The organism is Sedimenticola selenatireducens DSM 17993, assembly GCF_000428045.1.
Lineage (GTDB): Bacteria > Pseudomonadota > Gammaproteobacteria > Chromatiales > Chromatiaceae > Sedimenticola > Sedimenticola selenatireducens.
Genome location: NZ_KE386614.1, coordinates 65,919 through 147,984, shown reverse-complemented (window position 1 = coordinate 147,984; position 82,066 = coordinate 65,919). Strand labels below are relative to the sequence as shown.

The 82,066-nt window shown below is 60.5% G+C and carries 79 protein-coding genes, 4 tRNA genes, 1 other RNA gene and 1 pseudogene (1 of these 85 running past the window's edge); 53 read left to right on the top strand and 32 right to left on the bottom strand.

The features are described from left to right. The 5 genes from A3GO_RS0119405 to A3GO_RS0119390 all read right to left on the bottom strand — a co-directional run. The coding region (locus tag A3GO_RS0119405; RefSeq protein ID WP_029134807.1) for a GTP-binding protein at nucleotides 1-357 on the bottom strand (357 nt) is incomplete at its 3' end. Nucleotides 358-436: 79 nt separating this feature from the next. Further along, a tRNA-Thr gene (locus A3GO_RS0119400) sits at nucleotides 437-512 on the bottom strand. Nucleotides 513-558: 46 nt separating this feature from the next. Next, a tRNA-Gly gene (locus tag A3GO_RS0119395) sits at nucleotides 559-632 on the bottom strand. Nucleotides 633-676: 44 nt separating this feature from the next. Next, nucleotides 677-809: non-coding RNA, RtT sRNA (locus tag A3GO_RS25915), on the bottom strand. Nucleotides 810-860: 51 nt separating this feature from the next. Next, nucleotides 861-945: transfer RNA gene (locus A3GO_RS0119390), tRNA-Tyr, on the bottom strand. A 478-nt stretch (nucleotides 946-1,423) separates the two neighbouring features. On the opposite strand from A3GO_RS0119390, the gene A3GO_RS24670 reads away from it, so the two are divergent. The 3 genes from A3GO_RS24670 (at nucleotide 1,424) to A3GO_RS24665 (ending at nucleotide 4,968) form a co-directional block, all read left to right on the top strand. Further along, the gene (locus tag A3GO_RS24670) at nucleotides 1,424-3,004 is read left to right on the top strand and encodes a PAS domain-containing sensor histidine kinase (protein WP_051302670.1); all 1,581 of its coding nucleotides are present in this window, start codon (nucleotides 1,424-1,426) and stop codon (nucleotides 3,002-3,004) included. A 1-nt stretch (nucleotide 3,005) separates the two neighbouring features. Then, nucleotides 3,006-3,380 carry a response regulator gene (locus A3GO_RS0119380; RefSeq protein WP_037376049.1) on the top strand — a complete coding sequence of 125 codons (375 nt, stop codon included), beginning with the start codon at nucleotides 3,006-3,008 and terminating at the stop codon, nucleotides 3,378-3,380. Nucleotides 3,381-3,816: 436 nt separating this feature from the next. Further along, nucleotides 3,817-4,968, top strand: a complete 1,152-nt coding sequence (locus A3GO_RS24665) for an OmpP1/FadL family transporter (protein WP_037376046.1) — start codon at nucleotides 3,817-3,819, stop codon at nucleotides 4,966-4,968. A 112-nt stretch (nucleotides 4,969-5,080) separates the two neighbouring features. Here the strand turns inward: A3GO_RS24665 and A3GO_RS0119365 are convergent, their stop codons facing one another. The 3 genes from A3GO_RS0119365 to A3GO_RS24660 are packed head-to-tail and all read right to left on the bottom strand — an operon-like array spanning nucleotide 5,081 to nucleotide 8,726. Further along, a complete protein-coding gene (locus tag A3GO_RS0119365; RefSeq protein WP_029134805.1) occupies nucleotides 5,081-6,421 on the bottom strand; it encodes a sigma-54-dependent transcriptional regulator in 1,341 nt (446 codons plus the stop codon). Further along, on the bottom strand, nucleotides 6,418-7,869 hold the full coding sequence (locus tag A3GO_RS0119360) for a sensor histidine kinase (protein ID WP_029134804.1): 1,452 nt from the start codon (nucleotides 7,867-7,869) through the stop codon (nucleotides 6,418-6,420). The genes A3GO_RS0119365 and A3GO_RS0119360 overlap by 4 nt, the downstream gene beginning before the upstream one ends. Continuing rightward, on the bottom strand, nucleotides 7,866-8,726 hold the full coding sequence (locus A3GO_RS24660) for a substrate-binding domain-containing protein (protein ID WP_245621793.1): 861 nt from the start codon (nucleotides 8,724-8,726) through the stop codon (nucleotides 7,866-7,868). The genes A3GO_RS0119360 and A3GO_RS24660 overlap by 4 nt, the downstream gene beginning before the upstream one ends. A gap of 508 nt (nucleotides 8,727-9,234) precedes the next feature. On the opposite strand from A3GO_RS24660, the gene clrA reads away from it, so the two are divergent. The 4 genes from clrA to A3GO_RS24655 are packed head-to-tail and all read left to right on the top strand — an operon-like array spanning nucleotide 9,235 to nucleotide 14,261. Continuing rightward, nucleotides 9,235-11,979, top strand: a complete 2,745-nt coding sequence (gene clrA / locus A3GO_RS0119350) for a chlorate reductase subunit alpha (RefSeq protein ID WP_029134803.1) — start codon at nucleotides 9,235-9,237, stop codon at nucleotides 11,977-11,979. 11 nt (nucleotides 11,980-11,990) lie between these two features. Beyond that, nucleotides 11,991-12,971 carry a chlorate reductase subunit beta gene (clrB, locus tag A3GO_RS0119345; RefSeq protein WP_029134802.1) on the top strand — a complete coding sequence of 327 codons (981 nt, stop codon included), beginning with the start codon at nucleotides 11,991-11,993 and terminating at the stop codon, nucleotides 12,969-12,971. Beyond that, nucleotides 12,968-13,543 carry a molecular chaperone TorD family protein gene (locus tag A3GO_RS0119340; protein ID WP_029134801.1) on the top strand — a complete coding sequence of 192 codons (576 nt, stop codon included), beginning with the start codon at nucleotides 12,968-12,970 and terminating at the stop codon, nucleotides 13,541-13,543. The genes clrB and A3GO_RS0119340 overlap by 4 nt, the downstream gene beginning before the upstream one ends. A gap of 1 nt (nucleotide 13,544) precedes the next feature. Then, nucleotides 13,545-14,261: an ethylbenzene dehydrogenase-related protein gene (locus A3GO_RS24655; RefSeq protein ID WP_037376042.1), complete on the top strand. Its 717-nt coding sequence runs from the start codon at nucleotides 13,545-13,547 to the stop codon at nucleotides 14,259-14,261. Nucleotides 14,262-14,433: 172 nt separating this feature from the next. Here the strand turns inward: A3GO_RS24655 and A3GO_RS0119330 are convergent, their stop codons facing one another. From A3GO_RS0119330 to A3GO_RS0119265, 13 genes are all read right to left on the bottom strand, one after another. Beyond that, on the bottom strand, nucleotides 14,434-15,081 hold the full coding sequence (locus A3GO_RS0119330) for a class I SAM-dependent methyltransferase (RefSeq protein WP_029134800.1): 648 nt from the start codon (nucleotides 15,079-15,081) through the stop codon (nucleotides 14,434-14,436). Nucleotides 15,082-15,087: 6 nt separating this feature from the next. Further along, complete coding sequence (locus tag A3GO_RS0119325) at nucleotides 15,088-15,969, bottom strand: alpha/beta hydrolase (protein ID WP_029134799.1); 882 nt, start codon at nucleotides 15,967-15,969, stop codon at nucleotides 15,088-15,090. A gap of 63 nt (nucleotides 15,970-16,032) precedes the next feature. Next, nucleotides 16,033-16,413, bottom strand: coding sequence for a carboxypeptidase-like regulatory domain-containing protein (locus A3GO_RS0119320; protein WP_029134798.1), 381 nt, complete (start codon nucleotides 16,411-16,413; stop codon nucleotides 16,033-16,035). 29 nt (nucleotides 16,414-16,442) lie between these two features. Continuing rightward, nucleotides 16,443-17,615: a trans-sulfuration enzyme family protein gene (locus tag A3GO_RS0119315; RefSeq protein WP_029134797.1), complete on the bottom strand. Its 1,173-nt coding sequence runs from the start codon at nucleotides 17,613-17,615 to the stop codon at nucleotides 16,443-16,445. Next, complete coding sequence (locus tag A3GO_RS0119310; RefSeq protein WP_157606886.1) at nucleotides 17,612-18,157, bottom strand: peroxiredoxin family protein; 546 nt, start codon at nucleotides 18,155-18,157, stop codon at nucleotides 17,612-17,614. Before A3GO_RS0119310 ends, A3GO_RS0119315 begins: the two co-directional genes overlap by 4 nt. Nucleotides 18,158-18,171: 14 nt before the next feature. Continuing rightward, entirely contained in the window at nucleotides 18,172-18,747 is a 576-nt protein-coding gene (locus A3GO_RS0119305; RefSeq protein WP_051302668.1) for a hypothetical protein, read from the bottom strand. A gap of 28 nt (nucleotides 18,748-18,775) precedes the next feature. Then, nucleotides 18,776-20,023, bottom strand: a complete 1,248-nt coding sequence (locus A3GO_RS0119300) for a multiheme c-type cytochrome (RefSeq protein ID WP_157606883.1) — start codon at nucleotides 20,021-20,023, stop codon at nucleotides 18,776-18,778. A 397-nt stretch (nucleotides 20,024-20,420) separates the two neighbouring features. Further along, a complete protein-coding gene (locus A3GO_RS24650) occupies nucleotides 20,421-21,698 on the bottom strand; it encodes a DUF1302 family protein (RefSeq protein ID WP_051302666.1) in 1,278 nt (425 codons plus the stop codon). Then, nucleotides 21,698-22,492, bottom strand: a complete 795-nt coding sequence (locus A3GO_RS0119285) for an outer membrane lipoprotein-sorting protein (RefSeq protein ID WP_029134793.1) — start codon at nucleotides 22,490-22,492, stop codon at nucleotides 21,698-21,700. The genes A3GO_RS24650 and A3GO_RS0119285 overlap by 1 nt, the downstream gene beginning before the upstream one ends. Before the next feature lie 13 nt (nucleotides 22,493-22,505). After that, a complete protein-coding gene (locus tag A3GO_RS0119280) occupies nucleotides 22,506-24,818 on the bottom strand; it encodes an efflux RND transporter permease subunit (RefSeq protein ID WP_029134792.1) in 2,313 nt (770 codons plus the stop codon). A 51-nt stretch (nucleotides 24,819-24,869) separates the two neighbouring features. Next, nucleotides 24,870-25,214, bottom strand: a complete 345-nt coding sequence (locus A3GO_RS0119275) for a DsrE/DsrF/TusD sulfur relay family protein (RefSeq protein ID WP_029134791.1) — start codon at nucleotides 25,212-25,214, stop codon at nucleotides 24,870-24,872. Nucleotides 25,215-25,469: 255 nt separating this feature from the next. Next, nucleotides 25,470-26,468 carry a VTT domain-containing protein gene (locus A3GO_RS24645; protein WP_051302672.1) on the bottom strand — a complete coding sequence of 333 codons (999 nt, stop codon included), beginning with the start codon at nucleotides 26,466-26,468 and terminating at the stop codon, nucleotides 25,470-25,472. Between the two features lie 69 nt (nucleotides 26,469-26,537). Next, entirely contained in the window at nucleotides 26,538-27,380 is an 843-nt protein-coding gene (locus A3GO_RS0119265; protein ID WP_029134790.1) for a sterol desaturase family protein, read from the bottom strand. Between the two features lie 93 nt (nucleotides 27,381-27,473). Here A3GO_RS0119265 and A3GO_RS0119260 point away from each other — a divergent pair, with 93 nt between their 5' ends. The 12 genes and pseudogenes from A3GO_RS0119260 (at nucleotide 27,474) to A3GO_RS25500 (ending at nucleotide 40,548) form a co-directional block, all read left to right on the top strand. After that, nucleotides 27,474-28,178, top strand: coding sequence for an ArsR/SmtB family transcription factor (locus tag A3GO_RS0119260; protein ID WP_029134789.1), 705 nt, complete (start codon nucleotides 27,474-27,476; stop codon nucleotides 28,176-28,178). 938 nt (nucleotides 28,179-29,116) lie between these two features. Continuing rightward, nucleotides 29,117-32,050: a molybdopterin-dependent oxidoreductase gene (locus A3GO_RS0119255; protein ID WP_029134788.1), complete on the top strand. Its 2,934-nt coding sequence runs from the start codon at nucleotides 29,117-29,119 to the stop codon at nucleotides 32,048-32,050. 13 nt (nucleotides 32,051-32,063) lie between these two features. Then, nucleotides 32,064-32,684 (top strand): 4Fe-4S dicluster domain-containing protein, encoded by a 621-nt coding sequence (locus tag A3GO_RS24640; RefSeq protein WP_051302664.1) that lies wholly within the window; start codon nucleotides 32,064-32,066, stop codon nucleotides 32,682-32,684. Nucleotides 32,685-32,704: 20 nt separating this feature from the next. Then, nucleotides 32,705-32,917: pseudogene (locus A3GO_RS26895) on the top strand (4Fe-4S binding protein); the annotation flags it as partial. Between the two features lie 252 nt (nucleotides 32,918-33,169). Then, on the top strand, nucleotides 33,170-33,883 hold the full coding sequence (locus tag A3GO_RS26620) for an NADH-quinone oxidoreductase subunit I (RefSeq protein WP_245621792.1): 714 nt from the start codon (nucleotides 33,170-33,172) through the stop codon (nucleotides 33,881-33,883). Beyond that, entirely contained in the window at nucleotides 33,876-34,565 is a 690-nt protein-coding gene (locus A3GO_RS0119240) for a TorD/DmsD family molecular chaperone (protein ID WP_029134786.1), read from the top strand. Before A3GO_RS26620 ends, A3GO_RS0119240 begins: the two co-directional genes overlap by 8 nt. After that, entirely contained in the window at nucleotides 34,553-35,200 is a 648-nt protein-coding gene (locus A3GO_RS0119235; protein ID WP_157606882.1) for a hypothetical protein, read from the top strand. The genes A3GO_RS0119240 and A3GO_RS0119235 overlap by 13 nt, the downstream gene beginning before the upstream one ends. Before the next feature lie 60 nt (nucleotides 35,201-35,260). Then, nucleotides 35,261-37,027, top strand: a complete 1,767-nt coding sequence (locus A3GO_RS0119230; protein WP_029134784.1) for a hypothetical protein — start codon at nucleotides 35,261-35,263, stop codon at nucleotides 37,025-37,027. A 40-nt stretch (nucleotides 37,028-37,067) separates the two neighbouring features. Then, nucleotides 37,068-38,000: a PKD domain-containing protein gene (locus A3GO_RS0119225; protein WP_029134783.1), complete on the top strand. Its 933-nt coding sequence runs from the start codon at nucleotides 37,068-37,070 to the stop codon at nucleotides 37,998-38,000. 91 nt (nucleotides 38,001-38,091) lie between these two features. After that, a complete protein-coding gene (locus A3GO_RS0119220; protein ID WP_029134782.1) occupies nucleotides 38,092-38,799 on the top strand; it encodes a cytochrome c family protein in 708 nt (235 codons plus the stop codon). 304 nt (nucleotides 38,800-39,103) lie between these two features. Continuing rightward, entirely contained in the window at nucleotides 39,104-39,694 is a 591-nt protein-coding gene (locus A3GO_RS0119215) for a NapC/NirT family cytochrome c (RefSeq protein WP_029134781.1), read from the top strand. A 113-nt stretch (nucleotides 39,695-39,807) separates the two neighbouring features. Beyond that, entirely contained in the window at nucleotides 39,808-40,548 is a 741-nt protein-coding gene (locus A3GO_RS25500) for a Crp/Fnr family transcriptional regulator (RefSeq protein WP_029134780.1), read from the top strand. Between the two features lie 39 nt (nucleotides 40,549-40,587). On the opposite strand, the gene pth is transcribed toward A3GO_RS25500, so the two are convergent. From pth to A3GO_RS24625, 6 genes are all read right to left on the bottom strand, one after another. Continuing rightward, nucleotides 40,588-41,178 carry an aminoacyl-tRNA hydrolase gene (gene pth, locus A3GO_RS0119205; protein ID WP_029134779.1) on the bottom strand — a complete coding sequence of 197 codons (591 nt, stop codon included), beginning with the start codon at nucleotides 41,176-41,178 and terminating at the stop codon, nucleotides 40,588-40,590. Nucleotides 41,179-41,279: 101 nt separating this feature from the next. Beyond that, nucleotides 41,280-41,909: a 50S ribosomal protein L25/general stress protein Ctc gene (locus A3GO_RS0119200; RefSeq protein ID WP_029134778.1), complete on the bottom strand. Its 630-nt coding sequence runs from the start codon at nucleotides 41,907-41,909 to the stop codon at nucleotides 41,280-41,282. Nucleotides 41,910-41,981: 72 nt separating this feature from the next. After that, the gene (locus tag A3GO_RS0119195) at nucleotides 41,982-42,935 is read right to left on the bottom strand and encodes a ribose-phosphate diphosphokinase (RefSeq protein ID WP_029134777.1); all 954 of its coding nucleotides are present in this window, start codon (nucleotides 42,933-42,935) and stop codon (nucleotides 41,982-41,984) included. Nucleotides 42,936-43,183: 248 nt separating this feature from the next. Further along, nucleotides 43,184-43,258 (bottom strand) — tRNA-Gln (locus tag A3GO_RS0119190). Between the two features lie 115 nt (nucleotides 43,259-43,373). After that, nucleotides 43,374-44,255: a 4-(cytidine 5'-diphospho)-2-C-methyl-D-erythritol kinase gene (gene ispE, locus A3GO_RS24630; protein ID WP_051302662.1), complete on the bottom strand. Its 882-nt coding sequence runs from the start codon at nucleotides 44,253-44,255 to the stop codon at nucleotides 43,374-43,376. 33 nt (nucleotides 44,256-44,288) lie between these two features. Next, nucleotides 44,289-46,034, bottom strand: coding sequence for a tetratricopeptide repeat protein (locus tag A3GO_RS24625; RefSeq protein WP_051302660.1), 1,746 nt, complete (start codon nucleotides 46,032-46,034; stop codon nucleotides 44,289-44,291). Nucleotides 46,035-46,307: 273 nt separating this feature from the next. Here A3GO_RS24625 and hemA point away from each other — a divergent pair, with 273 nt between their 5' ends. From hemA to A3GO_RS24615, 7 genes are all read left to right on the top strand, one after another. Next, the gene (hemA, locus tag A3GO_RS0119175; RefSeq protein ID WP_029134776.1) at nucleotides 46,308-47,573 is read left to right on the top strand and encodes a glutamyl-tRNA reductase; all 1,266 of its coding nucleotides are present in this window, start codon (nucleotides 46,308-46,310) and stop codon (nucleotides 47,571-47,573) included. 145 nt (nucleotides 47,574-47,718) lie between these two features. Beyond that, on the top strand, nucleotides 47,719-48,795 hold the full coding sequence (prfA, locus tag A3GO_RS0119170; RefSeq protein WP_029134775.1) for a peptide chain release factor 1: 1,077 nt from the start codon (nucleotides 47,719-47,721) through the stop codon (nucleotides 48,793-48,795). A 5-nt stretch (nucleotides 48,796-48,800) separates the two neighbouring features. Further along, nucleotides 48,801-49,685 carry a peptide chain release factor N(5)-glutamine methyltransferase gene (gene prmC, locus A3GO_RS24620; RefSeq protein WP_051302659.1) on the top strand — a complete coding sequence of 295 codons (885 nt, stop codon included), beginning with the start codon at nucleotides 48,801-48,803 and terminating at the stop codon, nucleotides 49,683-49,685. A gap of 62 nt (nucleotides 49,686-49,747) precedes the next feature. Beyond that, complete coding sequence (locus A3GO_RS0119160; protein ID WP_029134774.1) at nucleotides 49,748-50,158, top strand: hypothetical protein; 411 nt, start codon at nucleotides 49,748-49,750, stop codon at nucleotides 50,156-50,158. Between the two features lie 93 nt (nucleotides 50,159-50,251). Beyond that, nucleotides 50,252-50,998 carry a HesA/MoeB/ThiF family protein gene (locus A3GO_RS0119155; RefSeq protein ID WP_029134773.1) on the top strand — a complete coding sequence of 249 codons (747 nt, stop codon included), beginning with the start codon at nucleotides 50,252-50,254 and terminating at the stop codon, nucleotides 50,996-50,998. Between the two features lie 6 nt (nucleotides 50,999-51,004). Next, complete coding sequence (locus tag A3GO_RS0119150; protein WP_051302657.1) at nucleotides 51,005-51,616, top strand: class I SAM-dependent methyltransferase; 612 nt, start codon at nucleotides 51,005-51,007, stop codon at nucleotides 51,614-51,616. Nucleotides 51,617-51,780: 164 nt separating this feature from the next. Beyond that, nucleotides 51,781-52,401 (top strand): ANTAR domain-containing response regulator, encoded by a 621-nt coding sequence (locus A3GO_RS24615; protein ID WP_051302654.1) that lies wholly within the window; start codon nucleotides 51,781-51,783, stop codon nucleotides 52,399-52,401. Nucleotides 52,402-52,626: 225 nt separating this feature from the next. Here A3GO_RS24615 and gatB read toward each other — a convergent pair whose 3' ends face one another. Genes gatB through gatC form a run of 3 tightly spaced genes read right to left on the bottom strand, consistent with a single transcriptional unit; the run spans nucleotide 52,627 to nucleotide 55,880 of the window. Continuing rightward, complete coding sequence (gatB, locus tag A3GO_RS0119140; RefSeq protein ID WP_281179390.1) at nucleotides 52,627-54,096, bottom strand: Asp-tRNA(Asn)/Glu-tRNA(Gln) amidotransferase subunit GatB; 1,470 nt, start codon at nucleotides 54,094-54,096, stop codon at nucleotides 52,627-52,629. Then, entirely contained in the window at nucleotides 54,089-55,543 is a 1,455-nt protein-coding gene (gatA, locus tag A3GO_RS0119135; protein ID WP_029134770.1) for an Asp-tRNA(Asn)/Glu-tRNA(Gln) amidotransferase subunit GatA, read from the bottom strand. The genes gatB and gatA overlap by 8 nt, the downstream gene beginning before the upstream one ends. A gap of 49 nt (nucleotides 55,544-55,592) precedes the next feature. Further along, nucleotides 55,593-55,880, bottom strand: coding sequence for an Asp-tRNA(Asn)/Glu-tRNA(Gln) amidotransferase subunit GatC (gene gatC, locus A3GO_RS0119130; RefSeq protein WP_029134769.1), 288 nt, complete (start codon nucleotides 55,878-55,880; stop codon nucleotides 55,593-55,595). A gap of 331 nt (nucleotides 55,881-56,211) precedes the next feature. Here gatC and A3GO_RS0119125 point away from each other — a divergent pair, with 331 nt between their 5' ends. The 13 genes from A3GO_RS0119125 to A3GO_RS0119065 all read left to right on the top strand — a co-directional run bounded on the left by A3GO_RS0119125 (nucleotide 56,212) and on the right by A3GO_RS0119065 (nucleotide 68,502). Continuing rightward, nucleotides 56,212-57,261 carry a rod shape-determining protein gene (locus A3GO_RS0119125; protein ID WP_029134768.1) on the top strand — a complete coding sequence of 350 codons (1,050 nt, stop codon included), beginning with the start codon at nucleotides 56,212-56,214 and terminating at the stop codon, nucleotides 57,259-57,261. A 43-nt stretch (nucleotides 57,262-57,304) separates the two neighbouring features. Continuing rightward, nucleotides 57,305-58,195 (top strand): rod shape-determining protein MreC, encoded by an 891-nt coding sequence (gene mreC, locus A3GO_RS24610; RefSeq protein ID WP_051302652.1) that lies wholly within the window; start codon nucleotides 57,305-57,307, stop codon nucleotides 58,193-58,195. Continuing rightward, entirely contained in the window at nucleotides 58,192-58,680 is a 489-nt protein-coding gene (gene mreD, locus A3GO_RS0119115) for a rod shape-determining protein MreD (RefSeq protein WP_029134767.1), read from the top strand. Before mreC ends, mreD begins: the two co-directional genes overlap by 4 nt. A gap of 4 nt (nucleotides 58,681-58,684) precedes the next feature. After that, nucleotides 58,685-60,529 (top strand): penicillin-binding protein 2, encoded by a 1,845-nt coding sequence (gene mrdA / locus A3GO_RS0119110; protein WP_029134766.1) that lies wholly within the window; start codon nucleotides 58,685-58,687, stop codon nucleotides 60,527-60,529. Then, complete coding sequence (gene rodA, locus A3GO_RS0119105) at nucleotides 60,529-61,665, top strand: rod shape-determining protein RodA (RefSeq protein WP_037376032.1); 1,137 nt, start codon at nucleotides 60,529-60,531, stop codon at nucleotides 61,663-61,665. The genes mrdA and rodA overlap by 1 nt, the downstream gene beginning before the upstream one ends. Before the next feature lie 46 nt (nucleotides 61,666-61,711). Beyond that, nucleotides 61,712-62,716: a lytic murein transglycosylase B gene (gene mltB / locus A3GO_RS24605; protein ID WP_037376030.1), complete on the top strand. Its 1,005-nt coding sequence runs from the start codon at nucleotides 61,712-61,714 to the stop codon at nucleotides 62,714-62,716. Beyond that, complete coding sequence (locus A3GO_RS0119095; protein WP_029134764.1) at nucleotides 62,716-63,552, top strand: septal ring lytic transglycosylase RlpA family protein; 837 nt, start codon at nucleotides 62,716-62,718, stop codon at nucleotides 63,550-63,552. The genes mltB and A3GO_RS0119095 overlap by 1 nt, the downstream gene beginning before the upstream one ends. Before the next feature lie 180 nt (nucleotides 63,553-63,732). Beyond that, complete coding sequence (locus tag A3GO_RS0119090; protein ID WP_029134763.1) at nucleotides 63,733-64,887, top strand: D-alanyl-D-alanine carboxypeptidase family protein; 1,155 nt, start codon at nucleotides 63,733-63,735, stop codon at nucleotides 64,885-64,887. Beyond that, nucleotides 64,875-65,783: a D-amino acid aminotransferase gene (locus A3GO_RS0119085; RefSeq protein WP_245621791.1), complete on the top strand. Its 909-nt coding sequence runs from the start codon at nucleotides 64,875-64,877 to the stop codon at nucleotides 65,781-65,783. Before A3GO_RS0119090 ends, A3GO_RS0119085 begins: the two co-directional genes overlap by 13 nt. Nucleotides 65,784-65,788: 5 nt before the next feature. Then, nucleotides 65,789-66,061: a YbeD family protein gene (locus A3GO_RS0119080; protein ID WP_029134761.1), complete on the top strand. Its 273-nt coding sequence runs from the start codon at nucleotides 65,789-65,791 to the stop codon at nucleotides 66,059-66,061. Continuing rightward, nucleotides 66,061-66,762, top strand: coding sequence for a lipoyl(octanoyl) transferase LipB (gene lipB / locus A3GO_RS24600; protein WP_084610258.1), 702 nt, complete (start codon nucleotides 66,061-66,063; stop codon nucleotides 66,760-66,762). The genes A3GO_RS0119080 and lipB overlap by 1 nt, the downstream gene beginning before the upstream one ends. Beyond that, entirely contained in the window at nucleotides 66,755-67,741 is a 987-nt protein-coding gene (gene lipA, locus A3GO_RS0119070; RefSeq protein WP_029134760.1) for a lipoyl synthase, read from the top strand. Before lipB ends, lipA begins: the two co-directional genes overlap by 8 nt. Nucleotides 67,742-67,743: 2 nt before the next feature. Next, complete coding sequence (locus A3GO_RS0119065) at nucleotides 67,744-68,502, top strand: YdcF family protein (RefSeq protein WP_029134759.1); 759 nt, start codon at nucleotides 67,744-67,746, stop codon at nucleotides 68,500-68,502. Between the two features lie 15 nt (nucleotides 68,503-68,517). On the opposite strand, the gene murI is transcribed toward A3GO_RS0119065, so the two are convergent. Further along, on the bottom strand, nucleotides 68,518-69,333 hold the full coding sequence (gene murI, locus A3GO_RS0119060) for a glutamate racemase (RefSeq protein ID WP_245621790.1): 816 nt from the start codon (nucleotides 69,331-69,333) through the stop codon (nucleotides 68,518-68,520). Further along, nucleotides 69,323-69,769 (bottom strand): FxsA family protein, encoded by a 447-nt coding sequence (locus tag A3GO_RS0119055; RefSeq protein WP_037376028.1) that lies wholly within the window; start codon nucleotides 69,767-69,769, stop codon nucleotides 69,323-69,325. Before A3GO_RS0119055 ends, murI begins: the two co-directional genes overlap by 11 nt. Before the next feature lie 313 nt (nucleotides 69,770-70,082). Here A3GO_RS0119055 and cutA point away from each other — a divergent pair, with 313 nt between their 5' ends. From cutA to purD, 14 genes are all read left to right on the top strand, one after another. Next, nucleotides 70,083-70,412 carry a divalent-cation tolerance protein CutA gene (cutA, locus tag A3GO_RS0119050; RefSeq protein ID WP_029134756.1) on the top strand — a complete coding sequence of 110 codons (330 nt, stop codon included), beginning with the start codon at nucleotides 70,083-70,085 and terminating at the stop codon, nucleotides 70,410-70,412. Further along, entirely contained in the window at nucleotides 70,391-72,712 is a 2,322-nt protein-coding gene (locus A3GO_RS0119045; protein ID WP_029134755.1) for a protein-disulfide reductase DsbD, read from the top strand. Before cutA ends, A3GO_RS0119045 begins: the two co-directional genes overlap by 22 nt. Beyond that, on the top strand, nucleotides 72,709-73,230 hold the full coding sequence (locus tag A3GO_RS24595; protein WP_037376027.1) for a TlpA family protein disulfide reductase: 522 nt from the start codon (nucleotides 72,709-72,711) through the stop codon (nucleotides 73,228-73,230). Before A3GO_RS0119045 ends, A3GO_RS24595 begins: the two co-directional genes overlap by 4 nt. Nucleotides 73,231-73,236: 6 nt before the next feature. Then, nucleotides 73,237-73,473 carry a hypothetical protein gene (locus A3GO_RS26285; protein ID WP_157606881.1) on the top strand — a complete coding sequence of 79 codons (237 nt, stop codon included), beginning with the start codon at nucleotides 73,237-73,239 and terminating at the stop codon, nucleotides 73,471-73,473. Next, the gene (aroQ, locus tag A3GO_RS0119035) at nucleotides 73,452-73,892 is read left to right on the top strand and encodes a type II 3-dehydroquinate dehydratase (protein WP_029134754.1); all 441 of its coding nucleotides are present in this window, start codon (nucleotides 73,452-73,454) and stop codon (nucleotides 73,890-73,892) included. Before A3GO_RS26285 ends, aroQ begins: the two co-directional genes overlap by 22 nt. A gap of 26 nt (nucleotides 73,893-73,918) precedes the next feature. Beyond that, a complete protein-coding gene (accB, locus tag A3GO_RS0119030) occupies nucleotides 73,919-74,368 on the top strand; it encodes an acetyl-CoA carboxylase biotin carboxyl carrier protein (protein WP_029134753.1) in 450 nt (149 codons plus the stop codon). A 14-nt stretch (nucleotides 74,369-74,382) separates the two neighbouring features. Then, nucleotides 74,383-75,723, top strand: a complete 1,341-nt coding sequence (gene accC / locus A3GO_RS0119025; RefSeq protein ID WP_029134752.1) for an acetyl-CoA carboxylase biotin carboxylase subunit — start codon at nucleotides 74,383-74,385, stop codon at nucleotides 75,721-75,723. Nucleotides 75,724-75,759: 36 nt separating this feature from the next. Beyond that, nucleotides 75,760-76,638 (top strand): 50S ribosomal protein L11 methyltransferase, encoded by an 879-nt coding sequence (gene prmA, locus A3GO_RS0119020; RefSeq protein WP_029134751.1) that lies wholly within the window; start codon nucleotides 75,760-75,762, stop codon nucleotides 76,636-76,638. Nucleotides 76,639-76,654: 16 nt separating this feature from the next. Continuing rightward, nucleotides 76,655-77,785, top strand: a complete 1,131-nt coding sequence (locus tag A3GO_RS0119015) for a DUF3426 domain-containing protein (RefSeq protein WP_029134750.1) — start codon at nucleotides 76,655-76,657, stop codon at nucleotides 77,783-77,785. Nucleotides 77,786-77,880: 95 nt separating this feature from the next. Continuing rightward, on the top strand, nucleotides 77,881-78,867 hold the full coding sequence (gene dusB, locus A3GO_RS24590; protein WP_037376024.1) for a tRNA dihydrouridine synthase DusB: 987 nt from the start codon (nucleotides 77,881-77,883) through the stop codon (nucleotides 78,865-78,867). Continuing rightward, complete coding sequence (gene fis, locus A3GO_RS0119005) at nucleotides 78,864-79,160, top strand: DNA-binding transcriptional regulator Fis (RefSeq protein ID WP_029134749.1); 297 nt, start codon at nucleotides 78,864-78,866, stop codon at nucleotides 79,158-79,160. Before dusB ends, fis begins: the two co-directional genes overlap by 4 nt. A gap of 91 nt (nucleotides 79,161-79,251) precedes the next feature. After that, on the top strand, nucleotides 79,252-80,811 hold the full coding sequence (purH, locus tag A3GO_RS0119000) for a bifunctional phosphoribosylaminoimidazolecarboxamide formyltransferase/IMP cyclohydrolase (RefSeq protein WP_029134748.1): 1,560 nt from the start codon (nucleotides 79,252-79,254) through the stop codon (nucleotides 80,809-80,811). 207 nt (nucleotides 80,812-81,018) lie between these two features. After that, nucleotides 81,019-81,795, top strand: a complete 777-nt coding sequence (gene lpxA / locus A3GO_RS0118995) for an acyl-ACP--UDP-N-acetylglucosamine O-acyltransferase (RefSeq protein WP_029134747.1) — start codon at nucleotides 81,019-81,021, stop codon at nucleotides 81,793-81,795. A gap of 54 nt (nucleotides 81,796-81,849) precedes the next feature. Beyond that, on the top strand, nucleotides 81,850-82,066 hold the beginning of the coding sequence (gene purD, locus A3GO_RS0118990) for a phosphoribosylamine--glycine ligase (RefSeq protein WP_029134746.1). The gene runs 1,076 nt beyond the window's last position; only the first 217 of its 1,293 coding nucleotides appear in the window; it begins with the start codon at nucleotides 81,850-81,852; its stop codon lies off the right edge, out of view.

Sequence of the window (82,066 nt, the reverse complement as noted above, 5' to 3'; positions counted from 1 at the left end):
GTGCTCGCGGGTCTGCGGCATCGGACCGTCCGCGGCAGAAACCACCAGAATCGCGCCGTCCATCTGCGCCGCACCCGTGATCATGTTTTTCACATAATCCGCGTGCCCCGGGCAGTCAACGTGCGCATAGTGACGCGCATCCGACTCGTATTCCACGTGCGCGGTCGCAATGGTNATTCCACGCTCACGCTCTTCCGGTGCATTATCGATGTCAGCGTAGTCTTTAAATACTCCACCCCGCGCTTCCGCCATCACCTTGGTGATCGCCGCCGTCAACGTGGTCTTACCGTGGTCAACGTGACCAATGGTTCCCACGTTTACGTGGGGTTTTGTACGCTCGAATTTTTCCTTGGACATCGACTCAATCTCCGAAAGGTTCGCTCTAAAAACTTATGACAAATAAACCCGTGCACCGACGGTACACGGGACTAGATTATGGAGCCCATGAGCAGATTCGAACTGCTGACCTCACCCTTACCAAGGGTGTGCTCTACCAACTGAGCTACATGGGCCTTGCACTACGTAACTATCATAATAGCCCTGGCGAAGGACTCGATATGGAGCGGGTGATGGGAATCGAACCCACGTATTCAGCTTGGAAGGCTGAAGTTCTACCATTGAACTACACCCGCGCTGCCAAGCGACTGATCGCTCACCAAAACCGCTTCAAATTCAGTGGTGGAGGGGGGAGGATTACTCCGGCCTGCGGCCTTCGCCCTCCGGGCCGTCGCGCTACGCGCGACGTTCGGGTCGCTGCGCTCCCCGTCGAACCTCTTATCGGTTCGCCTCCTCCCCCACAACCAATGCAGGAGAGCCTTCCACCTACCGTACCGCGCCATATCGCGCAGTACAATTTAAGCTGGTGGAGGGGGGAGGATTCGAACCTCCGAAGGCGGAGCCGTCAGATTTACAGTCTGATCCCTTTGGCCACTCGGGAACCCCTCCACGAAGCCCGGCATTCTGCTTGATCGAGGGGGTGCTGTCAACAGCTTTTCCAAGAATTTACCAACTGCCCCGTCCCCCTAAAATCCGCGACGGGCAGGTACATTATAGCCCCTCAGCCCCCATAGCTCGCCGCGCCTGCATCTTCCCCTGCCAACGCTGAACCCCTGCCCTTGCGTACAGCAGCCCGTTACCCGTGATCTGGGCGGATGGCTAGCGCTTTGTCAAACAGAGGAATTTCACCTCCACTACTCTACCTACGCTTATCTCGGTGCGCCGGCGCCCTGTTTTTTTGAAATCACCTGAATCAGTATAATTATTTTGTGTATCAATGCGTTATCCATACAGCAATCTCCGCTCGGGCCTGCCCCCCATATCATGTCACACCTGAACCATTACCCGACAAATTCAGTCAACTATACTGAGGGCGTGCCGGCAGATAGGTGGGTATTGGGTCCAAGTGGACCGGAACACGAGCGTAATGATGGATACCTCAGTAGGCCAAATGCAGCGTGTTCGTTTCTGGAGCGTCGACCCCCGGGTAAGGGAAATCGTGAACAACGTCGCCGATGCCGTCATCGCCATCGATGCCCGCGGCAACATCGAGTTGTTCAATCCGGTTGCCGAGCGCCTTTTCGGTTATGCGTCGGAAGAGGTGATGGGGCACAATATCAAACTGTTGGCGGCACCGGATTACAGCCGGCATCACGACGAATATATCGCCCGTTACCTGGAGACCGACGATCCCCATATCATCGGCACTGGCCGTGAGGTGGAGGGACGACGCAAGGACGGCACCGTCTTCCCCATCTACCTCTCGGTGGGGGAAGTCAAGGTAGCGGAGTTCCATGGCTTTATCGGCATCATCCATGACCTGACGGAACAGAAAGAGGCGGAAAAGCTCCTGCTGAACGCCCGGACCTATCTCCAGGACATCATCGACTCCATACCGTCGATCCTGGTCGGCGTGGACCAGAAGGGCATTATTACCCATTGGAACCACTTCGCCGCGGCGGAGCGGGATATGGACATCAGGGAGGGCGTAGGCCAACCCCTGGTAAAGCTCTTCCCTTTCCTGGAGGCTCAACTGGGGGATATCAGTCACGCCATTCGCGAACGCCATCCGGTACGCAAGGAGCGCCTCCCGCTGCAAAACGGTGGCAGCAGCCGTGTTATCGACTTGGCGGTATATCCGCTCAGTTCTGCGGAGGGTCTGGGTGGAGTTGTCCGTATCGATGACGTTACCGAGCGAGTCCGCATCGAGGAGATGATGGTCCAGACGGAGAAAATGATGTCGGTGGGGGGGCTGGCCGCAGGCATGGCCCACGAGATCAACAACCCCCTTGGCATCATCGCCCAGAGCTGCCAGAACCTGGTGCGCCGGCTCTCCGACGATATCCCCAAGAACCGGGAGGTGGCCAATAATGTGGGCCTGGACCTGGGCGCAATGCGCCGGTATATGACCGAGCGCGGACTTTCTCAATTTATCGCAGGCATGCAGGAGGCTACCGAGCGGGCGGCACTAATCGTGACAGAAATGCTCGCTTATAGCCGGCGCGGCACCTCGAGTTTCGTCCCGACCCCCTTGTCCGAACTGGTGGAGACCGTGCTGCATCTCGCCAGCCACGACTATGACGTCAAGAAAAACTACGACTTCCGGCGCATCACCATCGAACGCGACTACGATACCCGCTCCGACCTGATCTCCTGCGAAGCCTTGGCCATCGAACAGGTGCTGCTCAACGTGCTGAAAAATGCCGCCCAGGCGATGGCTGGCAATCCACACCAAACCTGTCCAACCATCACCCTGCGGCTGCGTGACGAGGAACAGTGGCTACGCCTGGAGGTGATCGACAACGGGCCGGGGATGTCGGCAGAGGTTCGCCACCGTCTATTCGAGCCGTTTTTCACCACCAAGCCGGTAGGCATGGGGACAGGTCTTGGACTCGCGGTGGCCTACTTCATCGTCACCGAACAACACCATGGCCGATTGGAAGTGGAGTCCACTCCGGGCATGGGCTCAAAGTTCACTCTGCGCCTACCTCGGCACGAGGAGTATTGAGATGGCCAAGGTCCTGATCGTCGACGATGAGGAGCTGATCAGTTGCAATTTGGCGGCCTATCTGGAGGATGAAGGGCTGGAGGTCGATGTCGCCAATTCAGCCGAAGATGCGTTGCGAAAGGTTGAAACGGGGCTAAGGGTGCAGGTATGCATCATGGATATGCGCCTGCCCGACATGAACGGCGACGAGGCCTGCCAGGCGCTGCACCGGAAGGACCCCGAGATCCGCTTCCTGCTCCATACCGGATCACCCAACTACGCCATCTCTCCCGAGCTCGGCGCTATCGGGATCATGCCGGAGCATCTCTACCGCAAACCGATCAGGGACATGGCCAAATTGGCTGCAAGCGTGCGCGCGCTCTGTGCCGGCCGATGAGTAATCTCGCCCCAACAGCCGCAAAGACTCGGATCCAGGCGGTGATGACGGAAACATGATCGCTGTAACATCGCCGGGTCTCGATGGAGCGGAGGAGATCAGGGAGCTGCAGCACTATCATTCTGAACTGCCGGTCATCGCCATTGACCCACGATAACCCCTGTTACCAAAAAGCGCCGCTCCCGCCCGCTTGTCCGGGGCATTATGGTAAACCACTACATAATCCAATCAATTCACCAATAACTTCCACTAATAAACATAAGTCTCTAATATTCTAATATTTTTTCTAGTTGACATGGATTAAATCGATCCGCATTATGGCAATGCGCAGACAATAAGAAGAACAGCGATACCAAGATAACCAAAAACAGTAGCAACACTCCTGCCACAGCCACCCCGATGTAGCGCCAGGCAGAGTGTGCGGAGGAACTAACAGATGCATCTCAAGAAACAGCTGCTGGCCGCCGCCACCAACCCGGCCGGCATGGTCCATGTGGGCAACCGCATGGACCTCGGAGCCGAGTGGTTCCGTCCGATACGCAGCGCGGATGTATCCGGAAACGGAGGCGGCGGCAATGGCCACCACGACGGCAGCGACACCAAGAACTTCATTATCCCCGAGTTCGGCTACAACCGCATGCTGGACGAGAACAGCTCCTTCGGCGTCTCGGTGTTCGGCAACGGCGGCATGAACACTGATTACAAGGACGGTTTCACGCTCTTCAATGGCGCCGCCTACCCGACCCGCACCGGCGTCGACCTGGCCCAGTTGTTCATCGTCCCCACTTACGCATTCAAACTGAACGAAAACCACTCGCTGGGCATCGGCCTTAACCTGGCGGTGCAGACCTTCGAGGCGTTGGGCCTGCAGAATTTTGATCAGGCCGCCTTCTCGGCCGATCTCGGCAATGTCACCGACAATGGCCACGATATCTCCTACGGCGCCGGCATTCGCCTGGGCTGGCAAGGCAAGGTCTCGGACAGCGTGACCCTGGGCGCCACCTACCAGACCCGCACCTACATGACCGAGTTTGACGACTACTCGGGCCTGTTCGCCGAGCAGGGCGATTTCGACATCCCCGAGAACTACGCCATCGGCATCGCCGTCCAGGCCACGCCGAAGCTGGTCATTGCCGCCGACGTGATGCGCATCAACTACGCCGACATCAATGCGATCAACAACGGCGGCCCCACCACCAACCCCAACGCCTTCACTGCTAACGGTCGTCTCGGCACCGACGGCGGTCTCGGTTTCGGCTGGGAGGATCAGACCGTCTACAAGCTGGGCATCGCCTACCAGTACAGCCCGCAGCTGACACTGCGTGCCGGCTACAACCATGCCGACCAGCCCATCCCCGCGGCCGAGACCCTGTTCAACATGCTCGCCCCCGCCACGGTGGAGGACCACCTGACCCTGGGCGCCACCTGGGTGCTGGATAACGGCTCGGAACTCACCTTCAGCTACATGCACGCCTTCGAGAACTCGGTGAAGGGATCCGGCTCCATACCCGCCGCGTTTGGCAGCGGAGAGGCGGACCTGAAGATGTACCAGGACTCCATCGGCATCGCCTACTCCTGGAAGATGTAACAAGCCGGCCGGCGGCAGGCCGGGCAAGCCTGGCCCGACCATCGCCAGAACAAGGAAAACCCCGCGCGGACTGTCCGGCGGGGTTTTTTTCGGTCCGACTTTCCGGTACTGGCTATTTATCCGGAGTGGCGATTTGGTGTTTACGCATTTTTTGCCAGAGGTTCTTGCGGCTGATGCCCAGGTCATCCGCCGTTTCGGTGATACGCCAGTTATGGGCGGCGAGGGCCTGTTCAATGTAGCGTTTCTCGCAGGCGTCGAGGTGGGAGACCAGGCCGTCACCGGAAAGAAAAGTGGATTCTTCCGCGGAAGTGCAGTCGCCAAGGGACAGGATTTCCGGACCGAGTACGGGTCGATCCGCCAGGATGCACGCGCGCTCCACGCAATGCTTGAGTTCCCGGATGTTGCCCGGCCAGGCATAGGACAACAGGGCGCGCTCCGCGTCAGGATTGAAGTGGAAGGGGGGGCCACCTTTCTTTCTTGACTGCTCTTCGGCAAACTGGCGGGCCAGCCAGAGGATATCCTCACGCCGTTCACGCAGCGGCGGGACGCGCAGGTGGATGACGTTGATACGGTAATAGAGATCCTCACGAAACTCGCCGGACTCCACCAACTGCGCCAACTCCTGGTGGGTGGCGCAGACGATTCGCGCGCTGCTGGGAATTGGGGTTTCACCGCCGACACGGGTCACGTAGCGCTCCTGGATGGCGCGCAACAGCTTGACCTGCATGGACAAGGGCATATCCCCCACTTCGTCCAGAAAGAGCGTGCCATTATCCGCCTGCTCAAAATACCCATGGCGCGTTTTAACCGCACCGGTGAAGGCGCCCTTCTCGAAACCAAACAGCTCGGCCTCCATCAGCGATTCCGGTATGGCGCCGCAGTTGACCGCCACGAAGGGAGTGGAGGCATCGGCACCCCCCAGTTCATGCAGGAACTGGGCAACCCGCTCCTTGCCCACACCGGATTCGCCGGTGATGAGCACGGTGCAATCCGACTCTGCCAATCGCGATAGCGTGTGCTCGATGCGGCGCATGGCATTGGAAATACCCAGCGAGAAACCGGATGCGCCGGCCTGGTCAAGGGGGCCCGCCAGTTCGCGCATGCGCTGTACCAGATCATCCACGTCGAGCGGCTTGGCGATATAGTCGGCGGCCCCCAGCTTGAGCAGGCGCACCGCCTGGTCGAGCACCCCATAGCCGGTCATGAACAGGAATGGTGGACAGTCGGGTTGGGACTGCCTCAGTCTCAGGAACACCTCCTCCCCGCTCAGATCGGGCAGGCGGATGTCGCTGACCACAACGCCGAACTTATGGCGCTGCAAGGACTTCAGGGCCTCCTTGCCGTGTTTGTACCAGGCAAAGTCGAAACCCTCCATCTCGAACCGCTCACTTAGCGCCTCGCCCATGAGTTCGTCATCCTCTATCAGGCAAACACTCACCGATGTTGATTTCATGCCGCGTCTCCGAGGGGAAGAGTTACCGTGAATTGGGTCAGGCCGTCGCTGCTCTCCGCATGGATCCGGCCATTCTGTTGCTGAACGATCTGGTAGACGATCCACAAGCCGAGTCCATGGCCCGATTCTTTATTACCTATAAAGGGCTCGAACAGATGATCCACCACCTCCGGTGGAATGGCTTTGCCGGCATTTTCGGTGTGCAGCATCAGCTGGTCGCCGGCAAGATGGATCGTGCACCGTACCTCACCCGAACGATCCGAGGCCTGAATCGCGTTGAGCGTCAGGTTCATCAGGATCTGGCGCACCAGGGTGGCGCGCAAGGGCACGGGCCGTTCGATATTGCTGTCGATCTGGAGGGTCACCTGGTGCTTCCTGGTTTCCGAGGCCAATAATTGATGGATATCCTCGACATCCTGCGGCGCGAAATCCCGGGCCTTACCCTTGGCCTCCACCAGCATGGCATTGACGATCTCGTGAATCTGATGCAGACCGCGCTCGATCATCGATACGGTTGCCAGTGCACGTTCGTCCTGCCCGTTGCGGCGCCGGAAATTGTTCAACGCGACCAGCATGCCCCCCAGCGGATTGTTGATCTCGTGGGCGATACCGGCGGACAACCGGCCGATCGCGGCCAGGCGTTCCGCTCGGATCATGCCCTGTTCGAGGCGCGCTCTGTCCTGTAAAAACTCCACCATTATTTCATAGGCTTCGAACAGGTCACCCAGCTCATCCCGGTGGGTATAGTTTTGTGGCGGCAGGGGGGTGACCCTGCCCCGCGTCACATCGACAATACTGTTGGTCAGCTGCACCATCGGGACCGCGGTGCGGCGACCCCAGAACCAGTTGATCGGCAGCAGAATGGCCAGTACGACCAGACCTATGCCCATACCGCGCCAGGCGACGCTGTAAAAGCGCGACAACAGGGCGTCCTTTGAATGTACGGTGACCAGCGTACCCAGGTAGGCTCCTGTATCGACAATGGGCGTTGTCACGTAGATGCGATGGAACTTCGCCAGCTCCAGGCTTCGGACCGCCGGCTCGCTATTGGTTGCAAGCCAGTTCACCAACCGGCGATACTCTTCACCGCTCTGTCGAATATCCGCGAGCAGCGGTATGGATTGAGGCTGGCTGGAGATGAATACCTTTTGTTCCCTGTCCAGAACAAACACCAGCTCCGGACGGAGTACGTTTGATTCCAGCCCGCCATGCAGCGATGCCCTGATGATCTCGGTGGCTTGCCAGACGTCATCACGCAACATGACGGGAAACAGGGTTCGTGCCAGTGTTCCGCCCAGACTGGAAGCACTGCTCACCAGGTCGCTTCGGACATCGTTGTACGCCTGGACCATCATCGAGGCGGAGATCGCCAGGGTGGTGACGACAATCAGCAGGCTCCCCCACAGCGGTATCTTCAGGCGGAAGCTCAGGTCGAATGGCGATCTCATTTTTTACCAACCACCTGCATCATCTGATCGACCCGGTCATAAAGCGATGGCTCACCGGCGATGAAGCCATCGATATTGAGCCTCCGTAACAACGACTGCCCTTCCTCGCTTGCCATCATTTTGAGCAGTAGCTTTTGCATGGTACGGAACTCAGTCTCGCTCACCGAGGGCCGGGCAACCAGGGGGGGAAATCCGTACTCGGGCGATTTGGAAACGACGCGTGTGCCCTGTGCCAGCTCTGGCGTGGTTTTAAGCAGGGTGTCCCAGACATGGCTGCTGACCGCCCCACCCTGCGCCGCACCGAGAGCCACCGCCTCCATCACTTTGCGATGAGAAAAAGTAAAAAATGTCTTGCTGAAAAAATGATCCGGGTCCTCGCCGGACTGGGCAAGCAGGTAGCGCGGTGTCAGATACCCGGTATTGGAGTAGGGATCGGCATAGGCAAACATCTTACCTCTCAGCTGATCGATGGAAGTTGTTTGGTCATCCGTTGCCGGTACGATCAGGTACGACTGGTAGTAGGGCCGGCCCTGGTAGAGCGGTACCGCCAGTAGCTTGACCTGGCCCTTGAAATAGACGAAGGGGTAGTCGCAGATCCAGGCATAGTCGAGCTTGTTGACGCGCAGCAGATCCATCGTTTCGATATAGCTGTTGCGCCAGACGAACTCCACCGGCCGTTCCAGCTCCCGCTCCATATAGAGACGCCACTCCTCTATCACCCGGTACTGATCATTCGGGATCGTCGGCGTCAGTCCGATACGAACCGTGCCGACCCCCTCGGCCGCGTCGGTCGCGGAAACCGTGATCAGCACGGCAAGGATGAAAATAAATCTGGCAAAAAACGTTCGCAAATCCACGTGATGGTTACCGCGCGGTAACGCGATAAGTCGAAAAACGGGTTTTATCGGGCGGTTGGTGGCGGGATGGTTACGCATAGGTGGCCTTTGGTTCGTTTTGTTACCGAGCGGTAACGTTTCACATGATATCAATCGGCGCATCCCTGCCTGGGTTCGGCGTTTTTCAAGACAGTCGTCATAAACTCAATTTGTTCGCATGCAAATCCTCATAGAAAACAACTATATAAAAAAGTGGAATCCGTTTGGCAAGAGAATTGCGGTTAAGTCGCCGAGGTGGCGAAACGCCTGGGCACCGGTCGTTCCAACGCATACAACGTGCCACAAGGGACTGTCAATATTGCCGCCCACTATTGTTGACCATCGCGGCAGGAGAGGCCAGCGATTCATCAACAAACCGAGACCCCACTATTGGATAGATACAGGGAAGTTTCAACCGAGATTTACCGAACATGCGTTATTTACAGCAATTGAGATCCTGCGTCTTTGAACCGAACCCGGGAGTAAAATCATGACCAATCAAAAGGACGGTATCGGCCGTCGAAAATTCCTTCAGATGTCCGGCACGGCGCTCGCCACCCTCGCGGTGCCGCCGAGCGTGTTGGCCTTCTCGAAGATCCAGCCGGTCGATGACCCGCTCAAGTCGTATCCCTACCGGGGCTGGGAAGACCTGTATCGCAAGGAGTGGACCTGGGATTCGACCGGTTTCATCACCCACTCCATCGGCTGCGTGGCCGGCTGCGCCTGGAAGGTCTATGTCAAGAACGGTATACCGATGCGCGACGAGCAGGTGAGTGAGTATCCGCAACTGCCCGGCCTGCCCGACATGAATCCGCGCGGCTGCCAAAAGGGCGCGGTCTACTGCTCCTGGTCGAAGCAGCCGGACCACCTCAAGTGGCCCCTGAAACGTGTTGGCGAACGCGGTTCGCGCAAGTGGAAGCGCATCTCCTGGGACGAGGCCTTCACCGAAATCGCCGACAAGATCATCGACACCACGCTGAAGCAGGGACCGGGCAACATCGTCATCCCCAAGCGTCCCTTCTCGGTGGTGGGCAACACGGCCTATACGCGGATGGCAAATCTGCTGGGTGCCATCAAACCGGACGTCTCCTCCATGACCGGCGACCTCTATCCCGGCATGCAGACGGTGCGCAACCCGGCGCGTACCGTCTCCACCTTCGACGACTGGTTCACCTCGGACCTGATCCTGATGTGGCACAAGAACCCCATCGTCACCCGCATCCCGGATGCCCACTTCCTCACCGAGGCACGCTACAACGGGGCGCGGCTGGTGAACATCTCGGCCGACTATAATCCCTCGTCGGTCCACTCCGACCTGTTCGTCCCGGTCGCCTCTGGTACTGACTCCCACCTGGCGGCCGCGATCGTCAATGAACTGATCGCCGGCAAACACTACAAGGCGGACTACCTCAAGGAGCAGACCGACCTGCCGTTCCTGGTGCGCACCGACAACGGCAAATTCCTGCGCGAGTCCGATTTCAACAAGGATGGCAGTGATGAGGTCTTCTATGTCTGGGACAACAAGAGCGGCAAGGCGGTACTTGCCCCCGGCAGCATGGGTTCCAAGGAGAAGACTCTCCAGCTCGGTGCCATCGATCCCGCGCTGGAAGGCACTTTCAAGGCCAACGGCGTCGAGGTCACCACGGTGTTCGAGCGCCTGAAGACCGAGATCGCCCCCTTTACCCCGGAGGCAACCCAGAAAACCACCGGCGTGCATCCCTCCGTGGTGCGCAAGCTGGCCGGATGGATCGCCGAGTCCAAAGCGATGCGCATCCTCGACGGCTACAACAACCAGAAGCACTTTGACGGCTTCCAGTGCGGTCGTCTCAAGATCCTCATCCTCACCCTGATCGGCCACCACGGCACCACCGGCTCCATCGATACCACCTACGAGGGCTGGAAGCTGGAAGGCAAGTCGGCGCTGGGCAAGGTCGAGGGCAGGAAGGGTCGCAGCGTCTCCATGGTGCTGGCCCAGTGGGTGTGGGGCGAGCAGTACAAACGCTCCAAGGCCTACTACGATGACGCGCAACTGAAGGAGCAGATCGGCTTCGGCGTCGACGACATGGAGGCGATGCGCAAGGAGTCGGAGGCCAAGGGCTGGATGCCCAACTGGCAGTCGATCAAGAATCCGACCGTCTACATCAACGGCGGCATCAACACCTTCGCCACCTCCAACGGCTACCAGCACCTGCGCGACAACTTCCTCAAGCGCTGCGAGCTGTTCGTGGTGGTAGACCTGCGCATGCTCTCCGCGGCCATGTACGCCGACATCGTGCTGCCGGCGGCGGAGAACACCGAGATGCTGGACATCCGCGAGACCTCGGTGACGCGCTTCATCCATCTCTTCGGCCGGCCGGTCCAGCCCATGTATGAGCGCAAAACCGACTGGCAGATCATGGCCGGGCTTGCCGCCAAGATTCAGGAGCGCGCCAGGGCGCGCGGCATCACCCGCGTGGAGGACCCGGAGATCAAGGCCTGGATCGACTTCGACAAGATCGGCGACGAGTTCACCATGAACGGTGCCGTCGCCAGCGACGAGGACGCGCTGCGCTTCGCCATGGAGAAGTCCAAGGCACTCGGTCCGGGTACCTACGAGGAGATCATGAAGAAAGGCTTTGTCGCCGTGGGACCCTCGGCCGGCAAGACCGGTCCGGTGCCCAAGGACAAACCCTACCGCCCCTTCACCGTCAACGTCACGGAGAAGAAGCCCTACAAGACCCTGACCGGACGGCTGCAGTTCTATGTCGACCACGAATGGTTCCAGCGCTTCGGCACGGAGGTGCCCAAGCCGCAGTTCGGCGGCGGCGTGGTGGGACCGAAGAAGTACCCCTTCGTGCGCAACTCGCCGCACACCCGCTGGGGTATCCACTCCTACTACCGCAACGACCCCTGGATGCTGCGCATGCAGCGCGGTACCCCGGACGTACGCATGAATCCGAAGGCAATGGCCGCGAAAGGCATCAAGGATGGCGATACGGTGCGGATCTTCAACTCCTCGGGCGAGTTCTTCGCCATGGCCAAGGCCTGGCCGGCCCTGCCCGAGAACATGGTGTTCAGCGAGCACGGTTGGGAGCAGTACATGTACAAGGGAATGACCCACTACAACTTCGTCAGCGCCGAGTTGATCAACCCGCTGGAAATGGTGGGTGGCTACGGACACGTCAAGTACAAGTCGGGCGGCTTCAACCCGAACCGCATCTTCCATGAAACGACGGTTGACGTCGAGAAAGCCTGAGGAAACAGATTATGAGTCAGCGACAATTAGCTTACGTATTCGACCTGAATAAATGCATCGGCTGCCACACCTGCACCATGGCCTGCAAGCAGTTGTGGACCAATCGCAAGGGTCGTGAGTACATGTATTGGAACAACGTCGAGACGCGGCCCGGCATGGGCTACCCAAAGAACTGGGAGCAAAAGGGCGGCGGCTTCAAGGACGGAGTGATCCGCACCGACGGCAAGATCCCACCCATGGCCGACTACGGCGGTGTGTGGGAGTACAACACGGCCGATGTGCTGTTGAAAGGCAAGGGCGATCAGGTCGTTCCCCACGAGAAACCAACCTACGGACCCAACTGGGACGAGGACGAGGGAACGGGCCAGTTCCCGAACAATCACTACTTCTACATGCCGCGCATCTGCAACCACTGCTCCAACCCGGCATGCCTCGCCGCCTGCCCGCGCAAGGCGATCTACAAACGCGAAGAGGACGGACTGGTGGTGGTCGACCAGGAGCGCTGCCGTGGCTACCGCTACTGTGTCAAGGCCTGCCCCTATGGCAAGGTCTACTTCAACCTCCAGACCGGCAAGTCCGAGAAGTGCATCGGTTGCTACCCGCGGGTCGAGAAGGGCGAGGTGCCCGCCTGTGTCAAGCAGTGCTCCGGCCGTATCCGCTTCTGGGGTTATCGCGACGACAAAGATGGCCCGATCTACAAGCTGGTGGATAAATGGAAAATCGCGCTGCCGCTGCATGCCGAGTACGGTACCGAGCCGAACGTGTTCTATGTGCCGCCGATCAACGTCACGCCGCCGCCGTTCGAGGAAGACGGACGGTTGAAGGATGAGCCGCGTATCCCGATCGCCGACATCGAGGCGCTGTTCGGTCCCCGCACCAAGGAAGCGCTGGCTACGCTGGGACGGGAAATGCAGAAGCGCCGCGAGGCCAAACCGTCGGAACTGACCGACATCCTGATCGGCTACACCAACAAAGACAGGTATGGCATATGAACGCGATGATGAATAACGCCGAAACCCTGGCCGGGGGCTATCTGGCGATGGCACAACTGTTCTCCTACCCGGACGATGCCTCGTGGCAGAAGTTGACGAGGCACGGCCTGGTCGGCCCCGGGTTGACCCGGGAGAAGCTGGAGACCGACTACCTGGACGCCTTCGAGACCGGCAACGACGGCTCCCCGGTGCCTCTGTTCGAGGGGTTGAACCGCCGCGAGTTGGGCCGCGAGGGCATCCTTGAGGACTTGCTGCGCTTCTACGAGTTCTTCGACGCCAAGCTCAGCGAGTCCGACCGGGAGTATCCCGACCACCTGACGACCGAACTCGAATTCCTAGCCTGGCTGTGCATGAAGGAGCATGCCGCCAGGCAGGAAGGTGGCGACGCCGAACCGTACCGTCATGCGGCGCGGGATTTTCTGGACCGTCATACCGGGGCCTGGGTTTCCGGGTTCCGCGAAAAACTGGAAGCGACCGGTACAGTCTACGGCGAGTTCGGCGCAACCCTGGATGAGTTGGTACGCCAGCACCGTACCCTGCTCGAGGAACAACAAGATGAATCGGAGGCGTGACATGAAACTTGTCCGTTATGCAAAAAAACTCTCCCTGCTCATGCTCTGCTCCGCCGCGGCACTGGGCACCACAGCCTGGGCGGCGCCGGCCGAAACCGGCGCGCGCACCCTGAGCGCCCTGTCGGTAAAGGCCGGGGTGGATGCCAAGTCTCCGGGGGCGGCGGTGTGGAAGCAGGCGCCGGTAACCCAGGTCGACCTGCAACCGGCGTTTCCGGGGCATCCCTCGATCGTCGGCACACCGGCGACCCATCGGCTCACCGCCCAGGCGGTCCAGGCGGGTGACATGCTCTACGTGCGCCTGCGCTGGACCGACAAGACCGCCAATACCGACATGGCGGATACCGACCGTTTCCTCGATCAGGTGGCGGTGCAGTTCCCGCTCAGCGGCGAGGTCACCACCACCCCCTTCATGGGGGATGGCAACAACCCGGTCAACATCTGGCACTGGTTCGCCGATGGCCGCACCGAGAACCTGTTTGCACAGGGATTCGGTACGGCGACACCGGTAGCCTCCAAGGAACTGACCAGCAGCCATGCGCGCAACGGCGACGGCTGGGACGTGGTATTGGCTCGGCCGCTGGTGGTGAAGAGTGACGAAGGTGTCGTGCTCAATGGCCGTAAATCGGTGCCGGTCGCCTTCGCGGCCTGGGATGGCGCCGGGCAGGAACGCGACGGCTTCAAGGCCGTCACACTCGAGTGGTGGCAGTTGCAGTTCTGAGCAAGACCGAGCCCCCGGCAACCGCCGGGGGCTTTCACATAGACATCCTCCCTCCTTTTGGGGCCGGCAAGGCCCCTTTTTTCATTCCCCAAACGTAACTATTCACGGGGTGGTTGGCCTGCCTTGCCTGCCTCATACGATGGCACGCCTGTTCCGCCATGCGGCGCCGCCATCATCGCCTCAGACAGACCGCCAGAAAACCACCCCAGGGAATTTGTCGGGGTAGCCACGCCTCGGCGATGCGGGCCACGCCGTCTCCCCGTGGCAGGAAGATGGCGCTGCCCATGCTGACCGCGGCGGGGCCGGAGGTAAGCCGGGGTAGCCACACCTCCCTTACCACTTCGGCGCTGTCCCAGCGGGCGCCCCGGTAAGCGCCCCGGCCCTGCTTCTCCCGATACAGCAGGCTGTGCCGGTTGAGCAGGCCGAGCACCACGCCAAGGCGGGTTACCCGCCACATCTCCCGCAGGGCCGCGACCGGATCATCCACGAAACAGAGGCTGGTGACGGCGCTGCTGTAGTCGAACTGGTTATCGGCAAACGGCAGTGCCCGACCGTCGCCCCGCAGGTAGGTGATGTCGTCGCCCTCTCCCGCCGCATAGGCGAGCGCTTGCGCATCCGGGTCGATGCCGCTGACCACCAGGCCCAGCCCGGCAAACCGGCGGCTGAAGTGGCCGGTTCCACAGCCCACATCCAGCAGTGACGCGCCGGCCACCGGCTGCAGCAGATCACGCAGCAGCGCGAACTCCCGGTCACCGATCCAGCGCCCGCGCGGGGTGTGATACCACGCCTCGTAGGCCGCCGGATCGGTAATGCCGTTCATGGCCGGTTACTCATTGATGAATTCGATAGCGCGCTCAACCAGATCTTCGGCATAGAGGTCACGGAAGGAGTGGTCGGCGCCTTCCAGCACCTCCAGCGTGATGGCGCCGGCCTCCGCCATGGGGGCCAGTGCCTTGTCCAGCCCCTTGACCACCTGATCCTCGGTGCCGGCGAACACCAGCACCGGCTGGCTGATCCCGGGCAACAGATGGGGAGTATCCTGGCGCGGTTCCGGGGCATAGTAGGAGACGAAAGCCCCGGCGGTGACGCTGGTGTCCCGGCAGTAGATGAAATCGGTGCGCTCCATCGATGTGTTCGGCTTGCCGGCGGAAACCAGGGCCTGGGCCGATGCCAGCACCGGTGCCAACGGCTTGCCGTAACGCTTTTCATACTCCTCGGCGGCGTATTCAGGGCTCCAGGTCTGGGGCGCGACAAGAATCACCTTCCTGATCACCGGGTCGCTCTGTTCAGCTGCAAACCAGGCGGTCTGGTTGCCGCCCCGGGAGTGGCCCAGCAGCACCACCTGTTGCGCCCCCTGGCGTTTCAGCCACGCCAGCCAGAGCCCGATCTCGGTCACCGCATCCGCATGTTTGTGGGCGTGGGGCGTGGGGCACTCGTAGGGACCCTGCCGGTCGTTCAGGCCCAGGCCCAGGTTGATCGCCAGCGAACTCAAGCCGTTTTCCTGAAACAGCGTCTGCAGGGCGGTGATGATTTCGCTCCGGTTGTGCGACAGCGTGCCGTGGGTGATGAGGATGACCGGTCCGGCGGGCCAGTTTTCGGTCTTTTCAAGACGGGCATTCAGGGTCAGGCCGGCGTCGCTCAGGGACACCTCGTCGGCCTGGGCCGGGGCAAGAAACAGCGCGGCTAACAGAAGAATATATCGGGTCACGGTTTTACCTCTCTGGTCTGATTTATTATCGTTATCGCTTGGTTCAATCCTATAGGGGTCGAGTCAATTACAATCATCCTCCGCGCTCCCGGAATGATCCTCCGCGAAGGCCTCGTTCACCAGGCCAATCTCTATCGCCACATCGTCGGCACCCACGCCGATTCCCCGGGTCCAGCGGCTGACGTAGCCGGACTTGAACGCCCCGACATCGAATTTGCCGCGCTCGACGGTGAAGCGGAACTGGCCGTCGGCGCCGGTATAGACACTGCCCAGGGTGATCCGGCTGTCCGCGTCAACCAGGATGATCTCCACCTTGGCGAGGCGTTCATCCTCGTCCGCCACGACCCCCGACAGGGTGGCGGCCTGAAGAGGTGCCATGGCCATCCACAGTGCCGCCCAAACACCCTGGCAACCCAGCCCGAACCACTTTTTTGTCCTGTCCATCAAGGCGCTCTCCTGCTGTCGGTCATTAGTTAATCCAGCGCCTGTTGCAGGTCGGCGATCAGGTCGCCGGCATCCTCCAGCCCCACCGACAGGCGCACCATGGCGCCGCTGATACCGCGACGGGCGCGCTCATCCTCGCTCAACCCGTGGTGCGTAGTGGTCACCGGCTGGGTCACCAGGCTCTCCACCCCGCCCAGGCTGGCGGCCAGAGAGAACAGCTTGAGCCGGTCGACCATGGCCGACGTAGCGGCGGTATCGGCGTCGACTTCAATGGTGAGCATGCCGCCAAAGCCGCTCATCTGGCGGACAGCGAGCTCATGGCCGGGGAAGTCGGTCAGGCCGGGATAGAACACGCGGCGGATACGCGGGTGGTGTGCCATGGCTTCCGCAATGGCCTGGGCCGTGGCGTTCTGCTGGCGTACCCGTACCACCAGGGTGCGCAGGCTGCGTGCCAGTTGGCCGCAGGTCTCCGGCGCCGGCATCGAACCGAGGTTCTTGCGCCAGCCCCAGACTGGATCGAGCAGGGCCTTAGAGCCCATCAGAGCGCCGGCCGTGAGGTCGCTGTGGCCGCCCAGGTACTTGGTGGCGCTGTGCACCACGACGTCGGCACCCAGCGCCAGCGGCTGCTGGTTGACCGGTGAGGCGAAGGTATTATCCACCGCCAGCAGCGCGCCGTGGGCGTGGACCTGATCGGCGAGTGCGGCGATGTCGAACAGCTCCAGGGCCGGGTTGGTGGGCGTCTCCAGGAACACCAGGCGCACACCCCCCGCCAGCAACCCGTCCAGGCGATTGAGCTCGGAACCGAGGATCAGGTGGGTCGGGATGCCCAGCAACGGCAACTGCTCGGCGATCAGCTCCAGGGTGCCGCCGTAGGCGTCGCCGATGCAGACGATCCCCTCCCTGCCATGGGTCAGGAACAGGGCCGCCTCCGCCGCCATGCCGGAGGCGAAGGCGAAGGCCGCTTCCGCCCCCTCCAGGCTGGCCAGTTTCGCCTCCAGCGCCTGAATGGTGGGATTCAGCCCGTAGCGGGTGTAGAGGCTACCCGCCTGGCGCCCCTCCACCACGTCGAGCAGCGCCGCCGTATCGGCGAATTTGAAGGTGGTCGTCGCATAGATCGGGGTGTGCGGACTGCCGTGACTGTCGGCCAGTTCGCCGGCGTGGACGCAGCGGGTGGCAAGTTGTTGTGATTTTGATTCGGTCATCGTTCGCTCCCTGAGGGTGGATTATCGAAAGTGGTGCTGATGTTGCGCAGTTCGAGCACCGGTTGCAGCAATGCCGGATCGTCCCACTCGCGCCCGCCAATGGCGCGGTAGGCGATGCGTCCCTGTGGATCGACCACGAAGGTGGTGGGCAGGCCGCGGATCGGCCAGGCGCCGCTGACCGCGCCGTCGTGATCGAACAAAATGGGGAACTCCACCGGGTAGCTGCCGGTGAACTGGAACACAGTATCCACGTCCTCACCGACATTGACCGCCAGCAGCGCCACCCCTTCGGGCCGCAGCCGCTCCCAGGCCCGTTGCATGGAGGGCATCTCTTCGCGGCAGGGCGGGCACCAGGTGGCCCAGAAGTTGACGATAACCGGCCGCCCGCGCAAATCGACGAGGCGGACCCTGTTGCCGTCCAGATCCTGCAGGGTGAAGTCCGGAGCCGGCGGCCGCGGCTCGACCGGGGTCAGGGTCTGAGCCGGCGTGGCGGCCAGGACGGTGAACGGCAGCAGGGTTACCGCAAGCAGCAGTCGTCGCATCAGTTTCTCTCCTTTCATAACTGGCGGTCCGGGGCACAGCGCATCCCCTGGAAGCGCAAATGCCGCGCTGTTTTATCCTGGTGCCAGTCGATTTCAAGATCAAACAGGGTGCCCGGCTCGAGATCGAAGGTCACCATGCCCATGTTCCAGTCGCCGGGCTGAAAGCTTTGCCGGGTGGGGAACAGGGACCAGCGAAAGGCGACACGTGCCGGTTGGGCGACCTGTAGCCGTTGCCACTCCTGTTGCCAGTCGGCCTCCAGCCGCAACGGCCGGTGACTCCCCCGCGCCGGTATCACCCGCCAGTCGGACAGGTCCAGGTCGATGGGGACGTCGGTGTCATTGCGCACGGTGACCTGGAAGACGCAGGCCAGGGCCACGGCCTCCACCTCCCCGGACCGAAACCCCCGGCCCTGAAAATAGGCGCGGGTTTGATCCGGCAGGCGCTGGTTGAAGGTGAACGAGGCACCTTCAGCCCGCAAGATCCAGGCCTCCAAACCCGTTTCCGGATCGTGGGTGTGCTCGACGCCGGCTTGCGCGGCGGCGCTGAGCAGCGCCACTCCGAGTGCCGCGCCAATCGCGTGGCTTGCCATAAAATTCTCCCTAGCGGCCACGCCGGGATCAGCCCGCCCGCGGATCGCCGAGGGGCAGGCGCTTGCGGTAGATCTCATAGGTGGTGGGCTCCTCGCTCTGGTACCCGATGCGTTTGAGCCGCGCCTCTTCAACCAGCCCGTAGCGCACCACCGCCTCGGCGGTCCAGGCCCGCTCGAGTTCCGCGCCGGAGAAGTCGAACTCCTCGCTGCGGGGGCGGCCGGGCGGCAGCCGGGTGTCCCACAGATCGACGATGAACGGCCGCCACATAACCGTCCGCTTCAGTACCCGCTCCTCCTCGGCCAGTACCGCGCCATCCTGGTCCAGCAGCCGCACGCTCAGGACGAAATGCCGGTCCGGGGTGCCGGTGGGCACGTAGTGGGCGGCGCCGACGTTGGTGATGGTCAGGCGATAGCGGTCCGATTTGTCGCTCATTCGTTCGAAGCCGACCTCCACCGCCTGGCGGACCATCTCCGGATCGTGGCCGCCACGCCACAGATGTTGTCGTGTCAGCCTCGGCTCGCCGCCGGCCACCAGCGGACGCTCCACCGCCGGCATGTAGCACTCGACACAGCCCAGGGTGGCCGGGTCGACCCCCTGGATGTCGCCGATGCGGGTCGTTGGCTCGTCGGCACCGGTGCGGATTTCAGCGACCGTGCCGCAGGGTGGAAAGCGGAAGAAGGTGTCCCAGCGCTCGCCGCCCACCAGATGACACTGTATGCACACCTGGTTGCCGCTGCTGATCCGTTCTACGGGGTGGGCATCGCTTTGGCTGCCGTAGGGCCCGAGAATCCGCCCCTCACGCAGGTGGCAGGCGGCACAGGTGACCCCCTGGTGCTGCAGGTCCGGATCGAAGTCGGGATTGGGCGCCAGTATCGGGTCCCACTTTTCGTCATCGCGAAAACCGAGCACCCGATGCTCCTGCTGCCGGTCCAGGGGGGTGTGGCAGTTCTTGCAGACCTGCTGACTGCCGTCGAATTGCCAGTCCGCCTGGAAATAGGGGTCGGTCCACGCCTGGCTGTGCATGCTGGTGCGCCACTCGTCATAGAAATCCGCATGGCATTCGCCGCAGCTCTCAGCCTTGAGGTCCCCCAGACTAGCGGGCGCCGCACTGGTATCCACCGGCCTCTCGAATGCAGGAGCGACCACGAAGATGTTCAGCGGGCGCACGAAACGCCAGCCCAGAAAGGCCGCCAGCGCCAACAGGCCGACGCCGAGGATGATTGTCTTTCGCTTCATGCAATTTTCCAGTTCAACATAATGGTATGGCTCAACCACTGCGCATCGGTGGATGCGCTTACCGGCTTATCCACCCTACACCGAATGCTACTTACTTAAGGCGAATTGCAGGATTTTCGTCATTCCGGCGCAGGCCGGAATCCAGGAAAACCGCCTCCATCGAGCCGCCTGGATCCCGGCATTCGCCGGGATGACGGTGGTTCTGGGCTTAACTAAGTAGCATTCCACCCTACACCTACTTTTTTCGAAAAACCTCATTTAAACCGCCAAGAACACTAAGTAAAGCAATGACTTGTATTACGCAGGTCCTTCATCCGCAGATTTGAACCGAAAATATCAGGTAAGCCAGTGCATCCCTTTGCGTTCTTTGCGCGCTTTGCGGTTGAGCTTTGGTTCGCTGCGCCGCGAACGCACGATGTGATTTGACATCCCTTGCTCAAAAGGCATAGCGCAGGGTCATGTAGAGGTTGTCGTTGTCCCCCAGGACGCCGAACTGGCCGCTACGATCGCCCACCAGCAGGTTTGCGCCGACCTCGCCCCACAGGGCGTCGCTGAAGGCATAGCGGGCGGACGGGATGATATAGCCGTCGCCCTCACTGATGCCCCAGAAGGCGAACAGGCTCAGGCGCAGGGTCTGATGCATCTGGAACCGGGTGAGGCGCAGGGTCGCCACGCCGCGCAGCTCGTCACGTTCGGTCTGCCCCGCCGGCAAGGTTCGCCGGTAGGCGTCATGGTCGTGCATCCACTCCACATAGCCCTGTACCCCGAGGGTGGTGTCGGCGCCGATCTGGCGGCTGTAGCCGGCCAGCAGCCGCGTCTGGCTGTTCTCGATGGCGGGATCGTTGCCGTCACGATCCTCGACCGAGTCGTAATAGCCCGCCTCCAGGTTGAGCACGCCGCTGCCCAGCGGACCGGAAAGGCTCGCACCGTAGGCGTTCAGGCGCGGAAATCCGCCCTGCCAAATCGCCCCCACCTGACGCAATGCCGGGGCGCGGTAGTGGGTGCGGGAGAGGTACAACGCCCCGTCCCAACTGCCGATGTAGCGCGAGACGCGCAACCCGACCTCCAACCCCGACGGCTCGTCCAGCTCGGCCTGGATCGCCTGGCCCGGAAAGACGAAACGCTCCCGGTCGGGCAAGCGGTCCGGGCGAAAGTCGGCCAGCACCAGTTGCACATCGGCAAACTCCGGGAACAGGTCGAGGCGCAGGGCATCGCTGCCGCGTTTGAGATACTCCAGGGGCAGGCCGCCGTAGAAGGCCGTCCAGTCCTTGGGGAAGGTGTCGTTGATGAACAGCAGGTCCGCCACTCCCCAGGTGACCACCTGGCGGCCGGCACGGAGGGTGTAGCGCTCGGCGTTGTAGTCGGCGTAGAGTTCGCGGATATCCGCCTCGGATTCGCCCAGCGCGGCATCATGCAACAGGTCGATCTTGCCGGCATAGCCCAGCGCCCCCTCGAGCCCGCCCCCTTCCGCCTTGAGTTGCAGGCGCTGCTCGTTGAAGGGCCCATCGCAGGCCGTTCCCGGGTCACAGCCCACGCCGCCGAGGCGCGCCGCGCCATGGGCCTGGAGGAAGCCGTGGATTTCAGGTATCTCCAGCGGGGACGCCTCCGCCGCGCCGGCGGGCAGCCCCACGCCCCAGACCAGGGCGGCTGTCAGAACAGCTGGCAGAACGGTCGGCAGGCCGAGCCGGAGGGTGGCCGACATCTGCCTGCTCATCATCGTATCCACTGCCGTGGCGGGCGCTGCAGATAGCGCTCGCTGAACAGGTCGTCGTCGAGCCCGACGCCGTAGTTCACCTCGTCGTACACCACCTCGGTGTGGTGACCGCTCTGGGCGTCGCGCATGGTACGGTGGGTGACCGTCCAGTGACCGTCCACCTCTCGCACCTGGTCGGCGGTAAAGGTGCGCAGCAGTTCGCCGCGGCCGTCGTAGTACTCCTCCTTGAGCGGCAGCCAGCGCTCCCGGTCGACCCAGGAGAGGCGACGCACGTAGTCCGCCTTGGCCTTGGGAACGCTCTCGATCCGGTAGACCGGTCGGCCATCCAGGTCCGTCTCATCCAGCAAGCTGTGGCTCTCGTCTCCCACCTCGCGGCCCGAGACGTCCTCATAGGTGAAATCCGAGCCGACGAAAGAGGAGCGCTTGTCATCGGCGGCGATGCGTCTGACCAGCTTGATCGCCGGAATGAAAATCCAGCGATCATCCTCCCGGGCCGGATATTTCCAGACCATGAAGGTGGTGCCCTTTACGTCGGACGGTTCGTGGAAATAGATAAAGTAGCGCTGCTCGCCCTCACCGCCCAGGTCCTTGCGCAGCAGGGTCATGACCCGCTTGCGCTCCTTGCCCTGGGGATTGATCAGCCGCATGCTGACCCGGGTACGCTGGTCGTCCCCGGCATAGTAGAAGGTCTCCAGGGAGCGGGCGACGATGTCGTCAGCGCCGGGTTGCGCCTGTACGCTGGCCGCCGCGAAGAGGGCCAGGATCAGCACCAGGAATAAGCGTGTTAATTTCATCGCAATTTCTCCTTCAGGCGGTCGCGGGTTGCAGCCGCCAGAGCCGGCCGTGGGTCAGTTTCAACAGTCCCGGCAACAGCCCCAGGGCGGTGAGGCCGGAAAACAGCATCAGCAGGGCGAAGAACACCCCCACCGTTTTGTAGGGGCCGAGCGGCGAGAACATCATGGGCGAGAAGCCCACGGCGATCACCCAGGCGTTGCGCGCGATGGCGCGGGCGGTCTCGCCGAACACCACCCCGTTGGCCGCGGCAAGATCCCCGCCGAGGCGCGACAGATTGAGCCGGTAACGCTGGATGAAGTGGATGGCAAAATCGATGGAGAGCCCCAGGGTCAGGGCCGAGCAGACCGCCATGGGCATGTCGTACTCCTTGCCCACGAAGGCCGCCAGGCCGTAGGAGAGGGTGATGGCGAACACCAGCGGCAGCATGGAGAGCAGCGCCAGGACCGGGGAGCGGAACAGGATAATCATCATGGCAAATACCGCCAGGAAGCCCCCCAGCACCGCGTTCATCATCCCCACCACCATCTCGTCCTGCCACACCTTGTTGATATAGGTGAGACCGGACCACTCCACCTGGATGCCCGCCGGGGGCGGCTCCAGGCGCAGCTGTTCGTCGATCAGCGCCACCACGCGCGCCATCTCCCGGTTATCGCCGGCACGCATCTGCACCCAGATGTTGGCGGTGCGGTAGTCATAGTCGACGAAGTTGTCCAGGTCCCCGGCGTCCCCGGCGGTCTCGTACAGGAACAGGTACTGGGCCAGCTCGTCGACCTTCTGCGGGAGCTGCCGGGATTGCGGATCGGCATCGTGAACCACATAGTTCACCTGCTTGATGACGTCCGCCAGCGAGGAGGTCTTGCCCACCTCGGGATCGGACTCCAGCACCCGCTGTAGTTTTTCGATATAGCGCATCACCTCGGGCCGCTTGATGGCGCCGTTGGCGTCGCCCTGGATCAGCAGGTAGGCCATGTAGGTGCCGCCGAACTGGCGGTTCATCACCCGGTCGGCAATGCGGATATCGTGGCTCTCGGGGAACCAGGCCACCGGGTTGTCGTTGACCACGGTGCGCGACACCCCCCAGAAGCCCAAGCCCAGGACCAGGGCGGAGATCAGCGCCACCGGTACGGCGCGGCCGAAGGTGAAGCGGCCGAAACCGCGCAACAGCGCGCCGAGGCGCCCGCCCTCGTGATCCAGGGCACCGATTGCCGCCTGCAGGCGCTCCTCACGGATCAACATGACGGAGGCGGGAACCAGGGTGAGGGTCAGCAGGAAGGCGGCCAGGATGCCAAATGCGACAAAGGCGCCGAACACCTGTACCGGCGGGATGTCGGCCAGCAGCAGGGAAGCGAAGCCGGCGGCCGAGGTCAGGGAGGTGTAGAGCATTGGGGTGTAGAGCTCCTCGATGCTCTCGCGCAGGGCGGCGCGCCGGTCCCCGAGGCGCGGATAGCGGTCGTAAAAATCACTCAGAATATGCACCGAGTCGAGCACCGCGATGGGCATCAGGAATACCGGAATCATGCTGGACATGATATGCACCGTGTAGCCCATGCCGATCAGCAGCCCCATGCCCCAGACCACGGTGAGCATGGCCACACCCATCACCGGCAGTACCAGGGTGAACTTGCGGAAGGCGAACCACAGCAGCAGGAACAACACGCCGCCGCTGGCTGGCGAGACGATGCCCATCTGCTGGAACATCTCGATGCCGAAGCTGTCCTCGGCGATCGGCAGCCCCGCCAGGTGATAGCGCTGTTCCGGCGCCAGCTCCTCGTCCAGGATGGCGCGCAGCTCACCGCCGATGCGCGCCGCCTGGTCCTTGCGTTCGATCGGGATGTAGATCGCCAGCGCGGTGCCGTCGGCAGAGGCCAGCTTGTCTTTGAACAGTGGATTGTCGGCGATGGCAGCCTGCAGCGCCGCGATCTCATCCGTGCCCTCCGGGACCGCCTGCATCAGCGGACGCACCTCCAGCAGCCCACCCTTGGAGCGCACATCGTCGGTGGTGGTGAGGCTGATGACATCCGCGGTGATCACCCCCTTGAGCCCCAGCAGCCGATCCACCACCCGCGCCACCCGGGCCAGTGGTTCGGGCCGGAACATCCCCGCCTCGTCGGTGATGCCGAGCACGATCAGGTCGTTGATGCCGAAGTCCCGCTTGGCCTGGTTGTAGAGCACCCGGTCCGCCTGATCCGCCGGCAACATGTTCTCGGGATCCGTGTCGATGTGGATCTTCGGAAACTGAATGCCAAAGAGAAGGGTCGCCAGCAAAACAAGACCGATGGTTGCCTTGGGAAAGTCCATCGATAACCAGATGATCCGTTTAAGCATCGTCGTACTCCCGGTGATTATTGTTGATGATCAGATGTCACACTTCGCTCTTCAAAACACCAGCGTCCTGTCGGCGGCCAGGGTGCGCTCCGCCAGCTCCGCCATGGTGCCGCGGCGGGCCCCTTCGATGATCTCTTCGTCGCTCAGGCCGCGGGCATCCATGCAGGTGCCGCACAACAGCACCTCACCCTGGCGGGACACCGATTTCACCATCAGCTCCAGGTTGTAGTAGCCCTGGGGGACCTTCTGGCCCGCCTTGGCGCAGGCCACGGCGTCGGCCATCAGAAATACCGAGACCTCGGCGTCCTTGCTGGACAGGGCCTTGGCCAGGCGCAGACCGTTGAAGCTGCGCTCCGTGCCGTAGGGTGGGTCGTTGAGTATGATCAGAACCTTCATCTGCGAATCTCCCATGTTGTTGCAGGTAAGGAAAACGTAACTACTTACCCGGTCTGTAAGTGATTGGCCTGCCTTGTTGGCCGATCTTGATGGCGCCTCGAATCCGGCCCCTTTTTCAGATTCAAGCCTGCCCTTGTTTGAGCGAAGCGAGTTTGGGCAGGCGCTGAAAATGGGGCCGGATTCGAGGAAACGAGCCATCACGTGAGGTCGTCAAGGCAGGCCAATCACCCCGTGAGTAGTTACAGGAAAACATTATCAGGCCTCCACTGGCCGGCCCGGACTTGAGGTGGCAATTTGCACCGGCAGCGCCGCCTGGCGCCACGCGGTCATGCCACCGACCACCACGTGTACATCGGCAAAACCCTGGCCGGCGAGGATCCGGGCGGCCTGTTTGGAGCGCCGGTCGGTGGTGCAGATCAGCGCCACCGGCTGTTCCAGAAAATCGCCAAGCTCGGCCAGGCGCGACTCCAGCGCCTCCAGCGGAATGTTGCGGGAACCGGCGATGTGGCCCAGCTCGCCCCGGTAGTCGGCCTCGCTGCGCACATCCAGCAACAGCGGCGGCTGGTCACCCTGCAGTCGGTTGTGCAGCTCGGCGATGCCCAGGGTCGGTCCCTGCCGCAGGCGGGCGATGATGCGTGGCAGAAAGGCCACCACGGCCAGCAGCGCCAGGGCCATCAGGCCCTTCTGGATCAACCCCTCGCCACCGGCCAGCGCCTCGCGTCCGGCGTAACCCAGCCAGGTGTATGCGAGGGCGCCCGGCAGCATGCACAGGTAGGTGGCTACCAGGTAGTGGAGCAGGCGGATACGGGTGAGTCCCAGGGCGTAATTGAGCAGATTGAAGGGGAACAGCGGCACCAGGCGCACGAAGGCGACAAAGCGCCAGCCCTCCTGCTCGACACCCGCCTTGAGTTGCCCGAGTCGTCCGGCGGTCTTTTGTTCCACCCAGTCCGCGGCCAGGTGGCGCGACACCAGGAACGCCAGCAGCGCCCCCAGGGTGGCGCCGGTGAGGTTGACGAAGGTGCCCATGACCGGCCCGAACAGGGCGCCACCGGCAAGGGTCAGCATGGAACCGGGCAGAAACAGCACCGTGGCAACGGCATAGATGAGCATGAACAGCAGGGGCGCGGCAGCGCCCGCACCGCCGACCCACTGCTCCAGGGCGGCGGCGTTGAAGCGGTCCCGATAGAGAATGGCCAGGACGATAGCCGCCGCCAACACAAGGAACAGTGCCAGACGTGTGACCTTCCGATTCATTCTGTTTTTCCCTTCGTCGCGGTTCGGTTCGGCGGGGTCAATGGGCGGTACTGAGCTCCCGGTAGCCATCTACCACCTCCGGTTGATGGTGTATTCGCCCAACTGGCGGACAAACGGCAGCATCAGCATGCCGGGTAGCCGGTCCACCTGCTTCGGGTCGCGCAGGTCGGCCAGGCCGATCTCCATCGCCACGTGACCTTCCGGCGGCTGCGCCACGTAGGTGCCGAACAGCCGGTCCCACCAGGGCAGATTGAAGCCGAAGTTGGAGTTGGTCAGCGGGGCGTGCACCGAGTGGTGCACCCGGTGCATGTCCGGGGTGACCACGAACAGCCGCAGCACCCGGTCGATGCGCTCCGGGATGCGGATGTTGCCGTGATTGAACATGGACGTGGCGTTGAGCAGCACCTCGAAGATCACCACCGCCAGCACCGGCGGTCCCAGTACCAGGATGGCGGCGAACTTGATCAGCATGGAGAGGATGATCTCCAGGGGGTGAAAGCGCGCACCAGTGGTGAGGTCGTAGTCGAGGTCGGCGTGGTGCACCCGGTGCAGGCGCCAGAACAGCGGTATGGCGTGCACCATCACGTGCTGCAGCCAGATCACGAAGTCCAGCGCCACCACGGCGATGACCACCGTGAGCAGGTCGGGCAGCCGGTACAGATTTAGCAGCCCCCAGCCGCGCTGTTCGGCCAGGGCGGCGACGCCCACCGCGGCGGCCGGAAACAACAGCCGCAGCACCACGCTGTTGAGCACCACCAGTCCCAGGTTGCTGGTCCAGCGGACTCCCCGGGAGAGCATGAGGAGACGGCGCGGCGCCAACACTTCCCAGAGCGCCACGACGGCAAAGATGCCGAAGAAGAAGCCCAGTCGTATGGATACCTCTTGGGCGAGAATCCAGTCATGCCAGTTCATATGCCTCTTTCCTCCACCGCTCCGTCTGTTATAATTTTGCTAGATCTGCTATTCAATAGATTTCTTGAATAATTGAATACCAAGGACCGAGCCATGTCAACCGCCAATTTCAAACACGACCTGTTCAGCCAGTTTGCGCGTATCGCCAAGGCGATGGGGAACGGTTACCGACTGGAACTGCTGGAGTTCCTGGATCAGGGGGAACGCAGCGTCGATCAGCTGGCCCGGGTTTCCGGGCTCAGCGTGGCCAACACCTCCCAGCACCTGCAGCAGCTCCGGCAGGCGGGGCTGGTGTCCAGCCGCAAGGAGGGGCAAAAGGTCTACTACCGGCTGAGCGGTCAGGACGTATCCGCCCTGCTCGGCTCCCTGAGGGGTGTCGCCGAGCGTCATCTGGCCGATGTCAACCGCCTGGTCGATGACTACCTCAAGGTCAAGGACAGCCTGGAACCGATCCCCGCCAGTCAACTGCTGGAGCGTGCCCGCGCGGGCCTGGTAACGGTGCTGGATGTGCGTCCACCGGAAGAGTACGCCGCCGGACACCTGCCGGGGGCAATCAATATTCCGTTGAAGGATCTGGAAAAACACCTGGATGAACTCGCCCCCTCCCAGGAGATCGTCGCCTACTGTCGCGGCCCCCATTGCGTGCTGGCGTTCGAGGCGGTGTCCCGACTGCGCCAGCAGGGGATGAATGCCCGGCGGCTGGAGGGGGGGCTGCCGGAATGGCGCATGGAGGGCCTGCCGGTGGAGCGGGCCAACGAGGAAGCGATCCAACCTGGAGATCGTCATTACGAAAGCTGATTACCCCTCAGGCTCAGCTACGGCCGAATACCATTTATAAAGCCGCAAATAAACGCAAATAGCACGGTTTATCCCGTTGCGGGCGTTGCCGGTCGCATCAGTCGACGGCAAAACCCGACAGCACGGGTCGATGCATCGGAGCCCAGGGATCGAATCAGGCCGCGCCGATCCGACCTACGTTACTTAACTCTCACCGACCTGGCCCGCCTCCCGACAGGCGAGGTCTGCATGCCCATCATTCGCGGGCAATGCGTTTCCTACCCCACCCCAATCTCCAGATCAACCGGATGTCCCGGTACATGAGGCATCCCGAGGGCGCCGTCATCGGAACGCGAGCCTGGGTGGAGCGCCGGAGCGCATAAATTTCGTTTCAACCGTTACCAATGGGTAACCGGATTGTCTGGTAAATCCAGTCAAATCCGTATTTGGTTACCAAACGGTTACGAAACAAGGCTGTTTCTCCGATTATGCTACCGCTTGGAGACACATTCCCATAATTCAGAACCGAATTAATCCATAAACCGAATACAGAAATTAGATTAACCCTAAATTTAACAAGTAATTTTCAATAGAAACAACATACAACCATATTCCGAATAATTCATGGCAGGGAATATGCATACTGACCCAGCGGGGAGTGTTGCGACTCAGTCATGTCATATCAAACGGTCGCCAAATCGATTAACCCAGCCCACCCAAAAGGGGCGGTGGCCAGAAAAGCAACCTACTTTGAACATCCCCGACTGACTCGCATACGCTCGAAATTCGGTTGGTTGTCCAGATACGACATGAAAGGGGGTGTCGTTTATCCAAGCAGGAAAGGTATTTAGCTAAACAGTGAACGACCAGTAATTGGGTCATTAAAGTCATGAACAAGTACACCCAATGACATGCGAATGTCGGTTTGAAGCATAGGTAACTCTCGGGAGGACAATCTAATGAAGCTGTTGAAGCATTATCTCAGCCGTCGAACATTTCTACAGGTCAGTGGTACCGCGGCGGTACTAACTCGAGTAAACCCGGTAAATGCGGGAGAGTGGCTGGAACAACTGGGAAAATCCGGATCCCAGCCAGACCGCCACATGGAGCAGGCGGAGATCGTGCGCAGCGTCTGCCTGATGTGTCACAGCGGATGTGGAATCCAATGCACGGTACAGAACGGGGAACTGGTAAAGATCAGTGGCAATCCCTATCACCCCAACACCTACGACTATGTCGCCAAGGGGGACCTGGTCGAGGAGAGTGATCTCGATGCCGGACTCAATGGCAAGGATGTGGGCACCCTCTGTCCCAAGGGTCAATCCGGCATATTCGCACTCTACAGCCCCGCTCGCCTGACGCACCCCCTGAAGCGGGTGGGTCCTCGCGGTTCGGGTAAATGGAAAGTGGTCAGCTGGGATCAGGCGCTGACAGAAATCACCGAAGGCGGCAAACTTTTCAAGGACGTTCCGGGTGAAGAGGGCCGTGTCGTCGAGGGGCTCAAGTCAATCCTCAACAATGACAGTCCGATTGGCGCGGCGGATTCCGACTTCATGGACGAGGCACCTCCAGAGGGCTGGGGGCCCAAGCGCAATCAGTTCGTATGGGCGCATGGGCGTAACGAGCAGTCCCCGCTCACGCCCCGCTTTGTCAAGGAAGCCGCCGGTGTGCCGCACATGCTCAACCATTGCGACCGTTGTGCCGGTACCTTCTACAACGTCATCGAGGATACCCTCAATATCCCGCGCTTCGAGATTGGCGCCTATGCCGACTACGAGTACTGCACACATCTGATCAGTGTCGGATCGAACGTCACGCACGCGGATTATCCGGGCCAGACACGGGCGCGCTATCTGCAGAAAATGGCCAAAAGAACCGGCCCCGATTCGCGCAGCTTCAAGCACGTGGTCGTGGACCCCTGGTTCTCGCCCGCGGCGGCGAAGGCTACGCACTCCAACAAGGGTGAGTGGGTTCCACTCAAACCGTCATCGGATGCCTTCTTCCTGATGGGCATGATCCAGTGGATGATCGAGAACAAGGCCTACAAGGTGGACTACCTCGCCCTGCCCAATGAACAGGCGGCCAAGAAAACAGGCCGGCGCAACTGGACCGATATGACTTACCTGGTTGCCACGGATGAGCCAAAGGTCTATCTGACCGGTAAGGATGCCGGTCTGGGTCAGTCGGATCATGTTGTACTGGTCAAGGGCAAGCCGACGCTATTCCACGAAGTGGACGGCCCGGCCGAGCTCGATGCGGAAATAACGCTGAAGGGTAAAAAGTACAAGACCGTCTTTCGCATGCTCCGCGAACGGGTGACTGAAAAGACCCTGGCCGAGTGCGAGCAGCGGTGTGATCTCCCGGCCGGCACCATCGCGCGCGTGGCCAAGGATTTCACCGACGCCAAGCGGCCGGTCATAGAGATGTTCCGCGGACCCATCCAGCAGTCAAATGGCTGGTGGAACGGGCAAGCCCTGATCATCATTAACATGATGGTCGACAATATCGACCGCAAGGGTGGCTTCAATCCCGGCCATGCCGCTTACAAGGGCGCGGTAAAGGGCGAAAAACGCAAGGCCCAGGGCGTAACCATCGACCGTCACAAGGCGAAATACCAGGGCATTAAGCCATTGTCCACCCGTCCCTGGTATCCGCTGGCCTATCGTTCGGTCGCCGGCGAGTTTTTCTCCTCGGTGCGCCAAGGCTATCCCTACCGGATCAAGGCCTACCTTAACTACTACAACAACCCGGCCTACACCGTGCCGATGAATTCATCGGTAATCGAGGCACTGCTGGACCTCAAGGCGATGCCGCTGACCTTCAGTATCGACGCCTACATGGGCGAGACCAGTTCGCTGTGCGATTACATACTCCCCGACTCCGAATACCTGGAAAGGATCGGCGGGTTCAAGACCTATCCGCCCATCAAGACCCGCTTGTGGGGCCTGCGCCAACCCGTGGTGGGGACAGTCGATCCCGCGACCAAGGATTATCGTGGCGTGCATCCGGATGTACAGACCGGCGACGACACGCTGATCCAGTTGGCCATCCGTTGCGGCTTGCCGGGTTTTGGCAAGGATGGCGGCGGCCCAGGAATCGACCTCATGAACTCCTGGCAATTCTGGAACGAGTACTACAAGCACAAGGACTTCGAGGGTCAAACCGGTCTGGAGGACCCGCAAAGCAGCTTTGTGAAACTAGGCGGCAAGTTCGAGAACCCGGGAAATCAATACGAGGGTGACTATGTGCGCTTCCCCGGTGGTCGACAGGTGCGGGGTCTGCGCGCCTACTCACAGGCCGTGGCCACCAACAAGAACAGCATGACGGGCAAGTACTTTGATGGCCTGCCGCAGTATCGCTTCATGATCGATTGCAAGGAGCGGGAGATCGACCAGGCCATCTGGGATGAGTATCCGATCCAGCTGCACACCCACAAGGATGCCTGGCATACCCAGTCACGGACCATGAACAACCTGTGGCTGGCAACGATCAAACCGCAAAACTATGCGGAAATGAATCCGGTGGATGCGGAGAAGATGGGCGTGGTTTCCGGTGATTGGGTCAGGGTTAAATCGCCTTCGAGCAAGCACATTCCCAGTGTTGAAAACTCGATGGGTGACGGTTGGTTCAAGTTCCAGGTAAATGTCACCAGCCGGATCCGTCCAGGAGTCTTTTCGGTAAGCAACTCCTATGGCAGATGGGGTGCCGGTGCAAAGGGATGGGACGCCGACGGCCAGGAGCAGTTTTCCGATAAGCGCATCGGCGCCGGGTTCAGTATCAACCCGCTCTATATGGCAGACCCGGTCTTGGGTGACCGCGGATTACAGGATCCTGTAGCCGGCGGTACACAGAGCTACGGTACGCCGCTCAAGATCGAAAAACTTTCAGTTTGAGGAGGGCCAAGCCATGACAGAAAAGAACCCAGTAATTTCTCCGGAGATCTTTGAGCGGTCGCTTGCGAAACCCGGACCGAAACAATACACACTCTGGATCGATTTGGAGTTCTGTATCGGATGTAACGCCTGCACCATGGCGTGCAAGGCGGAAAACAACACGCCGTTGGGGGTCGATTATACCCGTGTGATCGAAATCGAGGAGGGTGAATTCAGGGATACAACCAAGGCTCCAAACATGGCGCTTACCTTCGTACCCATGCCGTGCATGCATTGCGGTCGACCGGCATGCCAGGCCGCATGTCCGGTGGGGGCGATAACCAAGCGCAAGGAGGACGGCATTGTTCTTATCAACAAGGACAAGTGCATCGGCTGTCGCTACTGTGCCTGGGCCTGCCCCTATGGCGCGCCGCAGTTCAACGCGGAAGCACGGGTCATGGAGAAATGCACGCTTTGTGTACAGCGTCTCGAACAGGGAAAAGTTCCCGCCTGTGTTGAAACCTGTGTCGGGAAGACACGTTTCTTTGGCGAGCTTAATGAGTTGACGTCGCTGATCAGGGAGAAGCGGTCGCGAGCGGTAAGTATTACCGTTGCCGGCTCGGACACAGGACCGTCCACCAAGTACACGCGCTGATAGACGGAGTGAATAACCTAATGGACCAAAGCGTAAGTACTGGTAGGGAGCAGCCCATTCTCATCGAGAATGGGCTCTGCTCCCGCTATCGATGCTCACAGTCATCTTGTGTTGAATGCATGCAAGTGTGCCCTGTTCCGGATGCGATCCACCTCTCCGGAGAGGGTGCCGAGATATCGGAAGCATGCATTGCGTGTGGTGCCTGTGTTTCAGCCTGTCCGAATGGTGCATTAGGGCAGGATATCAACAATCTGGACCTTGGTTCTCGAACACGGAATCGGGAACATCCATCAGAGCCGTTTCGAATTGCCTGCGACCGGGCCAATGGCAAGGCGGATCTGGTTCTTTCCTGCCTCTGTAGACTGACCGAGGGGGTAGTTCTGGAGCCTTTGAGGTGGGGCGCACAAAGCGTTGAACTGCGTTCGCCGGACTGTTCAGGCTGCGGACTACATAAAACCGCGGGGCAATGGAAGAAGGTAATAAAGTTGGCCAGGGGACTGCTGGAATCCGTCAACCTGGATGCAGGGCGGATTGTGCATTTGACCACCCCTCTGGGCACTCCTCGGCAAACCCTGCCCGCCCAAAAAACGGGTGTCTCGCGACGCGACTTCTTTCGGGCTTTCGCCGACAAATGGGAAGAGGCAGATGCTTCTCCCGGCATCGATGCGGAGGATCCGCTTGATGTTGCGATCACGCCGTTTCGTGATCTCGTACGGAACCATGCGGAAAATCCGAAACGGTCTCATCTTCTCAATGTGCTACAGGCCCTTCCCGGGGCCAGGCCCTTAAAAGCGGGCTATGCCGCCCAGGGCTTACCGGTAGCAAGTATAGAGATCGGACCAAAATGTACCGGGTGTAATGTTTGCGAGACGTTATGTCCGGTGGGTGCCATTCATCACAGCGATTCAGAAAGGCACTATGAGTTGAGCTACACACCGTCGCTATGTACCGGTTGCCGTGTTTGCGAGGAGGCCTGCTTCCACCGGGCGGTCCGTGTCAGCGATAACGTGGATCTCTCATTGTTGTTTCTAGGCACTCAGCAGAAGCTGGTGACGGGGGAAAAAAACACTTGCGAGTTCTGCCGTCAACCTTTTCTGGGGAGTACGGATGAGAGCTTCTGTCCATTGTGCATCACCACCGAAAAGCGTCGGGAAAAAATGGCCCGGCGCTTTGCCAGGAGAGGAACTGAAAATGTTTGACTATACAACCATGGCGAACGTGGCGGCGGAACGCGGCAGAAGGTATGCGGTGCTGGCCACGCTATACAGCGCTCCACCAACCGCGGAACTTGTGGAATCGCTCCAAGCCGAACCGCTCCAGATGGGGCCGGGAAACGAGGCGGCCAAGCTGGTAACCGATGAGATGAAATCGTTTTATGAAGAGATATCAGCCATCGACAATAAGGAAAATGAATTGACCGCGGAATACACCAGGCTATTCGTGCTGCCAAGCGGGGTGCATCCGGTCGAATCATTTTATCTGGACGAAAAACAGCGGGTGGGTGGAAAGATATCGGTCATGGTGCAGACGGCTTATCGCAATGCCGGGATCCAACTGACAAAGGATTGTCTGGAACTGCCCGACCATATAGGAGTCGAGCTGGAGTGCCTTAATTTTCTCTGCTTTATAGAGGAGCAGCTGTGGCGGGCACAAAATATCGACGGTCTCCGGCAAAATCTCAAACACCAGCATGACTTACTGGTCAGTCACTTGCTGCGCTGGTACCAACCGTTTTGTGCGCGTGTCATTAAAGAATCAAGATCCGGCCTGTATCGGGCCCTGGCCTATCTCACCCTCGACTTGCTACAGACAGAGGGTGAGTTCGTTCCGGGGTTGGTTGAACAATTGGAAACCGAGGGGAGAGTGTCATGCGAATGCTGAATACTATCGGACTGAGCCTGCTTCTAAGCCTGACGGGATGCGGGGGGGCCATAGGGGAATCGGTCACTGCGGGGGGAACCCGTGCCCCCGAATCGGGTGTAACCGCTCCGGTGGCTGCAGCACTACCCACACAGGTTGCGATCGACTGGCCCCCAAAGGCGGTAAAGGGCCCGACGGATGGCGAGGTGCCAGACTACAGCGAGCAGAATATGGAATGCCTTGATTGCCATCAGTTCATCATGGAAGAGGAGACCGCGAAACCCTATATAAAGAACCCACATCTGCTCCATCTGGAATCCAACAAGATTGCCTACAAGGGCAAAAACCGTTCCTGTCTGACTTGTCATGAAATGGTAACCATACCCGATGGAGATGAGGTGCCGCCCAAGGAAGGATGGTTTATCGAAGGCGATATATACCATCCCAATGTGTTACGCGCACCGAAGAATTCATGGAGCCGTCGACTGGTGAAACCGCAGGCGCCCGACAATCTTAACTACGTGAATACGTTGAGACCGGCCGACCCATATACCTACAAGGCATCGCTCAAAAAGCTGGTGTGTGTTGAATGCCACGGACCGGACAGCAAGATCAAGACGTTCTATGGCAGGCCGCAGGAAGCTTCCTTGAAATGAGTTTCAGCGGCAACCAATTCGACTGATTCGAGACAGGCTGGCGACGGAGACACTACAGCCATGAAGAATAAACTGCAAAGGTATTGTATTCCGCTGGCGACCAGTTGCCTGCTGACGGGAGTCGCGGTATCGACTCCCATCGCGGTTGCGGCGGAATCCGCCGGACTGAACAGCAAAGATGTAGCCGAGTTATTGAAACGCCTTCAAACCATGGAAGCGCAACTTGCCAGTTCGCGGCAGGATATCAGCCAACTGAAGTCGGCCCTTGCCGACAAGACCCGGGATTCCGGTAATGACACGGATGTCACACAAGCAGATTCCGCGGCAACGGAAGGTAATGACGAATGGGGCGAGCCGGATATCGCGGGGGCACAAACCGGGCGGGATGACGAGGCGCGCCGGCGTCTCACTGAGATCGAAACGGACATCCGCAAGATGAAATCGGTGGCGGTCAGGGAGGAGGAGGAGCGGAAGGGAAAGGTCGGCTTCGAGTTTTCAGGAAAGTATAAAGTCCAATTCAATTCGCGCAATAATTTTGACTTGGGCAACGCGCAGCAAAGCTGGGATTTCGATAATCGAAACTTCTTTGATCAGCGGTTCCAGTTGCAAGTCGATGCTTCCTACGAGGATTTTCTGGTACGTCTCCTTCTTGACAAGGGCAATTTTACCTTTGATTGGAAGGAGGACAGCGAAGGAACGCTCGAACGGTGGGGTGATTTCGAATCCGTTAATACCACGTTGGTACGCGAGCTCTACGGTCAATACACCAACGAACACTTTATGGCACGTATTGGTCGCCAGAATTGGGATGAAGGGTATGGCGTCGTGGTGCAAGGTCCCATCAACTCGTTTCGTCTTCAGGTACCGGTATTTTCTGCAGCAAGTATCACAGCGGGCTATTTGAGTCTTGCCGGCGGCTGGACCGATTACACGGACTTTTCCACTACGGGGCCTCCCGCCGGAACTCGCGAGAACGTCCTTTTCAGCGACACCCGACTGGATGCCTATTACCTCGATTTCGATCTCCGTCCATCGCGGAACTCATGGATCAGGCCCTTTCTAATGAAGGCGGTTGACGGGGGAGAAGCAGGTGATGCGGATTTGAATCTTGACAAGGACTTCAATGCGGCAACAACCCCAAGGGATGGCGGGTTCAATCCGTTATGGTCGGGAATCGCGGGATCAGTCGATATCGATCGCTGGAGAATGGAAGGTGAGGCGGTATGGCTTACTGGTGGTTATACCGAGGACAGGGACATCGATGCGAATGCGCTGCTGTTCCGTGCCGAGCGCAGCTTCTCCCGGTCGAAATCGCTGGGGGAATGGTCGCTTGGTTTCGAACTCGGTCGCGGTTCTGGAAATGGCGTGAATGATTCGGCAACCGGCGATTACAAATACTTTACCGGGCTCTCTCTGTGTCGTGACCGCCATAAGTTCGGAGAGATTTTCAGCGAGGACATCCGGGCCGGATATTTTTTATGGGACAGCAACCTGGCCAATATCACGTACCTGCGTCTTGATACAACCCTGAAGCCGGCAAAAGGCCTGTCGATAACACCTTCCATTGCCAGGATATGGACAACCGAGGACGTGTTTGAGGGTCGCGGCCCGATTCGGGATTGGAGCAACGGTACATCCACATCGACAAACCTGACCAATGATGTGGGATGGGAGCTGGACATAGCTGCCAGATACCAACACCGCAAGTGGCTCGAAATGTTTGCCAACATCGGTTACTTCCAACCCGGCGCCGTCTATGCACGTCCTGATGGAACCATCCCGGGTGCGGCTTATGAGGTGGTTGTCGGGCTGGAGTTGATTTACTGATTATGAATGAACGATTAATGAAATTCAGGAGATTTTGGCCATGAAATACGTAATTGCCTCCATGCTAATGTTTTGGGCCGTGTTCACATGGGCCGATGACGCGTCGGTGGTACGCGTCACACGGGCAGATGGCGATGTGGAAGTACTCAAACCCGGAACGGAAAAGTGGGTAAAGGTATCCGACGGTGACGTCCTGACTCGTGGCGACCGCCTCGCAACCAGGAACAGGTCCGCCGCGAACATCACTTGGTCGAACGGAAGCATGGTCAGAGTCTATCCCAATTCGGAAGTTGCCCTGACCGGCGTCATCTTCGATCTCGAAAAAAAGATTGAAAAGACCTATCTGGACATCATCAACGGACGCCTGTTTGTTAAGGCGCAGGTACCCGAGCACCTGTTTTCCGAATTCAAGGTCCGCATGGGTGCAATGGATGTGCGAACCCAAGGTTCGGAGTTTGCAATAAAGTACGATCCTGAAAAGGACAGTTTTACGGCATGGTCGCTTATAGGTCGCCTGGTAACGGATGTCGGTTCAACCCGCTTGAGAGTGGATGACGGACAACAAGCGGAAGTTACAAAAGGCAGCAACATGAGCCAGCAGGATGTCGTAATGATGGAGGATAAGATCAAGGAATCCCTGACCAAGGCGTCACATGTCCTCGGTGGAAGTCTTTTTGTCGAGGAAGTATTGGCTCCCGTTGGCGGTAATCTTATGGCACGAATCGGCGGTGTAAGAAATCGCCGAGGCGACGCACCCTACAAGGTAACCTTCAAGGCGCTGACCGGTGGCGGCAGTGGAAAGATAAAGAGCGTCACCTGGAATTTTGGCGACGGTGAATCTTCAACGGAAAAGGTCGTCGAGCATACGTTCACGCAAGGGCTTTATATCGTCACGTTGCGGGTGGAGGATGAAAATGGACAAAAGGCCAGTGCCCAGGTTGGCATTTCCGTTGAACAGGAGTGCGGCTGCTGAGAGGGCCAGAGGCCGAATGCTGTCCACGAAAATTCAGCGCATCGGTTTGTATTAATCAGGATTAAAGATCATTCGAGGGGAGAATAACATCATGAAACATATTTTTGTATGGCTCATCAGCGCGGTAGCCATGATGAGTATGGCGCCGGGTGCCATTAGTGCGGATGCCGTCTACGTCGGGGTAAAGAATTGCACCAAATGTCACAAACCGCAGGGAGAATCATGGTCTGGGACGGCGCATGCAAAGTCCTTTGAATCGCTAAAGCCAGGCGCGAAGGCTGACGCCAAAAAGGCAGCCAAGCTGGACCCTGAGAAAGATTACACCCAGGACAAGGAGTGCCTGACCTGTCATACAACGGGTTTTGGAGAAAAAACCGGTTATAAGGTCGGTATGAAACCAGGCGGAAAAAAATCCATGGGCTCTGTCAACTGTGAATCCTGTCATGGCGCCGGAAAGTTATACCGGGCCGAGCATGGCAGTGCCCAGTCGCTCATGAAGAAAAAGTCCGAGCCGACCGCTCGCGGCATTTTGGTCGAGGCCGGTCAAAATTTCGAATATGAGCAGGCATGCGCCAAGTGCCACCTTTCATACGAAGGCTCTCCCTATAAAGCGGCGAAACCGCCCTACACGCCGTTCACGCCAAATGTCGATTCGAAGTACCACTTCGAATTCGACAAATTCGTAAGAAACGGCGATGCCATGCACGAGCATTACAAACTCAAGGATATCTTCACCGGGGACCCGGTACCGCCAATCCGCGTTGAGCTGCAAAAAACGGCGAAGGACACGTTGAAATAGACTGGCTCCCGGTTGCCGGCACAGGTTGGTCTGGAAGTGGGCACATCGGTATAGCCGGGTTCACGGTCTTGGTGGAACGGCTGCGATGACAGGGTGGACAAACCGGCAGGCGCATCCACCAATAATGCGGCGGTGACGCGTGGTACAGGGATGTACCTGACAGACCCGAGGATGGCGCGCGCTGTCGCTTATTCACCCGCCATCCAGGCCAATCCGCCCGCAGGGTGTGCATTGCCCGCCATTGCGCGATCAAAACGGCGATCGCGGGCTAATTTTATCGTCCGGAATTTCAGGGGTAGTCGATATGAGTAAAACAAACAAACCTGGCACGCTGCGCCGCTGGTGGAGTGTACTTAGAAGGCCTAGTGCAAAGTATTCAATACTGACCTTGCTCGTGATCGGTCTATTTGGTGGCATCATTTTTTGGGGCGGGTTCAATACTGCGATGGAAGCGAGCAACTCGCTCTCGTTCTGCATCAGCTGCCATGAAATGCGGGATACTGTCTACCAGGAGTACAAGGAGACGGTGCATTACCAGAACCGTACTGGTGTTCGGGCAACATGCGCCGATTGTCATGTGCCGCGCCCCTGGGGTTATAAGTTGATGAGAAAAATTCAGGCCAGTAATGAACTGTTTCACAAGGTCATGGGTACGGTTGACACCCCGGAAAAATTCGAGGCCAAAAGGGTGGAGCTCGCGAAACGCGTATGGGCGTCGATGCGGGCCAGCAATTCGCGGGAGTGTCGCAACTGCCACGGCATCGAGGGCATGACCGAGGCGGCACAGACGGAAATGGCGTGGCAGGCACACGAGGAGATCAAGGAGACCGGCGAGACCTGCATTGATTGCCATCAGGGTATTGCGCACAAGGATGTGTCGGAGTTCGATGAGTGATGAGCCGCCACGCGATCTGAAAGCCCAGGCACAAGCTGTCCCGGGTGGTGATGGAACACCGGAACAGTAAAAATTCTGCCGAGAACCACTGAACCGATAAGGAGGTGAAATCGATGTCGTCCAGTCCCTGCCTAACCCTGTACAAATCAAGGGTCGCCGATAGTGTCGGTGCCGGAAGTGGCGTGATAAACGCGGAGTCCTGCCCACTGAACGCGGTCTGTCCCTACGGTGACCGCGCCTCCAACGGCGAGGCGCTGCACGCGGTGCGTCAAGGGCTGCAATTCTCACCCGACGCGGTGTATGTGGTTCGCAGCGGCTGTATCAGGATCAGCCAGCGGGTTGGCGATCTGGAGTGGGCCAGCTTTCGATTTCCAGGCGAGCCGTTCGGAACCCAGGGCTTGCTCGATGACGGCATGAAACGCGTGCGTGCCATGGCCACGATGGACAGCCAGTTGTGCCGGCTGCCCCGCCGCCTGCTGCTGAATCGTCGGCAGGACAATCTGCAGTTGACCCGATCCATCATCCACGCATGTAATTTGGAACAGACGCTTCTCCAGGCGTCGTTATTCCGCCACCGGATGCACAGTGACGCCCGGGTGGCTGATTTTCTCCTGGAGATGCACCGACGGCTCCCGGAAAGGGGAGTGGACAGGACGCCATTGGTTAAGCTGAGAATGAGCCGCAGCGATATTGCCTGCCATCTTGGCATGGCCCAGGAGACCGTTAGCCGGGTGTTGAAACGTCTTGCCGATGCACGGGTGATCGGTGTCAAAGGACGCGGGATAGCCCTGCTGGATATGGCCGAATTACGTGATCTTTCCGTTTCCGGCAAGGAGTATGTGTCCCGGTTGTGATCCCGGAACCGGACGCGGCACTCCGGCTCGCCCCGTCCATCAACCCGAATGCAGCGCGTTCATCGCCAGCTGAAAGCGCCCCTCCACCAGGTCGGTGAGTACCCGCTCACTCGCATCGAGCGCACCGGCAATGGCATCGGCGTCCTGTTTCGAGGGGCGACCCAGCACATAGTTGACCACCTCGCGGGCATTGCCGGGGTGATCGATGCCGATCCGCAGACGCCAGAAATCCTTGCCCCCCATGGCGCTGACAATGTCCCGCAGACCGTTGTGGCCGGCGTGGCCGCCGCCGAACTTGAGCCGCGCCACACCCGGCGGCATGTCCAGCTCGTCATGCGCGACCAGGATCTCTTCAAGACCTATCTTGTAGTATTTGGCCAGGCTGGAAAGTGACTGCCCGCTGCGATTCATGAAGGTAGACGGTTTGAGCAACCAGCACTCCCGCCCCCTGACCAGGATGCGACACACCTGGCCATGGAATTTCGATTCCGCCCTGAAAACGCCGCCATGCCGCTCCGCGAGGAGATCCACGAACCAGTAACCCGCGTTGTGGCGCGTCGCGGCATAGTCAGCCCCCGGGTTACCGAGGCCGACAATCAGGCGGATAGGCTGTGTAGGCAGATTGGTCATTCAGACTGTCGCTCGGTTATCAGCAGACTGATATACAGAAAGGTCATAAACAAGTGGGCCGGGCAATGCCCGGCCCACTTACTTGGAGCAGAATACGCGAATTACTCCTCCGCAGCACCCTCTCCTTCTTCGGCCTCACCTTCTTCCACTGCCACATGCGCAGTGTGGATAGAGACCACCTGCACATCCTGCGGCTCATCCTGCGCCAGTGCCGGCAACTCGACGCCCTTCGGCAGCGCCAGCTCGGAAAGCATGACCGCGTCGCCAATTGCCAGCCCAGAGACGTTGACCTCGATGTACTCCGGCAGATCGCCCGGCAGGCAGCTCACATCGACCTCGGTGAGCAGATGCGAGACCACACCACCGGCCTTGACGCCGGGCGACACGTTCTCGCCCACAAAGTGCAGCGGCACGTGGGTCTTGAGCTTCTCCTTGGCGCTGACCCGCAGGAAGTCCGCGTGCATGATGAACGGCCGCGCGGGATGGCGCTGCAGATCCTTCAGGATCACCTGCTCGGACTTGCCGTCAATCTTCAGGGTCAGAATGTGGGAGTAAAATGCCTCCTGATCCAGGCGCTGGATCAGATCGCTGTGCACCATGGAAATCATGGCGGGGTCCTGGTGAGCACCATAGACGATACCCGGAACCAGCCCGGCATGACGCAGGCGGCGGCTCGCACCCTTCCCTGTATCAGTGCGCAGCTGCGCGTTAACAACAAATACATCTTTCATGATTTTCTCCAAATCATCAGTTAAATAATCACCATCTCTCCGCGACCAGAATTGACGGTGAAGGACTGGCGATCACTCCATGAAGAGTGAGGTCACCGATTCATTGAGGGCGATCCTGCGCATGGTCTCCGCCAGCAGCTCCGCGATGCAGATCTGGCGAATCCGGGTGCAGTGCCGCGCCTCCTCGTGCAGCTGAATGGTGTTCGAGACCACCAGCTGGTCGAGTACCGAATTCTCAATATTGTGAATCGCCGGCCCGGACAACACCGGATGGGTACAGTAGGCGATCACCTGCTCCGCCCCCCGATCCTTGAGCGCCTGGGCCGCCTTGCACAGGGTGCCGGCGGTATCGACCATGTCGTCGATCAACACGCAGGTGCGTCCCTTGACGTCACCGATAATATTCATCACCTGGGCGTCATTGGCCTTGGGCCGGCGCTTGTCGATGATCGCCAGGTCCGCGTCATCCAGCTGCTTGGCCAGCGCCCGGGCGCGCACCACGCCGCCCACGTCCGGCGAGACCACCATCAGGTTGGGGTACTTCTGACGCCACACATCGCCCAGCAGCACCGGCAGGGCGTAGATATTGTCCACCGGAATATCGAAAAAACCCTGGATCTGGTCGGCATGCAGATCGACCGTCACCACCCGGTCGGCACCCGCCGCCGCGATCTGCTTGGCCACCAGCCGGGCGGTAATCGGCACCCGGGCGGAGCGCGGCCGCCGGTCCTGGCGCGCATAGCCGAAATAGGGGATCACCGCCGTAATACGCTCCGCCGATGCCCAGCGCAGCGCGTCGATCAGTACCAACAACTCCATCAGGTTGTCATTGGTCGGCTGCGAGGTGCTCTGGATGACGTACACGTCACGGCCACGCACGCTCTCCTGAATCTCGGCCATGGCCTCGCCGTCGCTGAAGCGGCCAACCACCGCCCTACCCGTACGCAGACTGAGGCGAGAGGTGATCTCGCTAACAAGTTCAGGATTGGAATTTCCTGAAAAAACCATCATGTGGCTATCTGGCATGACTCGCCTCTCCACCTGTCTGACATACAACGGGAAATGATTGCACTTCAATGTGCTGGCCGGCCCGGGCAACTGCCCGCGGATGCCTGGCTAAATATATGGCTGGGGCGGCAGGATGACTCCGGGCTGCGCCCTCCGCCCCTTCGGGGCCAGCGGCAAGCCGCTGTCAGGTTCGCTGCGCCGACCTTTCGAACCTGTGGGTTCTCTTCCTTCCGCCCAGGCACTGCCCGGCAGATACCTCTGAAATATGGCTGGGGCGGTAGGATTCGAACCTACGTATGCCTGGATCAAAACCAGGTGCCTAGCCGCTTGGCGACGCCCCAATTAATCGTTTACCTTTTCTCTTCCATCGCGGCCGGGTTGGGGTGAACAAGCCCGGTGAGCGCCTCCACCCATCCTACACGCGTGTTCGTCGGTAGTTATGGACAAAGGTGAGACCTAGCCGCCTGGCGATGTCTCCGGATTTCCGTTCCAGCCCGCCACGCGTTCCAGCAACGGGGAACTGTCCAGCCCCCGGGCCAGGAACGCCGTGTATAGACCCGGCACCTGCCGCAACACCCGCCGGGCCTCGGTTTCCCCGGCGAACTCGGCGAATACGGCCCCGCCGGTACCGGTCAGCCGCGCTGGCGCGAACCTGTTCAGCCACCCCACGGCCGTCGCGACCTCGGGGTAGCGTTTGAGCACGACCGGCAGACAATCATTGACCTGGGAGCCGGCGAGAAAGTCGCGTATTGTCGTTTGCGGCGCGTTTCGTGTCAATTGCGGATCGCTAAAAACATCGGCCGTGGAGACATGGCAAGGGGGCACCAGTACCAGGTACCAGGCGGCCGGCATCCGTAGCGGCGTCAACTCCTCGCCCACCCCTTCGGCCCACGCCGATTGGCCATGGATAAAGACCGGCACGTCGGCGCCCAGGCGCAAGCCCAGCTGCGCCAGTTTTCCCGCGGGATAGCCGACCTCCCACAGCCGGTTGAGGGCCACCAGCACGGTCGCGGCGTCGGAACTGCCGCCCCCCAGCCCGCCGCCCATGGGGATCTTCTTGACCAGGGCGATCTCCACCCCCCCGGAAGTTCCCGACTCCTGCTGCAACAGTCGCGCCGCCCGGACCATCAGGTCCGCGGACTCCGCCACCGTCTCGTTACCCTGCACCCGCCGGATCACGCCATCCGGCCTGACCCGGAACGCAATCCGGTCGCCGTAGTCGACGAAACGGAACACCGTCTGCAGCAGGTGGTAGCCATCCGGGCGGCGGCCGACGATCCGCAGCATGAGATTGAGCTTGGCCGGAGCCGGCCACCAGTCGTTATCGGTGATATGCATGGTGCAAACAGCTTCAGGGGGTTGGGGACGATTTCAGATCTTGAGACGACGCATCACTTCCAGCACGTGCTCGCTCTCCGGAGTCTTATCGAGAATCTCCTGCCACACCTGGCGCGCCTGTTGCCGCTCACCGGTCACCCAGAGCACCTCGCCCAGGTGCGCCGCGATCTCCGCATCGGGCAGTTTTTCGTAGGCCTGGCGCAGGTAATCAAGTGCCTCCGGATACCGACCCAGCCGGAACATCACCCAGCCCATGCTGTCCAGGATCGCCGCCGACTCCGGTTTCAGCGCCAGGGCGCGCTGTATGTAGTCCAGCGCCTCCTGGTGCCGGTTGGTCTGATCCGCCAGGGTGTATCCCAGGGCGTTAAGGGCGTCAGCATGCTTGGGGTCATTGGCGATCACCTGAAGCAGGTCCCGCTCCAGGATGTCCACCCGGCTCTGGGTGGCGGCATACAGTCCGCGGGCGTAGAGCAACTCGTTGCTGTCGGGGAGGGCGCCAATGGCCGTATCGAACAGCGCCATCACCTGTTCCGGGGTCCCGTGCTCACGCAACAGCTCCACTTCCATCAGGTAGTACCTGACCACCTGATCCGGATACTGGATACGCATTCGTTGCAGCCATTCGAACACCTCGCGGGACTCCCCCGTGGCCACCATCAGCCGCACGATGCGCAGTTCGGCCTCGGCGCGATGCTCGCCGCCTTCGACCCGCTGATACCACCGCAGGGCCTGTTGCGACTCCTTGCGCTGCTCCGCGATACGCCCCAGATAGTAGGCCGCCACATCGGAGCGGCCATCGATCTCGAGCAGACGCAGGAAATGTCCGCGCGCCACCTCGTCCCGACCCAGCTCCAGGGCAATCAACCCAAGCCAGTAGCTGGCATCGCCCTGCTCCTGCTCTACCTTCTCCAGGCGCAGGAACTGCTCATAGGCCGCCTCCAGCTCCTTGGCATCCACCAGCAGCCGCGCGTAGGCGGACAACAGGAACGGATCGTCCGGAAAACGGCCGACGGCATCCGCCAGCAGCGTCCTGGCCCCGGCCTTGTCGCCCTGGGCCAGGAACACCCGGCTCAGCACCAGATAGCCCTTCGGCCAGTCGGGGTGGTCGGTGACCAGCGTGTTGGCTTCGCGTTCCGCCGCCGCAAAGTCCTTGTCCACCAATGCGGCGATGGTCAGCGCATAGCCACCCCGGGGATCTCCGGGAAACTCCAGCACCAGCTTGCGCATCAGTTCCATGGCCGACTCGCGCTTCAGCTCGCGGTTGATCGCCGCCATGACATTCAGAAAGCCGTTCTCATCCTTGTTCTCACTGATGCGCACGATCGCCTTGAGGTGCTCCAGCACGGGCACGTCCGCGTTGCGGCGCAACAGCATCACCACCAGCAGTTGACGCGCCGTAAGGTCCTCCGGCGCCAACTCCACCCAAAGGGCGGCCGCCTCGACGGCAAGTTCGCTTTTGTCCATGTGCAGTGCCAGGCGGGTCGCACGCTCCGCAGCGGTGGCATCGCCGGACAACCGGGCGGTACGCAACTGGTAGTCGTAGGCCTCGCTCAAGGCCCCCCGTTGCGCGGCCACTTCGCCCGCCAGCAGATTAAAAACGATATCCTCGGTCAATTCAGGAACACCGCCCTCCGGGGCGGCGGCCTGTCGCGAGGGGTCCGCCTGCCCGGTGGATGCGGAGGCAGTCTCCTCGGGGGCGGTCTTGACCTGGGCGGTTTGACAGCTGACAAGTGTCCAGGAAAATGCGAGGGTGAAAATCAGTTGAAGCGACTGCCGCATGAATATTACACCTGAAGTACGCCCGGCCCGGGGCCTGTTAGTGAGAATAGATGATAACCGAGTTTACAGCCAATGGACGACATTTAACTCCTGAAAGCACCCTGCGACTTGTATTTAACCTTTTGATAATACAAAATTTCAACTTTCCGGGTCCGGTAAAGACGACTTGCATCGTGTACGGCCTGATTGCGGCGGCGTCCGGATCGCTCCCGTCCGGACGCGTTGGCCTGCCGGCGAGACTACTGAGACTGCTCTGATACACGACAAGTTCATATGGCACTGATTACGCTCGGCCTCAATCACAAGACCGCACCCATTGATATCCGCGAACGCCTCACCTTCGGCCCGGATATCATCGTGGCGGCGCTGCGCAGCCTGTCGGAAAGGCCCGGCATCGACGAAGCGGTGATCCTCTCCACCTGCAACCGGACCGAGCTCTACTGCGCCCATACCCGCTCCGGGAGGGAGGAGATCTGCGCCTGGCTGGGCGAGTTTCACGGCCTGGAGCAGGAGACCATCTCGCCTTTTCTGTACAGCTATCAGGACCAGGAGTGCGTTCGTCACCTGCTCAAGGTGGCCAGCGGACTGGACTCCATGGTACTCGGCGAACCGCAGATCCTGGGACAGGTCAAACAGGCCTTCCAGACCGCCAATGACGCCTCCGCCACCGGCAAGTTTCTCGGTCGCCTGTTCCAGCACACCTTCTCGGTGGCCAAGCAGGTGCGCACCGACACCGCCATCGGCCACAGCCCGGTGTCGGTGGCCTTCGCCGCCGTCAGCCTGGCCCGCCAGATCTTCAGTGACCTGTCCCAGCAGACCGCCCTGCTGATCGGTGCCGGAGAGACCATCGAGCTGGCGGCCCGGCACCTGCATCAGCACGGCATCGGGCGGATTATCGTTGCCAACCGGACACTGGAGAAGGCCCACCAACTGGCGGGACAGTTCGATGGTTTCGCCATCGGCCTCACCGAGATCCCCAACCACCTGGCGGAGGCCGACATCGTCATCTCCTCCACCGCCAGCCCGCTGCCAGTGGTCGGCAAGGGCACGGTGGAGAGCGCCCTGAAAAAGCGCAAACACCAACCGATCTTCATGGTGGACATCGCCGTCCCGCGGGATATCGAAAGCGAGGTGAGCGAACTGAACGATATCTACCTGTATACGGTGGATGATCTGCAGGAGGTGATTCAGGAGAACCTGCGCTCACGCCAGGAGGCGGCCGAACAGGCGGTGGAGATCGTCGACCTGCATGTCGATGAGTTCATGGGCTGGCTGCGCTCCCTGGATGCGGTGGGGATGATCCAGGACTACCGGCGCCAGGCGGAGCGGATGCGCGACGAGGTGCTAGAACGGGCACTGAAACAGATGCAATCCGGCAAGTCGCCCGAGGAGAGCCTCCGCTTCCTGGCCCACACCCTGACCAACAAGCTGCTGCACACCCCCAGTACCCAGATCAGACAGGCCGGCTTCGAGGGCCAGTCGGAGATCCTGGAGGCGGCCAACACCCTGTTCCAGATCAGTGATAAAAGCACTCAATGAAAAATTGGCAGGAGAGACAATTTTCACGGCCGAAGGCCGCCCGTGAGGGTGCGGCACAGGGATGTGTATGCCGCATGACAAAACGGCAGGATAGCCGTTTTGCACAGCGAAGCTGCCCGAAGGGTGCAGCACAGGGATGTGCTGCATGAACGCATCCATACGCAGCAAGCTGGACCAGATTGCCGAACGCTTTGAAGAGATCACCGCCCTCCTCGCAGAACCAGAAGTCCAGAACAATCAGAACCGCTACCGGGAACTGGGTCAGGAGTACGCCCTGCTGGAACCGGTAGTGGAGTGTTTTGGCCGCTATCGTGACCTGGAAAGCGAAATTGCCAGTGCCCGGGAGATGTTGAGCGATCCGGAAATGGCCGATCTGGCGAAAGAGGAACTGGCTGAGGGAGAGCAGAGACTGCAACAGCTGGAGCCGCAGCTTCAGCTGCTGCTGATCCCCCCTGACCCGAACGATGACCGGAACATCTTTCTGGAGGTGCGTGCCGGCACGGGCGGCGCCGAGGCGGCCCTGTTCGCCGGCGACCTGCTGCGCATGTACCTGCGCTACGCCGAGCAGATGGGCTGGCAGACCGAGACCATCAGCCAGACGCCGGGCGAGCAGGGCGGCTACAAGGAGGTGGTGAGCCGGGTATCCGGGCGCAATGTCTACTCGCGGCTGAAATTCGAATCCGGTACCCACCGGGTGCAACGGGTCCCGGAGACCGAGTCCCAGGGCCGGGTGCACACCTCGGCCTGCACCGTGGCCATCCTCCCGGAGGCGGCCGAGATCGACAACGTGGAGGTCAGCGGCAACGACCTGCGCATCGACACCTTCCGTGCCTCCGGGGCCGGCGGCCAGCACGTCAACAAGACCGACTCGGCGGTGCGCATCACCCACCTGCCGACGGGTATCGTGGTGGAGTGCCAGGACGAACGCTCCCAGCACAAGAACAAGGCCCGCGCCCTCTCCCTGCTGCAGGCCAGGTTGCTCGCCGGCATCCAGCAGAAACAGGCCAGCGAACAGGCAGAATCGCGCAAACTGCAGGTCGGCAGCGGCGACCGCTCGGAGCGGATCCGGACCTACAACTTTCCGCAGAACCGGCTCACCGATCACCGCATCAACCTGACCCTGTACAAGCTGGACGAGATCATGACCGGGGCACTCGACCAGGTGATCGATCCGCTGATCCAGGAACATCAGGCCGAGCAGCTCACCTCCCTGGCCCACTGAGCCCGATGACACCGGATCAACCGCTCTCCATCGCCGAGGCACTGCAGCTTGCTGCCCGGACCCACCACCTGCCTCAACTGGAGGCGCAGGTGTTGCTGGCCCATGTCCTGCAAACCCCCCGCAGTCATCTCTACGCCTGGCCGGAGCAGCCCCTGAACGCCGCGCAGCGGATTGCCTTTCTGACCCTCCTGGAACGTCGTCAACAGGGCGAACCGGTGGCCTACCTGACGGGCCAGCGGGAGTTCTGGTCGCTCTCCCTGCGGGTCACGCCGGACACGCTGATCCCGCGCCCGGAAACCGAACTGCTGGTGGAGCAGGCACTGGCCCTGCTGGACCCGGGGGGCGACGCGCGGGTGGCGGATCTGGGTACCGGCAGCGGCGCCATCGCCGCCGCCATCGCCAGCGAACGGCCGCGGGCCCGGTTGCTGGCCACCGATATCTCGGCCGCCGCCCTGGCGGTAGCCGCGGACAACTTCCGGCGACTCGGGCTGAGGCGGATCGAAACACGCCAGGGGAACTGGTGCTCCGCCCTGCACCCCGGGGAGCGCTTCGACCTGATCCTCAGCAACCCCCCCTACGTGGCCGAGGGGGATCCGCACCTGCTGCGCGACGGGCTGCCCTGGGAGCCGGCCACCGCGCTGAGTTCGGGCGCGGACGGCCTTGACGACATCCGCCGCCTGATCGGCGGTGCCCCGGATCACCTCGCCGCCGACGGATGGTTGCTGATCGAACACGGCCTTGACCAGGGCAGCGCCGTGCGCCGGCTGTTCGATCAGGCCGGCTATCTGGAGACCTCCACCCACCAGGACCTGGCCGCACATGACCGGCTAACCCGGGGTAAGCGGCCACCCGCCATCGGGGCCGAATCCAAGGGGAATCAGAGCCCTTAATTTCACCGCAAAATGTGCGCGTAACGCTTGATAATTTCTGCGTAGTGTTTACGATCATCCCTATGGAAAGCGACGATAGCGACGTCATCAAGTTCCGGGAAATCGTCTTCACGGAACTGCACCCCGATCCTGAGCAGGCCCACTCGGCCGCCAGACTATTGGAAGGCATTGATGGCGTAATCGAGGTCCAGGCAGAGACCCGGCTGCTGCTCAAGGTGCGCTACCACGTCCTGAAGATCTCCCTGGAGCACATTGAAACCGCCCTGGTCGATTGCGGCTTTCATCTCAGCAGCAAACTGATCTACAAGATCTCGCGTGCCCTCTACTACTACACAGAGGAAATCCAGCGCGTCAACAACGGCTGCAGTGATGAGGATCACAACAGCACGCGCAAGATTTTCATCAACCGCTACGAACATCGAAACCATGGCTGTTCGGACCCCCGGCCCGAACACTGGCGCAAGTATCTGTAGCAGGACCCTACAGCGGATTTCAACCCATCGGGGGCCGGGGGCGGGAGTTGCCTACCCGCCCATGCCGAACTGAGATGACTCGACCTCCGACTTATGAATGACGACCAACTCCTCCGCTACAGCCGCCAGATCATGCTGCCCAGCATCGGCATCGAGGGACAGGATAAACTGCTGCAATCCCGGGTGGTGATTTTCGGCCTGGGCGGACTTGGATCGCCCGCCGCCATGTACCTCGCCGCGGCGGGTATCGGCGAACTGGTGCTGGTGGATTTCGACCGCGTCGACCTGACCAACCTGCAACGCCAGATCATCCACACCACCGGCAGCATTGGACAGCTGAAGGTCGATTCCGCCCGCCAGACCCTGCGCTCGCTCAACCCCGAGTGCCGGATCGAGACGGTTTCCAGCCGGCTTGAGGGCGAGGAGCTGGAACGGGAGATCCGGCGCGCCGACCTGGTGGTCGACGGCACCGACAACTTCACCACCCGCTTCGCGATCAACGAGGCCTGCGTCAAACATCAGATCCCCCTGGTCTCGGGCGCCGCCATTCGCATGGAGGGCCAGGTCTCGGTATTCACCGGCCGGGCCGACGAGCCCTGCTACCGCTGCCTCTACGGCAGCGCCGCCGAACTGGATGAGACCTGCTCCGCCAATGGTGTCCTGTCACCACTGGTGGGCATTATCGGCAGCGTCCAGGCGCTGGAGGCGATCAAGGTGCTTACCGGGTCGGGCAGTCCGCTGATCGGCCGATTGCTGGTCCTGGATGCCCTGGAGATGCAATGGCGCAGCCTGATCCTGAAGAAAGACCCCGCCTGCAAGACCTGCGGCAACCAGCAGTAGCTATCGATGAGCAGCATAAAAATACCCGACAACACCGCCACTTACCTGGACAACCTGCGCAGGGATATTGTGTTCCAGGAGACCCTGCGTGGAGAGACGCTCACTTACCACACCACCTGGGGACTCTTCTCCCCGAAGGGGATCGACGAGGGAAGCCGGCTGCTGCTCGATTACCTGGAGGTGCGGGAGACGGACGACACTCTGGATCTGGGTTGTGGCTACGGACCGCTCGGCCTGACCCTGGCCCGGCTGGCGCCGCAGGGAACCAGCGTACTGGTGGATAAGGACTTTGTCGCCATTGATTACAGCCGGAAAAATGCCGCAATCAACGGCATTACCAATACGGAGATCTTTCTCAGTAACGGCTTCGCCCAGATAGGGGATCGCCGTTTTGACCTGATTGTCTCCAATCTACCGGCCAAGACCGGCAAGGAACTCTATTACCTCTACTTTTACGATGCCCTGGTACGAATGAACCCCGGCGCCCGTTTCTATGTGGTAACAATCAGCGGATTGCGAAAATTCATCCAGAAAGCCTTCCTTGAAGTGTTCGGTAATTACAAAAAACTCAAACAGGGAAATACCTATACGGTAGCCATGGCCACGTTACCGGACTAGTCCGGTCGAGGGTCACCGTCCCAAAGGACAAGGTTTGGGCATCCGCGCTTGATGCTTTATAATCCTGTATCACAACAGACAGCCGGCTGTTATCTTTCTGATACCATGCCCTTGCATCCTGTAGGGATGTAGGAATTTTGCGTACAGATTATTCAGGAATCACCATGAAGCAAGATACAATCCTGGTTGCTGATGACGACATCTTCACACTCACCAGCATTACAAGCGGCCTGAGCGATGCCGGGTACCAGGTGGTCTCCGCCCAGGATGGCAAAACCGCCGTTCAACTTGGCCTGCTCGAACAGCCCGATCTTGCCCTCCTGGATATCCGTATGCCCGGCATGACCGGCATTGAAGCAGCGCGCGAATTAAAGCAACGTGGAAACATCAGCACCCTGTTTCTCAGCGCCTATTCCGATCATGATGTGGTGGAAGTGGCCACCCGGGAGGGCGCGCTCGGCTACCTGGTCAAACCCGTCAACATCCAGCAGTTGATTCCGGCGATTGAGACGGCGCTCAAACGTTCAGCCGAGTTGCAGCAGCTACAAAAAAAAGAGTCGGAACTACTGGGTGCCATCAGTCGCAACCGTGAAATCAGTGTTGCAGTAGGCATCTACATGCAGCGATTTGCCGCTGATGAACAGAACGCTTTTGACGCGATCAGGTGTTTCGCACGATCCAAAAGCCTGAAACTGGCCAACCTGGCCACCGCACTGGTAAAAGAGAGCGCCAGTCGCGATGACCTGATTGAGGCGATCTTCGAGCACAGCCTGAAAACGCGCTGATTCAGCCCCGGCGCAGCGGTCGGCAGGACGGGACTCCCTCCAGGCTACATATTGATTTCACCGCAAAGAACGCAAAGCGCACCAGGAGACACTGTGGCTAGGCAAGATTTCCGCTCCACCCGGCGGGTAAAGGATCGGAGAACACATACCGTTGTTTTGCTTCGTGTTCTTTGCGCTCTTCGCGGTTGTTCCGACGAGCAGAATCCGTGACTTGACTGACTGCATTCAGAGCTTTTTCAGCAGCAGTTCGTTGACCTGTTGCGGGTTGGCCTTGCCTTTGGACTGCTTCATCACCTGGCCGACAAAGAAGCCGAGCATTTTCGGTCGCTTCTTCTCATCTGCCTTGCGGTAATTGCTGACCTGTTCCGGGTTGGCCTCCAGGACCTCATCCACAACCGCCTCAATCGCCCCGCTATCGGTGATCTGTTTCAATCCCCGCGCATCGATGATCTGGTCGGCACTTCCTTCACCGGCCCACATGGCCTCGAACACCTGCTTGGCGATCTTGCCGGAGATGGTATTGTCGACAATGCGCAGCAGCATGCCACCCAGGGCCTGGGCGCTTACCGGGCTCGCATCAAGTGACATGCCGGCCTTGTTCAGGGCCCCGGAGAGCTCCCCCATGACCCAGTTGGCCGCCAGCTTGGCATCCCCCGCGACTTTGGTCGCCTGCTCAAAATAGTCCGCCAGCCCCTTGCTGGCCGTGAGCACCGAGGCGTCGTACGGGCTCAATGCGTAGTCCCGCTCAAACCGGTGCCGCCTGGCGTCGGGCAGTTCCGGCATGGCCGCCCTGACCGACTCGATCAGGCCCCCATCCAGCTCCACCGGCAACAGATCCGGGTCCGGGAAATATCGGTAGTCATTGGCCTCCTCCTTGGAGCGCATGGAGCGGGTCTCATCCCGGTCGGCATCGTATAACCGGGTCTCCTGTACCACCGTGCCACCGGCCTCAATCAGGTCGATCTGGCGCTCCACCTCGATATTGATGGCGCGCTCCAGGAAGCGGAAGGAGTTCAGGTTCTTCAGCTCCGCACGGGTGCCCAGCGGCCCGCCCTGGGGCCTGACCGAGACATTGGCGTCACAGCGGAACGAACCCTCCTGCATATTGCCGTCGCAGATCCCCAGATACTGGACGATCTGGTGAATCTTTTTGGCATAGGCCACCGCCTCCCGGGCGGAACGCATATCCGGTTCCGAGACAATTTCCAGCAGCGGCGTGCCGGCCCGGTTCAGGTCCACACCGGTCATGCCGTGAAAATCCTCGTGCAGCGATTTACCGGCATCTTCCTCCAGATGGGCCCGGGTCACACCCACCGGCTTTAGCGTGCCATCATCCAGCTCAATCTCAACGACCCCCTTGCCCACGATCGGCAGCTCGAACTGGCTGATCTGGTAACCCTTGGGCAGGTCCGGATAGAAGTAGTTTTTACGCGCAAATACCGAGCGCGGCGCAATCTCGGCATTGATCGCCACGCCGAAGGTGACGGCCATGCGCACCGCCTCCTGATTCAATACCGGCAACACACCCGGCATGCCGAGATCGATATTGCAAGCCTGGCTATTCGGCGCCGCGCCAAACGCCGTGGAGGCACCGGAAAAGATTTTTGATCTGGTCGCCAGCTGGGCATGAATCTCCAGCCCGATTACGGTTTCCCATTGCATATGCTGTCTCTGTAGTCCGTCTCTGTTACTCAAAACCGGCCGGGGCCGCACCGTGCCAGTTTGTCACCTGCTGTAGCTGGTGGGCCACGTTCAGCAGCCGCGCCTCCTGAAAATAGTTACCGATCAACTGCAGACCCACCGGCATGTCATTAACCGGCCTCACCGGAATTGACATCCCGGGCAATCCGGCCAGATTCACCGCAATGGTGTAGATATCCGAAAGATACATGTTGACCGGATCATCCGCCTTCTCGCCGATAGCAAAGGCGGTTGATGGCGCGGTCGGACCCATGATCACGTCCACCTGTTCAAAGGCGGCGCGGAAATCGTCGGATATCAGGTGACGGATCTTCTGCGCCTTCAGGTAATAGGCATCGTAATAGCCGGCCGAAAGTGCGTAGGTACCGATCATGATGCGCCGTTTCACCTCGGCGCCGAATCCCTCTCCCCGGGAGCGTTTATAGAGATCCTCGAGATCTTTCGGATCGCTGCAGCGGTAGCCGTAACGCACACCATCAAAGCGCGACAGGTTGGAGGAGCACTCGGCCGGTGCCACCACGTAGTAGGTTGGAATGCCCAAATGGGTATTGGGCAGGCTGATCTCCACCAGCTCCGCCCCCAGGCGAACGTACTCGTCCAGTGCCAGTTGAATGGACTCGGCAATCGCCGCGTCCAGCCCCTCGCCGAGATACTCTTTGGGCACGCCGATACGCAACCCCTTCAGATCATCATTCAGGGCCGACAGATAATCCGGCACCGGCTGTTCGGCACTGGTGGAATCACGGCTGTCGAAGCCGGCCATGGCCTGCAGCAGGGCGGCGGCGTCCTCCGCGCTGCGCGCCATCGGCCCACCCTGGTCCAGCGATGAGGCGAAGGCGATCATGCCGTAGCGCGACACCCGGCCATAAGTGGGTTTCAGCCCGGTAATACCGCAGAAGGCGGCCGGCTGGCGGATCGACCCGCCGGTATCCGTGCCGGTGGCGGCCGCACAGAGCCGTGCCGCCACCGCGGCAGCGGAACCACCGGAAGAGCCACCCGGCACGCTGCCCGCCTTCCAGGGGTTGTGGACCGGACCGTAGAAGCTGTTTTCATTGGATGAGCCCATGGCGAACTCATCCATGTTGGCCTTGCCCAGCATGACCGCACCCGCCTGCTTCAGCTGCGAGACCACATGGGCATCATAGGGTGCGGTAAAATTATCCAGCATCCGGGAGCCGCAGCTGGTTTTCACCCCGTCGGTGCAGAAGATGTCCTTGTGCACGATGGGAATGCCCAGTAGCGGTCCGTCGTCACCCGCCCGAATCCGTCGATCCGCCAGCTCCGCCTCCTGCAGGGCGCCCTCTTCGCACACACTGATAAGACAGTTCAGCGCCGGGTTATGACTGGCAATCCGGTCCAGATAGGCCCGGGTGAGCTCAACGCTGGTGAATTCACCGCCCCGCAGGCCGTGCGCCAACTCCAAAATAGTATTGTTATGCATGCACTCTACCCATCAAAATCTTTCAGTCTCCCGAGATCGGCGACACTGTTTATTCTATCACCCGGGGCACCAGGTAGAGCCCGTCCTCGGTCAACGGGGCAATCGCCTGGAATTTCTCCCGCTGATCCGTTTCGCTCACCTCATCCGGGCGCAGGCGCTGCGCCATGTGCAGCGGGTGGGCCATCGGCTCCACCCCGGCGGTGTCGGCCGCGTCCATCTGCGCCACCAGGTGCAGGATATTCGACAGGTCTGAAGTGACCGCATCCAGCTCATCCTCACTCACGGCAAGTCGGGCCAGATGCGCAATTTTCTCAACATCGGATCTTTCCAGCGACATAACTTCCTCGAAATACAGGCCTCGATATACAGGCGGTTGATCAGGGGCTATGATGGTGCCGTGGCCGAGCCGGCGCAGCAGATCATAAAAGACCGTCGCACAGGCCGATCACAACCGGGATAACAAATTAAGAGGGGGAAATTAACACATTTCGCACCGCGCGTGCAGGTACTGAAATGATAAACACGCCCCCAAATCGGCATATTTTCCAGCAGAGTTCCTTGCCCAATACCCCCCGTGATTGCTAGATTACGTCTTTTCCCGGGGCATCACGATGGAAGCGACGCCCTGCAATAACTAACGACACACCTCACGGGATATCAATTTCGCAATGTTCAGACGCATACGCGGGCTTTTCTCCAACGATCTGTCGATCGATCTTGGGACTGCCAATACCCTGATTTATGCACGTGGCCAAGGCATCGTGCTCAACGAACCCTCCGTAGTCGCCATCCGTCAGGACCGAGGGCCGGGCAGTGGCAAGTCGGTTGCCGCAGTAGGCGAAGAAGCGAAGCGGATGCTTGGCCGTACCCCCAACAACATCACCGCGATCCGGCCGATGAAAGACGGGGTGATCGCGGATTTCACCGTCACCGAGAAGATGCTGCAGCACTTCATCCACAAGGTGCATGAGGCGAAATTGATCCGCCCCAGCCCCCGGGTGCTGGTCTGTGTGCCCTGCGGCTCGACCCAGGTTGAGCGCCGCGCCATCCGCGAATCGGCGGCCGGCGCCGGTGCCCGCGAGGTATACCTGATCGAAGAGCCGATGTCGGCCGCCATCGGCGCCGGCCTGCCAGTGAACGAGGCGCGCGGCTCCATGGTGCTGGATATCGGCGGCGGCACCTCGGAAGTGGCCATCATATCCCTCAACGGCATCGTCTATTCCAACTCGGTGCGGGTTGGCGGCGACCGTTTCGATGAGGCAATTATCAATTATGTGCGGCGCAATTACGGCACCCTGATCGGCGAAGCCACCGCCGAACGGATCAAGAAAGAGATCGGCTCCGCCTTCCCCGGCAACGAGGTGAAGGAGATGGAGATCAAGGGCCGAAACCTGGCCGAAGGCATACCCCGCAGCTTCACCCTGACCAGCAACGAAATCCTCGAGGCGATGCAGGAACCGCTTTCCGGCATTGTCGGCGCGGTGAAGGCGGCCCTGGAGCAGACGCCACCGGAACTGGGAGCGGATGTGGCCGAGTGTGGCATTGTCCTGACCGGCGGTGGTGCCCTGTTGCGGGATATCGACCGGCTACTGGAAGAGGAGACCGGTCTGCCGGTACTCATCGCGGAAGACCCGCTCACCTGCGTGGCACGGGGCGGCGGCAGGGCCCTCGAAATGCTGGACGAACGCGGTGGAGAATTTCTGTTCGCACTGGAGTAATTGCCGTCAGGCACCGATCAGAAAGCAAAGAGGCTGATCCCCTATTAAGCCGATCTTTACACAAGGTCCATCCATCAGTATCCGCGTGCTGCTCGCCGTGGTGCTATCGCTCGCCCTGATGATTGTCGATCACCGCCAGCATCACCTGGAATCGGTCCGCTCAATTCTTTCGACCCTTACCTATCCGTTGCAATTTGTGGCCAACCTGCCCATCGCCGCCGGCTATTGGGTCTCCGAGACCTTCGCCACCCGCACCCGCCTGCAGGAAGAAAACCGGGAACTGCACCGGGAGAACCTGCTGCTGCAGGGTAGACAGCAGAAACTGGCCGCCCTGGAAGCGGAGAATATGCGTCTGCGCGACCTGCTCGACTCCTCGTTCAAACTCGGCGACCGGGTATTGATCGCCGAGCTGATCGCGGTGGACATGGACCCGTACCGGCAGCTGGTGCTGCTGAACAAGGGCTCCAGCTCCGGCATCTACAAAGGCCAGCCGGTGCTGCACGCCAATGCCGTGATGGGCCAGGTGGTGCACGTCAACCGCTTCACCGCATCGGTGCTGATGATCACCGATGCCAGCCATGCCTTGCCGATCCAGGTGAATCGTAATGGTCTGCGTACCGTGGCCATCGGCACCGGGCGCATCAATGAGCTGGAACTGCCCAACCTGCCGAACAATGCCGATATAGAAGTGGGCGATCTGCTGGTCACTTCCGGACTGGGCGGCCGCTTCCCCTCCGGTTACCCGGTTGCCACCGTCACCTCGATCCGCCGTGAGCCTGGCGAACCCTTTGCCCTGATCAAGGCCCAGCCGAGCGCCCACCTGGAGCGGGCCCGCGAGGCGCTGCTGGTCTGGACCTTGACCCCTCCCGACCGGGACGACAGCGACGCCAATTCCGGGCAGAGCGCGGAACAGCCGCCACCGGAGGAGCCATGACCCTGACCCCGAGGAGCGGCACCACCGTCATCATCATCAGCTTCTGCGTCGCCCTGCTGCTGGCCATTCTGCCGCTGCCGGACTGGGCCCAGATGCTGCGCCCGCAGTGGTACACGCTGGTACTGATCTACTGGACCATGGCATTGCCGCAGCGGGTCGGTGTCGGCGTCGGCTGGCTGGTGGGTATTGTGGTCGACGTGCTCTCCGGCACCCTGCTGGGTCAGCACGCCCTGTCGCTGGCGCTGATTGCCTATATCACCTTCGAAATGCATCTGCGCATCCGCCTGTTTCCCCTGTGGCAACAGTCGCTGACTATCCTGGTACTGCTGCTACTGGAGAAACTGCTCTCTCTTTGGGTCATGGGCGCCGTGGGTCAGCCCACACCACCGCTCTCCTACTGGTTCCCTCCGCTGATCGGCATGCTGCTCTGGCCCTGGATCTACATCGTGCTGCGCGACCTGAGACGCAAGTTCCAGGTCAGCTAAGCCCATGTATCAGGCCACACTGAAAGATTACCTGCGCGAGAGCCGTCTGTTTCGGGCGCGCGCCATTACCGCCACCCTGATTATACTGCTGCTGTTGCTGCTGCTGATCCTGCATCTCGCCAAACTGCAGATTATTGATCACGCCCACTTCACCACCCTGTCGCGGGATAACCGGGTGAAGGTGGAGCCGCTGCCACCAACTAGAGGACTGATCTATGATCGCAACGGCGTCGTTCTGGCCCAGAACCTCCCCACCCACAGCCTGGAGATCACTCCGGAACGGGTCAAGGACCTGGACTGGACACTGCAGGAGCTGGGCAAGCTCATCAGCATCAGTGACAACGACCGCAAGCGCTTCAACCGGCTGAAAAGCCACCAGCGCCGTTTCGAGAGCATTCCCATCCGCGTCCAGCTGAGTGATGAAGAAGTGGCGCGTTTTGCGGTCAATCGGCATCTTTTTCCCGGTGTCGATATCCAGGCCAAGCTGTTGCGGGACTATCCACTCAAGGATGTGACGGCGCACATCCTCGGTTATGTCGGACGTATCAATAAACGCGAACTGCAGACCATTGATAATTCCAGTTACTCGGGGACCACGCATATCGGTAAAAACGGTATTGAAAAATACTACGAGGAGACCCTGCACGGCAAAGTGGGACTGCAGCAGGTGGAGATCAACGCACTGGGGCGGGTGATCCGGATACTGGAAAGCAAGCCGCCGGAGCCGGGAGCGGACCTGCACCTGACGCTGGACTCGGCCCTGCAGCGCGTTGCCATCGAGTCATTCGGGGAGGAAAACGGCGCGGCAGTGGCCATCGACCCGCAGACCGGGGATATCCTGGCCATGGTCAGCAAACCGGGATTCGATCCCAACCTGTTCGTGGAGGGCATCTCCTCTGCGGACTATAACGCCCTGCAGAACTCGGAGGAGAAGCCGCTGTTCAACCGCGCCATACGCGGCCAGTATCCGCCCGGCTCCACCATCAAGCCCTTCATCGGCCTGGGGGGACTGGAAAGCGGCGTTATCACTGCAACCCGGAAAAACTACTGCCCCGGTTTTTTCCAGCTACCCAACCACAGCCACAAGTACCGGGACTGGAAAAAGGCTGGCCATGGTGCCGTCGACATCTACGACGCCATCGCCCAGTCCTGCGACGTCTACTACTACGACCTGGCGCAGCAGATGGGCATAGACAATCTGGCCGAATATCTTGCCCCCTTCGGATTCGGCGAGAAAACCGGCGTGGACATCACCGGCGAGCTGGGCGGACTGCTGCCCTCCCGGGAGTGGAAGCGGCGCAGCAAGAATCAGCCCTGGTATCCGGGCGAAACCCTCATCACCGGCATCGGCCAGGGCTATTTCCTCACCACGCCACTGCAACTGGCCAGCGCCACCGCAACACTAGCCAGCGGCGGTTCCCGCCTACGACCCAGAATAGTCAAGTCGATCCGCCGCAACGGTGAACCGGACCCGCGGGATCAGCCGGTCAGCCAGCAGCAGCAGATTGCCCGGCAATCAGAGTCCCATTGGGATAGCATTGTCGAAGCAATGATTCAGGTCACCGAGGGAGTGCGCGGCACCGCCCGGCTGATCCGCAACGAGCATTACCGCATTGCCGGCAAGACCGGCACCGCGCAGGTGTTCACCATCAAGCAGGAAGAGAAATACGAAGAGGAAAAACTGGAGAAAAAGATGCGCGATCACGCCCTCTTTATCGCCTTTGCCCCGGCCGACGCACCGCGCATCGCGGTCGCCGTAATTGTGGAAAACGGCGGTCACGGTGGCTCGGTGGCGGCGCCCATCGCCAAGGCCATCATGGACCGTTACCTGCTTCAGGACACCCGCTAATGGCACATTACAAACCGAGCGGCCTGCCAGAATCCAACCCGACCCGGGCCGAAGGGCTATTGGCGGACCTGCATCTGGACCTGCCGCTTCTCACCGGTCTGATCCTGCTGTGCGGATTCGGTCTGCTGGTACTGTACAGTGCCAGTGGCCAGGACATGGCGGTGATGGAACGCCAGTTGATCCGGCTGGGGGTTGCGTTCGCCGTGATGGTTGCGGTCGCCCAGGTGCCGCCCGCCACGCTACGCCGCTGGGCGCCCTGGCTGTTTACCGCCGGCATCCTGATGCTGATCGCCGTGCTGGTCGCCGGCCAGGTCGGCAAGGGCGCTCAGCGATGGCTCAACCTGGGACTATTCCGCTTCCAACCGTCCGAACTGGTGAAACTGGCAGTGCCGATGATGATTGCCTGGTTTCTGGCGGAGAAATCCCTGCCTCCGCGCTGGAACCGTCTGGTCATTGCCGGTGTGATGATCCTGGTTCCTGTGCTGCTGATCGCCCGCCAGCCCGATCTCGGTACGTCACTACTGGTTGCCAGCGCGGGGATTTTTGTACTTTTTCTCGCCGGACTCAGCTGGCGCTTTATCGGCGGCATGATCCTCACCGCCATACCGGTCTCCTGGGTCCTCTGGGAGTGGGGCATGCGCGACTACCAGCGTAACCGAGTCCTCACCTTTCTCAATCCGGAGCGGGATCCATTGGGTACCGGATATCATATCATCCAGTCCAAGATCGCCATCGGCTCCGGCGGGATCTATGGCAAGGGCTGGCTGAACGGCACCCAGTCCTACCTGGAGTTCCTGCCGGAGGGCACCACTGATTTCATCTTCGCCGTTCTGTCCGAAGAGTTCGGATTCATCGGCATTCTGTTGTTGCTGGCGCTCTATCTGGTGATCGTCCTGCGCGGCCTCTATATAGCCGCCCAGGCCCAGGACACCTTCAGCCGGCTGCTGGGCGGAGCCGTCACCATGGTCTTCTTCGTCTACCTGTTCGTGAATACCGGCATGGTCAGTGGCATTCTGCCGGTGGTCGGCGTACCGCTCCCCCTGGTCAGCTACGGCGGCACCTCACTGGTGACCATTATGGCCGGGTTCGGTATCCTGATGTCCATACACACACATCGCAAGCTGCTGCCCACATAACGGGCGGCAATTGCACGAAACCGCGTTAACGCAAAAGGAACAAGGCATGGTTAACACCCTGACAAGAATCGGCTTTCTGGCGACCCTGCTGTACTGGCAGGGGGCGGTACTGGCGGCGCCCCCGACGGACCAGGTCGAGGAGCTGATCCAGGATCTGGCGGCGGAGAAGGGATACCCGACGCAAACGCTGCGTGAACTGCTGCAGGGCGCCAGCCGCAGCCAGCTGGTCATAGACAGTCTCAACCGCCCGGCTGAGACCATTCACACCTGGAAGACCTACCGGCCGATCTTCTTAAAGCAGAACCGGATCGAGGAGGGAGTCGCCTATTGGGAAAAACACAGGGAGACCCTGGAACGGGCCCAGGCGATTTACGGCGTGCCCCCGGAGATCATTGTCGCCATCATCGGCGTTGAGACCTTTTACGGCAAACGGCCCGGTACTATCAGCATACTCGACGCCCTCTACACCCAGGCTTATCACTACCCTAAACGCTACCAGTTCGGACGTAGTCAGCTGAAGGCCTTCCTGCAGATCCTCATGGAGGAACGGATGGAACCGGCCATGGCTGTAGGCTCCTATGCAGGTGCCATGGGCACGCCCCAGTTCATCCCCACCAGCTACCTCAGCTATGCGGTTGATTTCGATGGTGACGGCAAGCGGGATATCTGGGGCAATGATGCCGATGTGATCGGCAGCGTGGCCAACTATTTCAGCAAGCACAACTGGCGTGAAGGGGAGGCCGTTGCCCTGCCGGTCAGGGCAGTCGAGCCGGGACACCCCTACTATGTCGAGCCTGCCCAGCGCGCCACGCCACCGGACAAACCACTGGCCGATCTCGCGCAGGCCGGCATTGTCACCGGTCCCACCCCGGTCACGACTGACGCCAAGGCAACACTGCTGCATCTTCAGGGTGCCGAAGGCGCCGAGTTCTGGCTGGGGCTGGATAACTTCTACGTCATCACCCGCTATAACCATAGCAACCTCTACGCCATGGCGGTTTACCAGCTGAGCCAGGAAATACTGGCACTGAAGAACGGATCAGCCAGTTAATGAGCGTCGCGATGCCGGTAAAATCACTGCTCTATGGCGTGGCGTGCGCCACCTTACTCAGTGCCTGTTCGGTCCGCCCCCTCATGCCACCCGGCTATCCCGATAGCGGCGACAGCGCACCGGCCCGGCGACTCGATCCCAATTCCATCGCGGACGCCACACCACGGGTTGAGCCGAAAAGCCGGCGCGGCAACCCGGACTCCTATGTTGTGCTCGGCCAGCGTTACCACACCCTGCCAAGCAGTCGGGGCTACGTGGAACGGGGTATCGCCTCCTGGTATGGCACCAAGTTTCACGGCCGCTCCACCAGTAGCGGCGAACCCTACGATATGTATGCCATGACGGCCGCCCACAAGAGCCTGCCACTACCCACCTATGTCCAGGTCACCAACCTGCGCAATGGGCGCAGCGCCATCGTCAAGGTGAATGACCGCGGCCCTTTCCATGACAACCGACTGATCGATCTCTCCTATGCGGCGGCAACCAAGCTGGGCATCCTGGGCGAGGGTACCGGCCTGGTGGAGGTACGGGCGCTCAATCCCGGCGCCCCACCGGTGCAAACGGCACCCAGTCCGGTGATACAGGCCAGCGTACCGACGTCCCCCGGACTCTTTATCCAGGTCGGAGCCTTCAGCAGCCGCCAGAATGCCAATCAACTGAGCCAGCGGCTGACCAGTTCGCTGGGCGAGAAAGTGCGTATCCAGCAGGTCGATCACCGGGGACAACCGCTGTTTCGGGTGCAGATCGGCCCCCTGGCCAGCGTGGAACAGGTGGACAGCCTGAGTCTCAACCTGCCCCGACTGGGGATTGTCGAGACTCAGGTGATCATCGACTGACGACCCAGGGTTAAGTGGTGCACAGAAACGGCTATTCCAGGCCGGGACGTACCACCTATCCACTATCGGCAGCGGTTTTGGCCGGTCATTCGCGTTAGAATAAGCCGATAACTGACAGAACCTCGCCTGTTTTGCGCTGTCTCTAGCTGCTTCAGGTTCAAGTAACTGACAAGGATTACCATGTTTGCACGCACCACCAGAGTTGATCTATTCACCCTTTTCGGCCTTATCTTTCTCATCCTGTTCGTCCTGCCCGTCACCGCCGCCCCGGTGCCTGCACCTCCCGGTGTCGCGGCTACCGGTCACCTGCTGATCGATTTTGACAGTGGCTATGTACTGGCAGAGAACAATGCGGAACAGCGTCTTGAACCGGCCAGCCTGACCAAGATCATGACCGCCTATGTGGTAATGAAAGAGATCCAGGCAGGTCAGGTCACCCTGCAGGATCAGGTGCTGGTGAGCAAAAAAGCCTGGCGCACCCCTGGGTCACGCATGTTCATCGAGGTCGGAAAAAAGATTGCCCTCGAGGATCTGCTTAAAGGCATGATCATCCAGTCCGGCAACGACGCCAGCGTTGCCCTGGCCGAACACATTGCCGGCAGTGAAGAGACCTTTGCCAACCTGATGAATGACCACGCCCGGCGTCTGGGAATGATAAACACTCACTTCGTCAACAGCACCGGACTGCCGGATGAGCAGCACTACACCACACCGCGGGACATCGCCCGGGTAACCCGGGCCACCATCCGGGAGTTCCCGGATATCTATCAGTGGTATGCCACCAAGGAATTCACCTTCAATAACATCAAGCAGCACAATCGCAACAAGCTGCTGTGGCGCGATGACGCGGTGGACGGCGTCAAAACCGGCCATACCGAGGCAGCGGGCTTCTGTCTGGTGGCATCGGCAAAAAAAGATGGCATGCGTCTCATCTCGGTGGTGATGGGCACCAGCAGCGAGGATGCCCGGGCCAGCGAGAGCCAATCCCTGCTCAATTACGGCTTTCGTTTCTTCGAGACCCACCGGCTCTACGGTGCCGGCGAAAAACTGGCCAGCACGCGGGTCTGGAAGGGCAGCCAGGAACAACTTCGTCTGGGGCTGACCCGGGACCTCTATATCACCATTCCCCGGGGGCAGTACCAGAATCTGAATGCCGGCATGCGCATTGAACCAAAAATCATTGCCCCGGTGAGCTCGGGACAACCGCTGGGCAAGGTCAATATTGCCCTGGCCGGAGAGACCATTGTAGAGGACGACCTGGTGGCGCTGGACCCGATCGCCGAGGGGGGGCTGCTGCAGACCGCCAAGGATACCGTCCTGTTATGGCTGGAGTAGGGGAGAACGACCAGACAATGCAGGCGGCACGACCGGAAATCTACCTCAACGGGCACTTTATGCCACCCCAGGAGGGGAAGGTCTCGGTCATGGACCGGGGATTTCTGTTCGGCGACGGGGTCTATGAGGTCATCCCCTGTTACGGGGGGCGGTTGTTCAGGCTGGAACACCACCTGCAACGCCTGGATAACAGCCTGCATGCCATCCGTATGCAGAATCCCCTGGACCGTGCACAGTGGCAGGCAATCCTGCAGCGGCTTATCGGGCAACTGCCGGGCGCAGACCAGTCTATCTATCTGCAGATCACGCGCGGCTCCACCGGAAAACGGGACCACGCCATCCCCACCGGCATTGCTCCAACCGTCTTCGTCATGACCCAGCCGGCGGTGTATCCCGATGCCGCCGCCCTGGCGACGGGTATCAAAGCCGTCACCCTGGAAGATAACCGCTGGCTACGCTGCGACATCAAGGCCATTACCCTGCTGGCCAATGTTCTGCTGCGCGGTGAGGCGATGGAGCACGGCGCAGCCGAGGCGATCCTGGTCCGCAATGGCTACGCCACCGAGGGGGCCACCAGCAATCTGTTCATCGTCCTGGCGGGCGAGATCATCACCCCGCCGAAAAGCGACCATCTGCTGCCCGGCATAACCCGCGACCTGGTACTGGAACTGGCGCAACAGCACGCCCTGCCCTGCAGTGAAAAAGAGATCAGCCAACAGATGCTCGACAGCGCCGACGAGATCTGGGTGACCAGTTCCACCAAGGAGGTGATGGCGGTGGTGGAACTGGACGGCAGAGCGGTTGGAAACGGCACACCCGGCCCCATTTACACCCGTATGGCCGGCTTCTACGGCGAACACAAGGCCCTGCTCCAGGCAGGCCGGATACTATCCTGAGCGACATGAACCAAGAGAAAGATACGCTGCTGGAATTCCCCTGCGAATTCTCCGTCAAGGCCATGGGCCTCTCCAGCCATACCGATTTTGAGGCGCTGGTGATGGAGATCGTGTCGGTCCACGTCCCGGATCTGACGCCCGACGCCAGCCGCAGCCGGACCAGCAAAAACGGCAAATACCTGTCCGTCACCATTACCTTTCAGGCCACCAGCAAGGCCCAGCTGGACGCCATCTATTACGATCTGACCGATCATAACGATGTGGTGATGAGTCTCTGATGGGCAACCGCCCCGCCCTTCCGCCGCTGATCCGGCAGCTGGGCCGGCAGCCCTATGAGCCGGTGTGGCAGGAGATGCAGGCCTTCACCGCCAGCCGGGATGCGACCACCCGGGATGAAATCTGGCTGGTGGAACATCTACCGGTATTCACCCTGGGACAGGCCGGCAAGCCGGAGCACCTGCTCGACCCGGGTGATATCCCCGTCATCCGAACGGATCGCGGCGGCCAGGTCACCTACCACGGCCCGGGACAGCTGGTCGCATACCTGCTGCTGAATCTGCGACACTACGGCCTGGGGGTGCGCCAGCTGGTCACCCTGATCGAACAGAGCATCGTGGATCTGCTGCGGGAGTTCGGGATTGCATCGGCGGCCCGCCCGGACGCTCCCGGTGTCTATGTGGACGGTTGCAAGATCGCGGCACTGGGACTGCGGGTGCGGCACGGCTGCAGTTTTCACGGCCTGAGTCTGAATGTTGACATGGATCTGGAGCCGTTCAGCCGCATCAATCCCTGTGGCTATCCGGATCTACAGGTGGTACAGATGCGCGACCTGACGCAACCGGTGGCGCTGTTTACCGTGGGTAACCGGCTGGCCCGCCACATCTTAAGGCGACTCGGCTACAATAAAGTACCCTGTCAGAATGATATAGACAGGGTACAAAACAAACTAACAACAGGCGATAACATTTCCCATGAGTAAAGCCGAAGACCACAACGCCCCATCCCGGGCCACCCCCGAGACCCACCAGCGCGGCAGCGAAAAACTGGCCAGGATTCCCGTAAAAGTGGAGCCGACCCGCGTGATGCCACGCAAGCCGGACTGGATTCGGGTAAAAATGCCCAGTGGTGAGCGGGTCAACCAGATCAAGCAGATCCTGCGCCAGAGCAAACTCAGCTCGGTGTGTGAAGAGGCTGCCTGTCCCAATCTGGGGGAGTGCTTCAGCCACGGCACCGCCACCTTCATGATCATGGGGGATATCTGCACCCGTCGCTGCCCCTTCTGCGACGTAGCCCACGGCAAGCCGCTGCCGCTGGACCCGCATGAGCCGGCAGAACTGGCCGAGGCGGTAAAGGCGATGCAGTTGCGCTACGTGGTGGTCACCTCGGTGGACCGGGATGATTTGCGGGATGGCGGCGCCGGGCATTTCGTCGACTGCATAACAGCCTTGCGCGGCAGCAACCCGGACACCCGCATCGAGATCCTGGTACCCGATTTCCGTGGCCGTATCGACGTAGCACTGGAGGCGTTCGCCGAGACCCAGCCGGACGTGTTCAACCACAATCTGGAGACCATCCCCCGACTCTACCGCCAGGCCCGTCCCGGCGCGGACTACCAGGGATCACTCGATCTGTTGGCCCGATTCAAGCAACGCCACCCCGATGTACAGACCAAGTCCGGCTTGATGCTGGGACTGGGCGAGACCACTGACGAAGTGCTGACCGTGATGCAGGACCTGCGTGAGCACCAGGTCAACATGCTGACGCTGGGCCAGTACCTGCAGCCCAGCCGGGACCATCTGCCGGTTGACCGCTTCGTCACACCCCGGGAATTCGATGACCTGCGCCGGCAGGGCGAGGCGATGGGCTTTGCCAATGTGGCCAGTGGCCCGCTGGTGCGCTCCTCCTATCACGCCGACCTGCAGGCCAATCCGCTACTCGACCGCGACAGCCAGGAGTAATGATGAATCAGGAGATCGTCTGGGCTCTGAAAACACTGGTCCTGCCACCGGGGATTCTGATAATACTGGGACTGCTCGGCCTGGTTCTGGCCCGGCGACTGATTGGCAAACTGCTGCTGCTGGCCACCCTGGCCGGGTTCTATCTGCTATCGACGCCTTACTTTTCCGGTCAGCTGATGGCCGGCCTGGAGACGGTTGCCGCACTGACCGAGGACCAGATCCGCAGTTCCAGCGCCGATGCCATCGTGGTGCTGGGCGCCGGCCGACATGAATCGGCTCCGGAATTTGGCGATCAGGACACGGCCAATGCGCTGTTTCTGGAGCGGCTGCGTTACGCCGCCTGGCTATCACACAAAAGCGGCCTGCCGCTGATTCCCAGTGGTGGTACCCCGCGCAGCAACGGCCCCAGCGAGGCGGCGATTGCCAAGGTGCTACTGGAGCAGGAGTTCGGCGCAAAAGTGCTGACCGTGGAAGAGCAGAGCCGCACCACCCGGGAGCAAGCCCGGGCACTCAAACCGCTGTTGAGCAGACGTGGCATTCGCAAGATCATGCTGGTGACCCATGCCTGGCATATGCTGCGCGCCCTGGATGTATTCGAGGCAGTCGGAATCGAGGTGCAGCCGGCACCAACCGGGTTTGCCCATGGGCCGGCTGACCGGGCCTCGTTCCACGACTGGTTGCCCAACGCCAAGGCATTTCTGAACAGCTACTTTGCGCTGCATGAACACCTGGGACGCTGGTGGTATCGTTTCCTCGGCTGAGGCGTTTCTGACAAGTTATTTCACGCTGTCCGGCAGTGGCTCCAAGAGACAGCCAGGCCGCCACAGCCGGGCAAACTGCCATCCGGCCGACCGGGCATCACCACTTACCCAGAATCGTTCGTCGCCGGCGACCGCACTGTCCGTCAACAATCCCAGAAGGTCGAGGCGGCGCTGCAATTCCCGGGCAATTGCCGGTCCGGTATCCACAATCTCCACTTCCGGTCCCGCCAGCTCCTGAATCAGCGGCCGCAGATAGGGGTAATGGGTGCAACCGAGCACCAGGGTATCCACACCCTGCCGCAGCAAGGGAGTGATGATGGACGCAATCAACTCACGTGCCCCGGCACTATCAAACGTGCACGACTCTACCTGTTCCACCCAACCCGGGCAGGGCTGTACGATCACCTGACGCTGTTGCCCATGAGCCGAGACCAGGCGCCGGAATTTTTCACTGCCCAGGGTGCCTTCCGTCGCCAAAACCCCGACCACCCCGCCCCGACTGCGACTGATTCCCGGCTTTAGCCCCGGTTCGACGCCGATTACCGGCAGCGCAAACTGTTGCCGCAGCTCGGCAACCGCTACCGCAGTGGCGGTATTGCAGGCCACCACAATGGCCTTGGCGCCCCGCTCCACCAGGAACCGGCTAATCGCCACAGAACGCCGGAGCACCACATCAGGCGGCTTGCTGCCATAGGGGAGATGGCCGGTGTCGGCCACATAAAGGAGTGACTCCGCCGGCAACAGCCGGCGGATATGTTTCAGTACCGACAGCCCGCCAATCCCGGAATCGAAAACACCGATCGGTCCGGCAACTTCCAGGTCAGTCATCATCCCGACGATATTCGCCTTCAATCACCCGATGCTCGCCGGGTTGCTGCGCAGGATCGACACCCGGGGCGGGACGCATGGTCCCGGAACGTTTCAGGAACCAGACGATCATGGCACGGCGTATGGGCGGGACCAGGCAGAGAAAACCGAACAAGTCGGTAAAAAATCCGGGTAACAACAGCAGGATACCGCTGAGCAGCAACACCACCCCTTCCAGCATTTCGATGGCCGGCACTTCTCCGCGGTCCATCCCGGCCCGCACCCGCATGGCGGTGGAAAAGCCCTGCAAGCGGACCAGCAATCCACCCAGCACCGCGGTAAAAACGGTAAGAAATATGGTCGGCAGGGCGCCTATCTGAGAACCAACCTCGATCAGGAAATAGAGCTCAAACAGGGGAATTCCGACAAACAGCAGCAGAAGCAGGACTATTGGATTCATGGGGGCAGAGCTTACGCCCCGAATCTACGCGATTCAAGCTGACCACCACCTGCCGGGAATCGCCTCATGCCGTGTAGCCCGAATTACTCTCGCAAGAATACAGCGCACTCAAAGGTCAAAAAACTCGGGGTAAATAACAGCTCATCGCCTAATCCAGGGTCTGTTGTGATATCAGGGCAGTTTCTCCAGGTTATCGTGGCGCTCTTGGCGTCTTTGCCAGAGGTTGACGCAAAGTTCAATTCACTGAAGAAGTCTCGCCCTGCAACCACTTTTCATTTTGCGCACAACCGGGCAATCCTGTATCTTCCGGCAGATGCCCGTGGACAAGCTTTTGATCTACTGTACCTGTCCCGACCAGACTAGCGCCGACCGGATTGCCGGCCATCTGGTTGAACAACGACTTGCCGCCTGCGTCAGCATGACGGCACCGATAAAATCGGTCTATGTCTGGCAGGATAAGCTTGAGACGTCGGAGGAGTGGCTGTTGATAATCAAGACAACGCAAGCGCGTTATCCGGATCTGCAACAGGCCATTCTCTCCCTCCATCCCTATGAACTTCCGGAGATCATCGCGGTCCCTGTACAGCAGGGCCTGCCAGCTTATCTCCACTGGATTGATGAATGTACACAACAACAAGATTGAACCCACTGCTCCTGCTACTGATCCTGCTGCTGTTCCCGGTATTTGCCGGGGCCCAGGCGGAACCGGACTACCTGCTGCCACAGCAGGCATTCAAACTCACCGCCCAGGCCGAAGACGCTGACAATATCCGGGTCACCTGGCAGATTGTCGACGGCTACTATCTCTATCGCAGCAAGATCAAAATCACCAGCCAGACTCCTGGCATCACCCTGGGCGACGCCGAATTCCCGGCGGGAAAGATCAAGCAGGACCAGTTTTTCGGTGACATGGAGGTGTACCGCAACTCGGTATCCGTCCTAATTCCCATTCAGAGGGCCGCCGATGCGGGCAGTTCGCTGGTCCTGGCCACGGTCTCCCAGGGCTGTGCCGATGCCGGCCTCTGTTACCCGCCGCAGAAGGAGAACGTCTCCATTACCCTGCCCCCGGCCGCTGCTGTCCAGGAAGCGCCGGCCGCTCCCGCGCTCTCTTCCCTGGGCAACCTGGGTCAGGCACTGGGACTGCAGGAGGAGGACGAGATACTCACTCCGGAGCAGGCCTACCAGCTCTCGGCAACGGTCGAGCAAGCAGATCGAATCCGCCTGATCTGGCAGATCGCCCCGGGCACTTATCTCTATCAGGACAAGATCAGCGTAGAGCTGAAATCCACCGACGGCGTGCAGCTCGGCCAGATCCAGCTCCCACCCGCCGAGATCAAGCAGGACGCATTACGACCCGACGGGACATTCGGCGATCTGCCGGTCTACCACAACGAGATCAATCTGCCGGTGTCACTCATCCGCAGCAACCCCGCCGCCACGGACGTCGAACTCCAGGTGGGTTATCAGGGCTGCGCCGAGGCCGGGGTCTGCTATCCGCCGATCCGCAAAACCCTGTCCCTGGCCCTGCCGGTCCTGCCGGAGGGAGTAGCCGCCTCCCCCTTGCAGCAGGCCCAGCAGGCGCTGATCGCCACCCAGACACCGGATGAGGGTGCGACAGACGCGCCCGCGGAACCCGTTTCCGAACTGGATGAGATAGCCTCTACCCTGGCCGGGGGCAGCACCTGGCTGGTGATACTGCTGTTCTTCGGCCTGGGACTGGCGCTCTCCCTGACGCCCTGCGTCTTCCCGATGATCCCGATCCTCTCCGGCATTATCGCCGGACAGGGCAGTAGCATCACCACGCGCAAGGCGTTCGTCCTCTCGGTGGTCTATGTGCTGGCCATGTCCCTGACCTACACCGCAGCCGGCGTGCTGGCGGGCCTGTTCGGACAGAATCTCCAGGCAGCCTTCCAGGACCCATGGATTCTCGGCTTCTTCGCCCTGGTGTTCGTCCTGCTGGCGCTCTCCATGTTCGGCTTCTATGAACTGCAACTGCCCAGCCGTTGGCAGAGCAAACTGGCGGAACGGAGCAACCGGCAATCCGGCGGCAGCCTGGTGGGTGTGGCGATCATGGGCTTCCTTTCCGCCCTGATCGTCGGCCCTTGCGTGGCCCCTCCCCTGGCCGGCGCACTGATCTATATCGGCCAGACCGGTGACGCCCTGCTCGGCGGCCTGGCCCTGTTTGCCCTGGCCATGGGCATGGGGGCACCGCTGATTATTATCGGCACCTCGGCCGGCAAGTACCTGCCGCGGGCCGGCAGCTGGATGGACAGGGTCAAGGCGGTCTTCGGAGTCGGCATGCTGGCGGTGGCCATCATCCTGCTGGAACGGATACTACCGGCCGAAATCGCCATGCTGCTCTGGGGCATCCTGCTGGTGGTGAGCGCCATCTATATGGGTGCCCTGCGGGAGCTGGCGGTTGAGGCGTCAGGCTGGGACCGGCTCTGGAAAGGCCTCGGCGTGGTGGTACTGGTTTACGGCACCCTGATGTTGATCGGTGCCGCGGCTGGCGGCAAGGATACCGTGCAGCCGCTGCGTGGCCTGATCGCGGCCAGCGGTAGCAGTGAGGCCGCACATCTGCAATTCAGGCGCATCAAGAATGTAACCGACCTGCAACGTGAAGTCGGGGCCGCCAGCGCCGCCGGCAAGCCGGTGATGCTCGATTTCTATGCCGACTGGTGCGTCTCCTGCAAAGAGATGGAACGCTACACCTTCAGCAACCCGAAGGTGATCGCCGCACTGGCCGATGCCGTCCTGCTGCAGGCCGACGTGACCGCCAACGATGAACAGGACGTGGCCCTGCTGCAGGGCCACTTCGGCCTGCCCGGACCACCCAGCATCATGTTCTATGGCCGGGACGGGAAAGAACGGAAAGGCTATCGCGTGGTCGGCTTTATGGGACCCGATGAGTTTTCCAGCCATGTGAGGAACGCCCTGCAATGAATATCCGTTACATCCTGACCCTCCCACTGCTCCTGCTCAGTCTCGTCCTGCTGCTCGGTTGTGAACAGGAGCCGCCAAAAACAACGCTGACCGGTAAGGCCGAGAGTCAGATGCCTGCATTCAGTTTCCCCAACCTGGAGGGCAAGCAGCAGGCAAGCGGCCAATGGGATGGCAAGGTCCTGGTGGTGAACTACTGGGCTACCTGGTGTCCACCTTGCCGCAAGGAGATGCCGCTGTTCATCGAGACCCAGAAGAACTACGCCGAAAAAGGGGTGCAGTTTGTCGGCATCGCCATTGATGACCCCGACATGGTGCAGGATTTTGTCGATGTCTATGACATCAATTTTCCGATCCTGATCGGCAACACCAAGGCGATTGAGCTCTCAAACCGCATGGGCAACCGCTTCGATTCGCTCCCCTTCACCGCCATCTTCGACCGCCAGGGCAAGACCCGCTTTATCCAGGCAGGCGAGGTGCACCGCGAGGTACTGGAGAAAGAGTTACTGCCGCTGCTGTAGGCTAAAATGCGCTACACGCCCTGGCCGATTGAGGCCCCCATCACAGCCCAGCCCGGCAAGTCTTTTAATTCGCTATTAATTTTCGCCGATCTTGGCGTGATCTCCGGTAAAATCTGGACAAACTGGTTCTACTCGGTCAGAATTTGCGTTCAGTTCGATTTTATTCATCAGCAGCTTCAAATGTGCAGCAGCAGCGCGCATCACCTGTCAGGTAAACAAGCATGGCGACCATTCTGGTACTGAACGGACCCAACCTGAATCTATTAGGGACCCGGGAACCGGAGCTGTATGGCCGGGACACGCTCGCCGATATTGAAGAGCGGCTGATCCACCTCACCCAAGGCGCCGGGCATGACCTCACCTTTACCCAGAGCAATGCCGAGCATGAGCTGATCGAGCGCATCCACCGCGCCCGGGATGAGCAGATTGCCTACATCATTTTCAACCCTGCTGCCTTCACTCACACCAGCGTGGCGCTTCGTGACGCCCTGCTTGGAGTGGGCATACCCTTTATAGAAGTGCATCTCTCCAATGTCCACGCACGGGAGCCGTTTCGCAAGCACTCCTATTTTTCCGATATCGCTGAAGGCGTTATCAGCGGACTGGGGGTGCAGAGTTATGAACTCGCACTTGCCGCCGCCCTCAAGCGTCTCAGCATCTAGCCACTGAACCAGGATTTACAGTCACAATGGATATCCGAAAAGTAAAAAAACTGATCGAGCTCATCGAAGAGTCCGATGTCGCCGAGATCGAAATACACGAAGGGGAAGAGTCGGTGCGCATCAGCCGCGTCAGCTCCACCGCCCCCGTCATGAGCATGGCGGCTCCTCAGCCCCAGGTGGTTGCGGCGGCGCACCCTGCCCCGGTGCACGAGACCACGGCTGAAACCAAGCCGGAACTGACGGGGCACGCGATTCGCTCCCCCATGGTCGGCACCTTCTATCGCTCACCCACCCCCACCTCCAAACCCTTTGTCGAGGTCGGCCAGCATGTCAGCGCGGGTGAAACGCTCTGCATCATCGAAGCGATGAAGATTCTCAACCAGATCGAGTGTGACAAGTCCGGTGTAGTCACCCAGATCCTGGTGGACAACGGCCAGCCGGTGGAATACAACGAGCCCCTGTTTATTGTCGAATAAAGGCCCCTGTCGCTATGATCGAAAAAATCGTCATCGCCAATCGGGGCGAAATCGCCCTGCGTATCCTGCGGGCCTGCCGCGAACTGGGCATCAAGACCGTGGCGGTACACTCCGAGGCAGACCGGGAGTTGAAGCATGTCCGACTGGCAGATGAAACCGTCTGCATCGGCCCCGCCCCCTCTGCCGGAAGCTACCTGCAGGTCCACTCCATCATCAGTGCCGCGGAAGTAACCGATGCCGTGGCGATCCACCCCGGGTACGGCTTCCTCTCCGAGAATGCCGACTTCGCCGAACGCGTGGAAGAGAGCGGCTTCATTTTCATCGGCCCCAAACCCGAAACCATCCGCATGATGGGGGACAAGATTACCGCCATCGAGGCGATGAAGGCCGCGGGTGTGCCTTGCGTCCCGGGCTCGGACGGGCCGCTCGACAACGACGAGCGCAAGACCCTGAAAATGGCCACCGACATCGGCTATCCGGTCATTATCAAGGCGGCCGGTGGTGGTGGCGGGCGCGGCATGCGCGTGGTGCATACCGAGGCAACCCTGCTCAACGCCATCTCCCTGACCAAGGCCGAGGCGGGCGCCGCCTTCGGCAACGATACCGTCTACATGGAAAAGTATCTGGAGAATCCACGTCATGTGGAGTTTCAGGTGCTGGCGGACACCCACGGCAACGCCATCCATCTGGGTGAGCGCGACTGTTCCATGCAGCGCCGGCACCAGAAGGTGGTGGAAGAGGCGCCGGCACCGGGCATCTCCGAAGAGTTGCGCAATCGCCTGGGCGAACGCTGTGCCGAGGCGTGCCGTCGCATCGGCTACCGCGGCGCCGGCACGTTCGAATTCCTGTATGAAAACGGCGAGTTCTATTTCATCGAGATGAACACCCGGATTCAGGTCGAGCACCCGGTCACCGAGATGATCACCGGTGTCGATATCGTCAAGGAGCAGCTGCGTATCGCCGCCGGCGAAGCGCTTGCCTACCGGCAGTCCGATATCCAGATCCGTGGCCATGCCGTGGAATGCCGCATCAACGCCGAGGACCCGGACAGCTTCATGCCCAGCCCGGGTGACATCACCCATTTGCATATCCCCGGGGGTCCCGGTATTCGCGTGGACACCCACATCTACGATGGTTACCGGGTACCGCCCCACTACGACTCCATGATCGGCAAGCTGATCGCCCATGGCGAGAACCGCGCATCGGCCATCGCCCGCATGAAGACGGCGCTCTCGGAGATGGTGGTGGACGGTATCAAGACCAACATCCCGTTGCAGCAGCGGATTATGCAGGACGAAGCATTCGCCAAGGGTGGCGCCAACATTCATTACCTGGAAAAGAAACTGGGTATCTAGGAGCCGGATTACCGGCCCCGTCGACTGGAGTTGATCGTGCCCTGGATACAAGCCCATCTGATTACCAGCAAAGACCAGGCACCACTGATCGAACTGCTGTTCGAGAACCTCGGCGCCCTCTCCACCACCCTGGTGGACGCGGAGGACGAACCGCTACTGGAACCCAAGCCCGGGGAACTGCCAATCTGGCAGCAGACCCGGGTCACCGGTCTGTTTGAGGGCCACATCGACAGCGATCACCTGCGCCAACGGATCAATCAGGCTCTCAACAGCGATGTCACCCGCACCCTGGAACTGGAACGGCTGGAAGACCAGGAGTGGGAGCGCGCCTGGCTGGACAACTTCCACGCCATGCCCTTCGGACAGCGCCTGTGGATCTGCCCCCAGGGCAAGCGCCCCGAGCAGCCGGATGCCGTCATCGTGGAGCTGGACCCGGGGCTCGCCTTCGGCACCGGCACCCACCCCACCACCGCGCTCTGTCTGCAATGGCTGGACCACACGCCACTGGAACAACTGGAGCTGATCGACTTCGGCTGCGGCTCGGGAATCCTCGCCGTGGCAGCGCTGAAGCTGGGAGCCAAGCGGGTTTACGCCACCGATCACGACCCGCAAGCGATGCAGGCGACCACCGCCAATGCGGAGAAAAACGGCGTACTTGAGCGACTGCAACTCTGCGACAGCCAACATCCACCCACGCATCCGGTGGATCTGGTGATGGCCAATATCCTGGCCGGCACCCTGATCGAACTGAAAGATATACTGACCCGGCTGACCCGCCCGGGCGGCCGGATCATTCTCTCCGGCATTCTCAGCGAACAGGCGCAGATGGTCAGTGATGCCTACGCCGACGCATTCAGCATGCAGCCGCCGCGACAGCAGGAGGAGTGGATACTGCTGGAGGGACGGCGAAAATGAGCGGAGCCGGCTGAGCGTGTACACCCAGTGCCCCCACTGCCAGACCCTTTTCCGCATCAGCGCAGAACAGCTGAAGGCGGCCGCCGGCAAGGCACACTGCTGCCGCTGCGATCAGGTATTCAGCGCCCTGGACAATCTACGTGAACCGCAAGCGGACGAGGAGTGGCCGGACTCCCGCTTCATTGATGATTTTTCCGCACAACAAAACCTGGAACTGCCGTTTGACGCCCACCCGGAGGATGACAGCCCGCAGGAGATACAGAGTAGCCTGACAGAACTGCTGCAAACATTGCAGATCACACCCGAAAACGCAGTACCCGAGCCGGACGGATTGGAGGACAACCAACTGGCGATGGACGATGAGCGCGACCCGTTTGAACCTCTCTATATCTTCAACGACCCGGAAATGGATAGCGTTCAGATCGGCCTTGATTCCCAACTCCACGACACTGTCGACTCAGCCACCGGTCCAGCGCATGAGTCGACAACCCCGGATAGTCCGGCATCAATTGAAGCAGAGCTAGCGGATACCGATACTGAACCACAATTTTCCGCAATTCGGCAGGCGCCGGCCGCCCCGATCGGCCCGGCACCCTTTGATATCCCGGATAACCTGCCTGAAATCCAGCCCACTGAAACTGTTCCCCTCTCCCTCGAGGAGACCCTGGAAAATACCGCCAATGGCAGAAGGGGGACATTCGGCTGGTCGCTGGCTATTCTCTTGCTGTCCCTGCTGGCCCTGGGTCAGTTGGGCTGGTTCGGCCGCGACCACCTGTTGCGCCACCCTGCGGGCAGACAGCTATTGGAGAGCGCCTGCAGCCTGCTACCCTGTCAACTGCCACCCCGGCACGAACCGGAAAAAATCCAGGTAGTCTCCCGCGCCATCACTAGCCACCCGGATAAGGCGGACGCCCTATTGGTGTCGCTTACTCTGCGCAATGACGGCGATTTCGCCCAGGCATGGCCGCAACTTGAGCTGAGCCTACTGGACGACAATGGCGGCCTGGTCGCCCGACGCAGCTTTCGTCCGGAGGAGTACCGCAATACAACCGGGGGCTTGCTGCAGCCAGGAATCCCCGAGACCCTGCGCCTGGAATTGGCCGATCCCGGCGACCGGGTGGTGGGCTTCCAGTTCGACTTCCACTAGCCTATTAGGCCGGGCCAACCGCTTGTCCCCCCTGGCGGATAGTCGTACCATAGCCGCCTCTCTTCGCGACCACTCCAGAATTCGGCCCTGTAACGATGCGCATTGGTCCCTACCAACTCGACAACAATCTGCTGGTTGCCCCGATGGCCGGGGTCACGGACCGTCCGTTTCGCCAGCTCTGTCGCCGTCTCGGTGCCGGCATGGCGGTCTCCGAGATGATCTCATCCGACTCGTCGTTGCGGGGTAGCCGCAAAACAGTGCGCCGGCTCGATTTCGAGGGTGAACCGGGGCCGGTCTCGGTGCAAATCCTCGGTTCAGATCCCCGGACCATGGCGGAGGCAGCGCGAATTAATGTGGGCCATGGCGCCCAGATTATCGATATCAACATGGGTTGCCCGGCCAAAAAGGTGTGCAAGGTAGCGGCCGGATCAGCGTTGTTGATGGACCCTCCCCTGGTCGGACGTATCCTGGAGGCCGTGGTCCAGGCGGTGGCGATACCGGTGACCCTGAAGATCCGCACCGGCTGGGACCCACACAACAGAAATGGCCTGGAGATCGCACGTATCGCCGAGGCTAGCGGCGTGCAGGCGTTGGCTGTGCACGGCAGAACCCGGGCCTGCGGATTTTCGGGCCAGGCCGAGTACGACACCATTCGCCTGATCAAACAGTCCATCGCCATTCCAGTGATAGCCAATGGCGATATCGATTCACCGGAAAAAGCAAAAAAGGTGCTGGAACAGACCGGCGCCGATGCTATTATGGTCGGCAGGGCCGCCCAGGGGCGGCCCTGGATATTTCGCGAGATTGCCCACTACCTGGCAACAGGGGAAAAACATTCTCCTCCCCATCCGGAGTGGATTCGCGATATCCTATTGGAGCATCTGGGGAATCTGTACGCATTTTATGGCGAGCTTCAGGGGGTGCGTATCGCACGCAAGCATATCGCCTGGTACAGCAAGACCCAACCGGGAGGTGCGCTCTTCAGACAGCGCATTAACACAACCGACTCAACGGAAAAACAAAAAGCCCTGATCGTGGATTTTTTCGATCAGCTGGCCATAAATAAGGAGCGGGCAGCATGACGATGGATGCCTTACTGGCGCAAGAATCAAACAAGCCACACTTTTCTGTGGCCAAGAACAAGGCGACTGAACCACTGCGTGAATGCGTCAGGGATGCCCTGGCAAGCTATTTCAAACAGCTGGATGGCCACAGCGCGGCCAACATCTACCAGATGGTACTGGCAGAGGTGGAGCAACCGTTGCTCGATACAGTCATGAGTCACACCGAGGGCAACCAGACCCGGGCCGCAGAAATTCTCGGCATCAGTCGCAGCACGCTCAGGAAGAAACTGGCTCTTTACGATCTCGATTGAGCCTGTTCGAGGTTTTTAGCAAATTAACCCATAACGCGGCCCGGTGGCCGCGTTTCCATTAATCATCCAGCAACAGAGCAGGATCAGGATAATGACAGCAATCAGCCGAGCCCTCATCAGTGTCTCAGACAAATCCGGTATTGTGGAGTTTGCCCAGGCACTTCATCAGCGCGGTGTGGAGATCCTCTCCACCGGCGGCACTGCCAGCCTGTTGGCCAAACAGAATATCCCAGTCACCGAGGTCTCCGCCCATACCGGCTTTCCGGAGATGATGGACGGCCGGGTCAAGACCCTGCACCCGAAGATCCATGGCGGCATCCTTGGTCGGCGCGGTATTGATGATACGGTGATGGCAGACAACAACATCGCCCCGATCGACATGATCGTGGTCAATCTCTACCCGTTTGAGCAGACCGTGGCCAATCCGGACTGCGATCTGCCGACCGCCATCGAGAATATCGACATCGGCGGCCCCACCATGCTGCGTGCGGCGGCAAAAAACCATAAGGATGTCACCGTCATCGTGGACGCGGCAGACTATGGCCGGGTGCTGCAGGAGATGGACGCCAACAGCGGCAGCGTCACCGACGCCACCCGTTTCGACCTGGCGGTCAAGACCTTTGAGCACACCTCCAATTATGATGGCGCCATTGCCAACTATCTGGGCAGCCGACTGGCGGGCGAGACCAGCGACTTCCCACGTACCATCAACCTGCAGTATCGCCAGGTGCAGACCATGCGCTATGGCGAGAACCCGCACCAGAAAGCGGCCTTCTTTGTCGAGCGCGACCAGGCGGAAGCCTGTATCGCCACCGCCCGACAACTGCAGGGCAAGGAGCTCTCCTACAACAACATCGCCGATACCGATGCCGCGCTGGAGTGCGTCAAGCAGTTCTACGAGGCGCCGGCCTGCGTCATCGTCAAGCATGCCAACCCTTGCGGCGTCGCCTTCGGCAGCGATCTGACCGACGCCTACGAGCGCGCCTTCAGCACCGATCCGGAATCGGCCTTCGGCGGTATCATCGCCGTCAACCAGACCCTGGATGCCAAAACCGCACAGGCCATTGTGGACAAGCAGTTTGTCGAGGTGATTATCGCCCCTGATGTCGCCGCCGATGCCGTGGAGATTATTGCCGCCAAAAAGAATGTCCGTCTGCTGGCCTGCGGTGAATGGAACAAGGAGTCCAGCCACCGCCTGGAGATGAAGCGGGTCAACGGCGGCATGCTGGTACAGGATGCCGATCTGCAGCTCTACAATGAACTCAAGGTGGTCAGCAAACGCGCACCCAGCGAGCAGGAGATGGAAGCGCTGCTGTTCAGCTGGCGGGTGGCCAAGTTCGTCAAGTCCAACGCCATCGTCTATTGCCGGGACGGCATGACCATCGGCGTCGGCGCCGGGCAGATGAGCCGGGTCAACTCGGCCCGCATTGCCGGCATCAAGGCCGAGCATGCGGGACTGGTGGTGCCGGGATCGGTGATGGCATCCGATGCCTTTTTCCCGTTCCGCGACGGCCTGGACAACGCCGCCGCTGCCGGTATCCGTGCGGTCATCCAGCCAGGCGGCTCAATGCGCGATGACGAGGTGATCGCGGCAGCCGATGAGCACGACATCGCCATGGTCTTCACCGGCATGCGTCACTTCCGACACTAGGCCGACACTGTCGACCATTATGAATCTGCACTCTTCGATTCAACCGCGAAGGACGCAAAGTGCGCCAGGAGATACCCTGGCTGATATTGATGTCGCTTCTCGGGTCCGTCGTCGGCCATCCCGGCAAGCGAAAAATTGGGAGCGTACAAATTCGGTGCCTTTCTTCGTGTGCTTTGCATCCTTAGCGGTTGAAATGGGGCTTTCAGAATGAACATTCATCCAACCGCCATCGTCCATGACAGCGCCCGGCTACATGCGAGTGTCGAGGTAGGCCCCTATTCGATCATCGACGCAAATGTAGTGATCGGCGAGGGCTGCCGGATCGAGAGTAGCGTGCGCATCTTTCAGGACACCCGGCTGGGCCGGGACAACCGGGTGTGCCACGGGGCGCTGCTCGGTTGCGAGCCACAGGACCTGGGCTTTGCCCCGGAAAAGAGTCGCCCCCTGCTGATCGGCGATCACAATCATTTCCGCGAAGGCGTCAACATCAGCCGTGGGGTGAAGACGGAGGGGGGCTCGCAGATCGGTGACCACAACTATTTCATGTGCGGCTTCCATGCCGGACACGACTGCCGTCTCGGCAGTCACAATATTTTTGGTCCCAACAGCGCCATTGCCGGGCATGTGGAACTGGGCGAGCGGATCTTCATCTCCGGCCTGGTGGCCATTCATCAATTCTGTTTTATCGGCGACTACGCCATGATCGCCGGCTGCGCCAAGGTGGTGAAGGACATCCCGCCCTATGTCACCTGCGACGGCAATCCGGCCCGGGTGATAGGTCTCAATACCGTCGGGTTACGACGGGCTGGCATGCCGTCGGCAAACCGGGCCGCCATCAAGCAGACTTACAAGATTCTCTATCACTCCGGTCTGAATACCAGCCAGGCACTGGCACAGCTGAAGCAGGAAAATTCCACTCCGGAAAGCGCCAATATCATCCGCTTTTTCGAACAGAGCGACCGGGGCGTCACGGCACACCGCTAAACGCAGACCGGTGCAAGATCATCTATAGATATTAAAAACGCAGGGCAAACCAACATGAACATCCTGATTATCGGCGGCGGTGGTCGCGAACATGCACTGGCCTGGAAGGCCGCCCAGTCCCCCCTGGCGGAGAAGATATTCCTGGCGCCAGGCAATGCCGGCACGGCGCTGGAACCCGGTATGGAGAATGTGCCGATCGGCGTGGAGGAGATAGACGCCCTGCTGGAATTTGCCAGGTCAAAGCAGATCGGTCTGACCATCGTCGGCCCGG

What these genes read in the sequence shown, in the direction of transcription:
- murI (WP_245621790.1), bottom strand. Translation starts at nt 69,333, where the DNA reads ATGATGACTGACCTGGAAGTTGCCGGACCGATCGGTGTTTTCGATTCC.
- A3GO_RS0119310 (WP_157606886.1), bottom strand. Translation starts at nt 18,157, where the DNA reads ATGCGACGACTGCTGCTTGCGGTAACCCTGCTGCCGTTCACCGTCCTG.
- pth (WP_029134779.1), bottom strand. Translation starts at nt 41,178, where the DNA reads ATGACCAATCTGCCTACACAGCCTATCCGCCTGATTGTCGGCCTCGGT.
- lipB (WP_084610258.1), top strand. Translation starts at nt 66,061, where the DNA reads ATGGGCAACCGCCCCGCCCTTCCGCCGCTGATCCGGCAGCTGGGCCGG.
- A3GO_RS24645 (WP_051302672.1), bottom strand. Translation starts at nt 26,468, where the DNA reads ATGAATCGGAAGGTCACACGTCTGGCACTGTTCCTTGTGTTGGCGGCG.
- A3GO_RS0119200 (WP_029134778.1), bottom strand. Translation starts at nt 41,909, where the DNA reads ATGAAAGATGTATTTGTTGTTAACGCGCAGCTGCGCACTGATACAGGG.
- A3GO_RS0119360 (WP_029134804.1), bottom strand. Translation starts at nt 7,869, where the DNA reads ATGAGATCGCCATTCGACCTGAGCTTCCGCCTGAAGATACCGCTGTGG.
- A3GO_RS0119055 (WP_037376028.1), bottom strand. Translation starts at nt 69,769, where the DNA reads ATGAATCCAATAGTCCTGCTTCTGCTGCTGTTTGTCGGAATTCCCCTG.
- A3GO_RS0119215 (WP_029134781.1), top strand. Translation starts at nt 39,104, where the DNA reads ATGAGTAAAACAAACAAACCTGGCACGCTGCGCCGCTGGTGGAGTGTA.
- A3GO_RS0119380 (WP_037376049.1), top strand. Translation starts at nt 3,006, where the DNA reads ATGGCCAAGGTCCTGATCGTCGACGATGAGGAGCTGATCAGTTGCAAT.
- A3GO_RS24665 (WP_037376046.1), top strand. Translation starts at nt 3,817, where the DNA reads ATGCATCTCAAGAAACAGCTGCTGGCCGCCGCCACCAACCCGGCCGGC.
- A3GO_RS0119260 (WP_029134789.1), top strand. Translation starts at nt 27,474, where the DNA reads ATGTCAACCGCCAATTTCAAACACGACCTGTTCAGCCAGTTTGCGCGT.
- A3GO_RS0119320 (WP_029134798.1), bottom strand. Translation starts at nt 16,413, where the DNA reads ATGGACAGGACAAAAAAGTGGTTCGGGCTGGGTTGCCAGGGTGTTTGG.
- A3GO_RS24615 (WP_051302654.1), top strand. Translation starts at nt 51,781, where the DNA reads ATGAAGCAAGATACAATCCTGGTTGCTGATGACGACATCTTCACACTC.
- mreD (WP_029134767.1), top strand. Translation starts at nt 58,192, where the DNA reads ATGACCCTGACCCCGAGGAGCGGCACCACCGTCATCATCATCAGCTTC.
- A3GO_RS24625 (WP_051302660.1), bottom strand. Translation starts at nt 46,034, where the DNA reads ATGCGGCAGTCGCTTCAACTGATTTTCACCCTCGCATTTTCCTGGACA.
- accC (WP_029134752.1), top strand. Translation starts at nt 74,383, where the DNA reads ATGATCGAAAAAATCGTCATCGCCAATCGGGGCGAAATCGCCCTGCGT.
- A3GO_RS24670 (WP_051302670.1), top strand. Translation starts at nt 1,424, where the DNA reads ATGATGGATACCTCAGTAGGCCAAATGCAGCGTGTTCGTTTCTGGAGC.
- A3GO_RS0119195 (WP_029134777.1), bottom strand. Translation starts at nt 42,935, where the DNA reads ATGCCAGATAGCCACATGATGGTTTTTTCAGGAAATTCCAATCCTGAA.
- A3GO_RS0119125 (WP_029134768.1), top strand. Translation starts at nt 56,212, where the DNA reads ATGTTCAGACGCATACGCGGGCTTTTCTCCAACGATCTGTCGATCGAT.
- mltB (WP_037376030.1), top strand. Translation starts at nt 61,712, where the DNA reads ATGGTTAACACCCTGACAAGAATCGGCTTTCTGGCGACCCTGCTGTAC.
- lipA (WP_029134760.1), top strand. Translation starts at nt 66,755, where the DNA reads ATGAGTAAAGCCGAAGACCACAACGCCCCATCCCGGGCCACCCCCGAG.
- A3GO_RS0119225 (WP_029134783.1), top strand. Translation starts at nt 37,068, where the DNA reads ATGAAATACGTAATTGCCTCCATGCTAATGTTTTGGGCCGTGTTCACA.
- fis (WP_029134749.1), top strand. Translation starts at nt 78,864, where the DNA reads ATGACGATGGATGCCTTACTGGCGCAAGAATCAAACAAGCCACACTTT.
- A3GO_RS0119080 (WP_029134761.1), top strand. Translation starts at nt 65,789, where the DNA reads ATGAACCAAGAGAAAGATACGCTGCTGGAATTCCCCTGCGAATTCTCC.
- rodA (WP_037376032.1), top strand. Translation starts at nt 60,529, where the DNA reads ATGGCACATTACAAACCGAGCGGCCTGCCAGAATCCAACCCGACCCGG.
- A3GO_RS0119305 (WP_051302668.1), bottom strand. Translation starts at nt 18,747, where the DNA reads ATGGCAAGCCACGCGATTGGCGCGGCACTCGGAGTGGCGCTGCTCAGC.
- lpxA (WP_029134747.1), top strand. Translation starts at nt 81,019, where the DNA reads ATGAACATTCATCCAACCGCCATCGTCCATGACAGCGCCCGGCTACAT.
- A3GO_RS0119160 (WP_029134774.1), top strand. Translation starts at nt 49,748, where the DNA reads ATGGAAAGCGACGATAGCGACGTCATCAAGTTCCGGGAAATCGTCTTC.
- A3GO_RS0119235 (WP_157606882.1), top strand. Translation starts at nt 34,553, where the DNA reads ATGCGAATGCTGAATACTATCGGACTGAGCCTGCTTCTAAGCCTGACG.
- A3GO_RS0119275 (WP_029134791.1), bottom strand. Translation starts at nt 25,214, where the DNA reads ATGAAGGTTCTGATCATACTCAACGACCCACCCTACGGCACGGAGCGC.
- purH (WP_029134748.1), top strand. Translation starts at nt 79,252, where the DNA reads ATGACAGCAATCAGCCGAGCCCTCATCAGTGTCTCAGACAAATCCGGT.
- accB (WP_029134753.1), top strand. Translation starts at nt 73,919, where the DNA reads ATGGATATCCGAAAAGTAAAAAAACTGATCGAGCTCATCGAAGAGTCC.
- A3GO_RS0119065 (WP_029134759.1), top strand. Translation starts at nt 67,744, where the DNA reads ATGAATCAGGAGATCGTCTGGGCTCTGAAAACACTGGTCCTGCCACCG.
- prfA (WP_029134775.1), top strand. Translation starts at nt 47,719, where the DNA reads ATGAACGCATCCATACGCAGCAAGCTGGACCAGATTGCCGAACGCTTT.
- gatA (WP_029134770.1), bottom strand. Translation starts at nt 55,543, where the DNA reads ATGCATAACAATACTATTTTGGAGTTGGCGCACGGCCTGCGGGGCGGT.
- A3GO_RS0119095 (WP_029134764.1), top strand. Translation starts at nt 62,716, where the DNA reads ATGAGCGTCGCGATGCCGGTAAAATCACTGCTCTATGGCGTGGCGTGC.
- A3GO_RS0119265 (WP_029134790.1), bottom strand. Translation starts at nt 27,380, where the DNA reads ATGAACTGGCATGACTGGATTCTCGCCCAAGAGGTATCCATACGACTG.
- A3GO_RS0119280 (WP_029134792.1), bottom strand. Translation starts at nt 24,818, where the DNA reads ATGCTTAAACGGATCATCTGGTTATCGATGGACTTTCCCAAGGCAACC.
- A3GO_RS24595 (WP_037376027.1), top strand. Translation starts at nt 72,709, where the DNA reads ATGAATATCCGTTACATCCTGACCCTCCCACTGCTCCTGCTCAGTCTC.
- A3GO_RS0119330 (WP_029134800.1), bottom strand. Translation starts at nt 15,081, where the DNA reads ATGAACGGCATTACCGATCCGGCGGCCTACGAGGCGTGGTATCACACC.
- prmC (WP_051302659.1), top strand. Translation starts at nt 48,801, where the DNA reads ATGACACCGGATCAACCGCTCTCCATCGCCGAGGCACTGCAGCTTGCT.
- A3GO_RS24650 (WP_051302666.1), bottom strand. Translation starts at nt 21,698, where the DNA reads ATGAGCAGGCAGATGTCGGCCACCCTCCGGCTCGGCCTGCCGACCGTT.
- A3GO_RS0119090 (WP_029134763.1), top strand. Translation starts at nt 63,733, where the DNA reads ATGTTTGCACGCACCACCAGAGTTGATCTATTCACCCTTTTCGGCCTT.
- A3GO_RS0119085 (WP_245621791.1), top strand. Translation starts at nt 64,875, where the DNA reads ATGGCTGGAGTAGGGGAGAACGACCAGACAATGCAGGCGGCACGACCG.
- A3GO_RS0119255 (WP_029134788.1), top strand. Translation starts at nt 29,117, where the DNA reads ATGAAGCTGTTGAAGCATTATCTCAGCCGTCGAACATTTCTACAGGTC.
- A3GO_RS0119230 (WP_029134784.1), top strand. Translation starts at nt 35,261, where the DNA reads ATGAAGAATAAACTGCAAAGGTATTGTATTCCGCTGGCGACCAGTTGC.
- A3GO_RS24640 (WP_051302664.1), top strand. Translation starts at nt 32,064, where the DNA reads ATGACAGAAAAGAACCCAGTAATTTCTCCGGAGATCTTTGAGCGGTCG.
- A3GO_RS25500 (WP_029134780.1), top strand. Translation starts at nt 39,808, where the DNA reads ATGTCGTCCAGTCCCTGCCTAACCCTGTACAAATCAAGGGTCGCCGAT.
- A3GO_RS0119220 (WP_029134782.1), top strand. Translation starts at nt 38,092, where the DNA reads ATGAAACATATTTTTGTATGGCTCATCAGCGCGGTAGCCATGATGAGT.
- dusB (WP_037376024.1), top strand. Translation starts at nt 77,881, where the DNA reads ATGCGCATTGGTCCCTACCAACTCGACAACAATCTGCTGGTTGCCCCG.
- aroQ (WP_029134754.1), top strand. Translation starts at nt 73,452, where the DNA reads ATGGCGACCATTCTGGTACTGAACGGACCCAACCTGAATCTATTAGGG.
- hemA (WP_029134776.1), top strand. Translation starts at nt 46,308, where the DNA reads ATGGCACTGATTACGCTCGGCCTCAATCACAAGACCGCACCCATTGAT.
- gatC (WP_029134769.1), bottom strand. Translation starts at nt 55,880, where the DNA reads ATGTCGCTGGAAAGATCCGATGTTGAGAAAATTGCGCATCTGGCCCGA.
- clrA (WP_029134803.1), top strand. Translation starts at nt 9,235, where the DNA reads ATGACCAATCAAAAGGACGGTATCGGCCGTCGAAAATTCCTTCAGATG.
- A3GO_RS0119240 (WP_029134786.1), top strand. Translation starts at nt 33,876, where the DNA reads ATGTTTGACTATACAACCATGGCGAACGTGGCGGCGGAACGCGGCAGA.
- A3GO_RS0119285 (WP_029134793.1), bottom strand. Translation starts at nt 22,492, where the DNA reads ATGAAATTAACACGCTTATTCCTGGTGCTGATCCTGGCCCTCTTCGCG.
- A3GO_RS0119340 (WP_029134801.1), top strand. Translation starts at nt 12,968, where the DNA reads ATGAACGCGATGATGAATAACGCCGAAACCCTGGCCGGGGGCTATCTG.
- A3GO_RS0119155 (WP_029134773.1), top strand. Translation starts at nt 50,252, where the DNA reads ATGAATGACGACCAACTCCTCCGCTACAGCCGCCAGATCATGCTGCCC.
- ispE (WP_051302662.1), bottom strand. Translation starts at nt 44,255, where the DNA reads ATGCATATCACCGATAACGACTGGTGGCCGGCTCCGGCCAAGCTCAAT.
- A3GO_RS0119315 (WP_029134797.1), bottom strand. Translation starts at nt 17,615, where the DNA reads ATGACCGAATCAAAATCACAACAACTTGCCACCCGCTGCGTCCACGCC.
- A3GO_RS26285 (WP_157606881.1), top strand. Translation starts at nt 73,237, where the DNA reads ATGCGCTACACGCCCTGGCCGATTGAGGCCCCCATCACAGCCCAGCCC.
- A3GO_RS24655 (WP_037376042.1), top strand. Translation starts at nt 13,545, where the DNA reads ATGAAACTTGTCCGTTATGCAAAAAAACTCTCCCTGCTCATGCTCTGC.
- mrdA (WP_029134766.1), top strand. Translation starts at nt 58,685, where the DNA reads ATGTATCAGGCCACACTGAAAGATTACCTGCGCGAGAGCCGTCTGTTT.
- A3GO_RS0119365 (WP_029134805.1), bottom strand. Translation starts at nt 6,421, where the DNA reads ATGAAATCAACATCGGTGAGTGTTTGCCTGATAGAGGATGACGAACTC.
- A3GO_RS0119150 (WP_051302657.1), top strand. Translation starts at nt 51,005, where the DNA reads ATGAGCAGCATAAAAATACCCGACAACACCGCCACTTACCTGGACAAC.
- clrB (WP_029134802.1), top strand. Translation starts at nt 11,991, where the DNA reads ATGAGTCAGCGACAATTAGCTTACGTATTCGACCTGAATAAATGCATC.
- A3GO_RS0119045 (WP_029134755.1), top strand. Translation starts at nt 70,391, where the DNA reads ATGTACACAACAACAAGATTGAACCCACTGCTCCTGCTACTGATCCTG.
- cutA (WP_029134756.1), top strand. Translation starts at nt 70,083, where the DNA reads ATGCCCGTGGACAAGCTTTTGATCTACTGTACCTGTCCCGACCAGACT.